This is a genomic window from Janthinobacterium sp. BJB304, from assembly GCF_002735765.1.
In the GTDB taxonomy this organism is placed as follows: domain Bacteria; phylum Pseudomonadota; class Gammaproteobacteria; order Burkholderiales; family Burkholderiaceae_D; genus Janthinobacterium.
The window spans coordinates 112,539-221,721 of record NZ_PDZN01000010.1; the positions used below are offsets into that span (position 1 = coordinate 112,539).

General features: G+C 62.8%; 96 protein-coding genes, 5 tRNA genes, 1 other RNA gene and 1 riboswitch (1 of these 103 running past the window's edge). Of the genes, 51 read left to right on the forward strand and 51 right to left on the reverse strand.

The window, feature by feature from the left end; translation table 11 throughout:
* The 5 genes from CSQ95_RS13930 to CSQ95_RS13950 all read left to right on the forward strand — a co-directional run.
* Positions 1-98: the 3' end of a cytochrome d ubiquinol oxidase subunit II gene (locus tag CSQ95_RS13930; RefSeq protein ID WP_099409933.1), read on the forward strand. The gene continues 883 nt to the left of window position 1, outside the view; only the last 98 of its 981 coding nucleotides appear in the window; its start codon lies beyond the left edge, outside the window; it ends in the stop codon at positions 96-98.
* Between the two features lie 13 nt (positions 99-111).
* Positions 112-1,032, forward strand: coding sequence for a bestrophin family protein (locus CSQ95_RS13935; RefSeq protein WP_099409934.1), 921 nt, complete (start codon positions 112-114; stop codon positions 1,030-1,032).
* A 14-nt stretch (positions 1,033-1,046) separates the two neighbouring features.
* Positions 1,047-1,883, forward strand: a complete 837-nt coding sequence (gene fdhD / locus CSQ95_RS13940; protein WP_099409935.1) for a formate dehydrogenase accessory sulfurtransferase FdhD — start codon at positions 1,047-1,049, stop codon at positions 1,881-1,883.
* A gap of 174 nt (positions 1,884-2,057) precedes the next feature.
* Positions 2,058-3,551, forward strand: coding sequence for an amidohydrolase family protein (locus CSQ95_RS13945; protein WP_099409936.1), 1,494 nt, complete (start codon positions 2,058-2,060; stop codon positions 3,549-3,551).
* Between the two features lie 46 nt (positions 3,552-3,597).
* A complete protein-coding gene (locus CSQ95_RS13950) occupies positions 3,598-4,578 on the forward strand; it encodes a ribonuclease Z (protein WP_099409937.1) in 981 nt (326 codons plus the stop codon).
* Here CSQ95_RS13950 and CSQ95_RS13955 read toward each other — a convergent pair.
* Entirely contained in the window at positions 4,565-5,221 is a 657-nt protein-coding gene (locus tag CSQ95_RS13955; protein WP_180279054.1) for a tetratricopeptide repeat protein, read from the reverse strand. The two genes, CSQ95_RS13950 and CSQ95_RS13955, sit on opposite strands and share 14 nt — an antisense overlap.
* A gap of 153 nt (positions 5,222-5,374) precedes the next feature.
* Between CSQ95_RS13955 and CSQ95_RS13960 the strand changes: the two genes are divergently transcribed.
* The 3 genes from CSQ95_RS13960 to CSQ95_RS13970 all read left to right on the forward strand — a co-directional run bounded on the left by CSQ95_RS13960 (position 5,375) and on the right by CSQ95_RS13970 (position 9,946).
* Complete coding sequence (locus tag CSQ95_RS13960; protein WP_099409939.1) at positions 5,375-6,034, forward strand: hypothetical protein; 660 nt, start codon at positions 5,375-5,377, stop codon at positions 6,032-6,034.
* A 33-nt stretch (positions 6,035-6,067) separates the two neighbouring features.
* Positions 6,068-6,535 (forward strand): GNAT family N-acetyltransferase, encoded by a 468-nt coding sequence (locus CSQ95_RS13965; RefSeq protein ID WP_099409940.1) that lies wholly within the window; start codon positions 6,068-6,070, stop codon positions 6,533-6,535.
* Positions 6,536-7,141: 606 nt separating this feature from the next.
* The gene (locus CSQ95_RS13970) at positions 7,142-9,946 is read left to right on the forward strand and encodes a TonB-dependent siderophore receptor (RefSeq protein ID WP_143449972.1); all 2,805 of its coding nucleotides are present in this window, start codon (positions 7,142-7,144) and stop codon (positions 9,944-9,946) included.
* Between the two features lie 185 nt (positions 9,947-10,131).
* Here the strand turns inward: CSQ95_RS13970 and CSQ95_RS13975 are convergent, their stop codons facing one another.
* From CSQ95_RS13975 to CSQ95_RS13985, 3 genes are all read right to left on the reverse strand, one after another.
* Positions 10,132-10,329, reverse strand: a complete 198-nt coding sequence (locus CSQ95_RS13975; RefSeq protein ID WP_070224865.1) for a DUF3079 domain-containing protein — start codon at positions 10,327-10,329, stop codon at positions 10,132-10,134.
* A 100-nt stretch (positions 10,330-10,429) separates the two neighbouring features.
* Entirely contained in the window at positions 10,430-10,894 is a 465-nt protein-coding gene (locus CSQ95_RS13980) for a hypothetical protein (protein WP_180279055.1), read from the reverse strand.
* A gap of 30 nt (positions 10,895-10,924) precedes the next feature.
* Positions 10,925-11,332, reverse strand: a complete 408-nt coding sequence (locus CSQ95_RS13985) for a GNAT family N-acetyltransferase (RefSeq protein ID WP_070224861.1) — start codon at positions 11,330-11,332, stop codon at positions 10,925-10,927.
* Positions 11,333-11,595: 263 nt separating this feature from the next.
* Here CSQ95_RS13985 and CSQ95_RS13990 point away from each other — a divergent pair, with 263 nt between their 5' ends.
* Both CSQ95_RS13990 and CSQ95_RS13995 read left to right on the forward strand, forming a co-directional pair.
* Complete coding sequence (locus CSQ95_RS13990; RefSeq protein WP_099409942.1) at positions 11,596-12,342, forward strand: hypothetical protein; 747 nt, start codon at positions 11,596-11,598, stop codon at positions 12,340-12,342.
* 78 nt (positions 12,343-12,420) lie between these two features.
* Positions 12,421-12,804 (forward strand): hypothetical protein, encoded by a 384-nt coding sequence (locus CSQ95_RS13995; RefSeq protein WP_099409943.1) that lies wholly within the window; start codon positions 12,421-12,423, stop codon positions 12,802-12,804.
* Between the two features lie 263 nt (positions 12,805-13,067).
* Here the strand turns inward: CSQ95_RS13995 and CSQ95_RS14000 are convergent, their stop codons facing one another.
* Positions 13,068-13,340 (reverse strand): DUF4242 domain-containing protein, encoded by a 273-nt coding sequence (locus CSQ95_RS14000; protein WP_099409944.1) that lies wholly within the window; start codon positions 13,338-13,340, stop codon positions 13,068-13,070.
* Positions 13,341-13,903: 563 nt separating this feature from the next.
* On the opposite strand from CSQ95_RS14000, the gene CSQ95_RS14005 reads away from it, so the two are divergent.
* Complete coding sequence (locus tag CSQ95_RS14005; RefSeq protein ID WP_218963612.1) at positions 13,904-14,326, forward strand: hypothetical protein; 423 nt, start codon at positions 13,904-13,906, stop codon at positions 14,324-14,326.
* A 76-nt stretch (positions 14,327-14,402) separates the two neighbouring features.
* On the opposite strand, the gene CSQ95_RS14010 is transcribed toward CSQ95_RS14005, so the two are convergent.
* The 6 genes from CSQ95_RS14010 to CSQ95_RS14035 all read right to left on the reverse strand — a co-directional run bounded on the left by CSQ95_RS14010 (position 14,403) and on the right by CSQ95_RS14035 (position 21,606).
* The gene (locus tag CSQ95_RS14010) at positions 14,403-15,548 is read right to left on the reverse strand and encodes an acyltransferase (RefSeq protein ID WP_099409945.1); all 1,146 of its coding nucleotides are present in this window, start codon (positions 15,546-15,548) and stop codon (positions 14,403-14,405) included.
* A 433-nt stretch (positions 15,549-15,981) separates the two neighbouring features.
* Positions 15,982-16,071 (reverse strand) — tRNA-Ser (locus CSQ95_RS14015).
* A gap of 93 nt (positions 16,072-16,164) precedes the next feature.
* Complete coding sequence (locus CSQ95_RS14020; protein ID WP_070224855.1) at positions 16,165-18,210, reverse strand: bifunctional diguanylate cyclase/phosphodiesterase; 2,046 nt, start codon at positions 18,208-18,210, stop codon at positions 16,165-16,167.
* Position 18,211: 1 nt separating this feature from the next.
* Entirely contained in the window at positions 18,212-19,384 is a 1,173-nt protein-coding gene (locus tag CSQ95_RS14025; RefSeq protein WP_070291390.1) for an EAL and HDOD domain-containing protein, read from the reverse strand.
* A gap of 205 nt (positions 19,385-19,589) precedes the next feature.
* Positions 19,590-20,219, reverse strand: coding sequence for a response regulator transcription factor (locus CSQ95_RS14030; RefSeq protein ID WP_099409946.1), 630 nt, complete (start codon positions 20,217-20,219; stop codon positions 19,590-19,592).
* A 16-nt stretch (positions 20,220-20,235) separates the two neighbouring features.
* Positions 20,236-21,606, reverse strand: a complete 1,371-nt coding sequence (locus CSQ95_RS14035) for a cache domain-containing protein (protein WP_070313010.1) — start codon at positions 21,604-21,606, stop codon at positions 20,236-20,238.
* A gap of 246 nt (positions 21,607-21,852) precedes the next feature.
* On the opposite strand from CSQ95_RS14035, the gene CSQ95_RS14040 reads away from it, so the two are divergent.
* The 4 genes from CSQ95_RS14040 (at position 21,853) to CSQ95_RS14055 (ending at position 29,522) form a co-directional block, all read left to right on the forward strand.
* Positions 21,853-23,913 (forward strand): carbon starvation CstA family protein, encoded by a 2,061-nt coding sequence (locus tag CSQ95_RS14040; RefSeq protein WP_099409947.1) that lies wholly within the window; start codon positions 21,853-21,855, stop codon positions 23,911-23,913.
* Positions 23,913-24,113 carry a YbdD/YjiX family protein gene (locus CSQ95_RS14045; protein ID WP_010396213.1) on the forward strand — a complete coding sequence of 67 codons (201 nt, stop codon included), beginning with the start codon at positions 23,913-23,915 and terminating at the stop codon, positions 24,111-24,113. Before CSQ95_RS14040 ends, CSQ95_RS14045 begins: the two co-directional genes overlap by 1 nt.
* Positions 24,114-24,487: 374 nt before the next feature.
* The gene (locus CSQ95_RS14050; protein WP_099409948.1) at positions 24,488-27,361 is read left to right on the forward strand and encodes a response regulator; all 2,874 of its coding nucleotides are present in this window, start codon (positions 24,488-24,490) and stop codon (positions 27,359-27,361) included.
* Position 27,362: 1 nt separating this feature from the next.
* Positions 27,363-29,522, forward strand: a complete 2,160-nt coding sequence (locus tag CSQ95_RS14055) for a bifunctional diguanylate cyclase/phosphodiesterase (RefSeq protein WP_099409949.1) — start codon at positions 27,363-27,365, stop codon at positions 29,520-29,522.
* Here the strand turns inward: CSQ95_RS14055 and CSQ95_RS14060 are convergent.
* From CSQ95_RS14060 to ubiD, 7 genes are all read right to left on the reverse strand, one after another.
* Positions 29,491-30,624: an esterase-like activity of phytase family protein gene (locus CSQ95_RS14060; RefSeq protein WP_099409950.1), complete on the reverse strand. Its 1,134-nt coding sequence runs from the start codon at positions 30,622-30,624 to the stop codon at positions 29,491-29,493. The genes CSQ95_RS14055 and CSQ95_RS14060 overlap by 32 nt on opposite strands.
* A 202-nt stretch (positions 30,625-30,826) precedes the next feature.
* Positions 30,827-32,047, reverse strand: coding sequence for a CaiB/BaiF CoA-transferase family protein (locus CSQ95_RS14065; protein ID WP_099409951.1), 1,221 nt, complete (start codon positions 32,045-32,047; stop codon positions 30,827-30,829).
* Positions 32,048-32,054: 7 nt separating this feature from the next.
* Positions 32,055-32,645, reverse strand: a complete 591-nt coding sequence (recR, locus tag CSQ95_RS14070) for a recombination mediator RecR (protein WP_070291397.1) — start codon at positions 32,643-32,645, stop codon at positions 32,055-32,057.
* A gap of 47 nt (positions 32,646-32,692) precedes the next feature.
* On the reverse strand, positions 32,693-33,019 hold the full coding sequence (locus tag CSQ95_RS14075; protein WP_034759121.1) for a YbaB/EbfC family nucleoid-associated protein: 327 nt from the start codon (positions 33,017-33,019) through the stop codon (positions 32,693-32,695).
* Positions 33,020-33,059: 40 nt separating this feature from the next.
* Positions 33,060-35,393, reverse strand: a complete 2,334-nt coding sequence (dnaX, locus tag CSQ95_RS14080; RefSeq protein WP_099409952.1) for a DNA polymerase III subunit gamma/tau — start codon at positions 35,391-35,393, stop codon at positions 33,060-33,062.
* A gap of 238 nt (positions 35,394-35,631) precedes the next feature.
* An RNA gene (gene ffs, locus CSQ95_RS14085) (signal recognition particle sRNA small type) lies at positions 35,632-35,730 on the reverse strand.
* Positions 35,731-35,956: 226 nt separating this feature from the next.
* Entirely contained in the window at positions 35,957-37,441 is a 1,485-nt protein-coding gene (gene ubiD, locus CSQ95_RS14090; RefSeq protein ID WP_071654453.1) for a 4-hydroxy-3-polyprenylbenzoate decarboxylase, read from the reverse strand.
* Between the two features lie 478 nt (positions 37,442-37,919).
* Here ubiD and CSQ95_RS14095 point away from each other — a divergent pair, with 478 nt between their 5' ends.
* On the forward strand, positions 37,920-38,840 hold the full coding sequence (locus CSQ95_RS14095; RefSeq protein ID WP_175444809.1) for a lytic transglycosylase domain-containing protein: 921 nt from the start codon (positions 37,920-37,922) through the stop codon (positions 38,838-38,840).
* A gap of 120 nt (positions 38,841-38,960) precedes the next feature.
* On the opposite strand, the gene nusB is transcribed toward CSQ95_RS14095, so the two are convergent.
* The 3 genes from nusB to ribBA form a co-directional block, all read right to left on the reverse strand.
* The gene (gene nusB / locus CSQ95_RS14100) at positions 38,961-39,431 is read right to left on the reverse strand and encodes a transcription antitermination factor NusB (RefSeq protein ID WP_070219581.1); all 471 of its coding nucleotides are present in this window, start codon (positions 39,429-39,431) and stop codon (positions 38,961-38,963) included.
* A gap of 202 nt (positions 39,432-39,633) precedes the next feature.
* Positions 39,634-40,116: a 6,7-dimethyl-8-ribityllumazine synthase gene (gene ribH, locus CSQ95_RS14105; RefSeq protein ID WP_070219579.1), complete on the reverse strand. Its 483-nt coding sequence runs from the start codon at positions 40,114-40,116 to the stop codon at positions 39,634-39,636.
* Positions 40,117-40,294: 178 nt separating this feature from the next.
* Positions 40,295-41,413, reverse strand: coding sequence for a bifunctional 3,4-dihydroxy-2-butanone-4-phosphate synthase/GTP cyclohydrolase II (gene ribBA, locus CSQ95_RS14110; protein ID WP_070311568.1), 1,119 nt, complete (start codon positions 41,411-41,413; stop codon positions 40,295-40,297).
* Positions 41,414-41,768: 355 nt separating this feature from the next.
* Between ribBA and CSQ95_RS14115 the strand changes: the two genes are divergently transcribed.
* Complete coding sequence (locus CSQ95_RS14115; protein ID WP_034759136.1) at positions 41,769-42,194, forward strand: OsmC family protein; 426 nt, start codon at positions 41,769-41,771, stop codon at positions 42,192-42,194.
* On the opposite strand, the gene CSQ95_RS14120 is transcribed toward CSQ95_RS14115, so the two are convergent.
* The 11 genes from CSQ95_RS14120 to glyA all read right to left on the reverse strand — a co-directional run bounded on the left by CSQ95_RS14120 (position 42,191) and on the right by glyA (position 55,187).
* Complete coding sequence (locus CSQ95_RS14120; RefSeq protein ID WP_099409953.1) at positions 42,191-43,594, reverse strand: hypothetical protein; 1,404 nt, start codon at positions 43,592-43,594, stop codon at positions 42,191-42,193. The two genes, CSQ95_RS14115 and CSQ95_RS14120, sit on opposite strands and share 4 nt — an antisense overlap.
* A 96-nt stretch (positions 43,595-43,690) precedes the next feature.
* Entirely contained in the window at positions 43,691-44,326 is a 636-nt protein-coding gene (locus CSQ95_RS14125; RefSeq protein ID WP_099409954.1) for a riboflavin synthase, read from the reverse strand.
* 179 nt (positions 44,327-44,505) lie between these two features.
* The gene (gene ribD / locus CSQ95_RS14130; RefSeq protein WP_099409955.1) at positions 44,506-45,606 is read right to left on the reverse strand and encodes a bifunctional diaminohydroxyphosphoribosylaminopyrimidine deaminase/5-amino-6-(5-phosphoribosylamino)uracil reductase RibD; all 1,101 of its coding nucleotides are present in this window, start codon (positions 45,604-45,606) and stop codon (positions 44,506-44,508) included.
* A 35-nt stretch (positions 45,607-45,641) separates the two neighbouring features.
* Positions 45,642-46,172 carry a GspH/FimT family pseudopilin gene (locus CSQ95_RS14135; protein WP_099410000.1) on the reverse strand — a complete coding sequence of 177 codons (531 nt, stop codon included), beginning with the start codon at positions 46,170-46,172 and terminating at the stop codon, positions 45,642-45,644.
* 214 nt (positions 46,173-46,386) lie between these two features.
* Positions 46,387-46,968 carry a type IV pilin protein gene (locus CSQ95_RS14140; RefSeq protein ID WP_306532453.1) on the reverse strand — a complete coding sequence of 194 codons (582 nt, stop codon included), beginning with the start codon at positions 46,966-46,968 and terminating at the stop codon, positions 46,387-46,389.
* A gap of 9 nt (positions 46,969-46,977) precedes the next feature.
* Positions 46,978-50,871, reverse strand: coding sequence for a PilC/PilY family type IV pilus protein (locus CSQ95_RS14145; protein ID WP_099409956.1), 3,894 nt, complete (start codon positions 50,869-50,871; stop codon positions 46,978-46,980).
* Entirely contained in the window at positions 50,868-51,497 is a 630-nt protein-coding gene (locus CSQ95_RS14150) for a PilX N-terminal domain-containing pilus assembly protein (RefSeq protein WP_257218048.1), read from the reverse strand. Before CSQ95_RS14150 ends, CSQ95_RS14145 begins: the two co-directional genes overlap by 4 nt.
* A 51-nt stretch (positions 51,498-51,548) precedes the next feature.
* Positions 51,549-52,526, reverse strand: a complete 978-nt coding sequence (locus CSQ95_RS14155; RefSeq protein ID WP_099409958.1) for a PilW family protein — start codon at positions 52,524-52,526, stop codon at positions 51,549-51,551.
* A complete protein-coding gene (pilV, locus tag CSQ95_RS14160; RefSeq protein ID WP_227742134.1) occupies positions 52,523-53,107 on the reverse strand; it encodes a type IV pilus modification protein PilV in 585 nt (194 codons plus the stop codon). Before pilV ends, CSQ95_RS14155 begins: the two co-directional genes overlap by 4 nt.
* Positions 53,108-53,334: 227 nt before the next feature.
* Positions 53,335-53,796: a transcriptional regulator NrdR gene (gene nrdR, locus CSQ95_RS14165; protein ID WP_034759169.1), complete on the reverse strand. Its 462-nt coding sequence runs from the start codon at positions 53,794-53,796 to the stop codon at positions 53,335-53,337.
* Positions 53,797-53,939: 143 nt separating this feature from the next.
* Positions 53,940-55,187 (reverse strand): serine hydroxymethyltransferase, encoded by a 1,248-nt coding sequence (gene glyA, locus CSQ95_RS14170; RefSeq protein ID WP_099409960.1) that lies wholly within the window; start codon positions 55,185-55,187, stop codon positions 53,940-53,942.
* A 111-nt stretch (positions 55,188-55,298) separates the two neighbouring features.
* Positions 55,299-55,423, reverse strand: a riboswitch (ZMP/ZTP riboswitch).
* Positions 55,424-55,738: 315 nt separating this feature from the next.
* Between glyA and ybgC the strand changes: the two genes are divergently transcribed.
* From ybgC to CSQ95_RS14215, 9 genes are all read left to right on the forward strand, one after another.
* Complete coding sequence (gene ybgC, locus CSQ95_RS14175; RefSeq protein WP_070219560.1) at positions 55,739-56,140, forward strand: tol-pal system-associated acyl-CoA thioesterase; 402 nt, start codon at positions 55,739-55,741, stop codon at positions 56,138-56,140.
* 46 nt (positions 56,141-56,186) lie between these two features.
* Positions 56,187-56,876: a protein TolQ gene (tolQ, locus tag CSQ95_RS14180; RefSeq protein ID WP_046682323.1), complete on the forward strand. Its 690-nt coding sequence runs from the start codon at positions 56,187-56,189 to the stop codon at positions 56,874-56,876.
* 15 nt (positions 56,877-56,891) lie between these two features.
* Positions 56,892-57,332, forward strand: a complete 441-nt coding sequence (locus CSQ95_RS14185; protein WP_223278896.1) for an ExbD/TolR family protein — start codon at positions 56,892-56,894, stop codon at positions 57,330-57,332.
* 48 nt (positions 57,333-57,380) lie between these two features.
* On the forward strand, positions 57,381-58,400 hold the full coding sequence (tolA, locus tag CSQ95_RS14190; RefSeq protein ID WP_099409961.1) for a cell envelope integrity protein TolA: 1,020 nt from the start codon (positions 57,381-57,383) through the stop codon (positions 58,398-58,400).
* Positions 58,401-58,405: 5 nt separating this feature from the next.
* Positions 58,406-59,674 carry a Tol-Pal system beta propeller repeat protein TolB gene (tolB, locus tag CSQ95_RS14195; protein ID WP_070219589.1) on the forward strand — a complete coding sequence of 423 codons (1,269 nt, stop codon included), beginning with the start codon at positions 58,406-58,408 and terminating at the stop codon, positions 59,672-59,674.
* Between the two features lie 43 nt (positions 59,675-59,717).
* Positions 59,718-60,239, forward strand: a complete 522-nt coding sequence (pal, locus tag CSQ95_RS14200; RefSeq protein WP_099409962.1) for a peptidoglycan-associated lipoprotein Pal — start codon at positions 59,718-59,720, stop codon at positions 60,237-60,239.
* A gap of 135 nt (positions 60,240-60,374) precedes the next feature.
* Positions 60,375-61,133: a tol-pal system protein YbgF gene (gene ybgF, locus CSQ95_RS14205; protein WP_070219558.1), complete on the forward strand. Its 759-nt coding sequence runs from the start codon at positions 60,375-60,377 to the stop codon at positions 61,131-61,133.
* Positions 61,134-61,200: 67 nt separating this feature from the next.
* Positions 61,201-61,276: transfer RNA gene (locus tag CSQ95_RS14210), tRNA-Lys, on the forward strand.
* Positions 61,277-61,365: 89 nt separating this feature from the next.
* Positions 61,366-61,441 (forward strand) — tRNA-Lys (locus CSQ95_RS14215).
* 69 nt (positions 61,442-61,510) lie between these two features.
* On the opposite strand, the gene CSQ95_RS29135 is transcribed toward CSQ95_RS14215, so the two are convergent.
* The 5 genes from CSQ95_RS29135 to CSQ95_RS14240 form a co-directional block, all read right to left on the reverse strand.
* Positions 61,511-62,431, reverse strand: a complete 921-nt coding sequence (locus tag CSQ95_RS29135; RefSeq protein ID WP_143449973.1) for a hypothetical protein — start codon at positions 62,429-62,431, stop codon at positions 61,511-61,513.
* A 131-nt stretch (positions 62,432-62,562) separates the two neighbouring features.
* Positions 62,563-62,862: a BrnA antitoxin family protein gene (locus CSQ95_RS14225; RefSeq protein WP_099409964.1), complete on the reverse strand. Its 300-nt coding sequence runs from the start codon at positions 62,860-62,862 to the stop codon at positions 62,563-62,565.
* 121 nt (positions 62,863-62,983) lie between these two features.
* On the reverse strand, positions 62,984-64,114 hold the full coding sequence (locus CSQ95_RS14230) for an acyltransferase (RefSeq protein ID WP_099409965.1): 1,131 nt from the start codon (positions 64,112-64,114) through the stop codon (positions 62,984-62,986).
* A gap of 129 nt (positions 64,115-64,243) precedes the next feature.
* Entirely contained in the window at positions 64,244-65,632 is a 1,389-nt protein-coding gene (locus CSQ95_RS14235) for a hypothetical protein (RefSeq protein ID WP_099409966.1), read from the reverse strand.
* Between the two features lie 88 nt (positions 65,633-65,720).
* Positions 65,721-66,038: a helix-turn-helix transcriptional regulator gene (locus tag CSQ95_RS14240; RefSeq protein WP_099410002.1), complete on the reverse strand. Its 318-nt coding sequence runs from the start codon at positions 66,036-66,038 to the stop codon at positions 65,721-65,723.
* A gap of 109 nt (positions 66,039-66,147) precedes the next feature.
* On the opposite strand from CSQ95_RS14240, the gene CSQ95_RS14245 reads away from it, so the two are divergent.
* The gene (locus CSQ95_RS14245) at positions 66,148-67,236 is read left to right on the forward strand and encodes an NADH:flavin oxidoreductase/NADH oxidase (RefSeq protein ID WP_099409967.1); all 1,089 of its coding nucleotides are present in this window, start codon (positions 66,148-66,150) and stop codon (positions 67,234-67,236) included.
* Here the strand turns inward: CSQ95_RS14245 and CSQ95_RS14250 are convergent.
* Both CSQ95_RS14250 and CSQ95_RS14255 read right to left on the reverse strand, forming a co-directional pair.
* On the reverse strand, positions 67,230-68,522 hold the full coding sequence (locus CSQ95_RS14250; protein ID WP_257218049.1) for an MDR family MFS transporter: 1,293 nt from the start codon (positions 68,520-68,522) through the stop codon (positions 67,230-67,232). The two genes, CSQ95_RS14245 and CSQ95_RS14250, sit on opposite strands and share 7 nt — an antisense overlap.
* Positions 68,519-68,977 (reverse strand): MarR family winged helix-turn-helix transcriptional regulator, encoded by a 459-nt coding sequence (locus CSQ95_RS14255; RefSeq protein ID WP_070224687.1) that lies wholly within the window; start codon positions 68,975-68,977, stop codon positions 68,519-68,521. The genes CSQ95_RS14250 and CSQ95_RS14255 overlap by 4 nt, the downstream gene beginning before the upstream one ends.
* 120 nt (positions 68,978-69,097) lie before the next feature.
* On the opposite strand from CSQ95_RS14255, the gene CSQ95_RS14260 reads away from it, so the two are divergent.
* A tRNA-Lys gene (locus CSQ95_RS14260) sits at positions 69,098-69,173 on the forward strand.
* Positions 69,174-69,244: 71 nt separating this feature from the next.
* Positions 69,245-69,320 (forward strand) — tRNA-Lys (locus CSQ95_RS14265).
* A gap of 52 nt (positions 69,321-69,372) precedes the next feature.
* On the opposite strand, the gene CSQ95_RS14270 is transcribed toward CSQ95_RS14265, so the two are convergent.
* Both CSQ95_RS14270 and CSQ95_RS14280 read right to left on the reverse strand, forming a co-directional pair.
* Positions 69,373-69,846, reverse strand: a complete 474-nt coding sequence (locus CSQ95_RS14270; RefSeq protein ID WP_143449974.1) for a hypothetical protein — start codon at positions 69,844-69,846, stop codon at positions 69,373-69,375.
* A 492-nt stretch (positions 69,847-70,338) separates the two neighbouring features.
* On the reverse strand, positions 70,339-71,139 hold the full coding sequence (locus CSQ95_RS14280; protein WP_099409969.1) for a helix-turn-helix domain-containing protein: 801 nt from the start codon (positions 71,137-71,139) through the stop codon (positions 70,339-70,341).
* Positions 71,140-71,205: 66 nt separating this feature from the next.
* On the opposite strand from CSQ95_RS14280, the gene CSQ95_RS14285 reads away from it, so the two are divergent.
* Together CSQ95_RS14285 and CSQ95_RS14290 are read left to right on the forward strand one after the other, a co-directional pair.
* A complete protein-coding gene (locus tag CSQ95_RS14285; RefSeq protein ID WP_099409970.1) occupies positions 71,206-71,463 on the forward strand; it encodes a hypothetical protein in 258 nt (85 codons plus the stop codon).
* A 68-nt stretch (positions 71,464-71,531) separates the two neighbouring features.
* Complete coding sequence (locus CSQ95_RS14290) at positions 71,532-72,137, forward strand: YigZ family protein (RefSeq protein ID WP_070290668.1); 606 nt, start codon at positions 71,532-71,534, stop codon at positions 72,135-72,137.
* Between the two features lie 3 nt (positions 72,138-72,140).
* Here the strand turns inward: CSQ95_RS14290 and CSQ95_RS14295 are convergent, their stop codons facing one another.
* Both CSQ95_RS14295 and CSQ95_RS14300 read right to left on the reverse strand, forming a co-directional pair.
* Positions 72,141-72,530 (reverse strand): hypothetical protein, encoded by a 390-nt coding sequence (locus tag CSQ95_RS14295; protein ID WP_099409971.1) that lies wholly within the window; start codon positions 72,528-72,530, stop codon positions 72,141-72,143.
* A gap of 13 nt (positions 72,531-72,543) precedes the next feature.
* Positions 72,544-72,921, reverse strand: coding sequence for a nuclear transport factor 2 family protein (locus CSQ95_RS14300; protein ID WP_070290666.1), 378 nt, complete (start codon positions 72,919-72,921; stop codon positions 72,544-72,546).
* Positions 72,922-73,178: 257 nt separating this feature from the next.
* Between CSQ95_RS14300 and CSQ95_RS14305 the strand changes: the two genes are divergently transcribed.
* The 6 genes from CSQ95_RS14305 to CSQ95_RS14330 all read left to right on the forward strand — a co-directional run bounded on the left by CSQ95_RS14305 (position 73,179) and on the right by CSQ95_RS14330 (position 80,478).
* A complete protein-coding gene (locus tag CSQ95_RS14305) occupies positions 73,179-74,579 on the forward strand; it encodes an L-cystine transporter (RefSeq protein ID WP_099409972.1) in 1,401 nt (466 codons plus the stop codon).
* 80 nt (positions 74,580-74,659) lie between these two features.
* The gene (locus CSQ95_RS14310; RefSeq protein WP_099409973.1) at positions 74,660-75,424 is read left to right on the forward strand and encodes a histidine phosphatase family protein; all 765 of its coding nucleotides are present in this window, start codon (positions 74,660-74,662) and stop codon (positions 75,422-75,424) included.
* Positions 75,425-75,441: 17 nt separating this feature from the next.
* The gene (locus CSQ95_RS14315) at positions 75,442-76,320 is read left to right on the forward strand and encodes an NAD(P)H-hydrate dehydratase (RefSeq protein ID WP_099409974.1); all 879 of its coding nucleotides are present in this window, start codon (positions 75,442-75,444) and stop codon (positions 76,318-76,320) included.
* Between the two features lie 112 nt (positions 76,321-76,432).
* A complete protein-coding gene (locus tag CSQ95_RS14320) occupies positions 76,433-78,937 on the forward strand; it encodes a TonB-dependent siderophore receptor (protein WP_257218050.1) in 2,505 nt (834 codons plus the stop codon).
* 18 nt (positions 78,938-78,955) lie between these two features.
* The gene (locus tag CSQ95_RS14325; RefSeq protein WP_099409975.1) at positions 78,956-79,879 is read left to right on the forward strand and encodes an S-adenosyl-l-methionine hydroxide adenosyltransferase family protein; all 924 of its coding nucleotides are present in this window, start codon (positions 78,956-78,958) and stop codon (positions 79,877-79,879) included.
* Positions 79,880-80,139: 260 nt separating this feature from the next.
* Positions 80,140-80,478: a hypothetical protein gene (locus CSQ95_RS14330; RefSeq protein ID WP_099409976.1), complete on the forward strand. Its 339-nt coding sequence runs from the start codon at positions 80,140-80,142 to the stop codon at positions 80,476-80,478.
* Positions 80,479-80,607: 129 nt separating this feature from the next.
* Here CSQ95_RS14330 and CSQ95_RS14335 read toward each other — a convergent pair whose 3' ends face one another.
* The 6 genes from CSQ95_RS14335 to CSQ95_RS14360 form a co-directional block, all read right to left on the reverse strand.
* On the reverse strand, positions 80,608-83,667 hold the full coding sequence (locus tag CSQ95_RS14335) for an efflux RND transporter permease subunit (protein WP_099409977.1): 3,060 nt from the start codon (positions 83,665-83,667) through the stop codon (positions 80,608-80,610).
* A 9-nt stretch (positions 83,668-83,676) separates the two neighbouring features.
* On the reverse strand, positions 83,677-84,852 hold the full coding sequence (locus CSQ95_RS14340; protein ID WP_099409978.1) for an efflux RND transporter periplasmic adaptor subunit: 1,176 nt from the start codon (positions 84,850-84,852) through the stop codon (positions 83,677-83,679).
* Between the two features lie 73 nt (positions 84,853-84,925).
* Entirely contained in the window at positions 84,926-86,404 is a 1,479-nt protein-coding gene (locus CSQ95_RS14345) for an efflux transporter outer membrane subunit (protein WP_099409979.1), read from the reverse strand.
* Between the two features lie 182 nt (positions 86,405-86,586).
* Positions 86,587-89,808, reverse strand: a complete 3,222-nt coding sequence (locus CSQ95_RS14350; protein ID WP_070312445.1) for an efflux RND transporter permease subunit — start codon at positions 89,806-89,808, stop codon at positions 86,587-86,589.
* A gap of 3 nt (positions 89,809-89,811) precedes the next feature.
* Entirely contained in the window at positions 89,812-90,984 is a 1,173-nt protein-coding gene (locus CSQ95_RS14355) for an efflux RND transporter periplasmic adaptor subunit (RefSeq protein ID WP_070224701.1), read from the reverse strand.
* A gap of 238 nt (positions 90,985-91,222) precedes the next feature.
* Positions 91,223-91,648 carry a divergent PAP2 family protein gene (locus CSQ95_RS14360; protein WP_070224702.1) on the reverse strand — a complete coding sequence of 142 codons (426 nt, stop codon included), beginning with the start codon at positions 91,646-91,648 and terminating at the stop codon, positions 91,223-91,225.
* A gap of 248 nt (positions 91,649-91,896) precedes the next feature.
* On the opposite strand from CSQ95_RS14360, the gene CSQ95_RS14365 reads away from it, so the two are divergent.
* The 11 genes from CSQ95_RS14365 (at position 91,897) to CSQ95_RS14415 (ending at position 102,462) form a co-directional block, all read left to right on the forward strand.
* Positions 91,897-92,979: a DUF475 domain-containing protein gene (locus tag CSQ95_RS14365; protein ID WP_099409980.1), complete on the forward strand. Its 1,083-nt coding sequence runs from the start codon at positions 91,897-91,899 to the stop codon at positions 92,977-92,979.
* A gap of 99 nt (positions 92,980-93,078) precedes the next feature.
* Entirely contained in the window at positions 93,079-93,654 is a 576-nt protein-coding gene (locus tag CSQ95_RS14370; RefSeq protein ID WP_070290657.1) for a TerD family protein, read from the forward strand.
* A gap of 131 nt (positions 93,655-93,785) precedes the next feature.
* Entirely contained in the window at positions 93,786-94,502 is a 717-nt protein-coding gene (locus CSQ95_RS14375) for a TIGR00266 family protein (RefSeq protein WP_070224704.1), read from the forward strand.
* A gap of 98 nt (positions 94,503-94,600) precedes the next feature.
* A complete protein-coding gene (locus CSQ95_RS14380) occupies positions 94,601-95,638 on the forward strand; it encodes an ATP-grasp domain-containing protein (RefSeq protein ID WP_099409981.1) in 1,038 nt (345 codons plus the stop codon).
* On the forward strand, positions 95,635-96,798 hold the full coding sequence (locus tag CSQ95_RS14385) for a phosphoribosyltransferase domain-containing protein (RefSeq protein ID WP_099409982.1): 1,164 nt from the start codon (positions 95,635-95,637) through the stop codon (positions 96,796-96,798). Before CSQ95_RS14380 ends, CSQ95_RS14385 begins: the two co-directional genes overlap by 4 nt.
* The gene (locus tag CSQ95_RS14390) at positions 96,776-97,528 is read left to right on the forward strand and encodes an HAD family hydrolase (protein WP_099409983.1); all 753 of its coding nucleotides are present in this window, start codon (positions 96,776-96,778) and stop codon (positions 97,526-97,528) included. The genes CSQ95_RS14385 and CSQ95_RS14390 overlap by 23 nt, the downstream gene beginning before the upstream one ends.
* Positions 97,525-98,631 (forward strand): cysteine protease StiP family protein, encoded by a 1,107-nt coding sequence (locus CSQ95_RS14395; RefSeq protein WP_099409984.1) that lies wholly within the window; start codon positions 97,525-97,527, stop codon positions 98,629-98,631. The genes CSQ95_RS14390 and CSQ95_RS14395 overlap by 4 nt, the downstream gene beginning before the upstream one ends.
* Positions 98,624-99,610 (forward strand): HpcH/HpaI aldolase/citrate lyase family protein, encoded by a 987-nt coding sequence (locus tag CSQ95_RS14400; RefSeq protein WP_099409985.1) that lies wholly within the window; start codon positions 98,624-98,626, stop codon positions 99,608-99,610. Before CSQ95_RS14395 ends, CSQ95_RS14400 begins: the two co-directional genes overlap by 8 nt.
* The gene (locus CSQ95_RS14405; protein ID WP_099409986.1) at positions 99,607-100,851 is read left to right on the forward strand and encodes a TerD family protein; all 1,245 of its coding nucleotides are present in this window, start codon (positions 99,607-99,609) and stop codon (positions 100,849-100,851) included. Before CSQ95_RS14400 ends, CSQ95_RS14405 begins: the two co-directional genes overlap by 4 nt.
* 33 nt (positions 100,852-100,884) lie before the next feature.
* Positions 100,885-101,259 (forward strand): hypothetical protein, encoded by a 375-nt coding sequence (locus CSQ95_RS14410; protein ID WP_070224711.1) that lies wholly within the window; start codon positions 100,885-100,887, stop codon positions 101,257-101,259.
* Between the two features lie 249 nt (positions 101,260-101,508).
* Positions 101,509-102,462, forward strand: coding sequence for a hypothetical protein (locus CSQ95_RS14415; RefSeq protein WP_099409987.1), 954 nt, complete (start codon positions 101,509-101,511; stop codon positions 102,460-102,462).
* Between the two features lie 178 nt (positions 102,463-102,640).
* Here CSQ95_RS14415 and CSQ95_RS14420 read toward each other — a convergent pair whose 3' ends face one another.
* Entirely contained in the window at positions 102,641-105,085 is a 2,445-nt protein-coding gene (locus CSQ95_RS14420; protein ID WP_099409988.1) for a hypothetical protein, read from the reverse strand.
* A 245-nt stretch (positions 105,086-105,330) separates the two neighbouring features.
* The gene (locus tag CSQ95_RS14425; protein ID WP_099410005.1) at positions 105,331-106,344 is read right to left on the reverse strand and encodes a serine/threonine protein kinase; all 1,014 of its coding nucleotides are present in this window, start codon (positions 106,342-106,344) and stop codon (positions 105,331-105,333) included.
* Between the two features lie 103 nt (positions 106,345-106,447).
* Here CSQ95_RS14425 and CSQ95_RS14430 point away from each other — a divergent pair, with 103 nt between their 5' ends.
* The 3 genes from CSQ95_RS14430 (at position 106,448) to CSQ95_RS14440 (ending at position 109,005) form a co-directional block, all read left to right on the forward strand.
* Entirely contained in the window at positions 106,448-107,146 is a 699-nt protein-coding gene (locus CSQ95_RS14430) for a UPF0149 family protein (RefSeq protein ID WP_099410006.1), read from the forward strand.
* Between the two features lie 300 nt (positions 107,147-107,446).
* The gene (locus CSQ95_RS14435) at positions 107,447-108,001 is read left to right on the forward strand and encodes a hypothetical protein (RefSeq protein ID WP_143449975.1); all 555 of its coding nucleotides are present in this window, start codon (positions 107,447-107,449) and stop codon (positions 107,999-108,001) included.
* 86 nt (positions 108,002-108,087) lie between these two features.
* Entirely contained in the window at positions 108,088-109,005 is a 918-nt protein-coding gene (locus CSQ95_RS14440; RefSeq protein ID WP_099409990.1) for a LysR family transcriptional regulator, read from the forward strand.
* Positions 109,006-109,183: the final 178 nt, after the last annotated feature.

Below are 109,183 nucleotides of genomic sequence, written 5' to 3' on the forward strand. Positions count from 1 at the left end.
TGCTGATCGGCATGGGCTCCATGCTGCCGATCATGATCGGCTACAACCTGTTCCAATATTACGTCTTCGAGGGCAAAGTCGTGCCCCGCAAGCATTGATCGGCATCAGATCATGATCATTCGGCCTACCACCAACTGGTTTCGCATGCTGTTCGTCTGGAACGGCTCGGTGCTGCAAGCCATCATCCCGCAACTGCTGCTGATGCTGGTCGTCAGTTCGCTGGCCCTGCTGACGGACGGCCGCATCTTCGGCGTCAAGATTCCGCTCGATACGGCGCCGTTCCCCATGGTCGGCATCAGCCTGGCGATCTTTCTCGGCTTTCGCAACAACGCCAGCTATGCCCGCTTTGTCGAGGCGCGGCATATCTGGGGGCAATTGCTGATCGCCGCGCGCGCCCTCGCTTCGCAGGCGCTCACGTATTTGCCGCAGGAAACGAGCGGCCTGGACCACCAGTTGCTGCTGCGCCGCCTGATCGCCTTCGTCTACGCGCTCAAGCATCAGCTGCGCCAGACGGACCCGCAGCAAGACCTGGCGCGCTACCTGCCGGCCGAGGACGTGCAGCGCTTGCAGGGCGTCAACTTCAAGCCCGTCGCCGTGCTCCATTCGGTGCGCGCCATACTGCACGAGGCCGTGCAGCGCCAGCCGGGCCAGACGCAACTGCTGTGGATGCTCGACACGCAGCTCAACGATCTGGCCGCCACCGTGGCCGGCTGCGAGCGCATCAAGAACACGCCGATTCCGTATCCGTATGGCGTGCTCGTGCACCGCACCGTCTATATGTATTGTTTTTTACTGCCGTTGGGCCTGGTGGACGCCATCGGCGTGGCCACGCCCCTCATTTCCGTCTTCGTTGCCTACACCCTGTTCGCGCTGGAAGCCATCGCGCAGCAGATCGCCGAACCGTTCGGCCTGGCGCCCAACTGCCTGGCCCTGAACGCCATGACGCGCGAAACGGAACGCTCGCTGCTGGAATTGAACGGCGACCCGCTGCCGCCCTCGATACGGCCCTGCCCCCGCTATCTGATCGATTAACCGGAGGAAAAATCATGGAATGCGACATCGACATCACCACCATCGAACGCGACGGTTTCCTAAAAGTGCCCATGGTGCGCCACCAAGGGGGCGTGGCCACGGCGGGCCACGACATGGTGGCCGAGGAATATCCGGTGGCCCTCGTCTACAACGGCATCGCCCACGCGGTGATGATGGCCACGCCGCGCGACCTCGAGGAATTCGCCGTCGGCTTCACCTTGACGGAGGGCATCGTCGGCAGCGTGCGCGACATCTACGACCTCGACGTGTGCTGCAGCGCGGACAGTGCGGAAGTACGGCTGACCATCGCGCAGCCCGATTTGATCAAGCTCAAGGCCCGCCGCCGCGCGTTGACGGGGCGCACGGGCTGCGGCGTGTGCGGCATCGAAAGCCTGGCCCTGCTAGACCTGGTGCCGGAAAAGATTACGCGGCCCCTGCCGCCGCTGGTGGCCAGCAGCGCCATCCTCGGGCGCGCCGCGCGCGAGCTGCTGCCGTACCAGGAGCTGATGCACAAGACGGGCGGCGTGCATGCGGCCGCCTGGTGCACGGCCGAGGGTGCGGTGGTAAAAGTGTTCGAGGACGTGGGCCGGCATAACGGCCTCGATAAACTGATCGGCTACCTGGCGCTACACCGCATCGCCATGCACGACGGCTTCGTCTTCCTGTCCAGCCGCGCCAGCTATGAACTGGTGCGCAAGTCGGCGCGCATGCATATCGGGCTCGTCGCCACCATCTCGGCGCCCACCTCGCTGGCCATCCGCATCGCGCGCCAGGCCGGCATGCAGCTGGCCAGCTTTTGCCGCCGCGACGGTTTCGTCGACTATACGGCCGGCGACGCGCCGCCGTCGTGACGGAGGAAACACGGGGCAAGCGTACCGTTTGGCAAGCCGATGCTACATTTTTTTCCGCAAAGCAAGTGCACGCTTGACTTGCCGCCGCTGCGGGCATTCAATGGCAATGGTTACTAATTATTAACTTTATCTGCTGTCACGCTCCTGGCGCGGCAGCAATGAAAGGATGGCGCGATGGCCCTGGCACACGAGCAGCATCTGGCAGACACCTGGCAAACGGGCGACTTGAAGCCGCGCGCCTGCGACTGCGGCGGCACCGTCTTCACCATCCTGCACCAGCGGGTGATGGCGGACATGCGGCGCCGGCAATTTCTCGGCGGCGCGGCCGCCATGCTGGCGCCCTTCATCGGCTTGTCCACCAGCAATGCTATTGCCCAGCAGCCGCAAGCATCCGACCGCCCCCTGTTGCTGACCAATCTGCGCCTGTTCGACGGCACGGGCAAGGCGCCCCGCGCAGGCATCCACGTGCTGGTGACGGGGGCGACGATTGCCGCCCTGCTGCCGGCCGGCGAGAAAGTCGAAGGCGCGCAAGTGATCGATTGCCAGGGCAAGCTGGTGATGCCGGGCCTGATCGACGCCCACTGGCACACCATGCTGGCCGCCATCAACCAGGTGACGGCCATGACGTCCGACGTCGGCTATTTATATCTGGTGGCGGCGCAGGAAGCGCGGCGCACCCTGCTGCGGGGGTTCACGTCCGTGCGCGATCCCGGCGGCCCCGCGTTTGCATTACAACGCGCCATCGATGAAGGCATCGTCGACGGTCCGCGCATCTTCCCGTCGGGCGCCATGATTTCGCAAACCTCGGGCCATGGCGACTTCCGCATGCGTTCCGATATCCCGCGCGCGGCCAACGCGCCGCTGGGCATGGCGGAAACGGCGGGCATGGCCATGATCGCCGACGGCGAAGCGGAAGTGCTGCGCCGCGTGCGCGAGCAGCTGATGCTGGGCGCGACGCAGATCAAGATGATGGCCGGCGGCGGCGTCGCCTCCATGTACGATCCGCTCGACAGCACGCAGTATTCGGAACGCGAACTGCGCGCCGGCGTGGAAGCGGCCGCCGACTGGGGCACGTATGTGATGACCCACGTCTACACGCCGAAAGGCATCCAGCGCGCCATCCGCGCGGGCGTGCGCAGCATCGAGCACGGCCAGCTGGCCGACGACGAATCCGCGCGCATGATGCGCGACACGGGCACGTGGTGGAGCCTGCAACCTTTCCTGCAAGACGCGGATGCAAACGTGTATCCCGACGCGGCGCGCAAGGCCAGCCAGGCCATCGTCTCGGAAGGTACGATACAAGCGTATGCGCTGGCGCAAAAGTACGGCATCAAAACGGGCTGGGGCACGGATATCCTGTTCAACGCGAAAAACACGCCCACGCAGGGCCGCCAGCTGGCCAAGCTCACGCGCTTTTACGATCCCCTTACCTTGCTGGCGCAGGCGACGGGGCAGAATGGCGAACTGCTGGCCCTGTCCGGCCAGCGCTCGCCCTACCCGGGCGCCTTGGGCAAGCTGGCGGCAGGCGCGCTGGCCGACTTGCTGGTGGCCGATGGCGACCCCGCGAAGAATCTCGATTTCCTCGCCCAGCCGGAAGAAAACCTGCTGCTGATCATGAAGAACGGGCGCATCTACAAGGACAAATTGAGCGCGCCGCTGGCAAGCTGAAGGCGGGCGCGTTGGCAACGGCGGTGGCTTGCCGCATAATGCGCCCATGTTCAAACTGACTTTTCTCGGCACGTCTTCCGGCGTGCCCACGCGCCACCGCAACGTCACGTCGCTGGCCCTGCAAACCACGCACAACCGCGACTGGTGGATGATCGATTGCGGCGAAGCCGCACAGCACCGGCTGCAGCGCCTGCCCTTGTCCGTGCACGACCTGGTGGGCATCTGCATCACCCACGTGCATGGCGACCACAGCTATGGGCTGCCGGGCCTGCTGGCCAGCGCCTCGATGACGGGGCGCAAGAAACCCTTGCTGCTGATCGCCCCGGCCGCCATCAAGGCCTGGATCGACGCGACCCTGCTGCACACGGAACTGTTTTTGACGTACCCGCTAATCCACATCGACGTGGACAGCGCGCCAGTCGTGCATGCAGCAGCGGGCTTGACCGTCTCGCGCCACGCGCTGTCGCACCGCGCACCGAGCGTCGCGTATCGTTTTGCGCTGGAAACAAGCAGATGGAAACTGGACAAGACGGCCCTGCAGGCGGCCGGCGCGCCGCCCGGTCCCGCCTGGGGGCTATTGCAGGCGGGCCAGGATGCGCTGCTCGACGATGGCACGGTCTTGCGCGCCGCCGCTTTCCGCCAGACGGAAACGCAGCGCGCCACCGTGGTGATCGGCGGCGACAACGACACGCCGTCCTTGCTGACGGACGCCTGTGCCGATGCGCAACTACTCGTGCATGAAGCCACCTACACGGAAGCCATGCTGCAAAAAGTGGGACCCGGCCCCACGCACAGTTCCGTGCAGCGCGTGGCGCAGTTTGCCGAAGCGGTGCACTTGCCGAATCTGATCCTCACGCACTTCAGCGCCCGCTATCACAATGCGGAAGGCATGGCCGAGCTGGAAGCGGAAGCACGGCTGCATTACTCGGGTGAACTGTTCCTGGCGCGCGATTTCGACAGCTATGAACTCGATGCGGCGGGCGTGCTGACCAAGGTGCCGGCGAAATCGTCGTTCAGTGGGGATTGACGCCGTATTGCGCCGCATACTCGGCCGCCAGCGCGCGCGCCGCCTGCTGCTGTGACGGCGTGAGGATCTCCAGCAACTGGTCGCGGTTCTTGATCGATTGCGTGCTGCCCGCCTCGGCCGGCATGGCGATCCATGCGTACGCCTGCACGTAATCGAGCTCCACGCCCTGCCCTTGCGCGTACAGCAAGCCGTATTCGTTCTGCGCCGACAGGGAACCGGCTTCGGCCGCCTGCTTGTACCAGAAGGCCGCCTCGGCGTAGTCTTGCAGTACATCAATACCCTTGCGGTAGGCCTGCGCCAGGTTGAATTGCGACTGGCCATCGCCCGCCTCGGCCGCCTGGCGTCCGTACGCGAGCGATTGCGCCATGTCTTGCGCGACGCCGTCGCCGCTTGCATACATCAGGGCCAGGTTGGCCAGCGACGGGGGAAAGCCCGCCTGCGCGGCCGCCGTGAACAATTCCACCGCTTTCGGCAAGTCTTGCGTCACGCCATGGCCCTGGTAATACAGGCTGGCCAATAAATGCTGGCCGGCGGGATCGCCAGTGTATGCCGCGGCATCGAATTGTTTAAAGGCCTCGGCGTAATTGCCGTCGTTATAAGCGAGGATGCCCGCTTCATTAAAAGATGCACTGGAAACAGTCATGAAGATTCCTTGTTCGGGGATTTTTGGCATTGTACACAGCACTGTTGCAGGCAGAATGCACGATAGGGTATGGTGTGGCGCATTGCCCAGATCCTGCGTTATGATCATTCTCCACCTGATGCAATCGGGGCATTGTGCCCGAAGAATAACGCCATGAAATTGATTGTTCTGCTTTTATCCCTGATTGCCACGTCGGCTTATGGCGGCACCTTGCATCTGGACAAAGCCGCGACAGGAAAAGTACGGCAAGCGGCCGATATCCGCTATGTCAATCACGATGAAAAACAAACCTACCAGCTGAAAATCGGCAAGCAGTGGATGACTGGCAGTTGCAGCAGCAGCGGCACGGGCAATTTGCACGCGCTGCTGGCCGACATGAATTTCGACGGCCATGCCGACCTGTGGGTCACTGGCTATACGGATAGCCAGGGGCGCATCCGCTGTTCCGACGTGTGGCTGTGGGATGCGCAAGCAAAACAATACAGTTTCAACAAACCCTTATCGGCCATTCCGAATTTCGATATCAGCATCGCCGAGCAAAGAATCGAAGGCGGCATCGCCAATTGCGGCTGCGCGGCGCAATGCTTTTATGAAGACAGCTATAAGTGGCAGGCTAACAAGTTAATCACCGTCGCCCGGCGCGCACAGGATTGCGAGCGCTACCGGGAATATGGATTGAACGATAAAAACGACCTGGTCATCGTCAAGGATGAAAAGATCGATAGCGGCAATCCAGGCCAGCAAGCCATCGAACATACCAACGTCGTTGACTGGCAGCGCCATGCGCAATCCATGCGCAAATCCTGGGAGTAAATCCTTCAATACCATCGAATAATTCACTTACACATGACGACACATTCAACATCAATTACTTTCCATGCAGCCAGGGCGGAAGATACCGCGGCCTTCATCGCCTTGCGCGGCAAGACGCGGCAAAACGCCGTTTCCAAAGAACGCCTGGCGGAAGTGGGCATCACGGCCGACACCTGGGCCGATATGATGCGCTCGGGCAGCCTGCCCGGCCAGGTCTGCCATCACGACGGCCAGCTGGCCGGCTACTGCTTTGGCGAGCGCGACACGGGCGAAATCATCGTCCTGGCGCTGCTGCCGGAATTCGAAGGCTTAGGCATCGGCAAGACCTTGCTGGAACTGGTGATGGCCGAGCTGCGCGCGCAGGGCCACCAGCGGCTGTTCCTCGGCTGCTCCAGCGACCCCGCCTCGCGCTCCTACGGCTTTTACCGCTACCTGGGCTGGACGGCGACGGGCGAGACGGACAAGTATGGCGACGACGTGCTGGAGTTCGTGCTCAACTGACAGCAAGGGACGCCGTCGCAGCGCTTTCGTCGTCCCCTGTCATGCGCAGCTCCATCGTATTTCCCGCCGCCACTCGTGCTGTCGAGCATGACGATTTCGCGTATTGGCGACAGCCACGCCACCGTTATCAAAAAAACGCCTGTTGACAATTTCCTCCATGCATGAATTACCAACAAGGCAATCGCCTTGAAGCATGGCATTCCCGTCTGGAGCGGCATGTTCTCTCATGCCCACCGCCTCGTTGCCTCACGTTGCGCGCGTTTCCTTCCGATCATCATCTTCCGAAAACACGGAAATTTCAGCAGCATCCATTTGTAAAGAAAATCTTTACTGTTGTAAATAAGAGCAACAGTGATAGATAAAATTGACATTTCCTATATGGAAATGTTTTTATGTGTCTTCTAGGTAAAATGAATATCACATTTTACAAAAAATGACTGCAATTGAACGGTCAAACTAGATCGAGTTGGCAGGCGCGTGCCCATCGCAAGGTGCTTGTTTCAACAGTTTTTCACATATAACGGGTCCTGAGAATGACTCGTACGGAGAAGTGAATTGACTAAGAAGTTTGTTTTGAAGCGCAGCGTCGTCGCTGTCGCATTGACATTGTCCTCATCCCATATGGCGTTTGCCCAGGAAGCACCGGCAGAACCGGCATTGCAAAAAGTCCTGGTGACCGGTTCGAATATCAAGCGCACTGAAAAAGAAGGCTCCTCGCCTATCCAGACCTTGAATGCCAAGCAGATTGCCGCTACCGGCGCCAATACTGTGGCCGAACTGTTGCACTCGATTCCTGCCTTCGGCTCGGGCTCGTCGGTGGACGTGACCGACGGCGGCTTTGCCCGCGGTGCGGCAACCGCCTCCATGCGTGGCCTCGGTTCGTCTTCCACGCTGATTTTGCTCAATGGCCGCCGTATCACCGCATCCGCCTATGCCGACCCGAATCAGGGAAAATCGGCCGTCTATGACTTGAACAGCATTCCCGTCTCGGCCATCGAACGCGTCGAAGTATTCAAGGATGGCGCATCGGCCGTGTACGGTTCCGACGCCATCGCCGGCGTCGTCAACTTCATTACGAAAACCAAGTACACTGGCGCCGAAATGAGCGCCAGCATCAGCGCCAACGACGACGGCGAATTTGCCCGCAAGAGCGCCAGCGGTATCTTCGGCTTTGGCAAGGACCGCTTCAATGCCTTCGTCAGCTTTGACGTAGCCAAGCGCGACAGCACCATCATCAAGAACGAAAATGACGTCGAGAAAGGCATGTATGCCGACATCAACGGCCGCCTGAACCCTTTCTCCAGCAGCCTGACCACGTCGCCTTTCTTCTACGCTGAAACGAAGCCTGGCACGAAGAACTTCGCCACCACCTACGCCCAGCGCGCGCAAATCATCAACCGCCTGGACTGCCCGGCGTCGCAGCAAATCACCGGCAACATGGCGGCGCATAACATGCTGGCAAGCGACACGCTGGTGGGACGCACCTTCTGCAACTTCAACATCGACGATTACGCCGAAGTGCAAAGCGCCGGCAAGGACGCCAACGTGCTGTCGCGCGCCACGTTCGAGATCAATGACGACGTGACCGCCTTTGCCGAAGCCGGCTACAGCCGTTCGGAGCGCACCTATCTGCGCGTGCCGACGGCCTTCCGCAGCACGGCTTCGACCACCGTGTATCAACTCAACGGCGCACCGCAGCAGTTCCAGATGATCTTGCCGGTAGGTCATCCTGACAATCCATTCCCGACACAGCGCGCCGCTGTCGGCTACCGCGTCAGCGCCCCGGGCGGCGCCTCCAATCTGAACGAAAGCTATCGCTTGCTCGCTGGCGTGCGCGGCACGGCTGGTGCGTGGGATTGGGAAACGGCCGTACTGTGGAACCGTTCCGAACGCACAGAAACCACGAATGGCATGCTGTATCGCCCGACCCTGGAAAAGGTCATGACGCAGAACTGGACCCTGGCGCAGGTCAATGCCGATCCTAGCGTCACGCGCGACCTGGAAAACCGCGGCTTTGCCCAGGTAACGCAAGTCGACGCCAAGGCGAGTACCGCATTTGGCCAGCTGGCCGGCGGCCAGGTCGGCGTGGCATTCGGCGCTGAATTCCGTCAAGAAAAAATCGGCCTGACGCCAGACATGGCGACGCAGCGCGGCGACATCATCGGCCTGGCCAACTCGATGGCCGATGGCCAACGCAATGTCAGCTCGACATTCGTCGAAGTACGCACGCCGTTTGCGAAATACTTTGAAATGGACTTTGCCGGCCGTTACGACAAATACCCTAACCTGAAGGGCAACTTCGTGCCGAAAGTCGGCGCCAAGTGGACCATCAGCGACCGCGTAGCCGTTCGCAGCACCTATGCCGAAGGTTTCCGCGCACCAGCGCTGACCCAGGTCTCGCCTGGCGGCGTGCAGTCGTTTGGCAACGTGGTTGACCCGCTGCGCTGCCCGGACGGCGTCAATCCGGCCACCGGCGCGGATAAAACTGATTGCAAGAAAGGCATTTCCAGCCTGTCCTCCGCCACGCCTGATCTGCGCCCTGAAACATCGAAGAGCTACTCGCTGGGCCTGATTCTGGCGCCGACCAAGGAAATCGACGTGCTGGTCGATTACTACCGCATCAAGAAAGTGGATGAAACCGCTTTGTTCAGTGCGCAGTACATGGTGGATCGCCAGGACCGCTACCCTGGCAGCGTCGTACGCGACAACAATCCGGCCAATCTGGTGACCGATGCCAATGGCAACGTGGTGCCTAACTCCGGTCCGATTTCCCAGGTCAACCGTTCGTATGTGAACCAGGGCAGCACCGAAGTGCAGGGCATCGATTTCGAAGTGGCGTACCGCAAATCGCTGGGCGATCTGGGCCGTCTGACCGCCAACCTGAACTGGAGCTATCTGATGAGCTTCAAGCGCGCCGAACGTCCGGGCGAAGTGGCAACCGATACCTCCGGTGCGAACGGCGGCCTGTCCGACTATGCCACCTCGGTCGGCGACAATCCCAAGAACCGCGGCAACCTGTCGGTCAACTGGACCCGTGGCGACCACTCGCTGACGACATCGGTAGATTTCGTCGGTCCCGTATCGTTGCTGCGCCGTAGCGACAACAATGTGGTCTACGAGAAACCATACTGCCAGTACGGCGTGGGTCAGCCGAAGTCGGCATATGGGCTCGGTGGTTTGCCGAAGTATAGCAACTACATCAGCAGCTGCGACGTGAAGAGCTGGACGACGACCAATATGGCGTACTCCTACACGGGCTTCAAGGATCTGACCCTGTCGTTCAATATCAAGAACCTGTTTGATATCAAGGCGCCATATGATCCACGTTACCCAGTGGAAGGCTTCAATCCGCAGTTGCACAATGGTCAAGGCCGCTACTTCCGCATCAGCGCCAACTACCACTTCATGTAATCCTCTGCTGCCGGCGTGATGGTGCGCCAATAGCCAAGGGCTGAGTCCTGTGTTGCACAGAGCTCAGCCCTTTTTAGTTTCAGATGGGGAATGCCGAAGGTCTGCCCATGCACCAAGCCCGGAATCGACAGTTTCCGCCAGGTTTCAGCCGCTGACAAGCAGTGTGCCGCCTGGCCACCGCCGGCTCAAGGCGTCTTCGTATCCTCTTCCTTGTCGGCCGCCGCCAGCCCCCAGTCATTCCAGCCTTCGCCAAACAGCTCGACCGGATGCTGCGTGCGTTCGGAACCATTGCCGCAGCGCATGGCGTCCGGCGGACAATACTTGTCGCAACCCCAGCAGATGCGCTCGGGGTTCTTGGGGTTCAGGGGAAAGGGCTTGGCCATGGCGTGGGGATGCAGTCGGTTGAGGTCTCTTCGACGACTCTAGACCTGACGCGGGAGGCGGTCAAACGAATTTCAGTGAGGAATTTGCCCGGGGTCAATTCTATGCATATGGCTGGCGTGGCGGAAAGACGCAGTACACCTCCAGCACGGTCCGCGCCACATTGACACTGCCATCGGCCGCCGGCTGTGCCTTGAGTTCGTCCAGCGCATACACCATCGTCACCGTGGCACCGGGCACGAACAGCTTGATGTCCTGCTTGCGGTGCGTGTAGATGCTCTCGTCGACTGTCGAGCCATCGGTCAGACGCAAAGTGAAGCTGTTGACTTGATCGCCGCGCCGGCTATCCTGGCCCGCGAAATACGTGCGCTCGATACAGCCCGTCAACGTTTGCGTCTGGATGCGGCCGGCTTTGATGCTTTCCCACCATTCTACGGAGGCGAACAGGCCGTGCCTGCCTTTCAGGCCCATGTGGGGCCGGGAGCTGTCGAGGGTAAGAGCCTGGGTCTTGGCGCTGCGAGCGGGGTCTTGCGCCAGGGCTTCGGCGAGGGTGTAGACGGGTTTCATAAGGGCACAAGCGTTCCTGGAAGCGCTCACTTAATGTTTGCGCCGAATGATAAAAGCATTGGCGGCAGGTTCAAAACCGAGCGTCGGATAGTAGGACATGGCATCAGGGGCGGAAAGCAATATCAGGGACACTTCGTCGCCGATGACGGCCTGGGTGCGCTGGACAAGCGCTTTGCCGATACCCAGGCCCTGGTATTGCTTGTCTACCGCCAGATCCGAGAGATAACAGCAATACGCATGGTCGGTCAGCGACCGGGCCAGCCCCACAAGCTGGCCATCCACCCACGCCGACAGCACCAGACAAGGCGCGGCAAACATGCGCGCGATTCGCGGGAGGTTGCTGGTGGGCCGCTTGATGCCGGATTGATCGAAGACGCGAACAACGTCCAGCGGATCAAGAGGAAAGTTATGACGATATTCGACAGTGGTGTTTTTCATTGGTTCACGGGTGTAAGGAGATGGCGCATGGGAAACCTCTGCCATGCACCTAGTATAACCAGCGATGATCGCGGCATGTGGATGATACTGCACCGGTGACGGGGCGCCAGGAGTGCGCGCCAGAGGCGCCATGCTGCCAGCGGCCACATTGCCGGCATGCCCGTTCAGTGATTAAACCGCCTCCGATCTGCTAAAATAGTTGAAAATTTTAATAATCCGTGAATAACCTGTATTTTTTCCGACACAAGGAATGTGTTTAGCAAATGAAAGCCATTATATTCTGCACCAGCTTTATAAAAGATGCACCATCATGGGAAAGCCGGTATCAACGGTGGCTCGATTACTATAAAGACATTCCAATCGATGCAGTAAAGAAGATAATGATTGACGATGGGTCGCCATTTCTTCCGCCTGCCGACATTATCAAGACAGTTTCCCATAGCGCCCCTCTGGCTTCGAATGACGATAAAAATCTCATCATTCGCTTCGACAACAACCTGGGAAGGCAAAGCGGGGCTGACTACCCTGGCTGGTGGCGCAGTTTTCTTCACTCGGTCAAGGTGGCCAATGAATTAGGCGTGGATAAAATCATCCATATCGAGTCGGACGCCTATATCATGACGCCGCGCCTGGTAAAATTCATCAATGAAATCGAATCAGGCTGGAATGTCCTGTGGTCCCCGCGCTATCGCATGCCAGAAACGGCCATTCAAGTCATCTGCAGAGATCAATTTGGAATTTTCGAGAAATTCAAGGATAACCACCCAGATTATTCTTTCCCGGATATTGCGGAAAAGTTGCTTCCTTTTACAACTGTACATAAACAGTTCAAGGGCGACCGTTACAGCGATTTCACGAAAAACAGATGGATATTTCGTTCGAAAAAATTCAACAAAATCCCCATTTTTAAACATGTTTTTTTCTGGGAAACAATCCCGCCCGATGCGGACTTCGTCACGCAAGGCATTCAGCGTCAACAATTCATGTTCAGGCGCGATGAAGTGGCATGAATTCGTCATGGTGGGGGATATCAAACAGCCTCGGCAAGGAGTGTAAAGATGCAGCTACCGTTACGATGGAATCAACGCATGTGCGCCGCCCTTGCCGGCGCTTTTTTTCTTGTCGCTGGCATCGCCTCGGCAATCGCTGCCACGCTTGACGAAGATAGAACCCGCGGTGACATACATGGCTTGTTTGAGATCAGGGAGGCCGCAGTCAAGTTCATGGCAGCAGAAAATGCCAAAAACGGCACACGGTGGCAGGTATTGGAGCCGAACCGGAAGATTCTGGTGACGAAATGCGCGCTACCTTTGCATGTGAAATGGGTGCCGAAGAGCCATGGCCTGTCTGGACCGAATGTTGCTGTGAGTTGCGCCAGGACCGTAAAGCCGACAATACAACATAAATGGGAAGTGTTTGTGCCGGTCGACAAGAGGCCACAACGCGCCGCAGGTATTCCGGCAAACTCCTGAGATTCCCCAACGCGACGGGCAGTTCCGTCATTTGGACACGAACGGATGCGTTGGGCGTCATAGAAGCCGGCTCGGCGCAAAAGCTACGCAGGCCGACTCGTCAGAGGCTCGATACAGTCGATACGGTGATGACGCGGACTGATGGTTACTCTCGCCCCATTCCGCTCGGTCAACGTCTTCCCAAACGGTCATGTAACGCACAACTCGTCCCTGCCCGAGTCAAGCTCCGCCAGGGACGAGACTCAAGTACATTGGCGGCGGAACTACTCTGCCGTAGTCGGATCAATGACTGAGATGACTTCCGACACGCGGTTTGCAGGAAAGCCACCTTGCTGGGCATGTTCGCGAACCTGCGCTTCATTTTCAGCGATGTAAACACAATAGATTTTATCGCCAGTAACATAGCTTTGCAGCCATTGAATTTGTGGCCCCATCTTGTTTAAGACACTGCAGGACTTCCGCGAAATGGCTTGAAGTTCTTGCTCAGACAACTTCCCGGCCCCGGAAATATCACGCTCAATAACGTATTTTGGCATAGCGGTCTCCTTATAAGGTTTCCGGGCGAGCACAACACTCGCCGGTTCTGTGCGTCACACATGCAGTGACATGTATTCGTTATATACCATGCTGGTGGGGTGATGTTGTTGGAATTGCCACAAAATGCACTTGAGTCTGGTCTGCCATTCAGACACTGACTGATGCGTCGGTACTGTGAAAACTGGCTCAGCGAAAAGCTGATTGGAACCACGAACGCGCGCCTGCGGCGCGCAGCGGCAGCATCTGGAGGATTCGGAGCGGGCTGGCCAGGTAGGCCCAGCCCATCGAATCTCACACACAGGGCGCGCAGAATACCTGCGTGTCAGATTCGAATTCACGAACGTTTAACCTGTCGCCAGTTTTCAAGTCTTCAAAATTTCTCATTTATATCAATGAGTTACAAAAAAATTTCGTTCCGCAAGCAACGGCAAGGAGGCACGCATCACCATCGGGCGCATGGCGTGTTCACCGTTGCCCAAGCCCGCGACGATGCAAAGGAACATCTCCGCAACATGAAGAAGGGTATCGCCCCGCGAGACGTTGCGAGGAACGAGCAGCCGAGATGGTATCGCTGCGCGGCGTGGCCGATGCGTATATGCGCGACTGCCAGCTAAAGGACAGCAGCAAGGGCGAGATCGAACGCCATGTGACCACAACCTTTGAGCCGTGGCTCAAGAAGCCTGTAGCGAGCATCAGCCGCGAGGCAGTCACAAAGCGGTTCAACGAGATTAAGAATCACGGTCTGCGCGGTAACGGGCCAGCATCAGCCCAAGCCAATCAGAGCTTCTCAGTCCTTAGGGCGCTCATTATTAACTACGCCATCCGCAAATACCGCAAGCCGGACGGGTCAGCCATCATTACCGACCACCCCGTCGAGGTACTGCATAAGAAGTGGGCAACGATCAAGGCCAGCCGCGTCCCTGATAAGAGGGTCAGCGCTGTGTGGTTACCCACAGCGATTGACCGTCATCAACGCCATATCTGACGGGGTGGCAGGTGGTGGCAGGTTTGTTTTGACTGGCTCATCGCACTCTGGACGTCGGCTCTGTAGTTGTTGAGGGTTACGGGGTCGAACTAGCGAGAGACGTGGCTGGCAGGTTAACTTTGCGGATCGCCCTTTCCTTGCGGTATCGCCTAATCCACCGTCGTGCAGGCTCCTCAATAAGGTAGTAGCCAGATGCGGACAGCACCACCAGTACTGCCAACGTTGCTATCGCCAATAATTTATTGTTGGATAGCGCGGGTGCTACCTGAATCAACTTATCGTGATAGCTAATAAGCAACAAGATAATTAGGGCTTGAAAAGAATAAAAACAGTAACTTATTTTCCCCAGCCAGACAAAAAATCGGGAAGCAAGAATCGAGGCAACTAGCCCCCTGTCATTCGATAAGGAGAAAATCATAAAAGCAATAACAGGCAGAGCAATCCAGTTGTGCCCGACATAAAGTGGCATTTCCGGTCCGGCAATTCCCAAATAAAGAAAAAAAGTCACAAGCACAGCTAATTGAAGCACCGCTCCAAATCGATATTTAAATCCGAGGCGGATGGCTAGGTATGTACATGTTCCAATCAAAAACTCAGGCAAACGAAAGATTGGCATCGAATAAAAGACACCATTAGACGGGCTACTAAAAAGTGCGGCAGACAGACCTGGCAACACCGCCAACAACCAGCAGACAGCGGCGATGACGAATAACCGCTTCATTGAGGCTTGCAAAAGGCTTGGCAGAAAGAAAGGAAGCAAGACATAACAAAACGCTTCAACGGAGATTGACCAACTACCGCCATCATTCCAGTGACTAAAATACTGGAGAAACCATGCCTGAATAAGAAAAATATTTGAAAAGACAAGAAGTGCAAGTTGTCCGATCCACTTTAATGTATCGGCTAGTGAAGTGTTCACAAAATTAATTCCAATCCATGGCAACGTGACTAGCGCAGCCACTACATATATTGGATATATTCTGGCAAACCGATTAATCAAATAATCCTTTAAAGTGCTGCGCCCATCAGCGTAACGATACGCAAGCACAAAGCCAGAAAGCATAAAAAACAAGCTCATCCCAATGGCCCCTTGATCTAAAACATTCTTCGCAAGAGAATGACTTGAGATAGGCCAGCGAATATGGATATGGAACAGAAAAACATAAAAGGCTGCAACAAAACGCAGTCCAGTCAGGGACAATATTTCTTTTTCGTCTTTCAATTTTTATCCTTAATTGTTCGATTGCCCGCCAACCACGCCAAAAACCAGATGATTTGTTTCTCGGCAAAGGTTCGTTTCAAATTTTCCGCTCGTATAGCGACACTTTTCATCGCTTTAAAAAGTAGATAGTAACTTATCAGCAGCGCAGAGGGGAACCCCACTGCCAAACACCGACGCGAGGGTCAGGTCCGCAATTCAGACACGGACTGATGCGTCGGGTTCTGTGAAAGTTGGCTCAGCCGAAAAGCTAATTAGAACCACGAACGCGCACCCTCGGCGCGCGAGGCTGCCGCGCAGCGGCAGCGGTTGGAGGATTCGGGGCGGGCTGGGCCGGTAGGCCCAGCCCTTCGAATCTCACACGCAGGGCGCGCAGGCGCCCTGCTCGCTTCCGCCAGGCAATAAAAAACCGCCCGAAGGCGGTTTCTTTATTACCTGGCGGAAGCGGTGAGATTCGAACTCACGAACAGTGTAACCCGTCGCTAGTTTTCAAGACTAGTGCCTTCAACCACTCGGCCACGCTTCCAGATGGCAGCATTATACATAAAGGTCACTGGCTTACCAATGGCTAGTACTGTCCAGACCTTACTCCCCCAACGGCAAGGGCTGGGGCAGACACCTACACGCCCCAGTTTTCCCGCAGCGCGCGCTCGAACTCTCTCGCCGGCAGCGGGCGCGAGAACAGGTAGCCCTGCACTTCGTCGCAGCCGGAACTCTTCAGGAAGGCCAGCTGCTCGGCCGTTTCCACGCCTTCGGCGATCACCTTGTGGTGCAGCTGCTGGGCGATGCTGATGATGGTGCTGGCGATGGCGCAGTCGCTGGCGTCGGTGGGGATGCCGGTGGTGAACGAACGGTCAATTTTCAGGGTATCGATGGGAAAGCGCTTCAAATAGGACAGACTCGAATAGCCGGTGCCGAAGTCGTCCAGCGACAGGGCCACGCCCAGGGCCGTGATGCGGTCCATGATGGCGATAACCCTCTCGATGTTGTGCATCAGGGTGCTTTCCGTGATTTCCAGTTCCAGCCAGGCCGCTTCCAGGCCGTAGCGGGCCAGGGTCGCCGCCACCCTGGCGGGCAAGGCTGCCGTGAATTCGCGCGCGGAAACGTTGACGGCCAGGCGGATCGGAGGCAGGCCAGCCAGCTTCCATGCTTGCGCCTGGGCGCAGGCCGCTTCCAAGACCCATTCGCCCACCTGCACCACCAGGCCCGTCGATTCGGCCAGGGGGATGAATTCGGCGGGCGGGATCATGCCGTGCTGCGGGTGATGCCAGCGCACCAGCGCTTCGGCGCCGATGATGCGCCCGCTGCCGAGCGCATACTTCGGCTGGTAGTGCAGCAGCAGTTGCTGCTCCGACAGGGCCTGGCGCAAGCCCGTTTCCAGACGCATGCGCGCCTGCATGCCCTGGTTCATGTCCTGGCTGTAGAAGGCCACGCTTTCCGCTTCACCGCCGCTGTCCTGCTTGGCGCGGTACATGGCGATGTCGGCCAGGCGCAGCAGGGTTTCCGCATCCTGCCCGTCCTGCGGATACACGCTGATGCCGATGCTGGCGCCCACGCGCAGGTCGTGGTCCTCGATCAGGAACGGCTCCACCAGCGAGGCGAGGAGTTTTTGCGCCACCATGCTCGCTTCGAAATGCTGGCCGATGTCGAACAGGCCGACGGCGAACTCGTCGCCGCCCAGGCGGGCCACCAGGTCCTGGTCGCGCAATACCTGGCGGAAACGCAAGGAGACCTGGCGCAGCAGTTCGTCGCCGATGCGCCGGCCCAGGGTGTCGTTGATCAGCTTAAAACGGTTCAGGTCGATGAACAGCACGCAACCGAGCATCTTGCTGCGCTGCGCCACGCTGAGAGCCTGGTCGACCAGTTTGGCCAGCAAGGTACGGTTGGGCAGGCTGGTCAGCGGGTCGTAGTAGGCCAGGTGGTGCAGCCGCTCTTCGGCCAGCTTGCGTTCCGTGATGTCCGTCAGGTAGGCGATGAGTCCGATGGGCTTGTCGTCCAGGTCTTGCAGCGGCGACAAGGACAGGCTGGCCCAGAAGACCTCGCCCGACTTCTTTCGCCGGCGCACCTCCATCAGGCGCCCTCCCTGCTCCAGGAAGGCGTCGTGGAAGCCCGTGTCTTCGTCGTCGTACAGGAACAGGATGTTGCGCCCCACGGCTTCCACCGAGGTGTAGCCGAACAGGCGTTCGGCGCCCTTGTTCCAGCTGGTGATGTAGCCCGTCAAGTCCATCGTCAGCACGGATTCGTGCAACTGGTCGAGGATTTGCGTCTGCTGCGCCAGCAAGGCTTCGACTTGCGCGTAGGCATGGGTCGAGCGTTGCGCCAGCGAATGCACCTGCAAGACGCCGGCCGTCAACGATGCCAGGCTGGCCAGGTGGCGGCGGTCGGCATCGTTATACAGCGGTCGGCCGGCCACGCTGTAATGACCGAAGCAATGGCCGTCGAAGCTGACTTCCTGCAACAACGCGGGCGTATCGCGGGGGAACGGCACGGCTGGCGCAGCGGCGTCCGTACTGGCCGCGGGCAGGAACTGGCCATGCGGGCTGGCCATCACGGTGCTGGCGATACGGCCCAGCTCAGCTACCAGCGCGGAGCCGCGCAAACGCACGACGGCGTCGCACAGGGCGGCGCTGTCAGCGAGGAAATCCGACACCGGAAACAGGGTCATGCTAGAGATTCCGGCTGACCTGGATGGCCCATTGGTAGGCCTGCAGCAGGCTGCGCCAATAGGTTTCTCCATCGATGCCGGCGCGGCGCAAGCCGTCGGGCGGCGGCGTGGCGCTTTCGACCAGCGCCAGCAAGGTGCCCAGCTCGCCATTACGTTCGAGCAAGGCCGTGCTCACTTCGGGCGCCAGGTTCAGGGTGGCGATGATGTCTTCCATCGGCATGCCCAGCAGGACGTCGAGCAGGGAAAACACGCCTGCCATGAAGGCCAGGTCTTGCGCGTCGCGGTCGCCGCCGCGCAGCTGGCACAGCGCTTCCATCTGCGCCGCGCGCACGGCCGCCAGCGGCAGCAGCGCGTGGATCTTGCCATCGTCTTGCTGGCGCGCATACAGCAGCAGTTGCAGCCAGCGCTGCAGCTGGCGCCGGCCCAGCAGGGTGATGGCCTGGCTGAAGCTGCTAATCGGCGCCGTGAAACCGAAGGCGGCGGAATTGACCAGTTTTAATAGATGATAGCTGAGCGATGGGTCTTGCTTGAGCGGCACTTCCAGCTCGTGCGCGTCGGCATCGCGGGCCAGCAGGCCCAGCAGCGCCAGCACGCGGCGGCGCGACGTGGCGTCTTCCGGCTCGCTTTGCTGGCGCGCATGGTGCAGGGCGTAATCGCCGGCAAACCAGCTCACGCCGAGTTCTTGCAATTCGGCAATCTGCCCCGCGTCGGCGATGTTGTAGGCCAGGTGCGGCCCCGGCAAGGGCAGCAGCTGATGCAGGGCCGGGCGGGCGCCGGCCGCGTCAAAGCTCAGCGCACGCGCGTCGACCTGCGCCGCCGTCACGGGACCGGCCTCGGCGCCATCGAGCAGGATGCGGTAGCCGGCGTCGCGCCATTGCCGGCATTTTTTCTGCAGCGCTTTGTCGTCGGCAAGATGGGCAGGCAAACGGAAGATGGTGCGTTGCGGCGCCAGTTGCGCCAGCACGGCCTCGTCCACGCCATGCGGGTCGGCCAGGGGAATGATGCAGTCGAGCGGCGCCAGGAAGGCATACGCATCGGCGGCGGCCAGCGCCGCCAGCAGCGACGCCGTCGAGGCCTGCGGTACATGCAGGGTAACAGCGACCCACTCGTTATGAGCATTGGCTACTGCTTGTAATCCCACCAACGGAAACAGGTTTGATTCAGACGCTGACATCGGTATCTCAGTGTGGGTAGGGCGCCATAGTAAATAAACTGACCAGCATTGGCAACCCTGGCCCGACAGGGATGCCATTTCGACAGCGAGATTCATTCTATCCGAATCTCACCCATGAAACAGTTTAATTTTGGCAATAAATATTCAAAAAGAACATTCCCCCGCGAGACCCGCCTGTCATGCGGGTGCCGCCGCGCGCGCCTTCTCAGGCGCTGCCGCCCTGTGCATGCTCGACCGCATATTTGATCAATTCGGCCTGCCCTTCGATGCCAAGCTTGCGCTTGATGTTCAGCCGGTGCGTCTCCACCGTGCGCACGCTCAGGTCCAGCACGCGGGCGATCTGCTTGTTCGACTGGCCCGCCGCGATGTGCTGCAGCACTTGCTGCTCGCGCGTGGTGAGGAAGGAATCGCGGACTTGCGGGCGCGACAGCTGCCGCGCCAGCGCTGCACTGTAATAAATGCCGCCGGACATCACCGTCTCGATGGCAAACACAATATCTTTCCCTGGAGCATCTTTGAGCACATAGCCGCGCGCGCCCGCGGCGATGGCTTGCGACACGTATTCGAGCTTGTCGTGCATGGACAGGATCAGCACGGCAATCTGCGGGAACGCCTGCTTGAACAGCGCCGTCGCCTCGATGCCGTTCGTGCCGCGCATATTAATATCCATCAACACGAGGTCCACCTGGTGTGCGCGCGCCTGGGCCAGCGCTTCGTCGGCGCCGCCCGCCTCGGCCACCACGTCGAAATGCGCCACCGCTTCCAGGCGCGCGCGCAAGCCGTCGCGCACGAGGGGGTGGTCGTCCACCAGCAGGATGTTGATCTTCTCGGTCATGGTTGCGTATCTGTTCTTAGTGGGTGGATGAAAGGGCGAGCCGCGCCAGCACCACGGTGCCGGCCGGGGACGAGGTGATGTGCAGGCTGCCGCCGATGGCTTCCATGCGTTCCGTCATGTTGCGCAGGCCGATGCCGCGCTGCGGATGCAGGGCGATGCCGTCAAAGTCGAAGCCGCCGCCGTTATCCTGGATGCGCAATTCCACGGCCTTGCCCGCCTCGCGCAGGCTCACTTCCACGCCGCGGGCGTGGGCATGGCGCTCGCAATTGGTCAGCGCTTCCTGGGCGATACGGAACAGCACGGTATTGACCATGTCGGGCAAGCCCTCGCCCGCCGCCGCCGGACTGGCCGTGAAACTGGCTTGCGCGCTGCTGCTGTCGTTAAATTCATGCACGAGATGGTCGAGCGCGGCGGCCAGGCCCAGGTCGTCGAGGATGGCCGGGCGCAGGTTGTGCGAAATGCGCCGCACCTCGCCCAGCACCTTGTTCAGCTGCTCGGCGGCCCGCTCGAACGTGGCCGGCGCCTTGTCTTTCTGTTCCGCATTGCCGGCCAGACGCGCGATGCCCGCCTCGATCTGCAGCTTGATCGACACCAGCCACTGGCTGATGCCGTCATGCAAGTCGCGCGACAGCCGCGCCCGCTCTTCTTCCTGCGATTCGACCACGCGCTGCGCCAGCACTTTCAGCTTGGCATCGGCCACGCGCAGTTCGCGCAGGTTCAGCACGAGGCCGCAGGCGGCCACCAGCAGGGAGCCGAGGATGGCGATGGCGGCGATCAACTCCATGGTCGAGCGGATATTGCGCGACTGCTGGGCGTCGACCTTGGCCAGCGCCTGGTCCACGTCATCCATGTAGATGCCGGTCCCCATCATCCAGCCCCATTCCGGCATCAGGATCACATAACCGAGCTTGGGCGCGGACTTGTTGGTCGACGGCTTGATCCAGTTGTAGCGCTCGAAACCGCCGCCGCTCTTCGCCCGCTGCATCAGGCGCTGGATGGTCAGATTGCCCTCGGCGTCGCGCAGCTCCCATAGATTCTGCCCCACCAGCTCGGGCTGGCGCGGATGCATCAGCGACTTGCCCTGCAAATCGTAGATGAAGAAATAGCCGTCGTCGCCATAGCTGAGGGCGGACAGGATGCGCTTGGCCTCCTCTTGCGTGGCGTCATCCTTGCGGCCAGAACCATATAACGAGGCGATGGAATGGCTGGCCAGGGTCACGTAATGCTTGAGCTCGGCTTCCTTGCTGGCCAGATACGCTTGCTGGATGGTGGCGCGCTGCTGCTCGGCCAGGGTGATCGCCTGGTGCCGCACGGCAAACGCAATGGCGCACAGGGCGAGGATGAGCGGCGTGAGGGCCAGGAAGATGACTTTCTGTCTGAGTTTCATGGCCTTGCGCGCTCCGGCGGCGTCGATGCTGGTGGGAATGGGTGATTTTACGTCGCGGCGCGGCGATCGGTCTGCGTAGTAATACTGAGCGTTACTGCGTAGTGCTGCGCTTGCGGCAATTATACGATTCCTGAATACTCGCCATAAGCTGCAGATACACCAAAAGTAACATCCAAACTGGCGACGACCAGGCTCGGCAGCACACATCATCGCACGGCACAGCGCCCGTCAATCTCTGGAGGAAGCATGAACCGCATTTTCAAACAGCTCGGCTGGGCAGCGCTTGCGCTGGCAGGCGCCGGGTCCCTGGGCGTCGTCGCCCTGCAACGTGGCGAACCGATCAGCGCGATCTGGATCGTCATCGCCGCCGTCTGCGTCTATCTGATCGCCTACCGTTTCTACAGCCTGTTCATCGCCGACAAGGTGCTGGGCCTCGATGCACGCCGCATGACGCCCGCGTTCAAGCACAACGATGGCCTCGACCACGTGCCGACCAACAAATATGTGCTGTTCGGCCACCATTTCGCGGCGATTGCCGGCGCCGGCCCCCTGGTCGGGCCCGTGCTGGCCGCGCAGATGGGCTATCTGCCCGGCATGCTGTGGATTCTGGCGGGCGTCGTGTTTGCGGGCGCCGTGCAGGATTTCATCGTGCTGTTCATTTCCATGCGCCGCGACGGCCGTTCCTTGGGCGACCTGATCAAGGCTGAACTGGGCGAAATTCCCGGCATGATCGCCTTGCTCGGCTGCTTCATGATCATGGTCATCATTTTGGCCGTGCTGGCACTGATCGTCGTCAAGGCGCTGACGGGCTCGCCATGGGGCAGCTTCACCGTGATGGCGACGATTCCCATCGCCCTGTTCATGGGCGTGTATTCGCGCTTCATCCGCGTGGGCCGCATCGGCGAAATCTCCATCATCGGCTTTGTGCTGCTGATGCTGGCCATCATCGGCGGCCAATACGTGCAGGAACATGCCGTTCTCGGCCCGATGTTTACGTTCACGGGCACGGAACTGACCTGGATGCTGATCGGCTACGGCTTCATCGCTTCCGTCCTGCCCGTGTGGCTGCTGCTGGCGCCGCGCGACTACCTGTCGACTTTCCTCAAAATCGGCACGATTCTGGGCCTGGCCATCGGCATCATCGTCGTCGCGCCTTACCTGAAAATGCCGGCCATGACCAAGTTCATCGACGGCTCCGGCCCCGTCTGGTCGGGCAATCTGTTCCCCTTCCTGTTCATCACGATCGCCTGCGGCGCCGTTTCCGGCTTCCACGCGCTGATTTCCTCGGGCACCACGCCGAAGATGATTGAAAACGAAAGCCACGCCCGCTTCATCGGCTATGGCGCCATGCTGATGGAATCGTTCGTGGCCATCATGGCCCTGGTAGCCGCCTCGACCATCGAGCCGGGCATCTATTTCGCCATGAACAGCCCGGCCGCCCTGATCGGCACCACGGCGGAATCGGCCGCCCAGGCGATTTCGCAGTGGGGCTTCTATGTCACGCCGGAAATGCTGACGCAAACGGCCAAGGACGTTGGCGAGCACAGCATCATTTCGCGCGCGGGCGGCGCACCGACCCTGGCCGTCGGCATGGCGCAGATCCTGTCCGGCGCCATCGGCGGCAAGGCCATGATGGCCTTCTGGTACCACTTCGCCATCCTGTTCGAAGCGCTGTTCATCCTGACGGCCGTCGATGCGGGCACGCGCGCGGGCCGCTTCATGCTGCAAGACTTGCTGGGCAGCTTCGTGCCAGCGCTGAAACAGACGGAAAACGTCATCGCCAACCTGCTGGCCACGGGCCTGTGCGTGGCGGCCTGGGGCTACTTCCTGTACCAGGGCGTGGTCGATCCGCTGGGCGGCATCAACACCCTGTGGCCGCTGTTCGGCATCGCCAACCAGATGCTGGCGGCCATCGCGCTGATCCTCGGCACCTGCGTGCTGTTCAAGATGAAACGTGGCCAATATGCATGGGTCACCATCACGCCGACGATCTGGCTGCTGCTGTGCACCTTGACGGCGGGCTGGCAAAAGATTTTCGACGCCAATCCGCGCGTCGGTTTCCTCGCGCATGCGAAGAAATACTCGGCGGCGCTCGATGAAGGCACCCTGCTGGCGCCGGCCAAGTCGGTGGCGCAGATGCAGCAGATCATCTTCAACGATTACCTCGACGCCGGCCTGGCCGCCTTCTTCGTGGTGGTCGTCGTCAGCGTGCTGTTCTTCGGCATCCGCACCATCATGAAGGCGCGCGCCGACAGCCGTCCGAGCACCAAGGAAACGCCGTTCCAGGCCATGCCCACGGTGCAATGATGATCGATGAAATCATCAAGGCTGGACGGTATCTGGGGCAAAGCATGCGGCTCATGTGCGGCTTGCCCGAGTACGACACCTATGTGGCGCACCGGGAAGTGACCCATCCCGGCGAGCCGATGATGACGTATGAAGAGTTTTTCCGCGAGCGGCAGGAAGCCCGTTACGGCGGGGCGGGAAAACGCGGGGGTTGTTGTTAATAGTATGGTCAGTCCCTTCGGGATCGGCATGTGCCCCATTGGGACACATTCCCCCTCCTGGGTCTGACCCCGGCTTTTCAGGGGTTTAATTGCATCCCCAAAAGCAAATACCGGGGTCAGTTGCGTAGGTCGGATTAGCTCGTAGAGCGTAATCCGACAACATCGTTGGCGCGGCCGGTGGTGGTGTCGGATTACGCGCGGCTTTGCCGCGCTAATCCGACCTATGTGCTGCCCTCCGTTGTTTCATCTCGTATAAGTTCCCGCCCCCTCTCCTCCATTAGACCCACATCAATATCGGGATGTGTCTTCGCGTCTATATTTTTCCAATAGGAATTAAATAACAGTCAACGGGCGACCGGGGAAGCAGCGAATTCATGTTCAATTTCCAACGCTCCAGCATCAGCCAGAAGCTGACCATGATTTCGGTATTGTCGTCGGGCTGCGCGCTGCTGCTGGTGTTCGTGGCGTTTGCGCTGACTTCCGTGCTCAACCACAAGAACGATGAAGGCAAGCAATTGCTGTCGCTGGCGGGCGTGATCGGCGCGGCCAGCGCGGCGCCCATGCTGTTGGGCAAGCCGGCGCATGCGCAGGCGGAACAGGTGCTGGCGGCACTGTCGGCGCGCGACGAGGTGGCCCAGGCGGCCCTGTTCGACAAGGGCGGGCGCCTGTTTGCCCTGTACCGCGCGCCGCAGCATGCGGACGGCCTGGCGGCGCCGGAAGACATGGACCCGGCCCTGCTGGCCGACATGGCCGTGCAACCCGTCACGCAAGGCTCGGGCACGACCCTGGCGCCCGCCATGCGCTTGTACCGCCCCGTCTACCGGCCAGGCGAGCCGCAACAGATCATCGGCGCCGTGCTGATCGAGGCTGACCTGAACCATATGTGGCGCGACATCGGCCGCCACGTGGGCGCCATCGGCGGCGCCACCGTGCTGTCCTTCCTGATCGCCGTGTTCCTCGCGCGGCGTTTCAAGAGCGTGATCGCCGAACCGATCACCAAGCTGATCGATACGGCGCAAAAAGTGTCGAGCAGCCAGACCTACAGCCACCGCATCGCGCACCAGCGCAGCGACGAGCTGGGCGTGCTGATCGACAGTTTCAACGACATGCTGGCGCAGATCGACAGCCGCGACAGCACCCTGGCCAATTACCGCGACCAGCTCGAGCGCCAAGTGGGCGTGCGCACGGCGCAGCTGGAAAAGGCCAAGGATGCGGCCGAGGCGGCCAGCCAGGCGAAGAGCGCGTTTCTCGCCACCATGAGCCATGAAATCCGCACGCCGATGAATGGCGTGCTGGGCATGACGGAATTGCTGCTGGCCAGCCCTTTGAGTCCGCAGCAGCGCCACTACACGAGCATGGTGCAGCGCTCGGGGCAGAACTTGCTGGTGATCATCAACGACATCCTCGACTTTTCCAAGATCGAGGCTGGCAAGCTGAGCGTGGAATACATCCGCTTCAATTTCCGCGAATTGCTCGACGACATAGAACACGTGTTCGCGCCGCAGGCGGAAGCGAAGAATATCAGCCTGGAATTCGACATCGCCTACGACATTCCCATCGCCATCTGCGGCGACCCGAACCGTTTGCGCCAGATCATCGTCAATCTGCTGGGCAACGCCATCAAGTTTACGGAAACGGGCAAGGTCACCGTGAAGGTGACCGTGTGCAGCGAAGACGCGCCCAGCGTGGGCTTGCGCTTCGAGGTACACGACACGGGCATCGGCGTATCAAACGAGGCGCAGACGCGCATCTTCGAATCGTTCTCGCAGGCGGACGGCTCGACCACGCGCAAGCACGGCGGCACGGGCCTGGGGTTGACGATCTCGAAACAGCTGGTGGAACTGATGGGCGGCACTATCGGCGTTGATAATGCTTTAACGCAAGGCTCGATCTTCTGGTTCGAAGTAAATTTCGATAAGCGGCGAGTCGACAGCGACGACCCCTCCTTCAACCTGAAAACCACGCGAGGGTTACGCGCCTTGATCGTCGACCACACACCCGCCACGCGCGCCGTGCTGGAGCGGCAACTGGCCAGCTGGCACATCGTCAGCGACAGCGCCGGCACGGCGGGCGACTGCCTGGCCAAGCTGCGCGCGGCGGCCCAGGCGGGCACGCCATATGGCGTGGCCCTGCTCGACATGGAATTGCCGCGCACCAGCGGCCTGGCCCTGGCCGCCACCATCAAGAGCGACCCGCTGCTGGCCGACCTCAAATTACTGCTGCTGAGCACGGAACAGGCGGCGGCCGACCCCGTGCAGCGGCGCGAGGCGGGCGTGGCCTTCCAGCTGATCAAGCCGGCCCGCGAATGCGACCTGTTCGACTGCATCGTCACGCCGCTGCGCGCCAGCGATAGCCTGCGCATCCATCCGCCGCATGCGGCGCGGCAGGCGGGCCGGCGCCAGCGCCGCCGCGTGCTGCTGGCCGAGGACAATCCCGTCAACGTGGAAGTGGCGCTGGCCATGCTCGACAGCCTGGGCCTGGACGTGGTCTGCGCGCGCAACGGCGAAGAAGCCCTGCAGGCGGCGCAGGCCGAGGATTTCGATCTGATTCTGATGGATTGCCAGATGCCCGTGATGGACGGCTTTGCCGCCACGGCGGAAATCCGCCGCCACGAACAGCAGTGCGGTCACGCGCGCGTGCTGCCCATCGTCGCCATCACGGCCAATGCGCTGCAGGGCGACCGCGAAGCGTGCCTGGCGGCCGGCATGGACGATTACCTGAGCAAACCGTTCACGCAGCAGGACCTGGGCCACACGATCGCGCGCTGGATCACCCTGCCGCGCGCCGCCACCGTGCACCACAGCGAAGCGCCGGAGCCGCAGACGCCGCAGGAAGCGCCGCCCGGGCCGCCGCCCGAGGTGACGCCGCCATCCGCCGCCGCCACGGCATCGGTCCAGCCGCTGAACCGGCAGGCGCTGGAAAACATCCGCGCCCTGTCGCACGCCGACGGCGATGCGCTGCTGGAACGGGTCATCCAGGCCTTTACCGGCGAGACGCCGCGCCAGTTGAGCGCCATGCGCGAAGCGATTGCCGGCGCGGACGCGGAAGCGCTGCGCAAGGTGGCGCACAGCCTCAAATCGGGCAGCGCCAACGTGGGCGCCGACGGCCTGGCGCAGCTGTGCAAGGAGATGGAAAAACTGGGCCGCGCCGGCAGCACCGAGGGCGCGGCTCCCCTGCTGCTGCAGATGCAGCAAGCCTTCCTGGCCGTACGCGAATCGCTGAACGCCATCCTCGTGAAGGAACACTGACATGACAGCGCCCCTCTCCCCTCCCCGCGGCCTGGTGCTGGTGGCCGACGACGATCCCGTGATGCGCTTGCTGATGCGGCAAATGCTCACGCAAGTGGGCCTGGACGTGATCGAGGCCGAAGACGGCGTGCAGGCGCTGGCCAGCTACAAGCACAGCGGTCCGGACCTCGTCATGCTCGACGTCGACATGCCGGCCATGGACGGCTTTGCAGTGTGCCGCGAAATCCGCCACCAGGAAGTGGGCGGCACGGTGCCCGTCATCATGGTCACGGGCGGCGACGAACTGGAAGCCGTCACGCGCGCCTACGAGGTGGGCGCCACCGATTTCATTTCCAAACCCATCAACTGGCCCATCCTCGGGCACCGCGTGCTGTACGTGCTGCGCGCCAGCGACGCCATCGCCCGCCTGCGCATCGCCGACGCGCATAACCGCGCCGTGCTGGCCGCCATCCCCGACACCTTCTTCCGTCTCAACCGTGAAGGCTTTTATCTCGACTACGAACAGGGCCACGACGCCAGCGCCGGCTTTTCCATCAGCGACTGCGTGGGCAGCCATATCCGCGACGTGCTGCCGCCCGAAATCGCCGCGCGCCTGCTGGACAAGGCGCACGCCGTGCTGACCACGCAGCACATCGGCTCGGTCGACTACACGCTTACGCACGAGGACAGCACGCGTCATTTCGAGGCACGCCTGGTGGCGACGGGGGCCGACGAGGTGCTGGGCCTGGTGCGCGACATCAGCGAGCGCAAGCGCACGGAAGAACAGATCCGCCGCCTCGCCTATTGCGACAGCCTGACGGGCATCCCCAACCGCCAGGCCTTCCTGGAAACCCTGGAACGGGAACTGCTGCGTTCGAAAGAGCACGACAAGAAATTTGCCGTGCTGTTCATGGACCTCGACGCCTTCAAGCGCATCAACGACACCCTGGGCCACGACGTGGGCGACCATTTGCTCAAGGTGGTGTCCGAGCGCCTGCGCGAAACCATCCGCCCCAGCGACCTGGTGCTGCGCGCCGAGCACGAGTTCGAGGCGTCCTCCGGCGGCAGCAACCTGGCGCGCCTGGGCGGCGACGAATTCACGATCCTGATCCCCGACCTGGAGCGGGTGGAAGACGCGCTGAACGTGGCGCACCGGGTCAAGGAAGCCATGCGCCGGCCTTTCATGATCGAGGGGCACGAGATTTTCGTCACGGCCAGCATCGGCATCTCGCTGTATCCGGAAGATGGCGAGGACTGCAACTCGCTGTTGAAATATGCGGACACGGCCATGTATCACGCGAAGAACTGCGGCAAGAACAACGCCAAACTGTACAGCTCCTCGCTGACGATGGAAATCATGAGCCACGTCAAGATGGAAGTGGGCTTGCGCAAAGCCTTGCAAAACAACGAACTGTATCTGCTGTACCAGCCGCAGATCGACGTGCCCAGCACGCAGATCGTGGGCGTGGAAGCGCTGGTGCGGTGGCGCCATCCGGAGCGGGGCATCATCTCGCCCACGGAATTCATCCCGCTGGCCGAAGAGACGGGGCTGATCGTGCCCATCGGCGAATGGGTGCTGCGCACGGCCTGCAACCAGGCCAAGGCCTGGCAAAGCCATGGCGGGCGCGCCATCCGCATGGCCGTCAATCTGTCGGCCAAACAATTCAAGGATGAAAACCTGATGCAGATCGTGCTCTCGGCCCTGGCCGACACGGGCCTCGATGCGCGCCTGCTGGAACTGGAATTGACGGAAGGAACCCTGATGGACGATGCGCGCGCCACCATGGTGACCCTGGAGCAATTGCGCGGCATCGGCGTCTACCTGTCCATCGACGACTTCGGCACGGGATATTCGTCGATGAATTATCTGAAGCGCTTCGACGTGCGGGCTTTGAAAATCGACAAGAGTTTTATCGCCGGCTTGCCGCAGGATACGGAAAACGCGGCCATCACGCGCGCCATCATCGCCATGGCGCACGGCTTGAAAATGGTGGTGGTGGCCGAGGGCGTGGAAACGGACGAGCAGCTGCTGATGCTGGAAGAATACGGCTGCGACATGGCCCAGGGATACTTTTTAGGCCACCCGTCGCCGCACGACACGATCACGGCCATGCTGGCCAGGCAGGCGGGCCAGCTGGCCAGCCTGGAAACTAGAGCACTTCGAAGGCAAGGATTTGCGTGACTTGCTGCGGATTGAAATTGTCGTCGGAAATCACCACCAGGCTGCGGCGGCCGTTTTCCAGGCGCGGCCCCCAGCTGATGCCTTCGATATTGTCGACCTTGGGCAAGCCGGTCTTTTCCAGGTCCAGCAGCAATCGCTTGCGCGCCGGCACATAAGCCGCGCCCGCCAGGGCCGGGATATCCCGGATATCGGTGGCACCATCCGTCTCCATTTCGTAGATGCGCACGTGATTCGTGTACAGGCCGTCCGCGTTGGCCACGCCGGCCCGCTCCACCACCAGCACCTGATGGCCGTTCACGGCGAGGATTTCCGACACGCCATTGTCCGCCTCGCGCCCCGGTGCGGGCCGCGACGCCACGGGCTCAATCGGATACGCATACTGGCCCAGCACCTTGCCCGCGCGGTCCAATCGCGTGATGCGCACCACGGAGCCGTTGTCGGGCGTGGCCAGCGGGCCGTCCTGGTACAGGGCCGCTTCCATGCCCAGCCACAAGCTCTTGCCATCGCTGGCAAACGACAGCGCTTCAAACGTCATGTTGTTGCGCGAGCCGATTTCTTCCTTCGAGACATTGAACATGGCGGGCGTGGGCAAGGTAGCCAGATAACGCCCATCGCGGTCCGCATGGCGCACGAACGGATGCAAGCCCACCTTGCGGTTGCCTTCGCTGCCGTACCACAGGCTGCCGTCCTGCGGATCGACGCGGATGGTTTCGATGTCGGGCACCTGGTCGCCCCGGTCCAGCTTTGCATGGGCCAGGTTCGGGTAGCGGCTGCCGTCGGGCTGCGTGAAGAAATGCACGCTGTTTAAGGTCACGCCAGAGAACGCCTTGCTGTCGTAATTGAGGCTGGCGCGGTAGAAGCGGGCCGGATTGATTTCCGACCGATCATCGCTTTCCATCACCCAAGTATTGCTCGCCGCATCGTAGTCGATGCCGGACAAGCCGCCCACCGTGGTGCCCTCGAACGCGTATTTGAGCGCGATGCGCTGTTCGCCGATCAGGCGCAGGCCGGTAATCGGCGCGTCGAGGGGGAAGCTGGCGCAAGCGGAGAGGAGGATAGTGCTGGATGCCAGGACAAGCGCGGTACGGAAAATTCGATGCATGACAGGTATCAGTGAGTTGCGTAGGTCGGCTTAGCGCGAAGCGCGTAAGCCGACAACATTGTTGGCTTGGCTGGTGGTGTCGGTAACGTGGCGTGGTGGTGTCGATAACGTGACGTGGTGGTTGTCGGATTACGCGGCTACGCCGCTAATCCGACCTACCCGACCTACCCCACCTAGCCGTCACTCATCTATCTGCTCCTATCTATACCACCCCATCGGCCTTCAGTTGCGCGATGGCGGCGGCGTCATAGCCGAGCGACGCCAGCACCTCGTCGTTGTGCTGGCCCAGGGCCGGACCCAGCCATTGCGTCTTGCCCGGCGTGGCGGACAGTTTCGGGCTGATGGCGGGCAACTTGACGGGCGTGCCATCGGCGAAATGGTGTTGTTCGAACATGTCGCGGGCGAGAAATTGCGGGTCGACCAGCATATCGCGCACGGAGTAGATTTTGCCGGCCGGTACGTCGGCGGCCTTCAGCACGGCCAGCGCGCTGTCGATCGTGTGCGTGGCGCACCAGGCGCCGATGGCGTCGTCGATTTCCTGCGTGCGCGCCACCCGGCCGTCGTTGCGCGCCAGCTGCGGGTCGCCCGCCATGTCGATGCGCCCCATGGCCAGCATCAGGCGCTTGAAGATGGCGTCGCCATTACCCGCAATCACGATGTTTTCGCCGTCGCCCGTCGTGTAGGTATTCGAGGGCACGATGCCGGGCAGCGAGCCGCCCGTGCGCTCGCGCACCACGCCCGCCTGGTCGTATTCGGGCACCAGCGACTCCATCAGGTTGAACACGGATTCGTACAGGGCCACGTCGACCATCTGCCCTTCCCCGCCGTCCCGCCCGCCCGTCACGTCGCGGTGGCGCAGCGCCATCATGGCGCCGATCACGCCGTGCAGGGCCGCCACCGAGTCGCCGATCGACACGCCGACCCGCACGGGCGGACGGTCGGCAAAGCCGGACACATAGCGCAAGCCGCCCATCGATTCGCCGATGGCGCCGAAACCGGGCAGATCCTTCATCGGTCCCGTCTGGCCAAAGCCGGACAGGCGCACCATGATGAGCGAAGGCTTGTCTTTCTTCAGTTGTTCGTATCCCAAGTCCCACTTTTCCAGCACGCCGGGGCGGTAGTTCTCGATGATGATGTCCGCTTCCAGGGCCAGCTGGCGCGCGATGGCCCGGCCCTCGGGCGACTTCAGGTTCAGCGTTAAACTTTTCTTGTTGCGCGCCTGCACCGACCACCACAGCGAGGTGCCGTCCTTCAGCACGCGCCAGGTACGGATGGGGTCGCCGCCATCGGGCGACTCGATCTTGATCACGTCGGCGCCGAATTCGGCCAGCATGCGGGCGCAGAACGGCCCCGCGATCAGGGTGCCCAGTTCCAGCACTTTAATGCCTTGCAATGGACCAGTGGTCGCGGAGGATTCTGTCATGTTGTGCTCAGGTTGCCCTGCGGTCGAGCATCGCGCGGGCAATCGTGCCCGCGTCGACGTATTCCAGTTCGCCACCCACGGGCACGCCGCGGGCCAAACGGCTCACGCGCAAGCCCCGCGCCTTCAGCATTTCGCTGATGTAGTGGGCCGTCGCTTCGCCTTCATTCGTGAAGTTGGTGGCCAGCACCACTTCACTCACCACGCCATCGTTGGCGCGGTTCAGCAATTTTTCGAGGTGGATATCTTTCGGGCCGATGCCGTCCAGCGGAGAGAGCCGTCCCATGAGCACGAAATACAGGCCCTTGTAGGTGAGCGTCTGCTCGATCATCAGCTGGTCGGCGGGCGTTTCCACCACGCACAGCAAGCGCTTGTCGCGCTCTTCGTCGAGACAGGTCTCGCACACTTCATGTTCGGTAAAGGTGTTGCACAGGCCGCAGTGATGCACGGCATCGACGGCCTGGAACAGGGCGCGCGACAGCATGGCCGCGCCTTCCCTATCGTGCTGCAACAAATGAAACGCCATACGCTGCGCCGACTTGGGGCCGACGCCGGGCAGGCGCCGCAGCGCCTCGGTCAAAAATTCAAGCGACTTGGACATGGATCAACCCTGCCCCGTGCCATCGATCGGGCGCATGCGGTATTGCATCAGAATGGCATTTTGAAGCCAGCTGGCAAGTTCATGCCGCCGGTCAAGCCTGCCATTTTTTCCGCGGACGTCGCTTCCGCCTTGCGCACGGCATCGTTGAAGGCGGCAGCCACCAGGTCTTCCAGCATGTCCTTATCGTCGGCCAGCAAGGACGGGTCGATGGAGACGCGCTTGACGTCGTTCTTGCACGTCATGACGATTTTCACGAGGCCGGCGCCGGACTGGCCTTCCACTTCCACCAGCGCCAGTTGTTCCTGGGCCTTTTTCATGTTGTCTTGCATTGCTTGCGCCTGCTTCATCAGGCCAGCCAGTTGATTTTTCATCATAAGAATGCTCCGTTAATTCAGTTTGTGAGTGTGTTAATCATCAATGCAGGGTCGGCGCGGCGGAGCCGGCCGGTGCAGGGGTAATCGTTCCCGGCACGACAAAAGCGTCGAATGCACGCTTCATGTCGAGCACGAAGGGATCGCTGGCGATGGTTGCTTCCGCGGCAAGCTGGCACGCCTCGCGGTGGGCCTGCGCCTCCGCGCTGGCCGTGTACCAGACGGCGCCCAGTTCCGTGTCGACATTGACCTTGCGGCCGAAGCGTTCGGTCAGCGCGGCCGCCAGTTTTTCCACGTTGGCCGGGCTGCGCCACGTATCGATCGGCACGCGCAGGCGGAACGTGGTGCTGTGGCCATCGTGCAGGCATTCGATCAGCTCGGCCTGCACGGCCAGCTGCTGGGCCACGCCGCGCAAGGGCAGCACGGCGGCCACGGCCGGCCAGTTGCCGTCCCAGTCCAGGCCCGGAACGGGCGTGATCACATACGGCCCGCTGGGCGCGGCTTGCTTGGCGGCACGCTGCGGCATGACGACGGCGGGCTGCTCGCTGCTCTGCGCGGCGGGCGCCGACACGGCGGCCGAGGCGCTGTCGTCGGAAAATTCGGTGACCCACGGCGGCAAGTCGTCATCTGCTTGCTGCTGTGGCGGCGGGGCGGCGGGACGCGCCTGCTGCACGGGCGCAAGCGCGGGCGCTTCCATCACGGCCACGGGCGGCGCATCGTCCCACGGCGCCGGCGCTTGCGCGGCGGCCGGTGGCGGCGGTGCGGCCTGGACGGGCGCGGCCGGGGCTGGCGCGGCGACTACGGCGGCCGGTGCGGGAGCGGCCGGCTTGGGCGCCGACGATGGCGCCGACGGCGCGCTGCCCGGACGGCCTTTCGAGGCGGCGCGGGCCGCTTCCAGCGCCGCATTGATGGCGGCGCGGGCGGAACTGATCGGGGCGCCCGATGCCGCCGGGGCAGCCGCAGCAGCAGCAGCAGCAGCAGCAGCAGCGGGCGGCGGCGCCGCTGGTGCGGGTGCCGGGGTTGCTGCAGGTGCGGGTGCGGGTGCCGGTGCGGGCGCCGCTGCGCGTGGCGGCGGCGCTTCGCTGCGGGCCATGCTCGCGGCGGCTGCGGCCACAACGGCGGGCGGTGTCACGGCGGCATGGCTGGCCACGCTGTTCGTGGCGGCGCGGGCGGCCGGTGCGGATGCGCCAGCGGCGGCGCGCGCGGCGGCCACGGCGGCGGGACGGCTGCCCGGAGCAGACGCTGGTGCGGCAGCCGGCACGCCTTCAGCGCCGCCTATGCCGGGCCGAAAGGCCAGCATGCGCAGCAAGGTCATGGTAAAGCCCGCGTATTCGTCGGGCGCCAGGCCCAGTTCATTGCGGCCATGCACGGCGATCTGGTAAAACAGCTGCACTTCTTCCGCGTCAAACGCGGCGGCCAAACGCACGATGTCCGCGTATTCGGGCAAATCCTGCGGCAAGGCGGCGGGCACGGTTTGCGCCAGCGCAATGCGGTGCAGCAAGGTGCCCAGGTCTTGCAGAGCGCCGTTATACGACAGGCTGCGCGAGGCCATCTCGTCGGCCACGGCCAGCAAGTCGGCGCCATCCTGCTGCGCCAGCGCGTCGAGCAGGCGCACGAGGTAGGATTGGTCGAGCGCGCCCAGCATGCCTTGCACGGCATCGAGCGTGACTTCGCCGGCCGCATACGCGATGGCCTGGTCCGTCAGGGACAGCGCATCGCGCATGGAACCGTGGGCGCCCTGGGCCAGCAGGCGCAAGGCCGGCTGTTCGAAGGCGATGCCTTCCTGCCCCAGGATATTGTCCAGGTGGCTGATGATGTGGCCGGGCGGCATCTGCTTGAGGTTGAACTGCAGGCAGCGCGACAGCACGGTCACGGGAATCTTTTGCGGGTCCGTCGTGGCCAGGATGAACTTGACGTGCTCGGGCGGCTCTTCCAGCGTCTTCAGCATGGAATTGAACGCGTGATTCGTCAGCATGTGCACCTCATCGATCATATAGACCTTGAAGCGCGCATTGCTGGGCGCGTAGACGGCCTGCTCGAGCAGCTGCGCCATTTCATCGACGCCTCGGTTCGACGCCGCATCCATCTCTATATAGTCGACAAAGCGTCCCGCATCGATTGCCGTGCACGCTTCGCACACGCCGCAAGGCTGGGCCGTGATGCCGCCCGTGCCGTCGGGGCCGATGCAATTGAGCGATTTGGCCAGGATGCGCGACAGGGTCGTCTTGCCGACGCCGCGCGTGCCCGTGAACAGGTAGGCGTGATGCAATCGGCCGCTGTGCAAGGCATGCGTGAGCGCGCGCACGACGTGCTCCTGGCCGACGAGCGTCTCGAAATTCTTGGGGCGGTATTTACGGGCGAGGACTTGATAGGACATGCTGAGATTTTACCATGCGATTTTGCGGGTGATCCTGCGCGGCGGGCGCAAGCCTCATGGCCGGGCCAGGCAAACCTGGCAAACGCGGCAAAGCAGCAATTGTATAACATGGCCAGCTGGAAATATGGAAAACACGGCAAGCCCGGCAATGCTGCGGCGTCGCAGGAAAATGGCGCTGTAAAAGCAAAAAAGCTGCCCATGGCAGCTTGATTGTTGATCCTGATAAAACATTCCCGAAGGAGGCGAGCCTGATCTGCGGCACTCATGGTTAATAGCCGTGGCTGCTTCGTTCCCGACCTGACCAGGTTAGCCATGCCACGATGCGCAGGGGCCCGCCGGGGACAATTATAACCGACCTGCGCCAGATTGGGAAATTGCCGTCTCAATGCTGTGTGCGTCGGCGCAGGTCGGCGTAGGTCGGCGTAGGTCGGCGTAGGTCGGCTTAGGCCGCAGGCCGTAAGCCGACACTGCTGAATACGCGGCCGACACTGCCGAGCCGCAACGTCGGGTTACGCGCCAGCGCTAACCCGACCTACCCCGACCTAGCCCGACCTACCCAATACCTACAAACCCAGCTCTTGCCATATCCCATCCACCCTGGCCTTCACTTCCGGCGTCATGGCGATCGTCGTGCCCCACTCGCGCGTCGTTTCGCCCGGCCATTTATTTGTCGCATCGATACCCATCTTGCTGCCCAGGCCACTGACGGGCGAGGCGAAGTCCAGGTAGTCGATGGGCGTGTTGTCGACCAGGGTGGTGTCGCGAATCGGGTCGACCCGCGTGGTGATGGCCCAGATGACTTCTTTCCAGTCGCGGATATTCACGTCTTCGTCGACGACGACGATGAACTTGGTATACATGAACTGGCGCAAAAAGCTCCACACGCCGAACATCACGCGCTTGGCGTGGCCCGCGTACTGTTTCTTGATCTGCACCACGGCCATGCGGTAGCTGCAGCCTTCGGGCGGCAGATAGAAATCCGTGATTTCGCTGAACTGCTTTTGCAGCAGCGGCACGAACACTTCGTTCAGGGCCAGGCCCAGCACGGCCGGCTCGTCCGGCGGTTTGCCTGTATACGTGGAGTGGTAGATCGGGTCGCGGCGCATGGTGATGCGGTCGATGGTAAACACGGGGAAACTGTCCTGCTCATTATAGTAGCCCGTATGGTCGCCATATGGCCCTTCCAGCGCGTGCTCGTAGCCGCTCGGATGGTTTTCGTCCGGGTAGATATGGCCTTCGAGCACGATTTCGGCCGAGGCGGGCACGCGCAGCTCGCTGCCGATGGCTTTCACCAGCTCCGTGCGGCTGCCGCGCAGCAAGCCGGCGAACTGGTATTCGGACAGGCTGTCCGGCACCGGCGTGACGGCCCCTAATATAGTAGCGGGATCGGCACCGAGGGCGACGGCGATCGGATACGGCTTGCCCTTGCTCTGGATCGCATGCTCGCGGAAGTCCAGCGCCCCGCCCCGGTGCGCCAGCCAGCGCATGATGACCTTGTTGCGTCCCAGCACTTGCTGGCGGTAGATGCCGAGGTTTTGCCGCTTCTTGTTCGGGCCCTTGGTGATCACCAGGCCCCAGGTGATCAGGGGAGCGACGTCGCCGGGCCAGCAATGCTGGATCGGCAGGCGCGCCAGGTCGACGTCATTGCCCTCCCAGACGATTTCCTGGCATTTGGCGCCGCGCAATTCCTTCGGCGACATGTCCCACACGGATTTCACCAAGGAACCCAGGCCCAGCAGATCCTTGAAATCCTTCGGCGGTTCCGGTTCCTTCAGGCGCGCCAGCACATGGCCGATCTTGCGCAATTCGCTGACGTCTTCCGCGCCCATGCCCAGTGCAACGCGGCGCGTGGTGCCGAACAGATTGCCCAGCACCGGCATGTCGTATCCCGTCGGATTGTTGAACAGCAAGGCCGGTCCGCCCGCACGCAGGGTGCGGTCGCACACTTCCGTCATCTCTAAAATCGGTGAAATGGGGGTCGAAATGGGCTTAAGTTCACCCATTTGTTGCAGTTGAGAAATAAAATCTCGTAAATCTGAATATTTCATGTGTTTTTAATTTTTTTTGACGTCGGACGCCGTTGCTGAAGGATCTATGCCAAGTAATTGATTTTATTGGCTTTTGGCACAATGCAAGTCAAAAAGTAAGACATAAAAGTAATAAAGAAACGATTCGTTAGTATTGACTTGATATAAAACGGCTTCTACAATTCGCCCAACTTGAAAGAGCACGCCGGCCCAGAGCTTGATTTTAGCGTTTCTCTTTCATTCACGGAGTCGGGGCTCCACATGACATTTTAAGGAGTGTTTTCAAAAGGCGTCTGCCTTACCCCCGGTAAAAGTTGTATTGCGACTGATCCAATACCAGCATGGGACCGATCAGCTCAAGCAAGCAATGACGGCGTTTCTCGCACGCATCCATACGCGGCGGAAACGATGATATTTCTGATGCACGGCATTGGCAGTACCCACAACACCGCGACACCGCGGAGGGACCGCCTGTTGACGCGACATTTCGGGGAACTCTATGACTCATCGTAGCACTGAAGCAGCATTGCCTGCTTCAACCGTGGCTGGCCAGCCAGCGTTGGCGCGTTTGCGCGCCCGCGCACAAGCCATTTCGGCACGTGGTGTTTTGACCACCGCGCAACACACACTGACAGTCTTCGGCATTTCCGCCCTGGCACTGATCGCCCTGCTGATGTTCCGCCCAGACCTGGGCAAGCAACTGACGCACAGCCTGTTCCCGCTGCCGATGGCAGAGGCGCAAGCCGTTGAAGCGCCGGCCCTGTCGGCACTGATGGAAGCGCCGGCATCCGTGCAAACGGCCGCCGCCAGCGAAGCACCTTTGACCAAGGAAGAAAAAGCCTTGCTGGGCACGCAAAAGCAGCAGCAATGGGTCACCAACTGGCTCTCCAAGCGCTACCGCGTGGCCAACGATGCGACCAATATGCTCGTCTCGACGGCATACCTGACGGCCCGCGAAATCAAGCTGGACCCGCTGCTGATCCTGGCCGTGATGGCCATCGAATCGGGCTTGAACCCGTTCGCGGAAAGCCCCGTCGGCGCGCAAGGCTTGATGCAAGTCATGTCGAAAGTGCACCATGAGCGCTTCCAGGAAATGGGCGGCGTGCAGGCAGCCCTGAATCCCGTCGCCAACATCCGCGTCGGCTCCCTGATCCTGAAAGACTATGTCACGCGTGGCGGTTCCGTCGAAGCGGGTTTGAAAACCTATGTGGGCGCCGCCAACTTCGCCACCGACTCGGGCTACGGCTCGCGCGTGCTGGCCGAATACCGCCGCCTGAAACAAGTATCGGCCGGCCAGCGCGTGCCGACCACGACGCCGGTGATGGCATCGAACACGCCAGCGCCAGCCAAGGCGCCTGCAGCGGAAAGCGGCAACATTACCATCAAGATTGCACCGCACAACGAGATCGCCGGCCTGTGACCCTTTAAAAGCCCTCACAGGGGCATCCGAAAAGCAGCATCCAATGAAAAAGCCACCGCACGCAAGTGCCGGTGGCTTTTTTATTGCCCTGCGGCATCAGCCGCAGGATCTCCTACGTTATTACTTGCGCTTGTTGGCGTTGACTTCTTCCTCACGGAATTTCACTGCCAGCTTGTCCAGCACGCCGTTCACATATTTGTGACCGTCGATGCCGCCAAACGACTTGGCCAGCTCGACCGCTTCGTTGATGACGACGCGGTACGGGATTTCCATGTTGTTCTTCAGCTCGAACGCGCCGATCAGCAGGATGCCGTGTTCGATAGGCGACAGTTCCGCGATATTGCGGTCGATCAAGGGTGCCATGCTGTCGCGCAGCGCCAGCGAATCCTTGATGGCGCCGTACAGCAGCACCGTGAAATGATCGCCATCGGCCTTGTCGAAGCCGTGGGCCGCGCGAATATTGTTCACGACGGTGGTCGCGTCTTCATTGTTCAGCAGCCACTGGTACAAGCCCTGCAGCGCAAACTCGCGCGCGCGGTGACGCGGCGTGCGGTTCTTGCTGGGGTTGGCGAGCAAATTTTTCTCAGTCATGATTGTTACCTGTTCTTAAGTACGTGTTCACTACAAATTCCGGCGAGACAGCACGGCGCGCTTTTCAACGCGCCGCAGCCAACCGCGTGTCAGAACGTTCGAGAAAATGCTCAGAGCAAGGCGCGAGCCCGAAGACAGTACGAATGTACGGCGAGGGCTTGCAACGCAGCTATGGGCGTTTTATCGGACGTTCACTACACGGCTAGTCCTCCTCGGATTCTTGCAACTCTTCCAGCGCTTGCGCCAGATTAGCCATTTCCACTGCCACGCGTGCCGCTTCGGCTCCCTTGACCAGCATGCGCACTTCCGCCTGCTCGTCGTTTTCCGTCGTCAACACTGCGTTGGCGATGGGGATGCCGTAATCGAGACCGACGCGCGTGATGCCCGCGCCCGATTCGTTCGATACCAGCTCGAAGTGGTAGGTTTCACCGCGAATCACGGCGCCCAATGCGATCAGGGCGTCGAATTGCTCGGTTTCTGCCATTTTTTGCAGAATCAGCGGGATTTCCAGGGCGCCCGGCACGGTCACGTGCAGGATATCTTCATCGGCCACGCCCAGCTTGCTCAACTCTTCCAGGCATGCCGACAGCAAGCCACCGCCGACGATTTCATTGAATCGTGCCTGGACGATACCGACGCGCAAACCTTCGCCGGCAAAATTGGTTTCATAGGTTCCTACGGTCATCATATGCCTCTTTAATCTGGTGGTTCAGGGCGGCATGCACATGCCGCCATCGTTTACTCTTACATCGACGCCTGACAAAATCGTAGCGAGCGGCAGCGAGTTGTGGCCGAGAAGCGCAACTGTACGAATAGTACAGTGAGCATCACAGGCCGCAAATCGCGACGCGCAGTAGATTTGGCTAGGCGTCCTGGCCAGGATGGCACTGAAAACCCGTGACTTCCAGGTCGAAACCGACCATCGACGGCATCTTGCGGGGGCTGGCCAGCAATTGCATCTTGCTCACGCCCAGGTCGCGCAGGATTTGCGCACCGATACCGTAGCTGCGCAAGTCCATGCTGGCGGCGCGGCCTTTCGGCTTGGCTTGCGGCGTATCGAGCGCGGCGAACTGGGCAAACAGCTCGCTCGAGGTCTCGCCGCAGTTCAGCAAGACCATCACGCCCCGCTCGGATTGCTTGATGGCGGCCATCGAGGCAGCCACCGTCCATGAGTGGGTGGTCGCTTCGCTTTCCAGCACGTCCAGCAGGGAAACGGGCTGGTGCACGCGCACCAGCGCTTCCAGGCCGGGCGCCAGGTCGCCATGCACGAGGGCCAGGTGGGCCGACGCGCTGGGCTTGTCGCGGAAGGCGATCAAACGGAATTCACCGTGGGCCGTGTGCAGGGTGCGCTCCGCAACGCGCTCGACCAGGGACTCCGTCTGGCTGCGGTAATGGATCAGGTCGGCAATCGTGCCGATCTTCAGGCCATGCTGCTCGGCAAACACCAGCAAGTCCGGCAGGCGCGCCATGGTGCCGTCGTCCTTCATGATTTCGCAAATCACGGACGCGGGCGTCAGGCCGGCCATGGCCGTCAGGTCGCAACCGGCTTCCGTATGGCCTGCGCGCATAAGCACGCCGCCTTTTTGCGCTTTCAGGGGGAAGATATGGCCAGGCTGGACGATATCGCTGGGCTGCGTGCCCTTGGCCACGGCCACCTGGATGGTCTTGGCGCGGTCGGCAGCGGAAATGCCCGTCGTCACGCCTTCGGCCGCTTCGATCGACACGGTGAAGTTGGTGCCATACGCGGTGCCGTTGCGCGACGTCATCATCGACAGGTTCAGCTCGTCGCAACGCTCTTCCGTCAGGGTCAGGCAGACCAGGCCACGCGCATGCGTGATCATGAAATTGATGGCTTCAGGCGTCACGAAATCGGCGGCAAGCACCAGATCGCCCTCATTTTCCCGGTCTTCTTCATCGACCAGTATCACCATGCGGCCGGCGCGCAATTCAGCGACGATCTCTTCGGTGCTCGATATAGACATTATTCATCCTCGTATGACGCCAGTCAAAACCTGCTGCGCGACGGTTTTGCCGGGCGTTGTTAATGTAACTAAAAACTGAAACTAAAACTGAACGTCGAGCGCGAATATTCCTCAGATTTCCGGGAATTTTCTTATAACCCGCTATTTTAAAGGATTTAGCGCTTGCAGACCTGAAATAAGACAGGTTTGCGGCATGGGTGCCGCAGCCTGCCCCGCAAAGCGCCGATTCCGCGATCCAGCGCACACGGCGGCGGCAAGGCGCGCGCCGCCGGCCTTGCAAAGAGCATAAGATCAGCCAGTCACCGCCACGGCGCTGACACCCATTCGAAGCGACACCCCACACAGGAGCGGCAATATGAAAACCAACGGATCGGCCATCTGGTCAGGCGGCATCAAGGACGGCAAGGGCGCCATCAGCACGCGCAGCGGCGCCTTGCAGGAATATCCCTACGGCTTTGCCAGCCGCTTCGAAGGCAAGCCCGGCACGAATCCCGAGGAACTGATCGGCGCCGCCCACGCGGGCTGCTTCACCATGGCCCTGTCGCTGATCCTCGGCGAAGCGGGCCTGACGGCGGAAAAGATGGAAACGACGGCCGAAGTGACCCTGGACAAGGTGGACGACGGCTTTGCCATCACGGCCGTCCACCTGATCCTGAAAGCGAAGATACCGGGCGCCGACCAGGCGAAGTTCGAGGAATTGACGGGCAAGGCCAAGGCAGGCTGTCCCGTGTCGAAGCTGCTTAAAGCCAACATCACCCTCGACGCCACCCTGCTGCCCTAGATTTTCGTCACGGGCTTGACGGGTTCCACGGGGGCCACCGGCGCCACCAGCGGCAGGCGCGAGTCGCTGGCCGGCAATGGCCGGTGCATCAAGCCGGGATTCAGGGCCGCATTGTTCAGGTTATACGCGGCGATGGCGGCCGCCACGGACGGGTCTTGCGATGACGGTGGCGGCACGGCCTGGCCCGCCGCTTGCGCCGCCAGCTCTTGCGCCTGCGCATTTTGCTGGCCCAGCTGGGCTTGCGCCGTCGCCAGGCCCGCATCGGCTTGTCCCTGCGCGGCGCGCGCCAGCAATTGCGCCCGGTCGCTGGCCGCCTGGGCCGCCATTTGCGCATCGCTGGCGGCCAGCTGGGCCCGCGCCGCATCGTCCGCCGCCGCTTGCGCCTGCTGCTGCAAGCCCTGCTGCTGTACTTGCCCTTGGCGCAGCTCGTCCAACCGCGCGGTTTCCTGCTGCTGCGCCTGCTGACTGGTATTAATACGTTCGCTGTCGAGGCGTTCGTCGTCAACACGCTGGGCATCCACGCGCTGGCTGTCCGTGCGCTGCACCTGCAGCAAGTCCGCGGTATTGTCGGCTTGTTGCGCCGTCGACGGGGGCCGCAATTCCTGCAAATCCACGTTCAGCTCTTGCGCTTCCAGTTGCTGCTGCAATTCCAGCTGTCGTTGTGCAAGCGCGGCCGTTTGCGGCGGCGCCTCGTCGATGGCCTGCGGCTGCGCGGCCTGCGCGGCGCTGGCCGGCAGTGCATCGCCCGTCAAATCCGCCTCGACAGCGGCAGCCAGCGGCACGCCCTGCTGCTGGGCCAGCACGGCGCCCACCTGCGCCAGCACGTCCGTTCCCTGTTGCAGGGCATCCAGGGTGGCGTTGCTGTCGGCCGCATACGCAGCCTGCAAAGTGATTGGATCGACATCTTCATTGCGCAAGTCGATGCCGATGCGGGCCAGTTGCGCTTGGGTGAGCAGGCTGCCGTCCTGCGCCAATGCCGTGGCCGCATCCGTCGTGCCGTCGCCCGACAGCAAATCGTAGCGCTGCGCCAGGCTGCCCGGGGTGTCACCCGCCGTCGCCAGCTGGCTCGCGTCGATGCCGCTCGTTTGCAGCTGGGCGAACGATTCCGTCAACTGCCGCGCCAGCGCCAGCAAGTCGTCATTGACATTCACGGGGGTATTTGCCGCCCTGGCCTCTTCCGTGGCGCCCTGCAAGGCCAGCAATTGCCGGCGCGACAAGGCCACGCCGGACAGGAACTGGCCCAGCGGAGAGATGTCGACCTGAGTCGATGACAAAGCGGCAAGGGCCGCCGCCGCGCTGGACGGCGGCACGGGCAGCGCGGGCGCCAGCGGCGCCGTCTGATCCACGCGGGACGTGGCCGGGATGGTGTTGGGCACGGTTGCGCGCGAAATCGGGTCCATGGCTAGCCTCCACTGCGGAAAGCTTCATAGTATGCGCGTCTGAAAGAAAAGCAACACACGCTTGGCAAAGCGAGAATGTGTTGCGGTGTTCTTGTATCAGGCGGCAGCCTTGTCCAGCGACAACATGCGCTCGACATAGCGGGCGATCAGGTCGATTTCCAGGTTGACCTTGCCATTGACCGTCAAGTGTTTCAGGGTCGTCATGGCGATGGTGTGCGGAATCAAATTGATCGAGAAACGGCAGCCGTTGACGGCGCCCGCGCCCAGGTCTTCCACTCTGTTGACGGTCAGCGACACGCCATTGACGACGACGGAACCCTTGAAGGCCAGGTATTTCGCCAGTTCGTGCGGCGCTTCGATCACCAGTTCCCACGATTCGCCCACGGCTTCGAACTTGCGCACGATGCCCAGGCCGTCGACGTGGCCGGACACCAGGTGGCCGCCCAGGCGCTCGGCCAGGGTCAGGGCTTTTTCCAGGTTCACTTCCGTCGTCGTATCGAGGCCCACGGTGCAATTGAGGCTTTCGCGCGAGACATCGACGGCAAAGCCCGTGTCCGACTTTTCCACCACCGTCATGCAGGCGCCATTGATGGCGATCGAATCGCCGAGGGCAACATCGGCCAGCGGCAAGCCGCCCGCGTGGATGGTCAGGCGCACGCCTGCGTCGAGGCCGCCTTCGAGTGCTTGCACGGTTTCAATCTTGCCGATGGCGGCAACAATTCCTGTAAACATGAACTAACCCTATAAAAGTATGAAAGTATTAAAAACGCCTGTCAAAACCTACTGCGCGTCGTAATTTGCGGCCTACGATGCTCACTGCCTCGGCGGCCCCGTACTTCGTACAGCTGCGCTTCTCGGGCCAACGGGGGCGCCGAGCATTCCTTCCGCTCGCTACGGTTTTGTTAGGCGTTTTAATTGCGCTGGGCGAATCTTGCAAGGATACGCAAATCTTCGCCCACTTGCTGAACCTGGTGAAATTGCAAGGTGCGCTGCTGTTTGATATCCGTCAATGCGGGCAAGGCAAACATGCCTTGCGCATCACCCAGCAAGGTGGGCGCCAGGTAGACCAGCAGCTCGTCGACGCAGCCTTCGCGGATCAGCGAGCCGTTCAGCCTGGAGCCTGCCTCGACGTGGACTTCATTGATTTGCCGGCGCCCCAGTTCCAGCATCAGCGCGGCCAGGTCGACCTTGCCGGCCGCGTTCGGCAACATGATGACTTCCGCGCCGAGCGCCTGCAACTGCGCTTCCTTTTCCGGGTTGGCCACGGCCGCCACGATCCACGTGCCGCCACCCTGCAAGATGCGCGCGTCGAGGCTGATGTCGAGCCGGCTGTCGACGACGATGCGGCGCGGCTGGCGCGGCGTCTCGACGGCGCGCACGTTCAGTTGCGGGTCGTCCGCCTTGACCGTGCCGATGCCCGTCAGGATGGCGCAGGCGCGCGCGCGCCACGCATGGCCGTCGGCACGCGCCTGCGGCCCCGTGATCCACTGGCTTTGCCCATTGTGCAAGGCCGTCATGCCATCCAGGCTGGCCGCCGTTTTCATGCGCACCCACGGCTTGCCGCGCTGCATGCGCGAAAAGAAGCCGATATTCATTTCATATGCCTCGTCGGCCAGCACGCCCGTCGTGACGGCGATACCGGCCGCTTCCAGCTTGGCCAGCCCCTGCCCGGCCACGAGCGGATTCGGGTCCGTCATGGCGGCCACGACGCGCCCCAGTCCCGCGCGCACGAGCGCATCGGAGCATGGCGGCGTGCGGCCGTGGTGGTTGCACGGTTCCAGGGTGACATAGGCGGTGGCGCCGCGCACATCGTTGCCGCGCGCCGCAGCATTGGCCAGCGCTTGTACCTCGGCATGATCCTGCCCGGCCGCCTGCGTCACGCCGGCGCCGATCACCTTGCCATCCCGAACGATCACGCAGCCGATGCGGGGATTGGGCGAGGTCGTGTATAAACCGCGCGCCGCCCATTCCAGCGCCAGGCGCATGCCATCGATATCGTTGAGTATTTCCACGGGCTTCTTTGAGAGTGAGTAATAGATAAGTCGGGTTACGAACTGTCGGCCACGCCGCTGCAATTGACCGCCTGCTGCTGCGGGTCGCACACGCGCACCCTGCCCAGCATATTGATTTTAATATGCCGTACCTGCTTTCCCAAAGCCAGGGACAAGGTACCCCAGCGCGCCGCCAGGCTATTGGTCGCGCTGCAACTGCGTCCTGCGCCATTGTAGGCGATATAAAACGGCGCCGTGGCAGACGAAAACGCAAACTGGGCCGTGATGCCCGCCGGCAGGGGTCCCTGGCGGAACAGCAATTCGTCGCCGTCGTCGAACGCCAGGCTGGCATTACGGTCGATAAAGACCAGCCAGCCCGTGCGCCAATCCGTGCCGCCGGGCCCGGCCGGCATCAACAGCACGCGCTGTCCGCGCGCCATCGCCTGCGCCCGCGTCAATTCGATGGCCGAGAACAAGTCCATGGCCGCCGTGCGCACCTGCTGGCGCGCCAGCACCTGCTGCAAATTTGGCATGGCGGCGGCCGCCAGCAGCGCGGCAATCGTCAGCACGGCCAGCAATTCGAGCATGGTGTGCCCGAAGGCCCGCCCGGTCCGCGGTGGCCGCTTGCGCGTGGCCATGGCCTAAGTAATCCTCAGGAAATTATTGTGAATTTATGACGAACAGAACCGGATGCTATGCAAGGCGCCCGCTGCGACGCAGTGCGAGCACTGCTAGCAGCGGGCAACGCCGCAGAGGGCCGGTTATGGAAGTCAGAAATCACAATAATTTATTGGGGGTTACTTAGCGCCAGCAATGGCTGGCGGGGCCGCTGCTGCCGCGCTGGCCCGTGCTGCTCAGGGACAGCACGCCGCAATCGGCATCCTGGAACTGTGCATCAACCTTGGCCGTACCCGGCGTGGCGCGCAACAGCACGCATTGCCCGATCGCCAGGCCGGGACAGGCCAGCGCCTCGATTTCATACGCACTGCCGGCCGCGCCCCCTTCGCCCGACCACCATGGAAACGCTTGCGCCTGCGGCGCCGGCGAGGCTGAGGAAAACGCCAGATAGCGGTTGTTTTGCGAGTAATAGCGCTCCTGCTGCTGCATCAGCCGCAGCAGGGCCGCCTGCCCCTGCACCCGTTTGGCGCGCACGACATGGCCGTGATAAGCGGGCACGGCCAGCGCCAGCAGCAGGCTCATGATCGCCAGCGCGGCCAGCAGTTCGATCAGGCTGAAGCCCGGGATGGCGGCAGGGGCGCGACCGTTTGCAGCGGCCCAGTTCCGGCTTGCCAGCATTTCCATCTGACCTCCCTTCTTCCCAAAAACCGCCAGCCGATGCGAGGCGCCGGTCTGCACGCCGGCCACTTGCGACACGCCAGCCATGCCCCTCTCTTATTTCTTCTTGGCCGCCTCGTGCAATTCGCGCCAGTTCGCCACTTCGCGCCAGCTGAGGCGCTGCGCCGGCAGCGGCGCGCTGACGACCTTGAGTCCCGCCACGCTGGCCGCGCCGGGCAAGCCCGGTTGCAGCACGGCCAGTTCCTTGCGGCCCTCGGCCCGCCCTGTCGCCGTTGCTGCGCCCACCGTGCTGTTCAATTCCAGCGCCAGCGGCGGCGCGCGCGCCAGGCCGTCGAACAAGGGTCCCGTCTGCTCGCCCGCCTGCACCACACCGGCGCCATCGGCGGCAAAACCGCTCAGCACGTCGAGCACGTACAGGCGCGTGACCGGCTTGGCGCAAGCGTCGCGCCCCGGCAGGACGGTATTGAACAGCACCTTGCCGGCGGCCAGTACGGGACTGCTGATGCTGCGCTCGCCCGTCTGCGCGGTATCGAGAAAGTCGAGATACCAGCCGCGCATGGCGTCGCTGCCCGTGTAGCGCAGCTCGGCGCCGTCGACGCGCACGCCCCCCGTCGTCTCGCCCAGGCTGCGCTGTTCCAGGTCGGCCCGGCTGCGCGTGGGAGATGTTGCACGCACATCGTCATGCACGGCGTAAAACGACTGCGACAGAAAGGCCGAAGGCCAGGTATCGCCCGCTTCGACCAGCTTGCCCGTGCCGAACAGCAGCAGATAGCCGCCACCGGGCGCATACGCCACGTTCAGTTGCTGCGTCACGGGCTGGCGCCGGCCCTGCGCATCGCGCGCGACAAAGACGAGCTTGCGCCCCTGGCTATCCTTCCACGGCGGCCCGCCAGCCATGTCGAAGCGCCAGATATTGCCCTGCAAATCGCCCGCATAGATATACGCGAGCGCGCCGTCGCCGCCCGGCACCACGGCGGGCGGGCCCAGCGCGTGGGACATGGCGTCAATGACCGCATCAGTGTCATGGCCGCCATCACCACCACCGTTGCCGTCGGCCACAGGCACCTTGAATCGGAAGTAATTACTTCCTATCACCCATGGCGTGCCAGGCGCCTTGTCCAGCGCCAGCAGGAAGATGGCGGCGGCCGATGCGGGCGCCGTCGTGTCCTTGCCGTCGTTTACATGGTTGTTGTAGCCGCTGGCGACGATGGCAAAATCGCGGTAGGCCGGCGCGCCCTCCTTGCCGCCCATATTGACGCGGGCAAAGGCGGGCGGCGCGCGCACATTGCCCATGAGCCTGTCGTCGCGGTCCGTGAATTCCCACAACGCACCGTCTTGCGCAAAACGCATCGGGTCGGTGATGTCGAGCGCAAACACGCCTTGCGCCCCGCCGCCCATGCCCGACACCAGCACCGTCTTCCAATGTCCCAGCGCCAGCACTTCCGCCGTGGCTGCGGCGCCGTCGAGCAGCGGGCCGGGGCTGTAGTGAGTGCTCGCAGCGGCTGCCGCAACGTGCAGCAGCGCCTGTGGCAGATAGGCAAACAATTCGCTGCCCGTGCGCGCATCAAATGCGTGAAGCAAGCCATCGTTGGCGCCCAGATACAGCATTTTCCGCCGCTGCAGCAGCGCCTTGCGGTGCAAGCCATAGCCTGCCCCCAGCATGCCCAGCCCTGGCGCGCCCACGTACAGCAGGTTGCCGTGCGGCGCCGCGCCCAGGCTGCCGGACCTGCGCCGCAGGAAGCCGCCGGGCTGGCCCACCTCGTGCGTACGCTGGCCCAGCAGATATGCCAGACGCGCCTCGCCTCTGCCATCGCCGCCGTCGAATGCGCCGCGCTGTGCTGCATCGAGCGCCTTCCAGGCCAGCGGCATCAGGGCGCCCTTGGCGTCAAGCGTGTAGACGGGACGCAAGGCCGTGGATGGCCCATCCGGCATGGTCTTGGACTGTCCGCCAGCAGTCCACAATGGCTTGCCGGGAAGCAGTGCGCCATCGGCGCCCACGGCAAACGCGCTGCGCGACAAGATCATGCCGCCATCGGCCAGGCGTATCCGCGTGTGAAACCAGTAAGCCTCTTCCGTACCGCTGGCCAGCGCCATCAGGGCCGGCCCCGGCAGCGTCGCCGCCAGCGTGCCCTTGTCGGCGGAGACAAAGGCCGCGCGCAGTCCCGCGATCAGGGCGGCCGGATCGCTGCCGGGCAAGTAATGGGTGGGCCAGCGGCCGTTCAGGCTCCATTCATCGAACGCGCTGCCCGTTGCGCTCTTGAATGGGTTGGCGTCGCCGTTCGCATCAAGGAAACCGCCATACTTGGCCGCCAACAGCAAGGGAGTAGCGGCGGGAGTGGCTGCAGATTCGCCGGCCGGACCGCCCTGGCGCAAGTCGCCCGCGTAGTGCTCGACCTTGGCAAGGCCGTCATTCTTGCCGCCGGGACGCAGCGCCTGCACATGCGACCAGTAGGCCAGCCCGGCCGCATGGTAGCTGGCGCCGCCCGCGCCGTCGGCCAGCAATTCCAGTCCCGCCAGGTCGGGCCGTGGCGCTGGATTGCCCTGCGCGCCGCCGCTTTCCAGGCTGCCCACCGCATGCGTCCAGGCCATCGCATCGAACGGCGGCGGCGCAAAGCCATCGGCGGCGCGTACGCGGTCACCGGCCGAGGCAGGCACAACTGGGACATTGCCGGGCACGTAGCGGTCCCCCGCCATGCCCGCATCGCCGAGGCTGACGACGACGTGGCGCTGGCAATTGGCCGTTTGCGGGTCGCTCCATGGGGTCACGACCGGCAAGCCGTCGTCGATGGCAGGCGGAGCCGTGGCGGGCGGCACGGCGGCGCTCGCTTGCCGCCCCTGCAGGTAGCGCAGCGATTCGTACAGCAATTCAGCCAGCGGGGCGGCCCTCGCGTACGCGCCCGGATGCCCGGAATTGCTGCGGCCCAAGCCGTTGATGTAAGCGGTCACCCCGCCGCCAGGGCCTGCGCCCTGGTCAGCGCCTTGGACGGCAAACACGCCATTGACGGGATTCCACTCGGCGCCGGTATTGTCTTGCGGCAAAAAGTCGGGCGCCGTCCAGCGTTGCCTGCCCATGTGGGCCAGCGGCGCGCGCAGCACGCCGCCATACACGGGGCCGGCACTGGCAGAGACGCCGTTCAAATGGCCAAACACGCCCACGCGTACCCTGCCGCCAAGGCGCTGCACGGCGCCCACCGGTTTGTAATTCTTGCCGTACGCGAGGCACAGGTCGTCGCGCAGCGGCCCCTCATCGGCATCGCAAACGCGCACGCGCGCGAGGAACACGCCGTGCGTGGCGGCGATGCCGGGCGCGTCGCAACTGCCGCCCGGAGGCAAGCTGGCGTCGCCGAACAGCAGGCGATTACGGCAGGAAACGATGGCCAGTTGCGCCAGCGCAAATGGCGTCGCCGCCGCCACGCCTGTCTGCAAGACCTTGCGCGGGAAAAAGACGGGGTGGGCATAGAAGTCGACGGGACCGTCGGCATCGGGCAGCCAGGCGCGCTGCAGCACCGTCTTGCGCACTTCGTCGATGACGCGGTCGCCGCCCGTGAGGGCATAGCGGACGATATCGAGCATGCTGGCGCTGGCCCAGTTCAGAAAGTTGCCGCTAAAACTATCACCGCCGCAGCCGTGCAGCGCGTCCGCCGGTTTCAGCACGGAGAAGTAAGCGGTCGCTACGCGCAGGTCCGGCAGCATGACGCCGTCCTTGCTGCGGTAGGGATAGCTGTAGCACATGCGCGCATGGAAGTAACCGAGGTACTCGCGCTGCGGCGCATACTCGCCGCCATGCGCGGCGGCCGCCGCCGCATGCGTGAGCGACAGATTGAGCAGCAGGTTCGGCGGCACTCTGGCGCCGTGCAAGCCAGCGTCGGCCCGCGCCAGCGCCACGGGAGGTGCAGCCGCAACAGCAGCTCCGCAAGCCAGGCAAACCAGGCCGATCAGCAGCCAGGCGGACCACCAAGCGGATAGCAAAGCAAACGACCAAGCCCTCATGGTCCCGCTCCCGCCGCCTGCTTGCGGTAATAACTTTGCAACACGACTTGCGTGCTTTCGTGCGCGCCAAAACCGATGGCCGTGATGCGGTACACATAACTTTCCGTCGCCAGGCCGCCGACCACTGCCGCCGCCTGCGCGCCGGGCGGGTGAAACGGCAGCAATTCGATCAGGTAACGGGGCCGGCGCGACGGCAGGAAACCCTGCCCCGTCTGCATGACGGCGCCCGTAAACTGGCCATACGGCACGGTGTGGCTGCTGCCTTCAGGACCGTCGAGGTCCATGCTCAGCCAGAGCGCCGGCGCCTCCGGGGCTGCGGGCAGGCACAGGCCCAGTGCGCCTGCCTCGCCGCAGCCGTCCGCGAACCCGGCCGCACTGCCTGGCGCAAAGAGGCTGCTGCGTCCCGGCGCGCCGGGCAAGCCTTCGATATCGTTCTGCGCATCCATCAATGCTTCCTCCGCCGTCTGAAACGCGATCTGCCGGTCGCGTTCGCCGCGCGCCGCCTTTTCGCCCTGCAAGGCTATCTGCGCCGCCGATATGCCCAGCAGTAAGATGATCACCAGCAGGCACAGCACATACGCGAGGGTGGCGCCACCGTGGCGCGCACGAGGTGCGCGACAAGGCAAGCAACGAGGCTCGCACCAGCGGACGCCCGCGCCAGCCATCGTGCCGCCCGCCTAGGCCGGCCCGTTGCGCAGCATGATGCTCGTCTGCAGCAATTGCCGCAGCCGGGAGCGCGTCGCGGCGGGCAAGGACGCGCGCGCGATGCGTACGCCCGTGTCGCCGGCGCCGTGCGCCTCGGCATATGCCTTGCCGAACAGGTCGAACTGCGCCGGCCCCAGTTCCGCCATCTTGTCCGCCTGCTCCGCCTCGCCATGGAGCAGCAAGGCCACGCGCACGCTGGCCACGCGCTTCCAATGCGTGCGGCGGCGCAAATCGCGCTGGCGCGCGGCCGCATCCGCACCCGCCAGCACCAGCGCCGCATCGTAGGCGTCGAGCGCACTGGCGTTGACATAGCGGTTCGCCACGCCGTCGGGCGGCGTATCCGTGTCCAGGCCATACAGCACCTGGAAACCGTCGACGCCGCGAATGACGGCATCCGCGCCCCAGCCGTTCGCGCCACGGTATTTGCAGCGCAGTTCGCCTTCGCCATCGGCGCCCTGCGCCACATAGAAAATGCTCCAGCCCCGCTGCGCCTCCGTTTGCGCGGCACCCACGCCAAAGCCGGCGCAATTGAGCACGGACCCGTCGCCGCCCTCTTCCTTGCCGGCGCCGTAATAGCGCAGGGCCAGCACGTCGCTGCCATGCAGGACACCGGGCAAGGCGCCGCTGATGCCTTCGCTGTTCTTGCCCAGGCTGCGCGCGTCGAGCCCGGCGACATTGGCGCTGTCGTCATCGGCATGGGCGACGGGCGCGGCGCTGCTATCCCAGTTCACGTACGCCGTCTGGCGCACGGCGCGGGCGATGGTGTCGAGCGCATAGCGGCCGTTATCGTCCAGCCGCGCGCTGGCGGACTGGTCGCCATAGCTGCCGCTGGCCGCCACCAGCACGCTACTGGCGGCCAGCATCAGCAGCGCGCCCAGCGACAGAGCCACCAGCAATTCGACGAGGCTCATGCCGCGCCGCCAGCGCCACGCGGCATGCACGCCGTTCATGCGCCGCCTCCGCCCAGCTGGAATACCAGCCTGGGCAGCGACTCGCCTGCCGCATTCACGGCGGGCGAGCCATCGGGCAAGCGGCCGCGCCAGCCCAGCTTGATGACGATGGGCGCGCCCTTGCCGCCGCTGCACGCCCAGTGCAAGCCTTGCGCGGCGGCATCCCAGACAGAGGCATCGCGGCAGATATGCAGGCGCGCGCCGGGCAAGGCCGCATGCAGCGATTGCTTCCATTCGGCGATGTCGAATTGCGCCAGTTCGGCCGCGCTGCAGGCGCTAGCGCCAAAGCAGTCCGGCGCGGTGCCGCCTGCTTCGGCGTCGTCCGCCGCCGCGTAGGCCACGTTCAAGTAGGGATTGCCCGCATCGGGACCATTCATGAGCACGCCGTTTGCGCGCATGCGCTCGGCCATGCCGGCCGCCAGCTGCGCGCCCGCCGACAACAGCGCCGACTCATGGCGCGCGCGCAGGGAGTGCAGTTGCAAAATGCTGGCACCGAGCAGGCCCAGCGCCAACAGCAGCAGCGACACGAGCACCTCGACGAGGCTGCTGCCACCCGCTGGAAACATAGTGCGACCGCTCATGTGCATGCCTTGCTCCCTTCCGCAGAAAGAGTCGCAAGAACAGGCGGCCCAGCTACACGATAGGCGCACGCAAAAACCAGGATCTGCGCTAGCGCAAACAGCGCAGCGATAAGGGGAGAGGAATGGCGTAGTTATTGATCAGACCGCTTGCCAGGCAAGCGCTGGCATGGTGAACACGGGGCGCAGGAGCGGCCCCGTTACCGGCAAAGTGAACGGCCGGGTAAGCGTCAGGGCTTGCGCGCCTGCCCCACTTCGGCGATCGCATCCTGGAACTCGGCCAGGTCTTCGAAATTCTTGTAGACGGAAGCAAAGCGGATGTAGGCGATCTTGTCCAGGCGCTTGAGTTCCTGCATGACGAGCTCGCCGATATAGCCGGAATCGACTTCGCGCAAGCCGCTGGTCAGCAGTTTTTCCTGGATGGACGCGATGGCCGTATCCACCGAGGCGGCCGCGACGGGACGCTTGCGCAAGGCCAGCATCAAACTGCCGCGCAACTTATCCGCAGCGAACTCCGTCCGGCTGCCATTCTTTTTGACGACGGCCGGCATGATAAGTTCAATGCGTTCGTACGTGGTAAACCGCTTGTCGCATTTGCCGCAGCGGCGGCGGCGCCGAATGGCATCCCCTTCCTCCGATACGCGCGTATCGAGAACCTGGGTGTCGCCGTGCTGGCAAAATGGACATTTCATGGGCTGGTTACAACTTTATAGTAATAATTACGGGAAATCGCCGCCCTTGTACAAAGGGCGCCCGAATCACTCCGGGCGCCCTTGGGCACGAAGGAATGTGTCATACGGAATCTTACTCCGTATGACACATTCTGGACAAATAATTATGCTGCGTACACAGGGTGCGCGTCGGCCAACACTTTCACGGCCGCTTTGACGCGCTCGATGGTGGCGGCGTCATGCGGGTTGTCCAGCACGTCGGCGATCAGGTTGCCCACTTCTTCCGCTTGCGCTTCCTTGAAACCACGCGTCGTCATCGCCGGGCTGCCCAGGCGGATGCCCGAGGTGACGAAGGGTTTTTGCGGGTCGTTCGGGATGCCGTTCTTGTTGCAGGTGATGTGCGCGGAACCGAGGATGGCTTCGGCTTCCTTGCCCGTCAGGTTCTTGGCGCGCAGGTCGACCAGCATGACGTGCGATTCGGTGCCGCCGGACACGATGCGCAGGCCGCGCTTGATCAGGGTTTTCGCCAGCACGTCGGCGTTCTTGATCACTTGCTTCTGGTATTCGACGAATTCAGGGCTCAGCGCTTCCTTGAAGGCGACGGCCTTGCCGGCGATCACGTGCATCAGCGGGCCGCCCTGGATGCCAGGGAAGATGGCCGAGTTGATGGCTTTTTCGTGCTCGGCCTTCATCAGGATGATGCCGCCGCGCGGACCGCGCAACGATTTGTGCGTGGTCGAGGTGACGAAGTCGGCGAACGGCACCGGGTTCGGGTACAGGCCGGCGGCGATCAGGCCCGCGTAGTGGGCCATGTCGACCATGAAGTAGGCGCCCACTTCCTTGGCGATCTTGCCGAAGCGTTCGAAGTCGATTTTTTTCGAGAACGCGGATGCGCCGGCGATGATCAGTTTCGGTTTGCGTTCGCGGGCCAGGCGCTCCATCGCCTCGTAGTCGATGTCTTCTTCCGCCGTCAGACCGTAGGAGACGACATCGAACCATTTGCCGGACATGTTCAGCGGCATGCCGTGGGTCAGGTGACCGCCTTCGGCCAGCGACATACCCATGATCAGGTCGCCTGGTTTCAGCATGGCGAAGAACACGCCCTGGTTCGCCTGCGAGCCGGAATTCGGCTGCACGTTCGCGCATTCGGCGCCGAACAGTTTCTTGACGCGGTCGATGGCCAGTTGCTCGGCCACGTCGACGTATTCGCAGCCGCCGTAGTAGCGCTTGCCCGGGTAGCCTTCGGCGTACTTGTTCGTCAGCTGCGAGCCTTGCGCTTCCATTACGGCTGGCGACGTGTAGTTCTCCGAGGCGATCAGTTCGATGTGATCGTGCTGGCGCGTGTTTTCTTTTTGAATGACGGCGAACAATTCAGGATCGACGTTGGCGAGGGTGTGATCTTTTGCAAACATGTAAAAACTCCAAGTATGAGGGTGCTTGTACTGGCAGGTTGGATCGAATGAGGGGAGCCGGCGTTAAGTGAATAACAACATTGGACGGGCAGCCTCTTCGTGCTTTTCCATAGTGGCTACCCAGGCGAACGGCTGATGAAAAATCTCACGTTTCCCGGTGGGTGCCCACCTTTCGCCGGTTTGCCGATCGCCACTCAGGGAGATCGCCCGACTTTTCGCCAGTCACGTGAGACGTAATGGAAGTCAAATTGTAAGTTAAGTGCCCAAATTGAGCAAGGAATGCAACCGTGCGTCTATAATCGCCGCGCGCCGCCGCAGCCCGGACAGGGCCGCGGGCCGCCCCGGGGCATGGCTGCCGCTCTTAAGCTGGACTTAAACCTGGCCATGGCATGTAAGCGTATGTTACGAAGCTTGCCATTGCACACGCCGGATTTATAATGCTGCGGTGCAACTTATATGCAGCTTTTGCATGGCTTTCCAGCAAGCGCCCACAGTCACAAGAAGAAAAATCGCGTAAAATGTTGCTCAATCTCACTACTGGCGCAATAAACATGCCTTCAGTCTTTACCTGGAACGTACGTGTCTACTATGAAGACACCGACGCCGGCGGCATCGTCTATTACGCTAACTACCTCAAATTCTTCGAGCGCGCACGCACGGAATGGCTGCGCGCCATCGACGTGGGCCAGCAGGAACTGCTGGAACAGCACGACGCGATGTTCGTTGTCAAAAGCGTCAACGCCGACTATCATGCGCCAGCCAGGCTCGATGACACGGTAAGATTAACCTTAAGCATAGAAAAAATGGGGCGCGCCTCCATCGTTTTCCTGCAACAAGCCTGGTGCGGCGACCGCCTGCTCAACACGGCCCGCGTCAAGATCGGCTGCGTCGACTCAAGCATGCGCCCGCGCGCCGTGCCTGATGCAGTCGCGGCCCGCATGCGCGCCACCTGAGCCCTACCGCCACCCCCGGATAATTCACCCAACAGACTGCCTGCCAATGAACGTTACACAAGATCTTTCTTTCCTCGCGCTCATCACCAATGCCCACCTGATCGTGCAACTGATCATGGCCCTGCTGCTGCTGATTTCCCTGACCAGCTGGACCTACATTTTCCGCAAGATGTTTGCCGTGCGCCAGGCGCGCAAGCAAACCATCGAATTCGAACGCAGCTTCTGGGCCGGCGGCAACCTGCATGCGCTGCACCAGAACGCCAGCGGCAACCGCGACCAGAGCGGCGCGCTGGCCCGTATCTTCGACGCCGGCATGGGCGAATTCATCAAGGGCAAGGCTTCCTACGGTTCGCGCGAAGCGCTGGACGTGGGCGCAGTGCTTGACGGCGCACGCCGCGCCATGCGCGCCGCTTTCCAGCGCGAAATGGACGTGCTCGAATCGCATCTGGCCTTCCTCGCGTCCGTCGGCTCCGTCTCGCCGTACATCGGCCTGCTCGGTACCGTCTGGGGCATCATGAACGCCTTCCGCGGCCTGGCCAACGTGCAGCAAGCAACCCTGGCCGCCGTCGCGCCCGGCATTGCCGAAGCGCTGATCGCCACGGCCATCGGCCTGTTCGCGGCCATTCCCGCCGTCGTCGCCTACAACCGTTTTTCGCATGACATCGACCGCCTGGCGATCCGCTTCGAAAGCTTCGTCGAGGAATTCTCCAACATCTTGCAGCGCCAGTCGCGCTAAGAGGGAGCAGCGTCCATGGGTTCCTCATTCAATAGCGGCGGCATGCGCGGCGGCCGCGGCCGCAAGTTCAAGTCCGAGATCAACGTCGTGCCGTATATCGACGTGATGCTGGTGCTGCTGATCATTTTCATGGTGATGCCGTCGTCGAACAATCCCAGCGTGGTGAACCTGCCCAACGCGGAAAAGTCGGCGAAACCGCCCGATGACTATATTCAGATCGTGCTGAAACCGAATGGTTCGCTGTCGATCGGCGTCATCGGCAAGGAACAGCTGTCGCCGGAAACGGAACCGAACCGCGACGCCCTGCTGCGCAAGCTGCGCGGTTTGCATGAAAGCAATCCCGACTATCCCGTGATGATCGCGGGCGACAAGGAAAGCAAGTACGACGATGTGATCCAGCTCATTTCGGAAGCGAAAAAGATGGGCATTACCCGTGTCGGCCTGGCCACCAAGTAAGCGCAGCATCCTGTTTCCAGACTTGACCGTTTTTAGATAGACTAGACTTTGCAGAACAAACAAATCGACCATGTACTCGGCAAGCCCTACAGCGTGCCGCGCGAACGCAGCCGCTGGCCCTCGCTGGGCCTGGCGCTGGCGATGCACCTTGGCCTGCTGTTTTTCCTGTGGGTGGGCGTACACTGGCAAAATACGGAACCTGTCGCTGTCGAAGCGGAAGTGTGGGACATGAAAGTGCAGACGGCCGCGCCGCCGCCCGAAGTGGCGACGGAACCGGAGCCGACACCAGCCCCGCCGCCGGAACCGCAAGTGGAACAGCCGGCCCCGCCGCCGCCACCGCCCGTGGCCGCGCCCGAGCCGAAGGTCGACCTGCGCGAGGCGGAGATCGCCCTGGAACGCAAGAAGGCCAAGCTGAAGGAAGAAAAAGAGAAAGCGGCAGAGCAAGAACGCCGCAAGCAGGAACAGAAGGAACGCGAGGAAGAAAAGCGCGAACTGGAAAAACAGAAGCAGAAAGAAAAAGACAAGGCTGACAAGCTGGAAAAAGAAAAGGCCGACAAGCTGGAGAAAGCCAAGCTGGCCAAAGAGAAAGAAAAAGCGGCGGAAGAAAAAGCCGAGAAAGAACTGTCCGAGAAAAAAGCGGCGGCGGAAAAAGCCGCCAAGGCAAAAAAAGCAGCTGCCGAAAAAGCGGCGGCAGACAAATTGCGTGCCGATGATATGAAGCGCCTGATGGCACAGGCAGGCAACGGCACCACGGGCACGGCCGCGAAAGCGACCGCGCCACGCAAGGACAGCGGCTATGTCGCTGCCCTGACGAGCAAGATCAAGAGCAATATCGCGTACAGCGGTAGCACGGAGGTGCCGGGCAACCCGCGCGCCGTGTTCAAGATCGAGCAACTGCCAACTGGGGAAATTATTTCGGTCCGAAAGATTAAAAGCAGCGGCCTGCCGGCGTATGACAGCTCGGTGGAAAACGCCATTAATAAATCGTCGCCACTGCCGAAGAAAAAAGACGGCACCGTGGAACGCGAGATTGAACTCATATTCGAGATGAAGGATTTGCCTAAATGATGACCATGAAAAAAATGAGCTATGTCGTGCTCTGCGCCAGCCTGATGCTGGGAGCGTCAAGCGCCCAGGCGCAGCTGCGCGTGGAGATTACGGGGATCGGCAGCAACCAGATCCCGGTGGCTGTGGCCAGCTTCGTCAATGAATCGGCGGCGCCGCAATCGCTGTCGGGCATTATCAAGGCCGACCTGGCGCGCAGCGGCGTGTTCAAGCTGATCGACGCCGATGCGCCCGTGGCGGAAACGGCGCCCGTCAGCTACGAGCAATGGAAATCGCGCGGCGCCGACGCGCTGGCGGCCGGCAGCGTGCAAAGCATGGCCGATGGCCGCCTGGACGTGCGCTACAAACTGTTCGACACCATCAAGGGCGCGCAGATTTCCAGCATGAACAATGCGGCCGCACCGCAGTTCAACCGCCTGCTGGCGCACAAGATCGCCGACGACATCTATGAAAAGCTGACGGGCGTCAAGGGCGCGTTCGCCACCCGCATCGCCTACGTCACGCAATCGGGCCGCGAATACCGCCTGGAAATCGCCGACGCCGATGGCGAAGGCATCCAGGTCGCCCTGCGCTCGAACGAGCCGATCATTTCGCCGTCATGGTCGCCGGACGGCACCAAGGTCGCATACGTGTCGTTTGAAAAGAAAAAGCCCATCGTCTACGTGCAAAACCTGGTGACGCGCCAGCGCACCATCGTGTCGAATGAAAAAGGCAGCAATTCCGCGCCGAGCTGGAGCCCGGACGGCTCGCGCCTGGCCGTGGCCCTGTCGCGCGACGGCCATACCCAGGTCTACACCGTCAATGCCGACGGCAGCGGCTTGCGCCGCGTCAGCACCAGCAGCGGCATCGATACGGAACCCCAATTCTCGGCCGATGGCCAAAGTATTTACTTCACCAGCGATCGCAGCGGCGGACCACAAATCTACCGCATGTCGACCAGCGGTGGCGAAGCCAAGCGCGTGACGTTTGGCGGCTCCTACAACATCAGCCCGCGGATTTCGTCCGACGGGAAGACACTCGCTTATATTTCCCGTCGCGACGGCAATTTCCAGCTCTACGCGCTCGACCTGGCTAGTGGCCAGGAACTGCGCCTGTCGGACACCGCCAACGACGAATCACCGAGCTTTTCGCCCAACGGGAAATATATCATGTACGCGACCGAATCCGGACGACGCAAGTCGCTGGCAGTGGTATCGGTGGATGGCCGCGTCAAACAGCGTTTGACTACGCAAGCTGGCAATATCAAGGAGCCCACCTGGGGTCCTTTTATGAAGTAAATGCTGTACAGTTTCACCTTTAACCATGACCCGGAGAATAAAAATGAGTAACTTTAAAAGTTTGGCTTTCATCGCCGCTACCGCAGCTCTGCTGTCCGCCTGCAGCACCCCAGTCAAAGTAGCAGAAACCCCAGTGGTTGAGCGCGCTCCTGAAAAAGTCGCAGCTCCAGTTGACACCCGTCAAGTTCAGCCAGTAACGACCGCATCGGTCGATCCACTGGACGATCCAAAAGGCGTGCTGGCTAACCGCAGCATCTACTTCGACTTCGACAAATACGTCGTGCGCGAAGCGGACACCCCAGTCGTGCAAAACCACGCTGCTTACCTGGTGAAAACCCCAGCACGCAAGATCCTGATCCAAGGTAACACCGATGAACGCGGTGGCGCTGAGTACAACCTGGCCCTGGGCCAGAAACGTGCTGAAGCCGTGCGCAAGTCGATGGCTGCCCTGGGCGTGCCAGAAGGCCAAATGGAAGCCGTGTCGCTGGGCAAAGAAAAGCCTAAAGCACAAGGCAGCAACGAAGCAGCATGGGCTGAAAACCGCCGCGCTGACATCGTTTATTGATGTTGACGGGTGAGCGCGGCAGCATTGGCGCTTACCTAACTGGCCAGTCATAGGCATAATAATGGGGCGCAGCGCGGTGATTCACCGCCCGGCGCCCCGTTTGCATGTTTTGCGTAACCTTAGAAAGCCCGACCCATGATGACATTCTCGAAAGCCGGCGTCGCCGCCGCCTTGATGGCCGCGTTTGCCTACCTGCCCCTGCACGCCAACGCCGCCCTGTTCGACGACGACGAAGCACGCAAAGCCATCCTCGAGCTGCGCGCCAAGGTCGACGCGATGGCGCGCGACCTGAACGGCCGCATCGACGCCAAGGCGGACAAGACCAGCACCCTGAGCCTGCTCAACCAGCACGACCAGACCATGCAAGAGATCGCCCGCCTGCGCGGCCAGATCGAAGTGCTGGGCAACGACCTGGCGAATGTGCAAAAGCGCCAGAAGGATTTCTACACCGACATCGACGCGCGCCTGCGCAAGCTCGAACCGCGCCAGGTCACCATCGACGGCCAGGAAGCGGCCGTGGGCGTGTCCGAGCAAAGCGCGTACGAGTCCGCGTTCGGCCTGTTCAAGTCGGGCGACTACAAGGGCGCCGTCACGGCCCTGGACGCCTTCGTCAAGCGCTATCCGGAATCGGCGTATGCAGCCAACGCGCAATACTGGCTGGGCAACGCCTATTACGCCCAGCGCGACTGCAAAAACGCCATCACGGCCCAGCAGGCAGTGCTGAAACACTACGCGGACAGCCCGAAGGCGCCCGACGCCATGCTCAACATCGCCAGCTGCTACACGGAGCTGAAAGACAAGCCGAACGCGACCAAGACGCTGAACGCCCTGATCTCGCGCTACCCGGACTCCAGCGCGGCGCAAGCGGCCAAGGAACGGGCCGGTAAAAAGTAAAAGCGGGGAAAAAGTTGCCCGTTAGGTTTGACAGAATCCCGGGCACCCCCTATAATCTTTCTTCTTCGGGTCGTTAGCTCAGCTGGTAGAGCAGCGGACTTTTAATCCGTTGGTCGCAGGTTCGAATCCCGCACGGCCTACCACGAATACGCAGTACTGATCTGCTTGCGAGTTGTTATAGCAAGCATTTTTTTACGGCACAGTGTTACCGAAGTTGTTGTAAAAAGTTTTTGGGTCGTTAGCTCAGCTGGTAGAGCAGCGGACTTTTAATCCGTTGGTCGCAGGTTCGAATCCCGCACGGCCTACCAAATACTACAGAGAAGCCAACCGTTCGCGGTTGGCTTTTTTGTTTTGGGCAGCCACAATCACGCCCGATTTCAGCCTACCATTAATTCCACGCGGCGTGTGATCTCCTCCCAATCGACACCAAAACGCTCCCTATTTTCCGGGAAAACATCAATCATGAACATGTGATCCCAAACCTCTTGCTGCCACTCCCAAGGGGACACAATTGGAAGCCGCGCCAATTGCGCCTCTATTTTTGAATCACTTAATTCACGCTCCGCCGCAAATCGTGCCCGCAATCTCTCGAGCCGCTTTGACCGCTCGTCAGGGCGAATCGACTTAATTAAGTTTTCTGCCATTACTTCATAGCAAAATGTGGCAAAAGGCTCCAATACAAAATGAGTAGAACCAGTTTCGCGAGATGCGCTTAACACGATATCAGTCAGCGAAAGATTACCGGCCATCCAGCTACGATAAAATTCCTTGGTCCCCTCAAGTAGCCGCCCCGGCAATATCTCAGCATCAGGCCCAACGATTGCCATAGCCGGGGCGCGTGGCCCCTTGTTGAGTGCGCGAATGACAGCAAAACCAGTGCATGCAGCAACCACCACAAGCAAATTACATTTGGTTGCCCTATTCAGGCTCTGAAGAGGAACAGTCAACTCTTCCCAACTCAGTCCCTCCGCATCAACTTCCGAACTTGGAAACAAGCCATCATCGCCACCATGAGCCTCTAAATGAAGTACCGGGATCATTCCAACCGTCTTCGCTAAATGCTCTGCACGCGCAATCGACGCAAGCACTTCGGCCTTGGTTTGACAAGGACAATAAATGGACCATCCAGCACGCCTCCCCTCCATCCATTCGTGCAGGTCACGCCCAGTACGCTTCTCGTCCGCCGATAGCCATTCGATAATCCACACATTTGTGGTGCGGACAGCAGCGACACTTGGCGGATGCGGGAAAGACTCAAATTGGCCGAGTTCATCGTCTGTAAGTTCGTGACCACTCATTTCTGCCCTTTAGCGACGATAGCTTTGGAATAAATTAATGAAATACCTTGCAGCTTGCACATGCGCCGCGAACAAAACCACAAAAAACAGACGCAATTGCCTAGCTGCGACTCATATTGCGGCATACGCTATCACGTCCGCCGTGCCCGCAGCCACTCCTTCAGCGCATCATTCATGCGCGTTTGCCAGCCATCACCGGCGGCCTTGAAGGCATCGAGGATCTCGGCGTCGAAGCGTATGGTCGTGCTGACCTTGCCTCCGCTGCCAGCGGGCCTGCCGCGGCGGCGCGCCACTTCCTGTTGCGCCTCGGGACGGGAAACGGGCTTATCGCCCGCTTGCCAGACGCCCTGCTCGAAAAAACCGTCCGTCAATTCGGGCGCATCGTCGGGATCAACCGAGGCTTTGCCAGTATTTTGCGATTTCGCGTTCATTTGCTTTCGTCAACCTAACGGCATCAAAAGTGATTCTCATCATTTATTGTAGTAACAAATAATGGAAACTTCCAGCCCTGTTTTCGAAGCAAGGCACCATCGGAAAGCTACATCCCTGGTCTCAACGCGACACCAGCGCCGGCCTCCCGGCCAGTTGCGCCACCACACCGCCCACGACCCGCCCCAGCGGCACCTCCACCCAGCGGTAAAACGCGGCGCCGGCCGCCAGACTGGCGCCCCAGGCCGTCAGCATGCCCAGCGCCTGCCACTCCGGTTCGAGCGGGACATAGCTGATAAACAGCGCATTCACCAGCAGGCTGACGGGGAAGTGCACGAGGAAGACGGCATACGAGATGCGGCCCAGAGTGTTGACGATGTTCCAGGCACGGCCCTGCGACGGGGTGCGGGCGCGGCCGAACAGGAACAGGGCGCAGGCGACGATCAGGGCCAGGGCGATCCGGCTGCGGTAATCGACGGCCAGAGCCAGCAGCACGGGCACGGCGGCCATGGCCATGAGCGCGGTCATGGCGCCGGGCTTGCGGGCCGGGTCGCTGGCCCACCAGGCCATGAGCCCCAAGCCATAGCTGCCGAAGAAATACGGCGCCCAGTTATCCCAGCCCGCATCGAGGTTGAAATACAACAGGGAAAAAGTGATGCCCACAGTGATGGCCAGCGGCATCAGCCAGTGCCCGCGCCGCTGGCCGGCCAAGCGGCCGCCCAGCCACAGCAGCAATACCGTCAGCAGGTACAGCTGGAAATCGATGGCCACATACCAGGCGCCGGCCGACAGCGACTCATAGCCGAGCACGCCGTGCAGCAGCAAGGCATGCGCGCTCAGCTGGCCCAGGGTGACGGCGGCCGACATGGAGTCGTGCATCATCCAGATGCCGGCCACAGGCGTGATGATGGCCGCGAGCAAGGTGGCCGCCAGGAAAGGCGGCGCCAGCTTGGCATAGCGGCGCCAGACGGCCTGCAGCGGCGTGGCGATGCCGGGACGGCCGGCGGGAGAGAGGGACTTGGCGACGAGAAAGCCGCCGATGACGAGAAACACTTGCACGGCGATGCGCGCGCTGCCGCCCAGCCAGCCCAGCAACTCGGGCCACAGGGGCTGCACGTAGTCGGACATGGGCCCGTAAAACGCCAGATGGTGCAACACGATCAACTGCGCCGCGCCTGCCTTCAAACCATTGATCCAGCCAAACTGCGGACGATTTGCCAGGTCCGCCTGTGATACCACTGCTGCTGCCGTCATTCCCAATCCTTGCCGTGCCAGGTAGTGTCGCCAGCCCATCGCGCAACAGGCGCGCGGCTGAGGATTTACCGAAAGGCCGACATCATAGCCGAGCCTGGCACTTTGGTGACGCGCGGCAGATGAGCGGCATCAGTCCTTGCGCGACAAATCGGCGCGCAACAGGGTCTGGATCACGCTGCCGCCCTGCGCGTTCGCGCGCACCGCGACCACCATCGACGGCATGACGAACAGCACGCCATCCCGCTCCTCCCAGGTATCGAGCAACTGTTCCAGTTCGCGCCCCAGCGATTCCGGCCGCTTGAGCTGCTGCGCCAGTTGCGCCTCGCACTTGCCGTCATTGCCAGTGCGGCGCGGACACTCATCGACGCGCACGAAAGGCGTCTTGCTCTCGCGCAAGCGCGCGGACAATTGCGCGGTCACCGCTGCCGGCGCGCCATCCAGATACAGATGGTAGGACGGCACACGGCAGCATTCCCTGGACAGCAACAGCACACCGACCGCGGAGCCAAAAGCGGCCGTTGGGGCTGATGGCACGTAGGCAAACGGCGGCGCGTCGCCGTCCCGCACAAAAGTCCTGGCCTGCTCGGCGGCGTTCGCGGCGCGCCAGCCCGGCAGACAGGCGGCATTGGCGGCGGCAAAACAGCGACGGTAGCCGGTTTGATCGCTGATAAACAATTCCTCGACTACACTGCGTGCGCCGGCAGCGCCAGGCGCAATACCGTCCGGACGGACCTCCCAGCTGCCCGCGCCGTTCCTGTGCCATGCGAACGCCGTGCGCGACCAGGCCCACAGCCGCTCGTAGGGGTTGAATTGATAGCTGGGCGCGTCCGCCAGGTAGATTCTCGGCAAGGGAATGGGATCGCGCCGCTTGCCGTCCGCATCGACCACCAGCATCACGGACGGCGCATATTCGCTGTCGACATAGGCAAACGATGCCCCGTCGGGCGAGATGGCCGCCAGAACATAGGCTTGCAGGTAGCCGTCCCCTTCGGGCGGACTGGGCAGCACGGTGGTTTTCAGCGGCAGGCCACGCAACAGGAAACCGGGGCGCTGGTCGACGGGAAAATAGCGCACGCCGGAAGACAGGGGGAAGCCATGCATGTACGTCTCGTTACCACGGTAGCCGTATTCCGACGCCGCAATCTTCTCGACCACGGCCTTGCCCGCCTGCTCGTGGACCAGCGCCAGCATGCCGTCGTCTTCCTGCCGCTTGACGAAATACACGGGCTGGGCGAAATCGGTCCAGCGTTCGATGCCATCGGTGGTCTTGACGACGATTTTGTCGTTATATATCAGCCGCATGGAGTGATTCTCGGTGGACATCAGGGAGCCGCCGCCCTGGCGGTACTCGACCGACAAGGCGGCAAACCGTCCGTAGGTATCGGCCTTGGTCACCTTTTCGCCGCGCCGCAGCACGGCGGCATATTCGCCCGTGGCCGGCTCCGTGTAAGGCCAGCAGCCAGTCAGCAATACGAAAGCGGCGGCGCACCACCAGCGATACCGTGCGAAAATTTTCATGCGTCGTCGGCCCTTCAGGTCAGGACTGCCCGCCCATGCTGCAAATTCGGCAATCTTGCAGGCATTCTACGGCAGATTCAGGACTGGCTCAGGACTGATTCGCTTGCGGCTGCTGCGCGAGGATGGCGTCGAGCAAGCCGGGGAAACGGCTCTCGATATCGGCGCGGCGCAGCGTATTCATGTGCGTCGTGCCCGCGTTTTCCGTGTAGACGAGGCCCGCTTCGCGCAAGACCTTGAAATGGTGGGAGACGGTCGATTTCGGCCGCCCGCCGTCGAGGTCGCCGCAAGCGGCCGCATCGACTCTAGCCAGGTGGCGCACGATGTCGAGGCGGATGGAATCGCTCAAGGCGTAGAGCACGCGCTCGAGCACGAATTCGCTGGCGGGAGGATGTTTGTGTGGGCGCATGAGCACAATCATACAGCATGCGCTATACTAATTCCATTATTCGAATATTTACGAACTACCGAATCAGCATCTCCCCTACTTTTTCATCCACACACACACAAAGGCCACCATGTCCGCCCTCTTCCAGCCCTATACCCTCAAAAATGTCACCCTGCGCAACCGCATCGCCGTGCCGCCCATGTGCCAGTACATGGCCGTCGATGGCCAGGCCAACGACTGGCATCTGTCGCATTACGCGGGCATGGCCCGTGGCGGCGCCGGGCTGGTGATCGTCGAAGCGACGGCCGTGGCGCCCGAAGGCCGCATCACGCCAGGCTGCACGGGCATCTGGAACGATGACCTGGCGCAAGCCTTCGTGCCTGTCGTCAAGGCCATCAAGGCGGCCGGCTCCGTGCCCGGCATCCAGATCGCCCACGCGGGCCGCAAGGCCAGCGCCAACCGCCCATGGGAAGGCGACGACCACATCCTTGAAGGCGACGCGCGCGGCTGGCAAACCATCGCCCCGTCCGCCATCGCCTTCGGCGGCGGCCTGCCGAAAGTGCCGCGCGCCATGGACCTCGACGATATCGCCCGCGTGAAACAGAACTTCGTCGACGCGGCCATCCGCGCCCGTGAAGTGGGCTTCGAGTGGCTGGAACTGCACTTTGCCCACGGCTACCTGGCGCAAAGCTTCTTTTCCGCCCACTCGAACCAGCGCGACGACATCTATGGCGGCAGCGTGGAAAACCGCAGCCGCTTCCTGCTGGAAACATTGAAAGCCGTGCGTGAAGTGTGGCCCGAGCACCTGCCGCTGACCATCCGTTTCGGCGTGCTGGAATTCGACGGCCGCGACGAGCAAACCCTGCTCGAATCAATCGGCCTCGTGCGCCAGTTCAAGGATGCGGGCATGGACATGATCAGCGTCAGCATGGGCTTTACCATTCCCGACGTGTCGATTCCGTGGGGCCCGGCCTTCATGGGCCCGATCGCCGAGCGCGTGCGCCGGGAAGCGGGCGTGCCCGTCTCGTCCGCCTGGGGCTTCGGCACGCCGGCCATCGCCGAGCGCGTCGTCAAGGACGAACAGCTCGACGTGGTGATGGTCGGCAAAGCGCACCTGGCCAATCCGCACTGGGCATACTTTGCCGCCAAGGAACTCGGCGTGGAACGCGCCTCGTGGACCCTGCCGGCGCCGTACGCGCACTGGCTCGAGCGCTACTGATCGGTCTTGGGCTTTAACGTTGCCGGATGCCCCTCCAGGGGCAGTTCCGGCAGGAACAGCAAGGCGACCAGTCCCGCCAGCAGCAGCACGGCGCCGGCGCCAAACACGCTGGCGATCGCATGGCGGTACACCTCGACCGTCTGCACCGCCGCCTGCGCGCCCAGCGCCGACACGGCTTCCACGCCATGCTTATGCAGCTGGTGCGCAAGGATGGCGCCGGACGCCGTCACGCCCAGCAAGCCGCCCAGCGAGCGGAAAAAGGCCAGCATGGCCGTGCCCACGCCGCGGCGCGCCAGGGGCAAGGCATTTTGCACGGCGATCGTCATGTTCGGCATCACCAAGCCTAATCCCGTGCCGAGGAAGAAGATGGCCGGCTCGATGATCCAGTAACCGCGCGACGTTTCCATGGCCCAGGCCAGCACGGCAAACGCCAGCAGCGCCACGGCCAATCCCGCCACCTGCACCATCTTGTACTTGCCCGAGCGCGACAGCACGCGGCCGTTGAACATCGACGACGCCACCAGCCCCACCATCATCGCCACCGTCATCACGCCCGATTCGGCGGGACTCGTGCCCATCACCAGCTGGAAGAACAGGGGGAAGAAGACGCTGGCGCCCATCAGCCCCATAAAAGTCATGGCCATCACCAGGCTGGCGATATTGAAGGTGCGGTTCTCGGCCGGTTTGCGCATGGCGCGCGCGATGATGACAAAAGCGACCGCGCCGATGGGCAGGTTGACATAGAAAATCCAGTGCCACGACAAGGCATCCGTGATGACGCCGCCCAGCACGGGACCCAGCACGCTGGTGACGGCAAACACGACGGGCACCATGCCCTGCCGCTTGCCCCGCTCGGCCGGCGGCACGATGTCGCCGATGATGATTTGCGCCAGCGGCATGAAGCCGCCCGCGCCGAGGCCCTGGATGGCGCGGAAAATAATGAGTTCCGTCATGTTCTGCGCCAGCCCGCACAGCACGGAACCGAGCAAGAAGGTCAGCAGGGCCGTGAAGATCATGGGGCGGCGGCCGTACTGGTCGGCCAGTTTGCCGTACAGAGGCATGGTGGCCGTCGACGCCAGCACGTAGGCCGTGACCACCCACGACAGATGCGCCATGCCGCCCAGGTCGTCGACGATGCGCGGCAAGGCCGTGGCGACGATGCTCTGGTCCAGCGCACCGAGGCCCAGCACGGCCATCAAGCCCAGGTAGATGGCGCGCACTTCGCGCTCGGTGACGGGTTTTACGGCGTCCTTGTCTGCGCCTGCGGCGCGATCGTGGCCACTCATGCTTGGCCGATCTCAAGCAGCGGCTGCATGGCGGCTTCCAGCGCATCGACCTGCTGCGGCGTCAGACGGGCGATGCGGCGCGCCAGCGCATCGCGGCGCCGCGCGCGCAAGGTTTCGAGCATGGCCAGGCCTTGCGCCGACACGTGCAGGCCCGAACGCCGGCGGTCCTGCGGATCGGGCGCGCTGCGCTCGACCAGCCCCGCCTCTTCGAGCGACTTGACCTGGGCGCTGACGGTGGGCCCGCGCACGTTCTGCAGCCGCGCCAGCGCGGCCACGCCGATGCCGGGCTGCTCGTGGATCAGCGCCAGCAGCATGTATTGCATCATCGATACGTTGCCCTCCAGCTCGCCCCCTTCGCGCTGCATGGAGCGCAACAGGCGTTTGAACGCCACGCGCAAGTCATCGGACAGCGCCAGCGCGCGTTCGGGGATGGGAAGGTCTTCGGTAGTGGGCATGGAATGAGTTAAATAGGTAGGCTATCTACCCATATTAGACCGAACATGAGGGCCACGCAAGGCTTTTTTCCACCCCGGCCCTTCCCAAAACCGCCGTTGGCCGTCATAATAGCCGCCCTTGGGTCGTTAGCTCAGCTGGTAGAGCAGCGGACTTTTAATCCGTTGGTCGCAGGTTCGAATCCCGCACGGCCTACCAAGATTCAGCCGTCATCATGGCAAGCATGTTGATACGGCACAGTGTTACCGCAGTAGTAGTAAAAAGTTTTTGGGTCGTTAGCTCAGCTGGTAGAGCAGCGGACTTTTAATCCGTTGGTCGCAGGTTCGAATCCCGCACGGCCTACCAAATACTTCAGAGAAGCCCACGAATTCCGGTTCGTGGGCTTTTTTGTTATTGCCTACCCGAACCACACACTGACGATACGGCTTTCCTTGTCAGTTTCGATATTGCAACGTTCAGGGCGCCAATCCTTGGTCAGCCCATCGCCGGACTGGTAGACGCGCAGCGGATGACCGACCAGGTCGCGCACGGCGTGAGGTGGCGATGCCGTCAACGTCCCGATCAGGCGGCTGACATTGACCTGTTCCGCACTGCACTGCTCCAACTGGTCGAGACGAAAGAAACCCTGCTTGCCTGCAACGCCGTCACGCAGGAGCTGCCAGCCCGCCGCCGTAATTTCATAGGCATTGATGACCCCGCTGGGCAAGCCGCACAATTGCGGCATCGGCCGCTCGGTGCGCTTGGCGTTCAGGATGGCGGCGTCCCCGATCAGCCGCGCCAGCTGTTCGCGCATCTCGCCCAGTGGAATGCTGGGCGATTCCTTGTCGCACTGTATCGTGCCATCGAACTTTCCTATCCATACATGTGACATGACATCCCCTTTCATGAGCGGCAAGTAGCCGCGTGAAGCAGATCCTTGCGCCACATGGCACGCTGCCATCGCGCCACGGATGAGATATTCCTCGCTTTTTCAAGCTGAAAGCTAACGGATTGTCACTGCATAAATAACAACAATCGCTGCATCTTTTTCAACAGCGAAAGCCAATGAACAGGCCGCAAGGCGGGCAGCGGATGCGCCATCCTCGCCCTCCCCTGCCACGCGCAGTTCCCCTATCAAGCTGCTTTGCGCGCCGTCGTCCCCTCCATGCCGCTAACCATCGCCGCCCCCTTCCACAGCGACCTGATCATCAGGAAAAGCCCTTGCATCGGCTGCGTGCAGCCGATGACGGACCGCGCCAGCGCGCAGCAGGTGGTCAACGATTGGAAGGCGCAGCATCCGGGCGCCTGTGGGGCCGGAGTCAGGTCAGGCATTCGCACACAACTTCAGCCTTGGCCGTTCCTATCTGCAGCAAGTTGCGCTTTATCAAATACCGATATTTCCCGATTCATTGCCATCCCCATACCTCCCCGGCGTCACGCCCATCACGCGCTTGAACATGGCGATGAAGGCGCTGACGTTGTCGTAGCCCAGGTCCAGCGCGATCGTCGTGACGGGCTGGCCGGCGGCCAATCGTTCCAGGGCGCGCAGGATGCGGGCGCGCTGGCGCCAGGCGGAGGGCGTAAAGCCCGTCTCGGCCGTGAAACGGCGCGCGAGGGTGCGCGGCGATACGCCGGCCCAGGCGGCCAGCGCTTCCACGCCCCGTTCGTCGGCCAGGTCGTCGAGCACGGCGCGCGCCACGCGCAGCAGGCGCGGGTCCGTGGGCAGGGGCAAGCCGAAGGATTCGTGCGGCGCGGCGGCGATCTCGTCGAGGATCACGCCCGCCACCCGGGCCTGCCGCGAGTCCAGTGCCTCCAGCGCGCCCTCGCCCCAGGTGCTGGCGCGGCCCACCGCCTCGCGCAGCAAGCCCGAGACGCGCATCACGCACGGCACGGCGGGCAAGCCGGCGCAGCTGGCCTCGTCCACATATACGCTCCAGCCCGCAAACGGGCCGTGCGAACGCAGCGCGTGGACGTGATGGGGCGGCACCCACACGCAGTGACTGGCCGGCACGACCCACTGTCCGCTGTCGGCGGCAACGGAAAGCAAGCCCCGCATGGCGCCGAACAGCTGGCCGCTGGCATGGCGGTGCGCCGCCGTCACCCTTTCCTGCGGCTGGACAATGCGCATGGCGCGCAGCGGCGGTGCTGGCGGCAAGATTGGCGGATTTGACGTATCGAATGACATAAACAACGCAGGCAAGACAATCCCGTCATCATACAGTGAAGTCTTTCCAACCTTCAGGAGTTCAGCATGCGTGCAGAAGACGTCTTAGCCGATCAACAAAACCAGGGCCAGTTCAATGGCGTCACCGTGCGCAAGGGCACGGTGGGCGCGTTTCTCGCCAATGCCCGGCTGTGGCTGGACGACGGCAGCAGCAGCGACGACAAGACCATCGCCGAGCGCGACATTGTCGACGCCCTGCCCGCCCTGCACGCGCTGGGACTGTTCGAGATCCTGCAGGTGCGCGATGCGGCGCTGCGCGAACTGGTGTCCGTCGCAACGGAGTAAGCGGCCAACGGCTCGTCCCCGGCGCGCATTTCCTCTATCATGCTGCTTTGCCCGCCTTCGCACCCGCCATGCCGTTTACCATTGCCGCCCCCGTCCACAGCGAACTGATCATCAAGAAAAGCCGTTTCATCGGTTGCGTGCAGCCGATGACGGACCGCGCCAGCGCGCAGCAGGTGGTCAATGACTTGAAGGCGCAGCATCCGGGCGCCTGCCACGTGTGCTGGGCGCTGCTGGCGGGCGGGCAATCGGCGGCCGTCGACGATGGCGAACCGAGCGGCACGGCCGGGCGGCCCATGCTCGACGTGCTGCGCCACCAGGACCTCGAAGGCGTGCTGGCCACCGTCGTGCGCTATTTCGGCGGCATCAAGCTCGGTGCGGGCGGCCTGGTGCGCGCCTATACGGACAGCGTGGCGCAAGCGTTATTGCAGGCGGAAAAGACGGCCATCGTGCGCCAGCGCACCCTGCGCTGCACGGTACCGTATGCGATGGAAGGCATGCTGCGCCGCGAACTCGATGGCGCCGGCGCCACCCTGCTGAACGTGGCGCATGGCGAAGACGTGCTGTTCGACTTCAGCCTGCCTGAAACGGCGGCCACCGCCCTGCTCGCCCATCTGCATGAGGCGGGCAATGGACGGATAGCCTGGCTGAAGGCAGAGGCCGAAGAGGAAGAATAAACCCTACAGGTCGCGCGGTCGCTTGATCTGCAACAAGATGAAATGCGTCCACGCCAGCGCCGGCAGCACCAGCAACAGCAGCATCAATCCGGCCGGCATGTCCGGCACGAAACGCACGAAGCAGGCAAGGAAGCCGGCGATGGCCAGCCAGAAGCGCCAGTTGAATGCATAGGCCTTGCGCGCCACCGTCGCCAGCGCGATGCGCCAGAATTCCAGCAAGGCCCACAGGCCGCCCGTCAGCAGCAGCGCGGCCAGCGCATTGGCGCCGGGGGCGTCGGTCCAGGTGCGCACCAGGTTGTACAGCAGCAGGGGATAGCCGGCCGTGATGGCCAGCGTGGCCGGACCGGCGGCGATGACAGCTTCAAACAGCTGCCCTTTGGAACGATGATCCACTAAACCGTGCTCCTCAAGCCACGACGCCCGAATGGGCGGCGATCACTTGCAGCGCGCCGGCCGCATCCTGCGCCCACACGCGCGTAAAACGGAAGTCGCCATGCGTTTCCACGTCGTGATACTTGCCCGTCAGCTGCATGCGCACGGAGACCACGGCCACGTTGCCGTTGATGCGCACATGGCGCTCGGACGCGCGCAAGTCCGTGATGGCCAGCAGGCGCTGCTCGTGCGCTGCCAGGTCCGCATGCTTGCTCAGCAGATGACCCAGGTGATTGGTAAACAGTAACTCGTCGGCCAGCAAGACATTCAGCGCGGCCACGTCGGACGCCATCATGGCCAGGCGCAAGCGCTCTTCCGCATCCAGCACTTGTACTTCCGTTAAAGCATTCATTTTTTTCCTTATTAAAATCACGCGCGCATATTAACAAACGGGAAAACCATGCTGGCACGAAATAGCCAATTTCACAATCATCCTGAAGGCTTATGCCTGTGGAGCATATTTATATAGCGTAATATTCGCAGCAGTATCGCGTAAAACACCCCCATAGTACTGTACAGTGCTTGCCCTTTCGCCCCAGGCTGGGGCAGCAATGACTTGTAGTAAAGTGCTCTCCGCAGTCCCGAATAAAACCAAGATAAGGCCCCTTCATGGCAATTAACATCATTCTGAACCTGCTCGTTGCGCTGATCGTCTTCGCCTTCATGTTCCACCAGCAACGCAAACACGCGACGTTCACCGTGCGCGTCTTCACGGGCCTGGGCCTGGGCGTGCTGCTGGGCGCGGCCGTGCAGTGGCTGTACGGCGCCGGCTCGCCCGTCATCGCCGGTACCAATGAATACATCGACATCGTCGGCAGCGGCTACGTCAAACTGCTGCAGATGATCATCATGCCGCTGATCATGGTTTCCATCATCTCCGCCATTTTAAAGCTCAAGGATGCGAGTTCCCTGGGCAAGATCAGCGCGCTGACCATCGGCACCCTGCTCATTACCACTACGATCGCCGCCGCGCTGGGCATTTTGATGGCCAAGCTGTTCGGCCTGACGGCAGTAGGCCTGACCTCGAGCGCGGCCGAAGTGGCGCGCGGCGTGCAGCTGCAAGGCTCGCTGGAAACGGCGAAAGCCCTGTCCTTGCCGAAACTGCTGGTCAGCTTCGTGCCGACCAACCCCTTCCTCGACATGACGGGCGCGCGCAAGACGTCGACCATCGCCGTGGTCGTGTTCTCGATCTTCATCGGCATCTCGGCTACGGGCATCGCGGCGAAAAAGCCGGAAATTTTCGCATCCTTCGAGCACTTCATGAAAGTGGCGCACGCCATCGTCATGCGCATGGTCACCCTGGTGCTGCGCCTGACGCCGTACGGCGTGTTCGCGCTGATGTTTGAAGTGGTAGCGTCGTCGAGCTACACCGACATCTTGAAATTGATCAACTTCGTCGTCGCCTCGTACAGCGCGCTGATATTGATGTTCCTCGTGCACCTGGCCATCATCGCCGGCGTGGGCCTGAACCCCTTGCGCTTCGTCAAGAAAGTCTTCCCCGTGCTGGCCTTCGCCTTCACCTCGCGCACCAGCGCCGGCTCGATCCCGATGAGCGTGCAGACGCAAACCCAGCGCCTGGGCACGCCGGAAGGCATCGCCAACTTCGCCGCCTCGTTCGGCTCGACCATCGGCCAGAACGGCTGCGCCGGCATCTATCCGGCCATGCTCGCCGTCATGATCGCCCCTACGGTCGGCGTCGATCCATTTACGCTCAGCTTCCTGCTGCCGCTGCTGGCCATCATCACCATCGGTTCCGTCGGCGTGGCCGGCGTGGGCGGCGGCGCCACGTTTGCCGCCCTGATCGTGCTGTCGGCGATGGACTTGCCCGTCGCGCTGGCCGGCTTGCTGATCTCCGTCGAACCGCTGATCGACATGGGCCGCACGGCCCTGAACGTGAGCGGCTCGATCACGGCCGGCACCGTCACCAGCCGGGTCATGGGCGAAACCGACCTGGCCGTCTACAACAGCGACGACGCGCCTGACTTGGACGAGGCGGAACACGCCGCCTAAAAGCCCATCGAGTTGCGCGCCGCGCCTTGCCGCTTTCGTCTATATTGAATCGCAATCAATACGGAGGAAGGCGCAAGGCGATGGAACAGAAATGGCCGCAGCAAATCTGGATCGTGCGTCACGGCCAAAGTGCCGGCAACGTGGCGCGCGATGCCGCCGAAGCGGAAAAACAGTTATTAATCGCCATCGCCGAGCGCGATGTCGACGTCCCCCTCTCCGAGCTTGGCGCGCGCCAGGCGCAAGCCCTCGGCGACTGGTTCGCCACCCTCCCCCCTGAACAACAACCGACCGTCGTGCTGTACTCGCCCTACGTGCGGGCGCAGCAGACGGCGCAAGCCGTGCTGGCGCGCATCGATGCGGACAGCTTGAGCGCCGTGGTGGCCGACGAGCGCCTGCGCGAAAAGGAATTCGGCATCCTCGACCGCCTGACCGTGCACGGCATCGCCAGCAAGTACCCGGAATTGCACGAACAGCGCCAGCACGTCGGTAAATTTTATTTTCGCCCGCCGGGCGGCGAAAGCTGGTGCGACGTCATCCTGCGCCTGCGCAGCGTGCTCGACACCATCACCCGCGAATACCGGGGCGAACGCGTGCTGATCGTCGGCCACCAGGTCATCGTCAATTGTTTCCGCTACCTGCTCGAGCGCTGCGACGAGCACGCCATCCTGGCCATCGACAAGGCGGCCGACGTGCCCAACTGCGGCATCACCTCGTATGCCTTCAACCTCGCCCTGGGCAGGCACGGCAAGCTGCAGCTGGACCTGTGCAACTTCGTCGCGCCGCTGGAAGCGGCCGGCACACCCGTCACGGCACAGCCCGACATGCCGGCTGCGCCGAAATCCTGATCCTTCGGAGGTCATCCATGGACGCCATCGACATCACCCCCTCCCTGCTGCGCTCCTGGCCCCTGCCCATGCCCCAGCCCGACGGGGACAAGGAAGTGCGCGGCCATCTGCTGATCGTCGCCGGCTCGGAAGAAATGCCGGGCGCCATTGTGCTGGCAGCCACGGCCGCCCTGCGCGCGGGCGCAGGCAAGCTGACCCTGGCGACGGGCGCGTCGGTGGCGGCGCAAGTGGCCGTCGCCATGCCCGAGGCGCGGGTCATCGGCCTGGACGAAACGGCGCAGGGCGGCTTCCGCCACGAGGCGCGCCACCAGCTGGTGCCGCTGGCCGGCAAGGTGGACGCGGTGCTCGTCGGGCCAGGCATGTGCGACACGGCCGCCAGTTGCGAGCTGATGCGCCACCTGCTGCCTCTGTTTGCCGGCAGCCGGCTGATCCTCGACGCCTGCGCCATGCAGGTCGTGCGCCAGCCGTCGCAGTTTCATTTTGAGCAGCCCGTGCTGCTGACGCCGCACGCGGGCGAGCTGGCCCAGCTGATGGGCGTGACCAAAGATGCCGTGCTGGCCGACCCGCATGCCTGCGCCATGGAGGCGGCGCGGCGCTGGCATGCCATCGTCGCGCTGAAGGGCGCGCTGACCGTCATCGCCATGCCCGATGGCAACAGCTGGACGCATGCGGGCGGCAATATCGGCCTGGCCATTTCCGGTTCCGGCGACACTCTGGCCGGCATCATCACGGGCCTGGCCGCGCGCGGCGCACCGTTGGAGCAAGCGTGCGCCTGGGGCATCGCCCTGCATGCGCTGGCGGGCGAGCAACTGGCCCTGCGCTTCGGCATCCTCGGCTACCTGGCGCGCGAAATCCCGGCCGAGATTCCCGCCCTGCTGCGCAATCTGGCGGCATAAAAACAACAGCATAAGCATATCCAGAAAGAATCGTTAGCGCACACCGCCACCTCCCTTAAGCTCATTGCAACTGTTTCCGTACTAACACTAATCGAGCCCAAAGGACACCGCCTTGTATCCGCGCCATTCATCCGCCACGCCTTCCCTTCCCGCCACGCCGCTGCGCGCCATCGTGCTGGCCTGCGCCATGCTGGGCGCTGCACCCGCCTGGGCCCAAGCTGATGACACGGTCACGAGTGCCGCCACGCCAGCCGGCGCCAGCATCGACCAGGTCACCGTCGTCGGTTCGCGCGCCCGCAACCGCACCGTGTTCGACAGCAGCGTGCCCATCGACCGCTTCGGCGCGCGCGAAGTGAGCAATGCGCTGGCCTCGGGCGACGTGGGCGCGGCCCTGCAAAACCTGTCGCCGTCGATCAACTTCCCGCGCATTGAATCGAGCGGCGCGTCGGACTCCGTGCGCGGCATCCAGTTGCGGGGCCTGGCGCCCGACCAGGTGCTGGTGCTGATCAACGGCAAGCGCCGCCACACGAGCGCCGTGCTCGACACGGAAAGCAGCTTTTCCGGCACAGTGCCGGTCGACATCAACGCCATTCCGCCGAACGCCATCGATCACATCGAAATCCTGCGCGACGGCGCCGGCGCTCAGTACGGCAGCGACGCCGTGGCGGGCGTCATCAACATCGTGCTGAAAAAGGCGCGCACGGGCGGCGCCGCCTCCGTCAGCTACGGCGCCAACCACACGCATTTCGAGCCCACCGATCAAACCCTGACGGATGGCCAGACCGTCATCGTCAACGCCGACTACGGCGTGCCGCTGGGCGAGGCGGGATTCTTCCGCTTCGGCGCTGAAACGCGGCGCCGCTCGCCCACGGAACGGGCCGGCCCCAGCGACGCGGGCTGGACTTCCTACAACTTCACGCCGGCCGACCAGGCGCTCGACGGCAAGGTCGTGTTCAAGTCGGGCGACTCGCGCCAGCGCAACAACTACCTGTTCTACAACACCCAGCTCACCCTGGCCAACAGCCTCGACCTGTACTCGTTCGCCACCCTCAACGAACGCACATCGGACGGCAGCGCCTACTTCCGCTATCCGGGCGACCCGTCGAACGTGCCGGCGCTGTATCCGCACGGCTACCGCCCCGTCACCAACGGCGACAAGCGCGACCTCAGCATCGTTGCCGGCGTGCGCGGCAGCGCGGGCGCGTGGAACTGGGACGCCAGCGCACGCCACGGCAGCGACCACTTTGACTACGGCGTAAGCCACTCCGTCAACGCTTCGCTGGGCGCGGCCAGCCCCACGCGTTTCAATCTGGCCGGTTTCGACTTCCGCCAGAATGCCTTGAATATCGATGCCACGCGCAGCATCGACATCGGCTTGCCCGCCCCGCTCAGCGTGGCCGTGGGCGCCGAGTGGATGCGCGAAACCTACACCAGCTCGGCCGGCGATCCTGCCTCGTATGCGGCCGGCAGCTTCACCGATGCGCCACCGGGCGCGCAGGCCGGTCCCGGACTGCGCCCATCGGACGCCTATGACGGCAGCCGGCAAATCCGCTCCGTCTATGCGGACGTGGAAAGCGACCTCACGCCGCGCCTGCTGGTGGGCGCCGCCGCCCGCTATTCCGACTACAGCGACTTCGGCAGCGCCAGCACGGGCAAGTTGTCCACGCGCTATAAAGTGACGGACAATTTTCTTGTGCGCGGCTCGCTGTCGAACAGCTTCCGCGCACCGGCCCTTGTGCAGACGGGTTTCCGCTTCGCCACCTTGAACTTCAACGCCGATGGCACGGCCCTGCAAACGGCGGCCCTGCTGCCGGCCAGCGACCCGCTGGCGCGCAACTTCGGTGCACAACAGCTGAAACCGGAAAAATCGGCCAACGTCTCGCTGGGCCTGGCCTGGAAACCGGCGACCGCCACCAGCGTGACGGTGGACGCCTACGTGATCCGCATCCGCGACCGCATCACGCGTTCGAGCGACTTGCAAAGCGACGCCGTCACGGCCTACCTGGCCGCGAATGGCCGCGGTGATATCCAGTCCGTGGCCTACCTGGCCAATTTGCTCGACACGCGTACCAAAGGCCTGGACGTGGTACTGAACCACGACCTGGCCTTCACGTCAGGCAAGCTGAACCTGAATGCGGCGCTGAACCTGAACAAGACCAGTCTCGACAAGGAGCGCCAGAGTTCCGCCGCGCTGGCTACCATCGATCCGAGTCTGACCCTGCTGACGGAGACGAGTTTGTTCCGTATCAAACATGCGTCGCCCACCAGCAAAGTGATCCTCGGTGCCGACTGGCAGGCGGCAGGCTGGGGCGTGCAGGCGCGCGCCACGCGCTTTGGCGAGCTGAAAGACTTTTCGTACGACAGCGATGCGCCCCTGATCGACGGCATCCCCGCGCAGCGCTTCGGCGCCGTGTGGTCGTTGGACCTGGAAGGGCAATTAAAACTGAGCAAGCAACTGACGGTGAGCGTGGGCGGCAACAACATCCTCGACCGCTATCCGCAGCGCGTGCGGGAAACGAACAACGCCACGTATGGCGGCGCCCTGCCCTACAATTTCATCAACCCCATCGGCGTGAACGGCGCGTACTTTTACGCTAAATTAAGCTACACGTTCTGACACGGACAAGGATAAATCATGATCATCAAACGAATCTCCCATCTCGTCGCCGGTGCCTGCGTGAGCGCCCTCCTGTTATCCAGTGCCCAGGCTGCCGCGCCGCTGGTGCTGATGACGGACTTCGGCACGGCCGACGGCGCCGTGTCCGCCATGCATGGCGTCGCCTATGGCGTCGATCCCCAGCTCACCATTTCGGACCTGACCCACCAGATTCCCGACTACGACATCTGGCTGGGCGCCTACCGTTTGTACCAGACGGCCAATTACTGGCCGCAAGGCACGGTGTTTGTTTCCGTCATCGATCCGGGCGTGGGCACGGCGCGCAAGTCGGTGGTGCTGAAAACCAAGGGTGGCCGCTACTTCGTGGGTCCGGACAACGGCCTGTTCACGTTGATCGCCGAGCGCGACGGCGTGGCCGAACTGCGTGAAATCGATGAACAGGTCAACCGTCTGGCGGGTTCCGCCGAGTCCTACACTTTCCATGGCCGCGACGTGTACGCGTACGTGGGCGCCCGCCTGGCCTCGGGCGCCATCACCTACGAACAGGTGGGCCCGTCATTGCCCAGCGCATCCGTGGTCAAGATCGCGTATCAAAAACCTGTGCGCGACGGCAATACCATCCGCGGCATCGTGCCCGTGCTCGATGTGAAATATGGCAATGTCTGGACGAATATCCCGAAATCGCTGCTCGACGAATTGCAGGTGAAACTGCACGATCCGCTGCAAGTGCGCATCTTGCACAAGGGCAAGCAAGTGGCCAAGGTCACGGCGCCGTTCGAGCACACGTTTGGCGGCGTCGCCAAAGGCAAGCCGCTGGTTTACCTGAACAGCCTGCTCGACGTGGCCGTGGCCATCAGCCAGGGCGACTTCGCCGCCAAACACCACGTCGAGTCAGGCGTGGATTGGGAAGTGGAAGTGAGCAAGGCCCCTGCCGCCAAATAAAGCCCTCGCCCGTGGCCGGGACGTCCTGTCCTGGCCCTTTCTTTCTCGTTCAGGTGGCGCGTTTGCGCCATATCAAAACGAATCGCCGATCCTGCTGCCGATAGCCGTTGATTTGTAAATCCGGTGAACCTGCGCACACCTGCCCACTCTAATTTTTTGCAAGCGATGCCAGCCTTGCTGCGATGGCCTGCCGGCACTGTGGCAGGCCGCCTGGCAGGTAGGATCACCCACGACAGCTTTCCAACGAGAAAGGAACAATCATGACGGCCCCACTCCCTAGCACCAGCAAGCTTGTCCTCGGCACCGCCATCGTCTGCGCGCTGCTGGGCGGCTGCAACAAACATAACGAAACCACGACCGCCCCGGCCACGCCAGCTACGCCCGCCACCACGCCCGGCACGGGCGGCAGCGGCACCTCGGGCACCAGCGGCATCACCACGCCGGACACCACCACGCCCGCCACCCCATCCGTTGCACCGGGCACGACCACCAATCCCGACGGCACGACCACGCCGCCGGCCACCCCGCCTGCCAATAGCACCACGCCCGGCACCGGCACAGGGACCGGTACCACCACACCACCGCCACGCAGCAGCTAAAGGCTGCACCCGCTGCGCTGCGGCGGCCGACCCCGCAATCCGGCAACGAGCACAGGAATCAGCAACAAAGAGCCTTCCAACGAAGGCTCTTTGTCTTGCCGGCACAGCAATTCTTCCCGCTGCAGCGCATCAACGGGCTGGCGCCGCCTTCACCGCCCCCCGAGCGCTCAGCGCCTGGTGGTCCGCCGCCAGGAACAGATACATGGCCGGCACCACGAACAGGGTAAACAAGGTGCCGATGGACAGGCCCGTGAAAATCACCAACCCCATCGCGTGGCGCCCGGCCGCGCCAGCGCCCGAGGCGATCACCAGGGGCAGCACGCCAAACACCATGGCGGCCGTCGTCATCAGGATGGGGCGCAGGCGCACGGCGGCCGCTTCTTCCACCGCCTCGCGCTTGCTCTTGCCTGTCTTTTGCAGCTGATTGGCCACTTCCACGATCAGGATGCCATGCTTGCTGATCAGTCCCATCAGGGTCACCAGGCCCACTTCCGTGTAGATATTGATCGACGCAAAGCCGAGGAAGATGAACATGGTGGCGCCAAACAGGGCCAGCGGCACGGAAACGAGGATCACGACGGGATCGCGGAAGCTCTCGAACTGCGCCGCCAGCGCCAGGAAGACGATCACCACGGCAAACAGCATGGTAACGATGAAGCCGCCCGATTCCTGCACGAACTGGCGCGACTGCCCCGCATAATCGGCCGTGTAGCCGCTGGGCGCCACCTGGGCCAGCGTGTCGCGCATGAAGCCCAGCACCTCGCCCTGCGAGGCGCCGGACACGCCGGAAAGCGTCACGGAATTGAGTTGCTGGAAGCGGTTGATCGACTCGGGCACGACGTCGTACTCGATATGCGCGACGGTGCTGGCCGGTATCATCGTGCCGCTGGGCGTCTTGATGTGGAAACCCAGTACTGCCGACGGGTTCAGGCGGTCCACCTGCAGCACCTGCGGGATCACTTTATACGAACGCCCGGCGATGGAAAAGTAATTGACGTAGTTGCCGCCCAGAGCAGCGCCCAGCGCCTGCCCCACATCCTGCTGCGTCATGCCGAGCGCGGCGACACTGTCGCGGTCGATCACGACGGTCGCTTGCGGCTTGTCGATTTTCAGGTCCGTATCGATGAAATAGAACTTGCCCGATGAACGCGCCTTCTCCAGCACCTGCTGCGCGATGGCATCGAGGTTTTCAAACGGCTCCGTGGTGGCGATAACGAACTGCACGGGCAAGCCCGAGGAACCGGGCAAGGCGGGAAACTGGAAGGCGGCCACGCGGGCGCCGGCAATCCGGTTCCAGCCCGCCTGCAAGTCTTGCTGCACTTCCTTGGCGCTGCGCGTGCGCTCGTTCCACGGCGTCATCAGCATGCCGCCAAAGCCCGAGTTGACCGTCGGCACGCCCGTGATCTGGAACATCTGGCTGTATTCGGGCATGGCCTTGGCCACCTGGTAGATTTGCTCCGCATACACCTGCATCTGGTCCGAGGTGGCCGTCGGGTCGCCCACCACCTGCGACAGCACGACGCCCTGGTCTTCCTCGGGCGCCAGCTCGGACTGCGACATCTTGAACATCAGCCCCAGCACCATCATCAATAGCGCCGCCATGACGATGAGCACCACCCAGGTGTCGAGCAGCGCACGCAGCAGGCGCTGGTACGTGTCGTGCACCTTGCCGAAGACGCGGTCGATGGCTTGCACGAAGCGGCCGCTATCCTGTTCCGGGCGGAAAAAGCGCGAACACATCATGGGCGACAGGGTCAGGGCCACGATGCCCGACACGGCCACGGCGCCGGCCAGGGTGAAGGCGAATTCCGTGAACAGCGCGCCCGTCAGGCCGCCCTGGAATCCGATGGGCACGTACACGGCGATGAGCACCACCGTCATGGCCAGAATCGGGCTGCCCAGTTCGCGCGCCGCCAGCAGGCTCGCTTCCAGCGGCGGCTGACCCTGCTTCATGTGGCGGTCCACGTTTTCCACCACGATGATGGCGTCGTCGACCACCAGGCCGATGGCCAGCACGATGGCCAGCAAGGTCAGCAAGTTGATGGAATAGCCGAGCGCCAGCATGGCCGTAAACGTGCCGATCAGGGACAGCGGCATGGCGATCACGGGCACGATCACGGCCCGCAGGCTGCCCAGGAACAGATAGATGACGATGGTGACGATCAGCAGCGCCTCGGCCAGGGTCTTGATGACTTCCTTGATCGAGGTATTGATGAAGAACGTCGAGTCGTACACGATCTCCCCCGTCAGTCCGGCCGGCAGCTGGGACTGGATATCGGGAAAACTGGCGCGCACGCGCTTGGCCACGTCGAGGATATTGGCTTCCGGCGCCACCTTGATGCCGATGAAGACGGAGCGCACGCCGCTGAAAGCCACGTTGAAATCATAGTTTTCCGACCCCAGCACGACGGTGGCCAGGTCTTCCAGCCGCACGATGGAGTCGCCGCTGCGCTTGACGACGAGCTTCCTGAACTCCTCGACCGAATGCAGGTCCGTGCCCGCCGTCAGGGGAACGGTCACCATCTGCCCCTTGCTGGACCCCAGCGCGGCCAGGTAATTGTTATTGCCCAGGGCCGTACTGACCTCGGCCGCCGTCACGCCGAACGCGGCCATCCTGTCCGTATCGAGCCAGGCGCGCAGCGCGAACTGGCGCGCGCCCAGCAGTTCCGCCGTCTGCACGCCGCTGATGGAATCGAGCTTGGGCTTGACGACGCGGCTCAGGTAATCCGTCACATTATTCGTCGGCAAGGTCTTGCTGTAAAAGCCCAGGTACATGGCGTCCGTCGTCTGCCCCATTTCCACCGTCAGCACGGGCGTCTGCGCCTGGGCGGGCAGCTGGTTTTTCACGGAACTGACTTGGGTATTGATTTGCGTCAAAGCCCGGTTCGCGTCGTAATTGAGGCGCAAGGTGGCCGTGATGGTCGACACGCCGCTGCTGCTCGACGAGGACAGGTAATCGATGCCCTGCGCCTGGGCAATGGCCGATTCCAGCGGCTGCGTGATGAAACCGGCCACCGTCTGCGCGTCGGCGCCGTAATAGGTGGTGGAGATCGTCACGACGGCGTTCTGCGTCTTCGGATACTGGTTGATGGGCAGGCTGAACAGGGAGCGCAAGCCCAGCACCACCAGCAGCAGGCTCACCACCATCGCCAGCACGGGCCGGCGGATAAAGAGATCGGTGAAGTTCATGGCGGCGCCTCAATGTTCTTGCGGCGTGGGCTGCGGATTGTTGCGCGGCTCGACAACGTTGCTGATCACCACGGGACTGCCGTTCTTGAGCTTGATCTGTCCGCTGGTGACGACTTGCTGGCCCTCGGTGAGCCCGGTCAGCACGGCCACCTGGTCGCCGCGCGTTTCGCCCGTCGTGACGAACACTTGCCGTACCACCAGCTCGCCCGCCTTCGGCGGTGGGGCGGCGGGAGCGGCGCTGCCCGGCGCGGCGGCCTTGGGCGCCTGCTGCGCCGGCTGCACGACGAAGACGGTGGAACCATACGGGTTGTAGGTGATCGCCGTCTGCGGCAAGGTCAGGTACTGTTTCTTTTCTCCCACCTCCACCTTGACGTTGGCAAACATGCCCGGCAACAACTGCCGCTGGGGATTGGCCACCGTGGCCTCCACCTGCACATTGCGCGTGGCCGGGTCGACCTTGGAACTGATGGCGCTGACCTTGCCCGCAAACGCCGTGTTCGCATGCGCATCGCTGGACAGGTTCAGCACCTGTCCCACCTGCAGCCCGCCCAGCTGCTTTTGCGGAATATAAAAGTCCACATAGATGGGATCGATGGTTTGCAAGGTAACGATCTTGTCGCCTGGATTCACGTACTGGCCCGGATTGACGGTGGTGATGCCGAGTTTGCCCGCGAACGGCGCGCGGATGGTTTTCTTGGCCACCAGTGCCGCCTGCTGGGCCGCCAGTGCCTGCTTGCTTTTCAGGTCGGCCGCGTCGTTGTCGACCTGCGCCTGGCTGATCGCCTGCACGGCAAATTGCTGGCGGTCGCGCGCCAGCACGGACGCGGCCAGTTCCGCGGCCGCCTCCAGCGCGCGCAGCTGCGCCAGGTCGGCATCGGCATTCAGTTGCAGCAACAGTTGCCCCGCCGCCACTTCCTGGCCGGACTTGAAATGGATGGATCTGACGAGGCCGGCGATTTCGCTCGTCACGTCGACGCCGCGCACGGCCACCAGGGTCCCCACCGACGCCAGGTGCGGCTGCCACTCGACCTTGCGGACGATGGTCGCCGACACCGTTTCCGGGGTGGGCTTGGGCGAACTGGTCATGAGCTGGCGGATGTGCAGGAAAAATCCCAGCGCCAGCAGGGCAATCAACAGCACCACCGCCCCCAGCATGATGAGCATGCGTTTCGTGCGTTTCGTCATGGATACGCTCCTTGTTGTTGCTTGCGGCTGCCATTGCGCGTGTCGTGTTGCAAGACCTTGCCGTGCCAGCCCGTCAGTCTGCCGCCATGGAAACGGCCTGCAGCGCAGGACGGTTCCACCAGCCGCCGCCCAGCGCCTGGAACAGCGCGGCACTATCGGCATAGCGGGCCGCCTGCGCCTGCACCAGCCCCACCCTGGCCTGCTGGTAGGTGCGCTGGGCGTCCAGCAGGCTCAGGTAGCTGATGGCGCCCAGCTTGAATTGCTGCGTACTCAGCGCCAGCGATTCGCTGGCCAGCGCCTCCACCTCGGCTTGCTGCTGCAAGGCGGCGGCATCGGCCTCGAGGGCGCGCAAGCTGTCCGCCACATTCTGGAAGGCGGCCAGCACGGTGGCGCGGTAATCGGCCGCCGCGCCCTCGTAGGCGGCGATGGCGGCACGCCGCTGGGCGCGCAATGCGCCCCCATTGAAAATAGGCTGTGCCAGCCCGGCCGCCACGCCCCACACGGCAGAACTGGCGTGCAGCAGCGCGGGAACGCTGGTGGCCAGCGCGCCGGCATTGCCCGTCAGGGTGAACTGGGGATACATGGCTGCCGTGGCGACGCCGATCTGCGCGCTGGCTTGCTGCAGCAGCGCTTCGCTGGCGCGGATGTCGGGACGCTGACGCACCAGGGCCGACGGCAGGGAGACGGGCAAGTCCTGCGGCAGGCGCAGCGACGCCAGATCGAATTCAGCCATGCCGGGCTCGCTGGGCAGCCTGCCCGCATACACGGACAGCTGGTGGCGCGTCAGGGCCAGCGCCTTTTCCAGTGGCGGCACGCTGGCCCGCGTCTGCGCCACCGTATTGCGCTGGACCAGCACCGTGGCGCGGCCGATGGCGCCGAAGCGCAATTGCTGCTCGATCAGGTCCAGCTGCTTTTGCTGCGCGTCGAGTATTTCGCCGATGGCCTGCAGCTGGGCGCGCAACGACGCTTCGCGGATGGCCGCCGTCACCAGGTTGGCCGTCAGGGCCAGGTACACGGCTTCGAGCTGATACTGCCGATAGTCGACCAGCGCTTGCAAGCCCTCCAGCTGGCGCTTGTTGCCGCCAAATACATCTAGCGCATACGACACATTCACCGAGGCATTGTACAAATTGAGGACGCCGCCCGCCCCTTCCAGGCTGCTGTTTTTTTCGCGGCTGACGCCCAGCCGGGCGCCCACTTCGGGATACAGCAGGCGGCCGGACAGGGCGCGGTAATTTTCATCGGCCTGGCGCAGGGCCGCCTGGGCCGACGCCAGGCCCGGACTGCGCGCGAGGGCGCCGCGCACGAGCTGGTCCAGCGCTGGCGACTGGAACAGCGACCACCATTGCGCGGGAATATCCTGGCCCGGCACGAAGCGCTGCGCCTGGCCGGCGGGACCAGGGGCGGCCACAGTGTGCGCCGGCAACGGTGCCGGCGTGTAGCGGTCGCCGCCGGGGGCGGCGGGAGGCCGGAAGTCCGGCCCGACGGCGCAAGCGGCCAGCAGGCATGTCATGAGGATGCCGAGTATGGGCTGCCGGATGCTGAAGAACATGGTGCTGGTCCGTTACGTTGCCGTGCCACATTGCCGTTGAAAAATATCGCAAAAGTAGCGCGATAACAGGCTGGCGATCCTGCCCACCCGTCCTACGATTGTAGAGCACCGGACGTAAAAAGAGCCTTCCGAAGAAGGCTCTTTGACCTGGCACAAGGATTGCGCAGCCGAGGCTGCCTGACTTACTTTTGCAGGCTGACCGACGCCGCTTTCGGCGCGCGGCGTCCCATCAGGAACAGCACGGCCTTCTTCAGCATGCGGTAGACGAAGCGCACCATCAGCAGGGTCAGCACGCATTCGATCAGGGTCAATATCATGGCCACGACCACGGGCATGCGCGCGGCGCGGCGGTGGAACTTGGCCACGGCGCCATCGCGGGCGATTTCGATGCTGTCATAGAAGGTCGGCACGACCAGCAGGGTCAGAATCGTCGAAGTGATGGTGCCGCCGATGATGGCGATCGCCAGTGGACGGTAGAACTCGCCACCCTCGCCCAGGCCCAGCGCCACGGGGAACATGCCGGCGATCAGCGCGAACGTCGTCATCAGGATGGGGCGCAGACGCATGCGGCCCGCATACATCAGCGCATCTTCGCGGCCATGGCCCTCTTCCTCGCGCTTGCGCGCCGCGTCGAGCAGCAGGATGGCGTTCTTGGCGACCAGGCCCATCAGCATGATGATGCCGATAAAACTCATCAGGTTGAGGGTGTTGTTGGTGATCACCAGCGCCACCACCACGCCGATCAGGCTGAGCGGCAAGGACATCATCACGGCCACCGGCGCCGTGAAGGAACCGAACTGCATCACCAGGATCAAATACATCAGGCCGATACCCATCACCAGCGCGATCAGCATTTCCGTGAACAGCTCTTGCTGATCCTGGCCAGCGCCGCCCAGCGCCAGGCCGTAGCCGGGCGGGAAGTCGATGGAGTTGGCCAGTTTCATGGCATCGCTCGTCACTTCGCCGTTCGAACGGCCCTGCGCATTGGCCGACACGGTGATCGTGCGCTTGCCATTCTTGTGCTCGATACCGGACGGGCCCTTGCCCATGGTAATGGTGGCGATCTGGTCGAGCGGCACCATTTGCGACGTGCCCGTCACGCTGATCGGCAGGCGCTCGATGTTTTCCGATGCCACGCGGTCGTCGGGATGCAGGCGCACGGCCACGTCGCGCGTTTCGCCCGTCGGATCGACCCAGTCGCCCACTTCCACGCCGGCAAACGCCACGCGCAACGATTGCGCCGCGTCATTGACGGAAATGCCCATCGAGTTGGCCAGGCCGCGGTTGAGCTCAATCTGCAGCTCGTTCTTCGGGTCCTGCTCCGACAGGCCCACGTCAACGGCGCCGGGAATGGCGCGCAGCTTGTCCATGTAGGCGTTGGTAATTTCCATCAGTTTACGCGAATCGGGACCGGTGAACTCCACCTGGATCGGCTTTTGCGAACCGTTGCTCAAATCGTCCTGCACCACGTATTCGGCGCCCACCAGGCGCGACATCTTCTCGCGCAGCTCGACGGCGATTTCCTTGGCCGAACGCTTGCGCGTGTTGCGCTTGCCGATGTCGACATACACGCGGCCGCCGCCCGCATTGATGGAGCTGTTGGTATCCTTGGTTTCAGGCAAGGTGCGCGCCAGCACGGCCGCCGCTTCCAGTTTCAGACGCGAATACTCGATGCTGCTCGACGATGGCGTGCGCACATTGATCATCAGATTGCCCGAATCGGATGCAGGCAAGAAACTCGTGCCGCCGTGCGTGATGTGCAGGGCGATGGCGCCCGCCAGGCTGATGACGGCGATGAAGGCCATCCAGCGGCGGTGGTGCAGGGCCCAGGCGATCACGCGGCCATAGCGGTCGGCCTGGTGATCGAACCAGTGGTTGAATTTATCGAGCACGCGGCCGATGCCTTTTTTCGGCGCCGAGTGTTCCTCGACGGGGTCGCCCCAGTAGGCCGACAGCATCGGGTCGAGCGTAAACGAAATGCCCAGGCTGACCAGCACCGAGCACGTCACCGTCAAGGCAAACGGACGGAACCATTCGCCCGAGATCCCCGGCATGAAGGCCACGGGAATGAAGACGGCAATGATCGAGAAGGTCGTGGCGGCCACTGCCATGCCGATCTCGGCCGTACCTTCCAGCGCGGCCGTGCGGCGGTCCTTGCCCATCTGCATGTGGCGCACGATGTTTTCGCGCACGACGATGGCATCATCGATCAGCACGCCGATGGCCAGCGACAGGCCCAGCAGGGTCATGAAGTTCAGGGTAAAGCCGCACAGCCACACGGCGATGAAGGCGGCAATCACGGACGTCGGCAGGCTCAGCGCCGTGATCAGGGTCGAACGCCACGAGTTCAGGAAGGCGTAGACGACGAAAATCGTCAGCACGGCGCCCAGGACCAGCGATTCGATCACATTGTTCAAGCTATGCTGGGCGTTTTCGCCGCCATCGCGCGTCACTTGCAGGATCGTGCCTTTTGGCAAGGTCTTGTTGATGTCCGCCACCATGTCGCGGATCTTGTTGGCCACGCTGACGGTGGAAGCGTCGCGCACGCGGGTGATCGAAATGCCCACGTTGGGCTTGCCGCTGCGCATGCTCAGGCTGTTGACTTCGGCAAAGCCGTCCTCGATGGTGGCCACTTGGGCCAGGCGCACGATTTCCTCGCCGCGGCGCTTGATCACTACTTTCTCGAAGTCGCTTGGCGACTCGATGCGGCCCACGAGACGGATGCTTTTCTCGTCCAGGGTGCCGCGCACCTTGCCGACGGGGGCATTCGTGTTCTGGTTGCGCAGGGCGGTGACGACGTCGCTGACGGACACATTGTATTCACGCAATTTTTCCGCCCGCAGCAGCACGGACAGTTCGCGCTTGAGCGAGCCACCCACGTTGACCAGCGCCACGCCATCGACGGTGCGGAAGCGGTCCGACAGCACGTCTTCGGCCAGGCGCGAAATTTCCGCATGGCTTTGCGAGTTCGACGACAGCGCCAGCTGCATGATCGGCTCGGCAGCCGGGTCGATGCGCTGCAGGATAGGCTCGCGCATTTCCGTCGGCAACTTGTAGCGCACGGCGGCAATCGCATTGCGGATATTGTCGGACGCTTCGATCAAATTGGTATTGAAGGAAAACTTCAGGAAGATGCTGGCCGCACCTTCATTTGAATCGCTGTTGACTTCGGTCACGCCGGAAATGCTTTGCAGCGACTTTTCCAGGCGGTTCACCACTTCTCGCTCGACCGTGTCGGGCGATGCGCCAGGGTAAGGAATGCTGACGACGATGAACGGCACTTCGACGTCCGGATTCTGGTTGACGCGCAGTTTCTTGAGCGCCAGCAAGCCGACGCACATCATCGCCAGGATCAGGACAATGGTGGCGGTGGGCCGCTTGATACTGAAATCGGAAAGGAACATGGCTTAGTTTCCTTTACCGGCAACGGCGGCGCTGCTGCTGGCCATGGCGGCTGCCGGTACGGCCTTGGCTGCCGTCAATTCCACTTTCTGCCCATCCTTGAAGGTCGAACCGGGCGTACGCAGCACGGTGTCGCCGCTGGCCAGGCCGCTTTGCACTTCCCACTGGCCCGTGCGCACGTCGCGCGCGCCGATGCGCAGTGTGACTTTATGCAAGGCCTTGTCCTTGACTTTCCACGTGTACGTGACGTCGCCGGCCTTCACCAGAGCCGAATCGGGGATCATCAGCGCGCTGACGGTTTCCGTCTCGATGCGCCCTTCCGCGTACAGGCCGGCCACGCGCGGCTGTTGCTTGTCATTGAAATCGACGAGCACGGCCACCTGGCGCGTGACGGCGTTGGCGGCAGGATCGACGCGGCGCACCTTGCCCGCGAAATCCTGGCCGGGATAGCCATTGATGCGGAACAGCACGGGCTGGCCCACCTTGACGACGCCGATCTTGTCGGCCGATACCAGGCCCTCGAGGCGCATGCTGGTCGGATCGATGACCTTGATCAATTCCTTGCCGATTTGCGCCGTATCGCCATTCGATACCTTGCGCTCGCTCACGATGCCGTCGAACGGCGCGCGCACGAGGGTGCGCTGCAGCTGCTGGCGCGCCTGGGCGGCGCGGCTCTTCGCGGCGGACAAATCGCTTTGCGCATTGTTGCGGCGGATTTCCGCGTCTTCCAGCGCCTGCGTCGACGTCATGCCCGAGGCGCGCAGGGTTTTCATGCGCTGGAACATGCGTTCGGACTGCTCCAGCACCTGGCTCGAGGCGCGGCTGGCTTCCTCGGCCGAATTGAGGCTGTCGCGGATGGCCGTTTCGTCCAGGCGCACCAGCACGTCGCCCCGTTTGACGATTTCGCCGTTTTCCTTCATCACCTGGATCACCACGGCCGACACTTCGGCGCGCAAGTCCGCGTTGCGCTCGGGCTGCACGGAGCCGGTGATGACGGGGCCCGATGCCAGCGCATTGCTCTGGATGGTCAGCAAGTCTTCCGGGGACACCAGCAGATTGACGCTAGCGCCCGCCTGTTCCTTGCCATCCTTGCCGCCCTTGCCGGGATCTTTGGACTCTTTGCCACAGGCGGCCAAGGCAGAAGCAATTGCCAGAACAAACAGGGTTTTGCGCAACATGGGTAATTCTCCGGATAGATAGCGCCACGGCCGTCCCGGCGGCCCGGATAGGGCTGCAGGCGATGGCAGGCATATATTTTTATTAAAACCACAAGCGCCAAAGTATCCATGAGCGCATCCGGGCATGTCAATCGGCCGTTTCCTGTAATGCTTTAATCAGTGGATGAAACGTAGTTTTTGCGCCCTGAAACGCAAAACCCCGCCTTGAAGCGGGGTTTTGACTAGAGGAAACGAGTGCTTAGCGGGCAAACACGTAGTTGATCAGGAAACCGATGGCCACGCCCGTGCACAGGCCGCCGGCGATTTCCACCAGGGTATGGCCCATGCGCTCGCGCAAGGTCTTGTGCGCGGGGCTGGCCGCTTCCCCCGCCAGGCGGTTGATGGCGGCCGCCTGCTTGCCCACGTGCTGGCGCAGGCTGTTGGCGTCGATGATGACGATGAAGGCCAGGGTCACGGCCACGCCGAAGGCGGGATGGCCTATGCCTTCGCGCAAGGCGATCAGGGTGGCCATGCTGGACACGACGGCGCTATGGTTGCTAGGAAAGCCGCCATTGCCGACCAGACCGAACGCCCATTGCCGCGTGCGGACACTGTTGATCAGGAATTTGATCGGTCCGACCAGGATCCAGGTGATCAGGGGCGTGACGAGGTAAGCGATATCCACGGGGTATTCCTTCTTCTATATATGTCGAGAGTGTGCAAGAGACTGCGGCAGCCGGATGGGCGCGCCGCAATTATCGCAGATCGTCCGCGCCAGCAGAACTGTCTGTCGCCGGTCTACAAAACGCCGTCCCGGGCGGCAACTAATATAAAATCATGGCATATACAACAATTGACGTATATCAACACTGAGCGCGGCGCGCACAGCGGCGCGGATAATCAAACGTCTTTCATACTTGCAACGGGGTACTCATGCGGCATTTCAGAATTTCCTTTTTAGTCACTTTTATCCTGATGGCGGTGTCGGGCTGGTGGGGTTACAGCCATGGCGGCATGCCCGGCCTGATCAATGCGCTGTGGATCACGGGCGTGCTGGGCGTCATGGAAGTGTCGCTGTCGTTCGACAATGCCGTGGTAAATGCGTCGGTCTTGCGCCACTGGAATGAATTCTGGCAAAAACTGTTCCTCACGGTCGGTATTCTCGTGGCCGTTTTCGGCATGCGGCTGCTGTTCCCGCTCGTTATCGTTTCCGTCGCCACGGGTCTGGGCCTGGTCGACGTGTGGACCATGGCGACCACCACGCCGGACGTGTATGCCAAGCACCTGACGGACAACCATGCGCAAGTGGCGGCCTTCGGCGGCGCCTTCTTGCTGCTGGTGTTCCTGAACTTCCTGTTCGACGACGAGAAGGAATTGCACTGGCTGGGCTGGGCCGAGGAAAAAGTCAACGCGCTGGGCACGGAAAGCCTAGCCGTCCTGATCACCATGGGCGCCGTGGCCGCCTGCGTGGCGATGGGTCCTGCGCAAGCCAAATACAGCGTGCTCGCCTCGGGCATCGTCGGCATCGCCGTCTACATCGGCGTGAACTGGATCAGCGGCTTGCTGGAAGAAGGCGAGCCGGACTTGCAGGATGACGAGGAGGAAGGCGCCGCGCCAGCCAAGAACGGCAATGGCGACCTGGTAAAAACGGTGGCGCGCGGCAGCATCGGCGGCTTCCTGTACCTGGAAGTGCTGGACGCCTCGTTCAGCTTTGACGGCGTGATCGGCGCGTTCGCCATCACCAACGACGTGGTCATCATCATGCTGGGCCTGGCCATCGGCGCCATGTTCGTGCGCTCGATGACGGTGTACCTCGTGCACAAGGGCACCCTGGACGAATTCGTCTACCTCGAGCACGGCGCCCACTATGCGATCGGCATCCTCGCCTTGATCATGCTGGCGTCCGTCAAGTACCATATTCCGGAGTGGTTCACGGGCCTGTCGGGCGTGGCCTTCATCCTGGTCTCGCTGTGGTCGTCCTTGCGTTACCGCAAACGGCACGCGGCACAAGCTTGAAATCGGGGGTTCCGCCCCCAATTGAGAGAGTGATGGCACGAGCGCCTTGCGCTCATCCCATGAAGGCATGATCAAGTTTAATTATTTAAGGAGCACCACATGGCAATCAGTTTGCAAAAAGGCGGCAACGTCAACCTGAGCAAGGAAGCACCGAACCTGAAGAAGATCATCGTCGGCCTCGGCTGGGATCCTCGTTCGACGGATGGCGCCACCTTCGACCTTGACGGCAGTGCTTTCCTCCTGAAAAACGACGGTAAAGTCCGTGGCGACTCTGACTTTATCTTCTACAACAACCTGAAGTCGACCGACGGTTCCGTCGTGCACACGGGCGACAACACGACCGGCGAAGGCGAAGGCGACGATGAGCGCATCGAAATCGACCTGACCCGCGTACCGGCCGACATCGACCGCATCAGCATCACCGTCACCATCCACGACGCCGACGCGCGCCGCCAGAACTTCGGCATGGTCTCGAAAGCCTTCATCCGCTGCCTGAACGCGGAAGGCGAAAAAGAAATCGCCCGCTACGACCTGTCCGAAGACAGCTCGACGGAAACGGCGATGATCTTTGGCGAAATCTACCGCTACAACGGCGAATGGAAGTTCAAGGCCATCGGCCAGGGCTTCAACGGCGGCCTGGGCCCCCTCGCCCGTTCTTTCGGCGTCAACGCTTAAATTCACGCTCGTTAAACCTGCTGCGCCGCGCATGGAACGTGCGCGCGACGGTTTTCCGGGGTGAATTGCACTTTTGTCATATCATTACTGCCGCCTGCACAGATCAGGCGGCTTTTTTTTGGAGATTTATCATGCCAGTATTTAGTGTCACGGGCGACGTCGATCCCTTCCTGCACGTCAGCATGAAGCAGGGTGAAACCATCTATTGCGAATCGGATGCGATGGTGATGATGGAAACGGCGCTCGATTTGAAGGGCAAGATGACGGGCGGCCTGGGCAGCGCCATCATGCGCCGCTTCGCCAACGGCGAATCGTTCTTCCAGCAGCACATCGAAGCGGTGCGCGGCAGCGGCGACTGTTTGCTCTCGCCCACCCTGCCGGGCGCCATCGAAGTGGTCGACGTGGGCGCGCGCCAGTACCTGCTCAACGACGGCGCCTTTGTCGCCGCCACCTCGGGCACGGAAATGAAGGTGCGCACGCAAAGCATCGGCAACGCCTTGTTCGCCCAGTCGGGCGGCTTCTTCGTCATGGAGACGGCCGGCACGGGACAAGTGGTGGTGTCGGGCTTCGGCTCCATGTTCCAGCTCGACGTCGAGCCGGGCAAGGACGTCGTGATCGACAATTCCCACGTCGTGTGCTGGGACAACAGCCTGAAGTACGAGATTTCCGTGACCACGGGCGGCGGCTCGGGCGGCGGCGGCATCGGCGGCTTCCTCGGCAATATCGTCAACAGCGTGACCAGCGGTGAAGGCATCGTGCTGCGCTTTTCCGGCTCGGGCAAGGTGTTCATCTGCTCGCGCAACCGCGACGCATTCCTCAAGTGGACGGCCAGCGGCAAGGCTGGCTGATTCCCTCCCCTCTATAAGGCCAGGTTAAGTTTTTCTGGCTACACTGCCCGCGCGCGCACCTGCGCGCGGCTTCTCCTATTTCCACCCGGTCCCCGTACATGCAAAGAGTCTGGTTCAACAAAACATTTTCCTCGGTCGGCACGGCGATGCGCCTGATCCGCGAAGCCGACAGCGCCGCCACTGGCGGTGCGCCGCGCTATCACATCGTATGCAGCAATACGAATGCGCATGCGGCCGCCTTTTTGTCGGCGCACGAATACGCGGTCGAACCGTCAGGCCTGACGGGCCACAACTATGTCGAGTGGTGCCTGGAATTTTGCCGCGACCGGGGCATCACGATTTTCTGGCCCGGCAAGGAAGCTGGCCTGATCGGCAGCGCCAGCGCGCGCTTCGCCGCCATCGGCACGCGCGTGCTCAGCGTGGCCAGCGAAGACACCCTGACCCTGATGCATGACAAGGCGCGCTTCTGCGAGGGCCTCGACCTGCCCATGGCGCGCCCGGCCGACTACCGCGCCGTGACCACCATCGCGGAATACGACGCCGCCTACGCCGAACTGCGCCCGCTGCACCGCAAGCTGTGCATCAAACCGTCCGAATCCGTGTATGCCCTGGGCTTTGCCATCCTCGATGAAGAACGCACCAGCGCCCAGCTGCTGCTGGCCGGCGCCGCCTACCAGATCAATGCGCAGGAGCTGCGCGCGGGCCTGGCGCAGATGGCATCGTTCAAGACCCTGCTGCTGATGGAATACCTCGATGGCCACGAATACAGCGCCGACTGCGTCGCCGACCAGGGCAAGCTCATTTGCGCCGTGCCGCGCAAGAAGCTGCATGGGGGCGGCAGCGGCCAGCTGATCGAACTGCGCGCCGACCTGCTGGCGGCCTGCGACAAACTGGCGCGCGACTACCGGCTCAATGGCGTGTTCAACATCCAGTTCCGCGAAGGGGCGAATGGCCTGGCGCTGCTGGAAATCAACCCGCGCATGTCGGGCGGCATCGGCATGGCATGCGCGGCCGGCCCCAACCTGCCCTACCTGGCGCTGGCCGGCTTCGACCAGGGTTTCGACAAGCTCACCGTGCCCGCCATCCGCGATGGCATGCGCGTGGGCGAAGCCGCCTATGCCGTGGAGCTGCCATGAACCTCGTCAAGCAGCAAATGCCCACGGGCGAGCTGACCCTGAAAGTGGACGAGGCGCGCTTTCCGCTGGACTGGCTGATCGGCTTTGCCGCGCGCGCCAACGCCAAACGCGGCTTTTTGTTCCTCTCGAAGGTGCTGGGCAAGCACTGGCCCGTTACGCCGCGCGCCATGCAAGCCATCCACGACGACCTGGCCGCGCAGATTCCCCCCAGCCTGCCCGGCCCCGTCGTCTTCATCGCCATGGCGGAAACGGCCGTCGGCCTGGGCCAGGGCGTGTTCGAGGCCTGGCTGCGCGCCAACCCCGGCTCTTCCTGCAAGGCTCTGTTTTTGCACAGCTCGCGCTACCGCGTGGGCACGGTGCCCTTCTTCGAATTCGAGGAATCGCACAGCCACGCGCCGCGCCAGTTTTTGCATCTGTCCGACGCGGCCAGCGCCCTGTTTTCCACGGCCCGCAGCCTGGTGCTGATCGACGATGAAGCGTCGACCGGCAACACCTTCGCCAACCTGGTGCAAGTGTGCCGCGCGCGCTATCCGCAACTGGAAAAGCTGCACCTGGGCGTGATCACCAACTTCATGGGCCAAGCCGCCAACGCGGGCTTGAGTGAGCGTTTCGGCCTGCCCACGACCATCGGCGCGGCGCTCTCCGGCCATTACGCCTTCCAGGCCGGCGCTGCGCCAGCCCCCGTGGCGGCCAGCGCGCAGCGCTTCGAGGCGAACGCGGAACGGGGTGCCAGCCCCGCCTTCGGGCGCATCGGCGTGGGCCGCGCCCTGGCGCCGCCGCAGGGCCTGGCGGTGCAGCTGGCGCAGGAAATCGGCGCCGGCGATTCCGTGCTGGTGCTGGGCACGGGCGAATTCATGCACCCGTCGTTTTTGCTGGCGCGCGAACTCGAAGCGCTGGGCAAGAACGTCGTGGTGCAGTCGACCACGCGCTCGCCCATTTTGTCGTGGGGCTCGGTCGGCCATATCGTCCACTGCGACGACAACTACGGCGAAGGCATCGCCAACTACCTGTACAACGTGGCGCCGGGCCAGTACCAGCACGTATTCATCTGCCATGAAACCCCGGCCAGCCCCGCCCTCATGCAACTCGCCGGCCAATTGAACGGCCGCCTGTTCCACTTTCAGTCAGAGACCAAAATTGAAGAAATTCCTGTTTGTTGATCTGGACGACACACTGTTCCAGACCCCGAAAAAATGCCCCGGCGAGACCGATTTGCAAGCGGCCGCCTATTTGAAAAATGGCGACGCCTGCTCGTTTACGACGGCGCGCCAGCGCGCCTTCTTTGAATTCGCGCAAAGCGGCATGACATTGATCCCCGCCACGGCGAGGAATGGCGACGCCTTCCGCCGTGTCGACCTGCCGTTTACCAGCTACAGCGTGCTCGATTACGGCGGCATCGTGCTGCAGCCGGGCGGCGCGCTCGACGCTGGCTGGCTGTCCCTGATGCAGAACGACATGCAGACGGCCTTGCCAGGCCTGCGGGACGCCATGCGCATCATCGACGATTTCCAGGCCAGGACGGGCATGCCTTCGCGCGTGCGCCTGATCGAAGACTACAACACGCCGTTCTACATCGTCGTCAAGGACCATGAAGCGCGCGGCGAGCGCCTGGCCGACATCGAAGAGCAGGTGCTGCAGCAGTGGATCGCAACCGAAGGTTCGGACTACTTCATCCACCGCAACGGCAACAACCTGGCCGTGCTGCCGAAGACCTTGAACAAGGCGCGCGCCGTGGCTTACCTGCGCGCGGAACTCGAAGCCGAACACGGCCCCATCGTCAGCTTCGGCATGGGCGACAGCCGTTCGGACGCCCGCTTCATGGCCGCCTGCGACTACGCCATCATCCCCAACGGCACCCAGCTGGCGGCACTCACGGTGGCGGCGCTATGACCGACAGCACGCAGCATTTCAGCGGCAGCTACCGCCAGGAAGACGTGGAGTTTCTGTTGACGCCGATGGCGCTCGAACCGATTCTCGATTTGGCAGAAAAAGAACGCTTGATCCAGTCGGGCCAGCGCCACTACAGCGAGATGCTGTCGCCGGAGTCCCTGCCTTCGCCCGCCTACCTGGCCCTGTTCCAGAGCGCGTTCGCAGCCAACCGCCTGCAGATGGCGCGCGACTGCCTGCGCCTGGCCGCCCTGATCGCGGCGCGCCGCACTGGCCCCATCACGCTGGTGTCGCTGGCGCGCGCCGGCACGCCCGTGGGCGTCATCTTGGGCCACTTGCTGCGCCAGGTCTTCCAGCGCGAGTGCAGCCATTATTCCGTCTCCATCATCCGCGACCGCGGCATCGACGCGAACGCCCTGCACCACATCCTGGCGCAGGGCCATGCGGCCGACTCCATCGTCTTCGTCGACGGCTGGACGGGCAAGGGCGTGATTTCGCGCGAGCTGCGCCAGACCGTCCACGCTTTCAACGCCGCCAATGGCACGGCGATCGACGGCGGCCTGTTCGTGCTGTCCGACCTGGCCGGCACGGCCGCCTGCGCAGCCTCGTCGGGCGACTACCTGATCCCGTCGAGCATCTTGAACGCCACCGTCTCGGGCCTGGTCAGCCGCTCCGTCCTCAATGAAGCCATCGGTCCGGACGACTTCCACGGCTGCGTGTATTACGCGCAGTTCGAACAGCACGACCAGTCGCGCGCTTTCGCCGACGGTCTGGTGGCCGACGCCATGGCGATTGCCGCCAGCAGCGGCATTCCGCTGGCCGAAGCGAGCGACGCGCCAGCCATGGCGGCCCGCTCGCAAGCCTACATGGCCGCCGCGCAGCAGGAATACGGCATCAGCGACATCAACCTGATCAAGCCAGGCATCGGCGAAGCGACGCGCGTGCTGCTGCGCCGCGTGCCCGAGCGCCTGATCGTGCGCGACACGAATGCGCCGGACGTGGCACATTTGCTGCTTCTGGCGCAGGAAAAAGCCATACCCGTCATAGTAGAACCGGCGCTGCCTTACCAGGCGGTCGCCCTTATCAGGAGCGCAGTCGATGGATAACAACTCCCTACACCCGCAAAGCGAACATAAAGCGGCGCTGGGCGCCTCCATGTACGTGCCGACTACGCACAAGGACTTGCTGGCGATCGCCAATGGCGACAAATTCAGCCATTTGCGCTCGGTCATCCTTTGCACCGAAGACGCCATCGCCGAGCGCGACCTCAGTTACGCGCTGTTCAACCTGTCGCTGGCGCTGCAAAACATGGCCGACGAATCGGACACCTTGCGCTTCGTGCGCGTGCGTAATCTCGAGGTGCTGTCACGCGTGCTGGCCATGCCGGGCGCCGACAAATTGAGCGGCTTCGTGCTGCCGAAATCCACGCGCCACAATTTCGCCACGTATTTCGACCTCGTGCGCCACACGCATCATTTGCTGATGCCGACCCTGGAAACGGCGGAAGTGTTCGACGACGAGGAAATGAAGCAGTTCCGCCTCATCCTGTCGGCGCCGGAAGTGCGGCGCCGCATCCTGGCCCTGCGCATCGGCGGCAACGATTTATTGGCCCTGCTGGGCCTGCGCCGCCCCACCAGCGGCACCATCTACCAGACGCCGCTGGGCCAGGTCATCGGCCGCCTGGTCACCATCTTCAAGCCGCACGGCTTCCAGCTGACGGCGCCCGTCTTCGAGCACCTGTCGCAGGGCAGCTGGCTCGATGCCGAAGTGGCGCAGGACATGGCGCACGGCATGATCGCCAAGACGGCCATCCACCCGGACCAGGTGCCGCAGATCGAGCGCCACTACCAGGTGGCGCAGTCGGACATCGAACTGGCGCTGCGCATCATCGACCCGGACAGCCCGGCCGTGTTCCGCATGCAGGAATCGATGTGCGAAGTGGCCACGCACAGCAGCTGGGCCCTGCGCATCATCGAGCAGGCGCGCCTGTTCGGCATCCGCCATGCGGCCGACAACGCCGCCGCGCACCTGCCGACTATCTCATTGACTCAACTCTCAAGCGACGAAGGGATTGCACGACCATGACCAATTTCACACGCGGACAAAAAGGCAAACTGGCTGACCTGGGCTTGAATGGCCCGTTTGCCGTCACGCTCGATATCGTTTCGGGCTCGATGGAAGTGGACGTCAGCTGCTTCGGCGTCGATGCGGCCGGCAAGCTGTCGGACGACCGCTACATGGTGTTCTACAACCAGAAAAGCGCGCCGGACAACGCCGTCACGGTGGAGCTGAACGGTCCCCGCTCCACCTTCCAGGTCGACCTTTCCCGCCTGCCCGCCTCGATCGACAAGCTGGTCTTCACGGCCGCGACGGAACAGGGCAGCATGCGCGCGCTGGGCAACTCCAGCATGGCACTGGGCCAGGCCGCCACGTTTGCCTTCACGGGCAATGACTTCCAGGATGAGAAAGCCGTCATTATCGGCGAACTGTATCGCCGCGACGGCAGCTGGCGCTTCGGCGCCGTGGGCCAGGGTTTCGCGGGCGGCCTGGCGGCGCTGCTGAAGCACTTCGGCGGCAGCGAGGCAGCGCAATCCTCTCCGTCGCCGGCTCCCGTGCCTGCGCCGGCGCCAGCGGCCCCGCCAGCGGCGAATAAAATCTCGCTCTCAAAAATTCGCCTGGAAAAGCGCGGCGACAAGATCTCGCTCGACAAGCGCGACAGCGGCGGCTATGGCCGCATCCGGGTCAATCTGAACTGGAACCAGAACGCGTCGCAAGGCCAGGCGCCCGCCTCAAAACTGGACACGGGCTTCCTCGGCAAGCTGTTCAACAAGCCGGCCGGCCGTTCGGGCGGCATCGACCTCGATATCGGCTGCCTGTTCGAGATGAGCAATGGCAGCAAGAGCGCCGTGCAGGCGCTGGGCAACAGCTGGGGCGCGTATGACAGGCCACCGTACATCCACCTGGAAGGCGACGACCGCACGGGCAGCGTCAGCAGCGGTGAAAACATCTTCATCAACGGCACCCATTTCGACCAGATCAAGCGCGTGCTCGTGTACGCCTTCATCTACGAAGGCGTGCCGAACTGGGCCGCCACGGATGGCGTCGTGACGATCGAGATTCCCGGCCAGCCGACCGTGGAAGTACGCCTCGACACAGACAGCCCGCACGCCATGTGCGCCATCGCCATGCTGGAAAACCACGGCGGCAACCTGCAGGTGACAAAATTGGTGGAATACTTCGGCGGCCAAGGTAAAATCACGGCGCACCAGGCCATGGACGAGCGATACAATTTTGGCCTGAACTGGAAAGCCGGCCGGAAAGACTAACTCTTTCTCCAACTAAACAATTCACCCCTTAACATGACCCCTACGACCAAAAAAGTCACCTTCGCCTTCGCCATCTTCCTCGTGGCCGGCTTCCTGCTGCTGGCCGCCTACACGTGGATGGCCCTGAGCTTCTCGTACTCGGAAGGCGAACGGGCGGGCTACCTGCAAAAGTTCTCCAAGCGGGGCTGGATCTGCAAGACGTGGGAAGGTGAATTGCTGCTGACGGCGCTGCCGGGCACCATCCCGGAAAAATTCCAGTTCAGCGTGCGCGACGAGGAAGTGGCGAAGCAGCTGTCGGCCGCCGCCGGCAAGCGCATCCTCGTCACCTACAGCCAGCACAAGGGCGTGCCCACGCAATGCTTCGGCGAGACGGAATATTTTGCCGATAAAGTCGTCCTGAGTCAGTAATACAGACAGCAATACCACAGCAAGTCCAGCAACTTCAGCAGCATCGCGCCGGCCAGCCATACTCGCGTCGGCGCCCCTCCCCGCTCTCCAGCCGCATGGCGCGCCTCACACATTCCCGCTTTCTTATACACTCGCAATTAGTTCTGACTGGAACTGTTCATTGCTGTAGTAAAAACACACAATGCTTGCGCTAGCGCAGTACGTCCAGCCAGCCCACCATTAGCGTGTATCACCACTATCGGAAATACCATGCGCATATGCCCCGCCGCCCTGGCCTTGCTGGCCGCCTCGCTTCCCTTGTCCGCCCAGGCACAGGATATCTCCGGCATGGCCGGCGCCCTGAAAGTGAACTCGACCAACGAGCGTACCTTTGTGGCGGCCATCAGCTACACGCAGCCGGTGGGCAACTACAATGCCGTCAGCCTGTCGTACATCAATGAAGGCCACCCGGAAGACCATCACCGCGACGGCATGGCGGGCCAGGTCTGGCTGCGCACGAAAAAAGTGGAGCAGGGCCTGATGCTGGGCGCCGGCGCGGGCCGCTACTTTTTCTTCGACACGGCCAAGACCGACGACGGCCTGCACAACTTCGACAATGACCACGGCTGGGGCTCCATCGTCAGCCTGCAGGCGCGCTGGCAGTTCGACAACCGCTGGTATGCGCAAGCGCAGCTCAACCGCATCCGGGCCAGCGGCAAGGACAACACCACGCACCTGCTGATCGGCGCCGGCTACCGCTATGACGGCGTGCCGGGCGCCAAGCTGCACTTGCAGAACTGGGCGCACGACGACACCTTGACCTTATCGACCGGCCACACCATCGTCAACAGCTTGCGCTCGGAGTCCTCGCGCCCGTTCACCCTGGAATACCGGCGCGCGGCAGGAAAATACGTGGACTGGACGGTCACAGCCCTCGACGAAGGCAACACCGACCTGGCGCACCGCCGCGGCATCGCCGCCCAGCTGTGGCTGATCCGCTCACTGAATGAAAAGGTGGAATTCGGCATGGGTGGCGGGCCCTACGTGGCGTGGGACGGCCGCGACACCCAGGGCCACAGCACGCGCCTGACGGGCTTGCTGTCGGCCGTGGCCCGCTACCACGTCGACCGCCGCTGGGTGACGCACGTGGCGTGGAACCGGGTCATCACCGATTATCACCGCGATGCGGATGTCATTTTGGTGGGGGTAGGACGGAAGTTCTGATGGAAAAACGTAAAAAATCTTGCTCTTCCGCTAAAGTAACGATACCGAACAAAACCGTAGCGAGCGGCAGTGATTTGTGGCTGAGACGCGCAACCGTACTTTAGTACGGGGGCGCCGAGCCGGTGAGCATCGCCAGCCGCAAAGCGCGCCGCGCAGTAGGTTTGGTTCGATATCTTGCCTAGCGCGAACGCCAGACTGCACCGGCCGACTCGTTAGGCTGCGTCAGCCGCTCGATCACTTCGCGCGTCAGACTGGCCGAACTCACCTGTTCGGCTTTCGCACGGGCGGCGGTCAATGAACTGGAAAACGCGCTTTGCGGCTGCTCCAGGCTGGCGCGCAGGGCGGCCAGTTCGCGCTCCTGCTGCTGAGCGCGGGACGTATCGCGTTCCAGCAACTGCTGTTTGGCGGCCGCCATCGCGCGCGTCGTCTCGGCCGCCTTGCGCTGCAGGGCGGCATGGGCCTGGGCGCTGGCCAGCAAGGCTTGCTGCGCGTCGAGTTTCTCGCTGGCGGCCTGCTGCGCAGCCAGTTCCAGCTGCTCGCGCTGGCGTACGGCTTCCAGCGCCTGCTGTTCCATGGCGGCGCGCGCTTCGGCTGCCGCCGTCGCCTGTTTTTCCGCTTCCAGGCGGCCGGCGATCGCTTGCGAGGCACGCTCTTCGGCGCTGCTGGTCTGACGCTGCTGCACCAGTTTTTGCGCGATCAGCGCCAGCGACTCGCGTTCGGCCGCGACGAAATCGCGCTCGGACGCCAGCAGCGCTTCGGCAGCTTGCGCCTTGTCTTCCTCCACGCGGGCGCGCTCGCTATGCACTTGTCCCAGTTCCACGGCCAGGCGCGCCTGCGCCTGCACGGCTTGCGCGGCAGCGGCCTTTTTTTCGCCCTCGACCAGCGCCTGGTCCATCAGGATGCGAATGGCATCGGCTTCCTTTTGCGCCGCTTCCCGCAAAGCCTGCTCGGCCGCCTGCTGGCCGCGCAGCAGTTCCGCTTGTGCGCCTTCGGCGGCGATGCGCTCCTGCGCCGCGTTGCACGCCAGCGCTTCCGCTTCCAGTTTTTCTTTCAAGGCGGCGATGGCGGCCTGTTCGGCGACCAGGCGTTCCTGTTCCGCCTGCAGCAGCTGCTCTGCCTGGCGAGCTTTTTCCTGTGCCAGTTGCGCTGCCTGTTCCTGCGCGGCCAGTGTCGCCTTGCCGGCATCGACCTCGGCCTGCTCGGCTTCATTCTGGCTGGCGGCCAGTTCTGCCGCCTGGCGCGCCAGTTCGGCGCGTTCCTGCGCCAGACTGGCGGCGCGCTGCTGCTCTTCCAGTTCGCGGGCCGCTGCCACGGCCGCTGCCTGCTCGGCCGCTTCGCGGGCCTTGGTTTCTTCAAGGGCCGCCGTTTCCGCTTCCAGCTTGGCGTGGCCGGCGATTTCCGCATCCTGTTCGGCGGTCACGCGGGCCAGCGCCACGGCGCGCAGCTGGCGGTCCACCTCGATGCGCGCCTCGGTGGCGGCCAGGATGCGCACATCGGCGTCGCGGCGCGCCTGCGCGCTGGCCACGGCGACCATTTCCAGGCGCTCGCGGTGGATGGCCGCGTCGCGCAACTCCTTTTCCGTCTGCAGGCGCAAACGCAGCGACTGCGCCGCATGGCGTTCCGATTCCGCCTGCGCCAGGGCGATGGCTTCGCGTTCCTGTTCCAGGTGCGCCAGCGCGCGCGCTTCTTCCAGGGCGCGCACTTCGGCGGCGGCCCGGTTGAAGGCCGATTCCAGCGCGATCTGGTCGGCGCGCTCGCGCTGCACCGTCAAATCGAGCGCTTCGCTTTCCGCTTCGGCCAGCATCTGCGCCGTCTGGCGCGCACCGTGCGCATGGCGCTCGCGTTCACGGGCCAGCACGGCGACACGGGCGTCGGCCGAGGCGATGCCCACCATTTCTTCCTTGGCCGCCTGCACGGCGGCGACGCGCTCGACGGCCTGCAGGCGCGCCTGCTCCGTCTGCACCTGCAATTCTTCGGCGGCGCGGGCAGCCTGCTCGGCCAGTTCCGACTGCACCGCCACCTGCTCACTGGCGCGCAAGCGGCTTTCCTGCTCGGCGCGGGCGCGCTGTTCCGCAGCCAGGCGGATTTCATTGTCGGACTCCACGCGGGCGCGCAGTTCGGCCGTCTCCTGCTTGACGGCTTCCAGGCGGGCCACGCTGGCCTGCGCGGCGGCGCGCATGGTGTCGAGACGTTCGCGGTTGGCGGCGATCGCTTCCTCGGCTGCCTGCGCATTTTGCTGCGCGGCGGCGGCGGCGGCCGCGTCGATGGCGGCGCGGTCCTCGGCCAGCGAGCGCACGCGCGCCTCGGCCAGGGCCCGGCTTTCGGCGGCGCAGGTGGCCTTCGCTTCCGCTTCCACGCGGGCGATCGCCTCGTGGATGGCCTTCAATTCCATTTTCTGGCGTTCGACGGCAGGCGCCTTGGTATCGGCTTCGGCTGCCGGCTCGGCTTGCGGCTCGGGCATAGGAGTGGCAGGAGCGGCTGGAACCGGCGCTGGCGCCTCCGCCTTGCGCTCCAGGTCCTTGAAATCATGCAGCGAAACGATGCTGTCCTGGTCGAACTCGTCGTCGGCGGAATACGCGACGGTGAGGGAGGCGGCCTGGCGCTGATTTTGCTGTGCTTGCATGATTTCTCGCTTATTCGGGTGAATTCCGTTGCTTATGGGAATTTATTACCACCATTATCGAACAGGCATGCACAAATCAGCGCGGCAAGAAGAGCCTGTTTTACCGCCCTTTTCATCATTTCACCAATCAAACCTACTGCGCGTCGCGCTTTGCGGCCGGCGATGCTCACTGGGCGTCAGCCCAGTTGCGCTTCTCGACCACAAATCACTGCCGCTCGCTACGGTTTTATTGGCAAAATACTCATTCAGATGGGCCAGAGGGGCGCCTCATCCATCAAGGCCACCTGCTCCCTGAGTTCCAGGATGCGGTCCTGCCAGTAGCGCTGCGTGTTGAACCACGGGAAGGCGACGGGGAAGGCGGGGTCGTCCCAGCGGCGCGCCAGCCAGGCCGAATAATGGATCAGGCGCAGGGTGCGCAGCGCTTCGACCAGGTACAGCTGACGCGGGTCGAAATCGCAGAAATCTTCGTAGCCGGCCAGGATGTCGCTCATCTGGCGCACCTGGTCGCCGCGTTCGCCCGACAGCATCATCCACAGGTCCTGGATGGCCGGGCCCATGCGGCTATCGTCGAAATCGACGAAATGGGGGCCGGCGTCCGTCCACAGCACGTTGCCGCCATGGCAGTCGCCATGCGTGCGCAGCACGGCCACGTCGCCCGCGCGGTCATAGCAGCGCTTGACGCCGTCGAGCGCCTGCTGCGCCACGCTGGAATACGCGGCCAGCAGCTCGGGCGGCAGGAAGTTACCATCCAGCAAGAACTCGCGCGGTTCGACGCCGAACGTCTGGTGATCGAGCGCCGGGCGTTCCTTGTACGTGGACAGCGCGCCGACGGCGTGGATGCGGCCAATGAAGCGCCCTATCCATTCCAGGGTCGCCGGGTCGTCCAGCTCGGGCGCGCGGCCGCCGTGGCGGGGGAAGACGGCAAAGCGGAAGCCCTGGTACCGGTGCAGGGTGCTGCCGTTGATCGCCAGCGCCGGCACCACCTGGATTTCGCGCTCGACCAGCTCGGACACGAACGCGTGTTCTTCCAGGATGGCTGCATCGCTCCAGCGCTCAGGGCGGTAAAACTTGACCACCAGCGGCGCGCTGTCCTCGATGCCCACCTGGTAGACGCGGTTTTCATAGCTGTTCAGCGCCAGCAGGCGGCCATCGCCGCGCAAGCCCACGCTGTCGAGGGCGTCGAGCACGCAATCGGGGCTCAGGGCGGAAAAGGGATGGACGGGCCGGTCGTCCTCGTGCGGCTGGTTTTCATTGTGCATGAGCGACATTGTAAGGCGCGCGCGGGCCGCCGGTGCAAACACTTCGGTGATGAAGCGCCGCAAGGCGTATACTAACGCCTTACATTTCATCAAAGAGCAAGCCATGTCACTCGAACAGCCATTATCAGAAAAAGAATTCGACGAATTAGACCAATTCCTGTTGTCGGACCGGTGCTCCGAAGACGCCATGACCATGGATATGCTGCACGGCTATCTGACGGCCGTCGCCATCGGTCCGGAACCGATCATGCCGGCCGAGTGGTTGCCGCGCGTGTGGGGCGAAGATGCAGAGGATGCGCCGAAATTCAAGAACAGCAAGGAAGAAGAGCGCATCGTCAACCTGATCATGCGCTTCATGAACGAAGTGCTGGTGACGTTTGAAGTGGCACCCAAGGAATTCGAAGCCCTGTTCGTCGAACACGACTACGAAGGCCAGACCCTGATCGACGCCGAAGCCTGGTGCTGGGGCTTCTGGGACGGCATGGAACTGCGTCCCGGTTCGTGGAACGAAATCTGGGATTCCGAAGTGGCCGAACTGATGCAGCCGATCTACCTGCTGGGCGCCGACGAAATCAAGGAAGAAGAGCTGAAACTGGTGGAAGACCCGGTCAAGGCGCACAAGCTGGCGCAGGAACTGGAAGCGAACCTGCCGGCCATCCACCGTTTCTGGGTGCCGCGCCGCAAGGCTCCGGTGCAAACCCTGAAGCGCGAAGAGCCGAAAGTGGGCCGCAACGACGACTGTCCTTGCGGCAGCGGCAAGAAGTACAAGAAATGCTGCGGCGCCGAGCCGGCAGCCGAGTAATACCTTCGCTTTACCCTGCGCCGGGCACTGTCCCGGCGTAGTTCTTTCCCTCGCAGCCCTCTCCCTCGCCGCCCCATTCGCTCGCTGCCACTGTTGTTGGCACGCGATTGCGCCAGCTTTTTCACTTGCCTATAATCAAGAATATTTCGAGCCTTCATATGTGCGGCAGGACAACGCATGCCAGACCGCTCCATGTCCTGGCCGGTCGTCGTCACATTATGAAACATCCAGCCTGTTTTGCTATTACTACGGGGAACTCAGTAGAAAATGAGTACGACAAAACGGATAGAAAACAAGTGCATGAACTGCGAATATACGTGGTTCCCAAGAGGGAAAGACCTATCAATAAAGTGCCCCAACTGCGGGAACCGCAATATTGGCTTCTCAAGTATAGGTCGCTCCGGCATGGGCTACGCCATGCGCAGGCTCCTCTCCAAGAGCCTGATGATTCTCGGCGTTGTTATCATCGGCTTTGTGGCGTTCGGTCCACGAACGGAAAAGGAAGCCTCCTCGGCAAAGAGCCTGGCTACAGAAACAGAGCCTGCTGCAAGCTTCACCGAGACACCTCCCCCGTCCGCCGCTCCACGTTTAAAGAATCTCATCGTGACGAACGAGGAAATGGCGCCGCCACAGGCAATCTCGGCTCAACCACTTCCCATGGCAGAAAATGAACGTGTTGTCACAGAGGATGAGCTAAAGCTATCCAAAAGTGTATTAGCAGAAAGTTTGCTGGCATTGCAGGCTTGTGACGACAGTATCGATGATGACGGCAAAAGCCGTTGCATCGCCCTGCAATGCGCCAAGGCGGAGCTGGCACCGACTCCGACATGCATGGATAGGCATGCAAAAGAGTAATTTCAGTAATTTTCCTGGCGTCTGTCCGGCCTTAAGATCGGCATTGCCACAGCAGAAAGCTCCTTGCTTGGCGCTATAATCGCCGCATGAAACTCCCAGACCTGAACCTGCTCGTCGCCCTCGACATCCTGCTCGAGGAAGGCAGCGCCGTGGCCGCCGCGCGGCGCATGAACCTGAGCGCGCCGGCCATGAGCCGCACCCTGGCGCGCATCCGCGACGCCATCGGCGACCCCGTCTTCGTGCGCTCCGGGCGCGGCCTGGCGCCCACCCCGCGCGCACTGGAATTGCGCGAACAGGTACGCGGCGTGGTGGAGCAGGCGCACGCCGTCTTCACATCCGGCCGTGAAATCGACCTGCGCACCTTGGAACGCACCTTCAGCCTGTGCGCCAACGACGTGTTTGTCGGCGCCTACGGCGGCAAGCTGCGCGACCTGCTGGCCAGCCATGCGCCGAACACGGTGCTGCGCTTCGTGCCCGAAGGCGATGGCGCCACGGAAAACGACGCCCTGCACGCGGGCCGCATCGACCTGTACATCAGCGCGCGGCGCGCCTTTGCGCCCGACATCAAGCTGCAGCTGCTGTTTAGCAGCGGCTTTGTCGGCATCGCCCGCAGCGACCATCCGATCTTCGACGGCCCCATGAACCTGGACAGCTTTACCGAGTACGAACATATCAGCGTGTCGCGGCGCGGCCTGGCGCGCGGCCCCTTCGACACGGCCCTGGCCGAGCGGGGCTACATGCGCCGCGTTTCGCTGATCACGCCCAATTTTCAGTCCGCCATCTTCGCCGTGGCCGATTCGCGCCTGCTGCTGCCCCTGATGCCCACGCCCCTGCTGCCCATCGTCGAGCGGCTGGGATTGAAGCTGCGCACCTTCGCGCTGCCTATTCCCGTCGACAACGTCGACGTATTCCAGGCCTGGCATCCGCGCCTCGACCACGACCACGCACACCGCTGGCTGCGCGCGACGATCAAGTCGCTGTGCGGCAGCGCGCCGGGCGCATAGGGGACCGAGTCAATCATTATTGCACCAGACGCAATCGAGACTTCATCAATTATCAATTATCACAAGATTGACGGCTACCTATACTGCGTGGACTGATTCTCATCCACGGAGTTCCCTGTGTCCGCTGTATTGCTTCCTGGCGCCATCCCGACGATGGCGCCGCCCCCCCCTTCACCGC

Bases quoted from the DNA above. Each gene is read 5' to 3' on its own strand.
- CSQ95_RS14280 (WP_099409969.1), bottom strand. From the start codon at position 71,139: ATGTCATTCGATACGTCAAATCCGCCAATCTTGCCGCCAGCACCGCCG.
- tolQ (WP_046682323.1), top strand. From the start codon at position 56,187: ATGAACGTTACACAAGATCTTTCTTTCCTCGCGCTCATCACCAATGCC.
- ubiD (WP_071654453.1), bottom strand. From the start codon at position 37,441: ATGAAATATTCAGATTTACGAGATTTTATTTCTCAACTGCAACAAATG.
- ybgC (WP_070219560.1), top strand. From the start codon at position 55,739: ATGCCTTCAGTCTTTACCTGGAACGTACGTGTCTACTATGAAGACACC.
- CSQ95_RS14385 (WP_099409982.1), top strand. From the start codon at position 95,635: ATGAACCTCGTCAAGCAGCAAATGCCCACGGGCGAGCTGACCCTGAAA.
- CSQ95_RS14045 (WP_010396213.1), top strand. From the start codon at position 23,913: ATGATCGATGAAATCATCAAGGCTGGACGGTATCTGGGGCAAAGCATG.
- CSQ95_RS14185 (WP_223278896.1), top strand. From the start codon at position 56,892: ATGGGTTCCTCATTCAATAGCGGCGGCATGCGCGGCGGCCGCGGCCGC.
- CSQ95_RS14420 (WP_099409988.1), bottom strand. From the start codon at position 105,085: ATGCAAGCACAGCAAAATCAGCGCCAGGCCGCCTCCCTCACCGTCGCG.
- CSQ95_RS13990 (WP_099409942.1), top strand. From the start codon at position 11,596: ATGAAAGCCATTATATTCTGCACCAGCTTTATAAAAGATGCACCATCA.
- CSQ95_RS14440 (WP_099409990.1), top strand. From the start codon at position 108,088: ATGAAACTCCCAGACCTGAACCTGCTCGTCGCCCTCGACATCCTGCTC.
- fdhD (WP_099409935.1), top strand. From the start codon at position 1,047: ATGGAATGCGACATCGACATCACCACCATCGAACGCGACGGTTTCCTA.
- CSQ95_RS13955 (WP_180279054.1), bottom strand. From the start codon at position 5,221: ATGACTGTTTCCAGTGCATCTTTTAATGAAGCGGGCATCCTCGCTTAT.
- CSQ95_RS14245 (WP_099409967.1), top strand. From the start codon at position 66,148: ATGTCCGCCCTCTTCCAGCCCTATACCCTCAAAAATGTCACCCTGCGC.
- CSQ95_RS14120 (WP_099409953.1), bottom strand. From the start codon at position 43,594: ATGGACCCGATTTCGCGCGCAACCGTGCCCAACACCATCCCGGCCACG.
- CSQ95_RS14405 (WP_099409986.1), top strand. From the start codon at position 99,607: ATGACCAATTTCACACGCGGACAAAAAGGCAAACTGGCTGACCTGGGC.
- glyA (WP_099409960.1), bottom strand. From the start codon at position 55,187: ATGTTTGCAAAAGATCACACCCTCGCCAACGTCGATCCTGAATTGTTC.
- CSQ95_RS14315 (WP_099409974.1), top strand. From the start codon at position 75,442: ATGGACGCCATCGACATCACCCCCTCCCTGCTGCGCTCCTGGCCCCTG.
- CSQ95_RS14375 (WP_070224704.1), top strand. From the start codon at position 93,786: ATGCCAGTATTTAGTGTCACGGGCGACGTCGATCCCTTCCTGCACGTC.
- CSQ95_RS14030 (WP_099409946.1), bottom strand. From the start codon at position 20,219: ATGACCGAGAAGATCAACATCCTGCTGGTGGACGACCACCCCCTCGTG.
- CSQ95_RS14310 (WP_099409973.1), top strand. From the start codon at position 74,660: ATGGAACAGAAATGGCCGCAGCAAATCTGGATCGTGCGTCACGGCCAA.
- CSQ95_RS14095 (WP_175444809.1), top strand. From the start codon at position 37,920: ATGACTCATCGTAGCACTGAAGCAGCATTGCCTGCTTCAACCGTGGCT.
- CSQ95_RS14115 (WP_034759136.1), top strand. From the start codon at position 41,769: ATGAAAACCAACGGATCGGCCATCTGGTCAGGCGGCATCAAGGACGGC.
- ybgF (WP_070219558.1), top strand. From the start codon at position 60,375: ATGATGACATTCTCGAAAGCCGGCGTCGCCGCCGCCTTGATGGCCGCG.
- CSQ95_RS14145 (WP_099409956.1), bottom strand. From the start codon at position 50,871: ATGAGGGCTTGGTCGTTTGCTTTGCTATCCGCTTGGTGGTCCGCCTGG.
- CSQ95_RS14330 (WP_099409976.1), top strand. From the start codon at position 80,140: ATGACGGCCCCACTCCCTAGCACCAGCAAGCTTGTCCTCGGCACCGCC.
- CSQ95_RS14380 (WP_099409981.1), top strand. From the start codon at position 94,601: ATGCAAAGAGTCTGGTTCAACAAAACATTTTCCTCGGTCGGCACGGCG.
- CSQ95_RS14435 (WP_143449975.1), top strand. From the start codon at position 107,447: ATGAACTGCGAATATACGTGGTTCCCAAGAGGGAAAGACCTATCAATA.
- ribH (WP_070219579.1), bottom strand. From the start codon at position 40,116: ATGACCGTAGGAACCTATGAAACCAATTTTGCCGGCGAAGGTTTGCGC.
- CSQ95_RS14000 (WP_099409944.1), bottom strand. From the start codon at position 13,340: ATGCCAAAATACGTTATTGAGCGTGATATTTCCGGGGCCGGGAAGTTG.
- pilV (WP_227742134.1), bottom strand. From the start codon at position 53,107: ATGAGCGGTCGCACTATGTTTCCAGCGGGTGGCAGCAGCCTCGTCGAG.
- CSQ95_RS14050 (WP_099409948.1), top strand. From the start codon at position 24,488: ATGTTCAATTTCCAACGCTCCAGCATCAGCCAGAAGCTGACCATGATT.
- pal (WP_099409962.1), top strand. From the start codon at position 59,718: ATGAGTAACTTTAAAAGTTTGGCTTTCATCGCCGCTACCGCAGCTCTG.
- CSQ95_RS13965 (WP_099409940.1), top strand. From the start codon at position 6,068: ATGACGACACATTCAACATCAATTACTTTCCATGCAGCCAGGGCGGAA.
- CSQ95_RS14345 (WP_099409979.1), bottom strand. From the start codon at position 86,404: ATGTTCTTCAGCATCCGGCAGCCCATACTCGGCATCCTCATGACATGC.
- nusB (WP_070219581.1), bottom strand. From the start codon at position 39,431: ATGACTGAGAAAAATTTGCTCGCCAACCCCAGCAAGAACCGCACGCCG.
- CSQ95_RS14035 (WP_070313010.1), bottom strand. From the start codon at position 21,606: ATGAAACTCAGACAGAAAGTCATCTTCCTGGCCCTCACGCCGCTCATC.
- recR (WP_070291397.1), bottom strand. From the start codon at position 32,645: ATGTCCAAGTCGCTTGAATTTTTGACCGAGGCGCTGCGGCGCCTGCCC.
- CSQ95_RS14235 (WP_099409966.1), bottom strand. From the start codon at position 65,632: ATGAAAATTTTCGCACGGTATCGCTGGTGGTGCGCCGCCGCTTTCGTA.
- CSQ95_RS14305 (WP_099409972.1), top strand. From the start codon at position 73,179: ATGGCAATTAACATCATTCTGAACCTGCTCGTTGCGCTGATCGTCTTC.
- CSQ95_RS13980 (WP_180279055.1), bottom strand. From the start codon at position 10,894: ATGAAACCCGTCTACACCCTCGCCGAAGCCCTGGCGCAAGACCCCGCT.
- CSQ95_RS14155 (WP_099409958.1), bottom strand. From the start codon at position 52,526: ATGAACGGCGTGCATGCCGCGTGGCGCTGGCGGCGCGGCATGAGCCTC.
- dnaX (WP_099409952.1), bottom strand. From the start codon at position 35,393: ATGTCCTATCAAGTCCTCGCCCGTAAATACCGCCCCAAGAATTTCGAG.
- CSQ95_RS14285 (WP_099409970.1), top strand. From the start codon at position 71,206: ATGCGTGCAGAAGACGTCTTAGCCGATCAACAAAACCAGGGCCAGTTC.
- CSQ95_RS13985 (WP_070224861.1), bottom strand. From the start codon at position 11,332: ATGAAAAACACCACTGTCGAATATCGTCATAACTTTCCTCTTGATCCG.
- CSQ95_RS14365 (WP_099409980.1), top strand. From the start codon at position 91,897: ATGCGGCATTTCAGAATTTCCTTTTTAGTCACTTTTATCCTGATGGCG.
- CSQ95_RS14040 (WP_099409947.1), top strand. From the start codon at position 21,853: ATGAACCGCATTTTCAAACAGCTCGGCTGGGCAGCGCTTGCGCTGGCA.
- CSQ95_RS14395 (WP_099409984.1), top strand. From the start codon at position 97,525: ATGACCGACAGCACGCAGCATTTCAGCGGCAGCTACCGCCAGGAAGAC.
- CSQ95_RS13945 (WP_099409936.1), top strand. From the start codon at position 2,058: ATGGCCCTGGCACACGAGCAGCATCTGGCAGACACCTGGCAAACGGGC.
- CSQ95_RS14125 (WP_099409954.1), bottom strand. From the start codon at position 44,326: ATGTTTACAGGAATTGTTGCCGCCATCGGCAAGATTGAAACCGTGCAA.
- CSQ95_RS14025 (WP_070291390.1), bottom strand. From the start codon at position 19,384: ATGTCAGCGTCTGAATCAAACCTGTTTCCGTTGGTGGGATTACAAGCA.
- CSQ95_RS14135 (WP_099410000.1), bottom strand. From the start codon at position 46,172: ATGCTCGAATTGCTGGCCGTGCTGACGATTGCCGCGCTGCTGGCGGCC.
- CSQ95_RS14060 (WP_099409950.1), bottom strand. From the start codon at position 30,624: ATGCATCGAATTTTCCGTACCGCGCTTGTCCTGGCATCCAGCACTATC.
- CSQ95_RS14270 (WP_143449974.1), bottom strand. From the start codon at position 69,846: ATGTCACATGTATGGATAGGAAAGTTCGATGGCACGATACAGTGCGAC.
- CSQ95_RS14005 (WP_218963612.1), top strand. From the start codon at position 13,904: ATGGTATCGCTGCGCGGCGTGGCCGATGCGTATATGCGCGACTGCCAG.
- CSQ95_RS14410 (WP_070224711.1), top strand. From the start codon at position 100,885: ATGACCCCTACGACCAAAAAAGTCACCTTCGCCTTCGCCATCTTCCTC.
- CSQ95_RS14300 (WP_070290666.1), bottom strand. From the start codon at position 72,921: ATGAATGCTTTAACGGAAGTACAAGTGCTGGATGCGGAAGAGCGCTTG.
- CSQ95_RS14075 (WP_034759121.1), bottom strand. From the start codon at position 33,019: ATGATGAAAAATCAACTGGCTGGCCTGATGAAGCAGGCGCAAGCAATG.
- CSQ95_RS14370 (WP_070290657.1), top strand. From the start codon at position 93,079: ATGGCAATCAGTTTGCAAAAAGGCGGCAACGTCAACCTGAGCAAGGAA.
- CSQ95_RS14290 (WP_070290668.1), top strand. From the start codon at position 71,532: ATGCCGTTTACCATTGCCGCCCCCGTCCACAGCGAACTGATCATCAAG.
- CSQ95_RS13950 (WP_099409937.1), top strand. From the start codon at position 3,598: ATGTTCAAACTGACTTTTCTCGGCACGTCTTCCGGCGTGCCCACGCGC.
- CSQ95_RS14415 (WP_099409987.1), top strand. From the start codon at position 101,509: ATGCGCATATGCCCCGCCGCCCTGGCCTTGCTGGCCGCCTCGCTTCCC.
- CSQ95_RS13995 (WP_099409943.1), top strand. From the start codon at position 12,421: ATGTGCGCCGCCCTTGCCGGCGCTTTTTTTCTTGTCGCTGGCATCGCC.
- CSQ95_RS13935 (WP_099409934.1), top strand. From the start codon at position 112: ATGATCATTCGGCCTACCACCAACTGGTTTCGCATGCTGTTCGTCTGG.
- CSQ95_RS14350 (WP_070312445.1), bottom strand. From the start codon at position 89,808: ATGTTCCTTTCCGATTTCAGTATCAAGCGGCCCACCGCCACCATTGTC.
- CSQ95_RS13960 (WP_099409939.1), top strand. From the start codon at position 5,375: ATGAAATTGATTGTTCTGCTTTTATCCCTGATTGCCACGTCGGCTTAT.
- CSQ95_RS29135 (WP_143449973.1), bottom strand. From the start codon at position 62,431: ATGAGTGGTCACGAACTTACAGACGATGAACTCGGCCAATTTGAGTCT.
- CSQ95_RS13975 (WP_070224865.1), bottom strand. From the start codon at position 10,329: ATGGCCAAGCCCTTTCCCCTGAACCCCAAGAACCCCGAGCGCATCTGC.
- CSQ95_RS14430 (WP_099410006.1), top strand. From the start codon at position 106,448: ATGTCACTCGAACAGCCATTATCAGAAAAAGAATTCGACGAATTAGAC.
- CSQ95_RS14240 (WP_099410002.1), bottom strand. From the start codon at position 66,038: ATGCGCCCACACAAACATCCTCCCGCCAGCGAATTCGTGCTCGAGCGC.
- CSQ95_RS14230 (WP_099409965.1), bottom strand. From the start codon at position 64,114: ATGACGGCAGCAGCAGTGGTATCACAGGCGGACCTGGCAAATCGTCCG.
- CSQ95_RS14400 (WP_099409985.1), top strand. From the start codon at position 98,624: ATGGATAACAACTCCCTACACCCGCAAAGCGAACATAAAGCGGCGCTG.
- CSQ95_RS14255 (WP_070224687.1), bottom strand. From the start codon at position 68,977: ATGCCCACTACCGAAGACCTTCCCATCCCCGAACGCGCGCTGGCGCTG.
- CSQ95_RS14065 (WP_099409951.1), bottom strand. From the start codon at position 32,047: ATGACAGAATCCTCCGCGACCACTGGTCCATTGCAAGGCATTAAAGTG.
- CSQ95_RS14225 (WP_099409964.1), bottom strand. From the start codon at position 62,862: ATGAACGCGAAATCGCAAAATACTGGCAAAGCCTCGGTTGATCCCGAC.
- CSQ95_RS14340 (WP_099409978.1), bottom strand. From the start codon at position 84,852: ATGACGAAACGCACGAAACGCATGCTCATCATGCTGGGGGCGGTGGTG.
- CSQ95_RS14325 (WP_099409975.1), top strand. From the start codon at position 78,956: ATGATCATCAAACGAATCTCCCATCTCGTCGCCGGTGCCTGCGTGAGC.
- CSQ95_RS14020 (WP_070224855.1), bottom strand. From the start codon at position 18,210: ATGACCCTGTTTCCGGTGTCGGATTTCCTCGCTGACAGCGCCGCCCTG.
- tolB (WP_070219589.1), top strand. From the start codon at position 58,406: ATGAAAAAAATGAGCTATGTCGTGCTCTGCGCCAGCCTGATGCTGGGA.
- CSQ95_RS14425 (WP_099410005.1), bottom strand. From the start codon at position 106,344: ATGCACAATGAAAACCAGCCGCACGAGGACGACCGGCCCGTCCATCCC.
- ribBA (WP_070311568.1), bottom strand. From the start codon at position 41,413: ATGTCTATATCGAGCACCGAAGAGATCGTCGCTGAATTGCGCGCCGGC.
- CSQ95_RS14140 (WP_306532453.1), bottom strand. From the start codon at position 46,968: ATGGCTGGCGTGTCGCAAGTGGCCGGCGTGCAGACCGGCGCCTCGCAT.
- CSQ95_RS14335 (WP_099409977.1), bottom strand. From the start codon at position 83,667: ATGAACTTCACCGATCTCTTTATCCGCCGGCCCGTGCTGGCGATGGTG.
- CSQ95_RS14250 (WP_257218049.1), bottom strand. From the start codon at position 68,522: ATGAGTGGCCACGATCGCGCCGCAGGCGCAGACAAGGACGCCGTAAAA.
- CSQ95_RS14355 (WP_070224701.1), bottom strand. From the start codon at position 90,984: ATGTTGCGCAAAACCCTGTTTGTTCTGGCAATTGCTTCTGCCTTGGCC.
- nrdR (WP_034759169.1), bottom strand. From the start codon at position 53,796: ATGAAATGTCCATTTTGCCAGCACGGCGACACCCAGGTTCTCGATACG.
- CSQ95_RS14055 (WP_099409949.1), top strand. From the start codon at position 27,363: ATGACAGCGCCCCTCTCCCCTCCCCGCGGCCTGGTGCTGGTGGCCGAC.